This window comes from Microcoleus sp. Pol7_B2 (assembly GCF_036701035.1).
Classification (GTDB): Bacteria; Cyanobacteriota; Cyanobacteriia; order Cyanobacteriales; family Microcoleaceae; genus Microcoleus.
Window position 1 is genome coordinate 12,340 of the sequence record NZ_JAUBQB010000010.1, and the last position, 113,363, is coordinate 125,702.

The 113,363-nt window shown below is 45.9% G+C and carries 88 protein-coding genes, 3 rRNA genes and 3 pseudogenes; 47 read left to right on the top strand and 47 right to left on the bottom strand.

What is annotated here, in order from left to right:
- The 4 genes and pseudogenes from QUA57_RS06065 to QUA57_RS06080 all read right to left on the bottom strand — a co-directional run.
- Positions 1-939, bottom strand: a pseudogene (locus tag QUA57_RS06065) (hypothetical protein); the annotation flags it as partial.
- Between the two features lie 273 nt (positions 940-1,212).
- The gene (locus QUA57_RS06070) at positions 1,213-2,484 is read right to left on the bottom strand and encodes an FAD-dependent hydroxylase (protein ID WP_333060482.1); all 1,272 of its coding nucleotides are present in this window, start codon (positions 2,482-2,484) and stop codon (positions 1,213-1,215) included.
- Between the two features lie 197 nt (positions 2,485-2,681).
- Entirely contained in the window at positions 2,682-6,188 is a 3,507-nt protein-coding gene (locus QUA57_RS06075) for a PAS domain S-box protein (RefSeq protein WP_333060481.1), read from the bottom strand.
- Positions 6,189-6,769: 581 nt separating this feature from the next.
- Positions 6,770-7,939: a serine/threonine-protein kinase gene (locus tag QUA57_RS06080; protein ID WP_333250989.1), complete on the bottom strand. Its 1,170-nt coding sequence runs from the start codon at positions 7,937-7,939 to the stop codon at positions 6,770-6,772.
- 261 nt (positions 7,940-8,200) lie between these two features.
- Between QUA57_RS06080 and QUA57_RS06085 the strand changes: the two genes are divergently transcribed.
- Together QUA57_RS06085 and QUA57_RS06090 are read left to right on the top strand one after the other, a co-directional pair.
- Positions 8,201-11,974: an FG-GAP-like repeat-containing protein gene (locus tag QUA57_RS06085; protein ID WP_333060479.1), complete on the top strand. Its 3,774-nt coding sequence runs from the start codon at positions 8,201-8,203 to the stop codon at positions 11,972-11,974.
- A 182-nt stretch (positions 11,975-12,156) separates the two neighbouring features.
- Complete coding sequence (locus QUA57_RS06090) at positions 12,157-13,857, top strand: S8 family serine peptidase (protein ID WP_333060478.1); 1,701 nt, start codon at positions 12,157-12,159, stop codon at positions 13,855-13,857.
- A gap of 80 nt (positions 13,858-13,937) precedes the next feature.
- On the opposite strand, the gene QUA57_RS06095 is transcribed toward QUA57_RS06090, so the two are convergent.
- Positions 13,938-14,606 carry a glycosyl hydrolase 108 family protein gene (locus tag QUA57_RS06095; protein ID WP_333042135.1) on the bottom strand — a complete coding sequence of 223 codons (669 nt, stop codon included), beginning with the start codon at positions 14,604-14,606 and terminating at the stop codon, positions 13,938-13,940.
- A gap of 99 nt (positions 14,607-14,705) precedes the next feature.
- Between QUA57_RS06095 and QUA57_RS06100 the strand changes: the two genes are divergently transcribed.
- The 5 genes from QUA57_RS06100 to QUA57_RS06120 all read left to right on the top strand — a co-directional run bounded on the left by QUA57_RS06100 (position 14,706) and on the right by QUA57_RS06120 (position 20,283).
- A complete protein-coding gene (locus QUA57_RS06100; RefSeq protein WP_333060477.1) occupies positions 14,706-16,895 on the top strand; it encodes a tetratricopeptide repeat protein in 2,190 nt (729 codons plus the stop codon).
- A gap of 175 nt (positions 16,896-17,070) precedes the next feature.
- Positions 17,071-17,667 (top strand): tRNA isopentenyl-2-thiomethyl-A-37 hydroxylase MiaE, encoded by a 597-nt coding sequence (locus QUA57_RS06105; protein ID WP_333060476.1) that lies wholly within the window; start codon positions 17,071-17,073, stop codon positions 17,665-17,667.
- Between the two features lie 91 nt (positions 17,668-17,758).
- Entirely contained in the window at positions 17,759-18,253 is a 495-nt protein-coding gene (locus QUA57_RS06110; RefSeq protein WP_333060475.1) for a GNAT family N-acetyltransferase, read from the top strand.
- A gap of 22 nt (positions 18,254-18,275) precedes the next feature.
- Positions 18,276-18,818, top strand: a complete 543-nt coding sequence (locus QUA57_RS06115) for an MAPEG family protein (protein WP_333060474.1) — start codon at positions 18,276-18,278, stop codon at positions 18,816-18,818.
- 76 nt (positions 18,819-18,894) lie between these two features.
- Positions 18,895-20,283, top strand: coding sequence for a cytochrome P450 (locus QUA57_RS06120; protein WP_333060473.1), 1,389 nt, complete (start codon positions 18,895-18,897; stop codon positions 20,281-20,283).
- 56 nt (positions 20,284-20,339) lie between these two features.
- Here QUA57_RS06120 and QUA57_RS06125 read toward each other — a convergent pair whose 3' ends face one another.
- From QUA57_RS06125 to QUA57_RS06135, 3 genes are all read right to left on the bottom strand, one after another.
- Positions 20,340-24,182, bottom strand: a complete 3,843-nt coding sequence (locus QUA57_RS06125; protein WP_333060472.1) for a PAS domain S-box protein — start codon at positions 24,180-24,182, stop codon at positions 20,340-20,342.
- 492 nt (positions 24,183-24,674) lie between these two features.
- Complete coding sequence (locus tag QUA57_RS06130) at positions 24,675-26,066, bottom strand: malic enzyme-like NAD(P)-binding protein (RefSeq protein WP_333060471.1); 1,392 nt, start codon at positions 26,064-26,066, stop codon at positions 24,675-24,677.
- 714 nt (positions 26,067-26,780) lie between these two features.
- Complete coding sequence (locus QUA57_RS06135; protein WP_333042120.1) at positions 26,781-27,176, bottom strand: hypothetical protein; 396 nt, start codon at positions 27,174-27,176, stop codon at positions 26,781-26,783.
- A 349-nt stretch (positions 27,177-27,525) separates the two neighbouring features.
- On the opposite strand from QUA57_RS06135, the gene argS reads away from it, so the two are divergent.
- The 3 genes from argS to QUA57_RS06150 all read left to right on the top strand — a co-directional run bounded on the left by argS (position 27,526) and on the right by QUA57_RS06150 (position 32,711).
- Positions 27,526-29,283 (top strand): arginine--tRNA ligase, encoded by a 1,758-nt coding sequence (gene argS / locus QUA57_RS06140; protein ID WP_333060470.1) that lies wholly within the window; start codon positions 27,526-27,528, stop codon positions 29,281-29,283.
- Positions 29,284-29,716: 433 nt separating this feature from the next.
- Positions 29,717-30,835: a restriction endonuclease gene (locus QUA57_RS06145; protein WP_333060469.1), complete on the top strand. Its 1,119-nt coding sequence runs from the start codon at positions 29,717-29,719 to the stop codon at positions 30,833-30,835.
- A gap of 79 nt (positions 30,836-30,914) precedes the next feature.
- Positions 30,915-32,711 carry a hypothetical protein gene (locus tag QUA57_RS06150; RefSeq protein ID WP_333060468.1) on the top strand — a complete coding sequence of 599 codons (1,797 nt, stop codon included), beginning with the start codon at positions 30,915-30,917 and terminating at the stop codon, positions 32,709-32,711.
- A gap of 70 nt (positions 32,712-32,781) precedes the next feature.
- Here the strand turns inward: QUA57_RS06150 and QUA57_RS06155 are convergent, their stop codons facing one another.
- The 3 genes from QUA57_RS06155 to QUA57_RS06165 all read right to left on the bottom strand — a co-directional run bounded on the left by QUA57_RS06155 (position 32,782) and on the right by QUA57_RS06165 (position 34,740).
- On the bottom strand, positions 32,782-33,624 hold the full coding sequence (locus tag QUA57_RS06155; protein ID WP_333060467.1) for a YheC/YheD family protein: 843 nt from the start codon (positions 33,622-33,624) through the stop codon (positions 32,782-32,784).
- Between the two features lie 87 nt (positions 33,625-33,711).
- Positions 33,712-34,401: an ImmA/IrrE family metallo-endopeptidase gene (locus tag QUA57_RS06160; RefSeq protein WP_333060466.1), complete on the bottom strand. Its 690-nt coding sequence runs from the start codon at positions 34,399-34,401 to the stop codon at positions 33,712-33,714.
- A 15-nt stretch (positions 34,402-34,416) separates the two neighbouring features.
- Complete coding sequence (locus tag QUA57_RS06165) at positions 34,417-34,740, bottom strand: helix-turn-helix domain-containing protein (RefSeq protein WP_172189318.1); 324 nt, start codon at positions 34,738-34,740, stop codon at positions 34,417-34,419.
- Between the two features lie 254 nt (positions 34,741-34,994).
- On the opposite strand from QUA57_RS06165, the gene QUA57_RS06170 reads away from it, so the two are divergent.
- The 6 genes from QUA57_RS06170 to QUA57_RS06195 all read left to right on the top strand — a co-directional run bounded on the left by QUA57_RS06170 (position 34,995) and on the right by QUA57_RS06195 (position 39,412).
- A complete protein-coding gene (locus QUA57_RS06170) occupies positions 34,995-35,261 on the top strand; it encodes a hypothetical protein (protein ID WP_006634886.1) in 267 nt (88 codons plus the stop codon).
- Between the two features lie 142 nt (positions 35,262-35,403).
- On the top strand, positions 35,404-36,108 hold the full coding sequence (locus tag QUA57_RS06175; RefSeq protein WP_333060465.1) for a hypothetical protein: 705 nt from the start codon (positions 35,404-35,406) through the stop codon (positions 36,106-36,108).
- Between the two features lie 61 nt (positions 36,109-36,169).
- A complete protein-coding gene (locus tag QUA57_RS06180; RefSeq protein ID WP_333060464.1) occupies positions 36,170-36,538 on the top strand; it encodes a hypothetical protein in 369 nt (122 codons plus the stop codon).
- A gap of 56 nt (positions 36,539-36,594) precedes the next feature.
- Entirely contained in the window at positions 36,595-37,572 is a 978-nt protein-coding gene (locus QUA57_RS06185) for a hypothetical protein (protein WP_333060463.1), read from the top strand.
- 100 nt (positions 37,573-37,672) lie between these two features.
- Positions 37,673-38,767, top strand: a complete 1,095-nt coding sequence (locus QUA57_RS06190) for a hypothetical protein (protein ID WP_333060462.1) — start codon at positions 37,673-37,675, stop codon at positions 38,765-38,767.
- Positions 38,768-39,130: 363 nt separating this feature from the next.
- Positions 39,131-39,412: a YiaA/YiaB family inner membrane protein gene (locus QUA57_RS06195; protein WP_006634893.1), complete on the top strand. Its 282-nt coding sequence runs from the start codon at positions 39,131-39,133 to the stop codon at positions 39,410-39,412.
- 95 nt (positions 39,413-39,507) lie between these two features.
- Here the strand turns inward: QUA57_RS06195 and QUA57_RS06200 are convergent, their stop codons facing one another.
- The 3 genes from QUA57_RS06200 to QUA57_RS06210 form a co-directional block, all read right to left on the bottom strand.
- Positions 39,508-39,978, bottom strand: a complete 471-nt coding sequence (locus QUA57_RS06200; protein WP_333060461.1) for a ferredoxin — start codon at positions 39,976-39,978, stop codon at positions 39,508-39,510.
- 77 nt (positions 39,979-40,055) lie between these two features.
- The gene (locus QUA57_RS06205; RefSeq protein WP_242716193.1) at positions 40,056-40,442 is read right to left on the bottom strand and encodes a DUF1257 domain-containing protein; all 387 of its coding nucleotides are present in this window, start codon (positions 40,440-40,442) and stop codon (positions 40,056-40,058) included.
- A 39-nt stretch (positions 40,443-40,481) separates the two neighbouring features.
- The gene (locus tag QUA57_RS06210) at positions 40,482-40,691 is read right to left on the bottom strand and encodes a DUF2997 domain-containing protein (RefSeq protein WP_015176940.1); all 210 of its coding nucleotides are present in this window, start codon (positions 40,689-40,691) and stop codon (positions 40,482-40,484) included.
- Between the two features lie 606 nt (positions 40,692-41,297).
- On the opposite strand from QUA57_RS06210, the gene QUA57_RS06215 reads away from it, so the two are divergent.
- Positions 41,298-41,807, top strand: coding sequence for a serine hydrolase domain-containing protein (locus QUA57_RS06215; protein WP_333250998.1), 510 nt, complete (start codon positions 41,298-41,300; stop codon positions 41,805-41,807).
- A 320-nt stretch (positions 41,808-42,127) separates the two neighbouring features.
- Here QUA57_RS06215 and QUA57_RS06220 read toward each other — a convergent pair whose 3' ends face one another.
- The 4 genes from QUA57_RS06220 to QUA57_RS06235 form a co-directional block, all read right to left on the bottom strand.
- Positions 42,128-43,420, bottom strand: coding sequence for a response regulator (locus QUA57_RS06220; protein WP_333060460.1), 1,293 nt, complete (start codon positions 43,418-43,420; stop codon positions 42,128-42,130).
- 60 nt (positions 43,421-43,480) lie between these two features.
- Positions 43,481-45,991 (bottom strand): ATP-binding protein, encoded by a 2,511-nt coding sequence (locus QUA57_RS06225; protein ID WP_333060459.1) that lies wholly within the window; start codon positions 45,989-45,991, stop codon positions 43,481-43,483.
- A gap of 27 nt (positions 45,992-46,018) precedes the next feature.
- A complete protein-coding gene (modA, locus tag QUA57_RS06230; RefSeq protein ID WP_333060458.1) occupies positions 46,019-46,807 on the bottom strand; it encodes a molybdate ABC transporter substrate-binding protein in 789 nt (262 codons plus the stop codon).
- A 99-nt stretch (positions 46,808-46,906) separates the two neighbouring features.
- Positions 46,907-47,641 (bottom strand): class I SAM-dependent methyltransferase, encoded by a 735-nt coding sequence (locus QUA57_RS06235; RefSeq protein ID WP_333060457.1) that lies wholly within the window; start codon positions 47,639-47,641, stop codon positions 46,907-46,909.
- 52 nt (positions 47,642-47,693) lie between these two features.
- Here QUA57_RS06235 and QUA57_RS06240 point away from each other — a divergent pair, with 52 nt between their 5' ends.
- Positions 47,694-47,840 carry a DUF1348 family protein gene (locus tag QUA57_RS06240; RefSeq protein ID WP_333060456.1) on the top strand — a complete coding sequence of 49 codons (147 nt, stop codon included), beginning with the start codon at positions 47,694-47,696 and terminating at the stop codon, positions 47,838-47,840.
- 434 nt (positions 47,841-48,274) lie between these two features.
- A complete protein-coding gene (locus QUA57_RS06245; protein ID WP_333060455.1) occupies positions 48,275-48,646 on the top strand; it encodes a hypothetical protein in 372 nt (123 codons plus the stop codon).
- Positions 48,647-48,659: 13 nt separating this feature from the next.
- On the opposite strand, the gene QUA57_RS06250 is transcribed toward QUA57_RS06245, so the two are convergent.
- Complete coding sequence (locus QUA57_RS06250; RefSeq protein ID WP_333250993.1) at positions 48,660-49,532, bottom strand: ABC transporter permease; 873 nt, start codon at positions 49,530-49,532, stop codon at positions 48,660-48,662.
- A 238-nt stretch (positions 49,533-49,770) separates the two neighbouring features.
- Here QUA57_RS06250 and QUA57_RS06255 point away from each other — a divergent pair, with 238 nt between their 5' ends.
- On the top strand, positions 49,771-51,099 hold the full coding sequence (locus QUA57_RS06255; RefSeq protein WP_333060453.1) for a pitrilysin family protein: 1,329 nt from the start codon (positions 49,771-49,773) through the stop codon (positions 51,097-51,099).
- Positions 51,100-51,589: 490 nt separating this feature from the next.
- Positions 51,590-52,624 carry a C39 family peptidase gene (locus tag QUA57_RS06260; RefSeq protein ID WP_333060452.1) on the top strand — a complete coding sequence of 345 codons (1,035 nt, stop codon included), beginning with the start codon at positions 51,590-51,592 and terminating at the stop codon, positions 52,622-52,624.
- 179 nt (positions 52,625-52,803) lie between these two features.
- Here QUA57_RS06260 and nadC read toward each other — a convergent pair whose 3' ends face one another.
- Positions 52,804-53,667, bottom strand: a complete 864-nt coding sequence (nadC, locus tag QUA57_RS06265; protein ID WP_333060451.1) for a carboxylating nicotinate-nucleotide diphosphorylase — start codon at positions 53,665-53,667, stop codon at positions 52,804-52,806.
- 387 nt (positions 53,668-54,054) lie between these two features.
- On the opposite strand from nadC, the gene QUA57_RS06270 reads away from it, so the two are divergent.
- From QUA57_RS06270 to QUA57_RS06280, 3 genes are all read left to right on the top strand, one after another.
- A complete protein-coding gene (locus QUA57_RS06270; RefSeq protein WP_333060450.1) occupies positions 54,055-56,472 on the top strand; it encodes a hypothetical protein in 2,418 nt (805 codons plus the stop codon).
- A gap of 142 nt (positions 56,473-56,614) precedes the next feature.
- Positions 56,615-56,764, top strand: coding sequence for a hypothetical protein (locus QUA57_RS06275; RefSeq protein ID WP_333060449.1), 150 nt, complete (start codon positions 56,615-56,617; stop codon positions 56,762-56,764).
- A gap of 427 nt (positions 56,765-57,191) precedes the next feature.
- Entirely contained in the window at positions 57,192-59,054 is a 1,863-nt protein-coding gene (locus QUA57_RS06280; RefSeq protein WP_333060448.1) for an ATP-binding protein, read from the top strand.
- A gap of 158 nt (positions 59,055-59,212) precedes the next feature.
- On the opposite strand, the gene rrf (QUA57_RS06285) is transcribed toward QUA57_RS06280, so the two are convergent.
- The 6 genes from rrf (QUA57_RS06285) to sufR form a co-directional block, all read right to left on the bottom strand.
- Positions 59,213-59,329 (bottom strand): 5S ribosomal RNA (gene rrf, locus QUA57_RS06285).
- A gap of 208 nt (positions 59,330-59,537) precedes the next feature.
- Complete coding sequence (locus tag QUA57_RS06290) at positions 59,538-59,759, bottom strand: hypothetical protein (RefSeq protein WP_333060447.1); 222 nt, start codon at positions 59,757-59,759, stop codon at positions 59,538-59,540.
- A gap of 117 nt (positions 59,760-59,876) precedes the next feature.
- Positions 59,877-59,993 (bottom strand): 5S ribosomal RNA (rrf, locus tag QUA57_RS06295).
- Positions 59,994-60,584: 591 nt separating this feature from the next.
- Positions 60,585-60,701 (bottom strand): 5S ribosomal RNA (gene rrf / locus QUA57_RS06300).
- Positions 60,702-60,897: 196 nt separating this feature from the next.
- Complete coding sequence (locus QUA57_RS06305; protein ID WP_333060446.1) at positions 60,898-61,305, bottom strand: hypothetical protein; 408 nt, start codon at positions 61,303-61,305, stop codon at positions 60,898-60,900.
- Positions 61,306-61,414: 109 nt separating this feature from the next.
- Positions 61,415-62,113 (bottom strand): iron-sulfur cluster biosynthesis transcriptional regulator SufR, encoded by a 699-nt coding sequence (gene sufR, locus QUA57_RS06310; RefSeq protein WP_333060445.1) that lies wholly within the window; start codon positions 62,111-62,113, stop codon positions 61,415-61,417.
- 186 nt (positions 62,114-62,299) lie between these two features.
- Here sufR and sufB point away from each other — a divergent pair, with 186 nt between their 5' ends.
- The 8 genes and pseudogenes from sufB (at position 62,300) to QUA57_RS06350 (ending at position 71,000) form a co-directional block, all read left to right on the top strand.
- A complete protein-coding gene (gene sufB, locus QUA57_RS06315; RefSeq protein ID WP_333036166.1) occupies positions 62,300-63,739 on the top strand; it encodes a Fe-S cluster assembly protein SufB in 1,440 nt (479 codons plus the stop codon).
- Positions 63,740-64,021: 282 nt separating this feature from the next.
- Entirely contained in the window at positions 64,022-64,813 is a 792-nt protein-coding gene (gene sufC / locus QUA57_RS06320) for a Fe-S cluster assembly ATPase SufC (protein ID WP_333044221.1), read from the top strand.
- 2 nt (positions 64,814-64,815) lie between these two features.
- Positions 64,816-66,147 carry a Fe-S cluster assembly protein SufD gene (gene sufD, locus QUA57_RS06325; protein ID WP_445304459.1) on the top strand — a complete coding sequence of 444 codons (1,332 nt, stop codon included), beginning with the start codon at positions 64,816-64,818 and terminating at the stop codon, positions 66,145-66,147.
- A gap of 121 nt (positions 66,148-66,268) precedes the next feature.
- Positions 66,269-67,531 carry a SufS family cysteine desulfurase gene (locus tag QUA57_RS06330; RefSeq protein WP_333060443.1) on the top strand — a complete coding sequence of 421 codons (1,263 nt, stop codon included), beginning with the start codon at positions 66,269-66,271 and terminating at the stop codon, positions 67,529-67,531.
- 113 nt (positions 67,532-67,644) lie between these two features.
- Entirely contained in the window at positions 67,645-68,589 is a 945-nt protein-coding gene (locus tag QUA57_RS06335) for a hypothetical protein (RefSeq protein ID WP_333060442.1), read from the top strand.
- Between the two features lie 208 nt (positions 68,590-68,797).
- Entirely contained in the window at positions 68,798-69,067 is a 270-nt protein-coding gene (locus tag QUA57_RS06340; RefSeq protein ID WP_333060441.1) for a hypothetical protein, read from the top strand.
- A 35-nt stretch (positions 69,068-69,102) separates the two neighbouring features.
- Positions 69,103-69,950, top strand: a pseudogene (locus QUA57_RS06345) (IS630 family transposase).
- 426 nt (positions 69,951-70,376) lie between these two features.
- Positions 70,377-71,000 carry an SAM-dependent methyltransferase gene (locus QUA57_RS06350; RefSeq protein WP_333060440.1) on the top strand — a complete coding sequence of 208 codons (624 nt, stop codon included), beginning with the start codon at positions 70,377-70,379 and terminating at the stop codon, positions 70,998-71,000.
- 285 nt (positions 71,001-71,285) lie between these two features.
- Here QUA57_RS06350 and QUA57_RS06355 read toward each other — a convergent pair whose 3' ends face one another.
- Positions 71,286-72,113: an NAD-dependent epimerase/dehydratase family protein gene (locus tag QUA57_RS06355; protein ID WP_333060439.1), complete on the bottom strand. Its 828-nt coding sequence runs from the start codon at positions 72,111-72,113 to the stop codon at positions 71,286-71,288.
- Between the two features lie 112 nt (positions 72,114-72,225).
- Here QUA57_RS06355 and QUA57_RS06360 point away from each other — a divergent pair, with 112 nt between their 5' ends.
- Positions 72,226-73,077 carry a YkvA family protein gene (locus tag QUA57_RS06360; protein WP_333060438.1) on the top strand — a complete coding sequence of 284 codons (852 nt, stop codon included), beginning with the start codon at positions 72,226-72,228 and terminating at the stop codon, positions 73,075-73,077.
- Positions 73,078-73,240: 163 nt separating this feature from the next.
- Here QUA57_RS06360 and QUA57_RS06365 read toward each other — a convergent pair whose 3' ends face one another.
- Positions 73,241-73,597, bottom strand: coding sequence for a zinc ribbon domain-containing protein (locus tag QUA57_RS06365; RefSeq protein ID WP_333060437.1), 357 nt, complete (start codon positions 73,595-73,597; stop codon positions 73,241-73,243).
- Between the two features lie 322 nt (positions 73,598-73,919).
- Here QUA57_RS06365 and QUA57_RS06370 point away from each other — a divergent pair, with 322 nt between their 5' ends.
- The gene (locus tag QUA57_RS06370) at positions 73,920-74,501 is read left to right on the top strand and encodes a hypothetical protein (RefSeq protein ID WP_333060436.1); all 582 of its coding nucleotides are present in this window, start codon (positions 73,920-73,922) and stop codon (positions 74,499-74,501) included.
- A gap of 301 nt (positions 74,502-74,802) precedes the next feature.
- The gene (locus QUA57_RS06375) at positions 74,803-75,276 is read left to right on the top strand and encodes a TspO/MBR family protein (RefSeq protein ID WP_333060435.1); all 474 of its coding nucleotides are present in this window, start codon (positions 74,803-74,805) and stop codon (positions 75,274-75,276) included.
- A 137-nt stretch (positions 75,277-75,413) separates the two neighbouring features.
- Here QUA57_RS06375 and QUA57_RS06380 read toward each other — a convergent pair whose 3' ends face one another.
- From QUA57_RS06380 to hslO, 3 genes are all read right to left on the bottom strand, one after another.
- Positions 75,414-75,824 (bottom strand): ester cyclase, encoded by a 411-nt coding sequence (locus tag QUA57_RS06380; RefSeq protein WP_333060434.1) that lies wholly within the window; start codon positions 75,822-75,824, stop codon positions 75,414-75,416.
- Positions 75,825-75,883: 59 nt separating this feature from the next.
- Positions 75,884-77,947: a hypothetical protein gene (locus QUA57_RS06385; protein WP_333060433.1), complete on the bottom strand. Its 2,064-nt coding sequence runs from the start codon at positions 77,945-77,947 to the stop codon at positions 75,884-75,886.
- A 246-nt stretch (positions 77,948-78,193) separates the two neighbouring features.
- Complete coding sequence (gene hslO / locus QUA57_RS06390) at positions 78,194-79,093, bottom strand: Hsp33 family molecular chaperone HslO (protein WP_333060432.1); 900 nt, start codon at positions 79,091-79,093, stop codon at positions 78,194-78,196.
- A gap of 424 nt (positions 79,094-79,517) precedes the next feature.
- Here hslO and QUA57_RS06395 point away from each other — a divergent pair, with 424 nt between their 5' ends.
- Positions 79,518-80,171 (top strand): Crp/Fnr family transcriptional regulator, encoded by a 654-nt coding sequence (locus tag QUA57_RS06395; RefSeq protein WP_333060431.1) that lies wholly within the window; start codon positions 79,518-79,520, stop codon positions 80,169-80,171.
- A gap of 18 nt (positions 80,172-80,189) precedes the next feature.
- Here QUA57_RS06395 and QUA57_RS06400 read toward each other — a convergent pair whose 3' ends face one another.
- Complete coding sequence (locus QUA57_RS06400) at positions 80,190-82,676, bottom strand: CHAT domain-containing tetratricopeptide repeat protein (protein ID WP_333060430.1); 2,487 nt, start codon at positions 82,674-82,676, stop codon at positions 80,190-80,192.
- A gap of 228 nt (positions 82,677-82,904) precedes the next feature.
- Between QUA57_RS06400 and QUA57_RS06405 the strand changes: the two genes are divergently transcribed.
- Entirely contained in the window at positions 82,905-82,961 is a 57-nt protein-coding gene (locus tag QUA57_RS06405) for a hypothetical protein (RefSeq protein ID WP_333251001.1), read from the top strand.
- Between the two features lie 482 nt (positions 82,962-83,443).
- On the opposite strand, the gene QUA57_RS06410 is transcribed toward QUA57_RS06405, so the two are convergent.
- A complete protein-coding gene (locus QUA57_RS06410; protein ID WP_333060429.1) occupies positions 83,444-84,664 on the bottom strand; it encodes an FtsW/RodA/SpoVE family cell cycle protein in 1,221 nt (406 codons plus the stop codon).
- Between the two features lie 36 nt (positions 84,665-84,700).
- On the opposite strand from QUA57_RS06410, the gene QUA57_RS06415 reads away from it, so the two are divergent.
- Entirely contained in the window at positions 84,701-85,081 is a 381-nt protein-coding gene (locus tag QUA57_RS06415; RefSeq protein WP_333060428.1) for an EamA family transporter, read from the top strand.
- A gap of 43 nt (positions 85,082-85,124) precedes the next feature.
- A pseudogene (locus QUA57_RS06420) lies at positions 85,125-86,187 on the top strand (IS630 family transposase).
- 202 nt (positions 86,188-86,389) lie between these two features.
- Here the strand turns inward: QUA57_RS06420 and QUA57_RS06425 are convergent.
- Complete coding sequence (locus QUA57_RS06425) at positions 86,390-86,593, bottom strand: phycobilisome linker polypeptide (protein WP_006634929.1); 204 nt, start codon at positions 86,591-86,593, stop codon at positions 86,390-86,392.
- 37 nt (positions 86,594-86,630) lie between these two features.
- Between QUA57_RS06425 and QUA57_RS06430 the strand changes: the two genes are divergently transcribed.
- The gene (locus QUA57_RS06430; protein WP_333185681.1) at positions 86,631-86,858 is read left to right on the top strand and encodes a hypothetical protein; all 228 of its coding nucleotides are present in this window, start codon (positions 86,631-86,633) and stop codon (positions 86,856-86,858) included.
- Between the two features lie 3 nt (positions 86,859-86,861).
- Here the strand turns inward: QUA57_RS06430 and apcB are convergent, their stop codons facing one another.
- Positions 86,862-87,347 carry an allophycocyanin subunit beta gene (gene apcB, locus QUA57_RS06435; RefSeq protein ID WP_006634930.1) on the bottom strand — a complete coding sequence of 162 codons (486 nt, stop codon included), beginning with the start codon at positions 87,345-87,347 and terminating at the stop codon, positions 86,862-86,864.
- Between the two features lie 176 nt (positions 87,348-87,523).
- A complete protein-coding gene (gene apcA / locus QUA57_RS06440) occupies positions 87,524-88,009 on the bottom strand; it encodes an allophycocyanin subunit alpha (RefSeq protein ID WP_333036136.1) in 486 nt (161 codons plus the stop codon).
- A 1,042-nt stretch (positions 88,010-89,051) separates the two neighbouring features.
- On the opposite strand from apcA, the gene QUA57_RS06445 reads away from it, so the two are divergent.
- The gene (locus QUA57_RS06445; protein WP_333064117.1) at positions 89,052-90,254 is read left to right on the top strand and encodes a hypothetical protein; all 1,203 of its coding nucleotides are present in this window, start codon (positions 89,052-89,054) and stop codon (positions 90,252-90,254) included.
- A 324-nt stretch (positions 90,255-90,578) separates the two neighbouring features.
- Here QUA57_RS06445 and QUA57_RS06450 read toward each other — a convergent pair whose 3' ends face one another.
- Both QUA57_RS06450 and QUA57_RS06455 read right to left on the bottom strand, forming a co-directional pair.
- A complete protein-coding gene (locus tag QUA57_RS06450) occupies positions 90,579-91,844 on the bottom strand; it encodes an ABC transporter permease (RefSeq protein WP_333064115.1) in 1,266 nt (421 codons plus the stop codon).
- A gap of 250 nt (positions 91,845-92,094) precedes the next feature.
- Positions 92,095-93,915, bottom strand: a complete 1,821-nt coding sequence (locus QUA57_RS06455; RefSeq protein WP_333064113.1) for an efflux RND transporter periplasmic adaptor subunit — start codon at positions 93,913-93,915, stop codon at positions 92,095-92,097.
- 306 nt (positions 93,916-94,221) lie between these two features.
- Between QUA57_RS06455 and QUA57_RS06460 the strand changes: the two genes are divergently transcribed.
- Complete coding sequence (locus tag QUA57_RS06460) at positions 94,222-94,599, top strand: DUF6632 domain-containing protein (protein WP_333064111.1); 378 nt, start codon at positions 94,222-94,224, stop codon at positions 94,597-94,599.
- Between the two features lie 97 nt (positions 94,600-94,696).
- Here QUA57_RS06460 and QUA57_RS28640 read toward each other — a convergent pair whose 3' ends face one another.
- The 3 genes from QUA57_RS28640 to QUA57_RS06470 all read right to left on the bottom strand — a co-directional run bounded on the left by QUA57_RS28640 (position 94,697) and on the right by QUA57_RS06470 (position 97,743).
- A complete protein-coding gene (locus tag QUA57_RS28640; RefSeq protein ID WP_445304460.1) occupies positions 94,697-94,834 on the bottom strand; it encodes a hypothetical protein in 138 nt (45 codons plus the stop codon).
- A 100-nt stretch (positions 94,835-94,934) separates the two neighbouring features.
- A complete protein-coding gene (locus tag QUA57_RS06465) occupies positions 94,935-96,203 on the bottom strand; it encodes a pitrilysin family protein (protein WP_333064109.1) in 1,269 nt (422 codons plus the stop codon).
- 274 nt (positions 96,204-96,477) lie between these two features.
- Positions 96,478-97,743, bottom strand: coding sequence for a pitrilysin family protein (locus QUA57_RS06470; RefSeq protein ID WP_333064108.1), 1,266 nt, complete (start codon positions 97,741-97,743; stop codon positions 96,478-96,480).
- Positions 97,744-98,041: 298 nt separating this feature from the next.
- Here QUA57_RS06470 and QUA57_RS06475 point away from each other — a divergent pair, with 298 nt between their 5' ends.
- A complete protein-coding gene (locus tag QUA57_RS06475; RefSeq protein ID WP_333064107.1) occupies positions 98,042-99,070 on the top strand; it encodes a hemerythrin domain-containing protein in 1,029 nt (342 codons plus the stop codon).
- Positions 99,071-99,580: 510 nt separating this feature from the next.
- Here QUA57_RS06475 and QUA57_RS06480 read toward each other — a convergent pair.
- The 3 genes from QUA57_RS06480 to QUA57_RS06490 form a co-directional block, all read right to left on the bottom strand.
- Positions 99,581-100,441 (bottom strand): SDR family oxidoreductase, encoded by an 861-nt coding sequence (locus QUA57_RS06480; protein WP_333064104.1) that lies wholly within the window; start codon positions 100,439-100,441, stop codon positions 99,581-99,583.
- 398 nt (positions 100,442-100,839) lie between these two features.
- The gene (locus tag QUA57_RS06485) at positions 100,840-103,275 is read right to left on the bottom strand and encodes an SdrD B-like domain-containing protein (RefSeq protein ID WP_333064103.1); all 2,436 of its coding nucleotides are present in this window, start codon (positions 103,273-103,275) and stop codon (positions 100,840-100,842) included.
- Between the two features lie 545 nt (positions 103,276-103,820).
- The gene (locus QUA57_RS06490) at positions 103,821-105,758 is read right to left on the bottom strand and encodes an SdrD B-like domain-containing protein (protein WP_333064102.1); all 1,938 of its coding nucleotides are present in this window, start codon (positions 105,756-105,758) and stop codon (positions 103,821-103,823) included.
- A 264-nt stretch (positions 105,759-106,022) separates the two neighbouring features.
- Here QUA57_RS06490 and QUA57_RS06495 point away from each other — a divergent pair, with 264 nt between their 5' ends.
- Positions 106,023-106,700: a peptidoglycan-binding protein gene (locus QUA57_RS06495; RefSeq protein ID WP_333064101.1), complete on the top strand. Its 678-nt coding sequence runs from the start codon at positions 106,023-106,025 to the stop codon at positions 106,698-106,700.
- Between the two features lie 730 nt (positions 106,701-107,430).
- On the opposite strand, the gene QUA57_RS06500 is transcribed toward QUA57_RS06495, so the two are convergent.
- A complete protein-coding gene (locus tag QUA57_RS06500; protein WP_333064100.1) occupies positions 107,431-109,308 on the bottom strand; it encodes a DUF1565 domain-containing protein in 1,878 nt (625 codons plus the stop codon).
- Between the two features lie 222 nt (positions 109,309-109,530).
- Between QUA57_RS06500 and QUA57_RS06505 the strand changes: the two genes are divergently transcribed.
- Both QUA57_RS06505 and thiS read left to right on the top strand, forming a co-directional pair.
- Complete coding sequence (locus QUA57_RS06505) at positions 109,531-110,613, top strand: thiamine phosphate synthase (RefSeq protein WP_333064099.1); 1,083 nt, start codon at positions 109,531-109,533, stop codon at positions 110,611-110,613.
- A 97-nt stretch (positions 110,614-110,710) separates the two neighbouring features.
- Positions 110,711-110,923 (top strand): sulfur carrier protein ThiS, encoded by a 213-nt coding sequence (gene thiS, locus QUA57_RS06510; protein ID WP_006634943.1) that lies wholly within the window; start codon positions 110,711-110,713, stop codon positions 110,921-110,923.
- Between the two features lie 201 nt (positions 110,924-111,124).
- Here thiS and rpmA read toward each other — a convergent pair whose 3' ends face one another.
- Both rpmA and rplU read right to left on the bottom strand, forming a co-directional pair.
- Complete coding sequence (gene rpmA, locus QUA57_RS06515; protein ID WP_190738131.1) at positions 111,125-111,424, bottom strand: 50S ribosomal protein L27; 300 nt, start codon at positions 111,422-111,424, stop codon at positions 111,125-111,127.
- 27 nt (positions 111,425-111,451) lie between these two features.
- Entirely contained in the window at positions 111,452-111,844 is a 393-nt protein-coding gene (gene rplU, locus QUA57_RS06520; protein ID WP_333036112.1) for a 50S ribosomal protein L21, read from the bottom strand.
- Positions 111,845-112,143: 299 nt separating this feature from the next.
- Here rplU and QUA57_RS06525 point away from each other — a divergent pair, with 299 nt between their 5' ends.
- Complete coding sequence (locus QUA57_RS06525; RefSeq protein WP_333064098.1) at positions 112,144-113,325, top strand: hypothetical protein; 1,182 nt, start codon at positions 112,144-112,146, stop codon at positions 113,323-113,325.
- Positions 113,326-113,363: the final 38 nt, after the last annotated feature.

The window sequence follows — 113,363 nt, forward strand, 5'->3', positions numbered from 1 at the left end:
GATCGCCAGTTCGATATTCTCTGCTTTCTCTCCGCTGATTCTGTCACTGTAGGCTGCTGCCAGATTATTTTTCGTCGCCGCCCATTTTTCGGGAAAGGCATCGCTGGTGTAGACGGTTGATGCATCAGTGTAAGATGCGATCGCCAGTTCGATATTCTCTGCTTTCTCTCCGCTGATTCTGTCACTGTAGGCTGCTGCCAGATTATTTTTCGTCGTTGCCCAATTTTCGGGAAAGGCATCGCTGGTGTAGACGGTTAATGCAGCAGTGCAAGATGCGATCGCCAGTTCGATATTCTCTGCTTTCTCTCCCCTGATTCTGTCACTGTAGGCTGTTGCCAGATTATTTTGCATCCCTGCCCAGTTTTCGCTTCCGGGTTCCCAATTACTTAAAAGTATTTGATAACCGGTAATGGCAATTTCAAGATTATTCGCTCTTTTCCCTAGCGGAAAGTCACTAATATGAATACTCAAGTTTCCAATGAGGCCGAGAATAGATTCAATTGCTTCGGGATGTTTGGCAATAAAATTCTGGGTAACTTGCTGTAAAATCTCGGCAAAACGGTCATTGAGGAGATGTTGCCGCTCGGTCAGCATCTCCTCAATTACTCTAATATCGCTGTTGCTATCTTGTTCTGCTTGCAATAAGTCTCGGATCAACTCTAAATACTCTTGGGGATTTTCAGATTCAGAGTGATCGCTATCTCCATCATCGTTCATCCCCAAGAATTGCCCTAGCTGACTGGCCAAATTTCGTAAATAATTAGCCTGATTTTCCTGTCCTTCCTCTGCCAAGTTTTCTGCTACTACCTCGCAAACTTGCAGAAACCCCGCATCTACCAATTCTAAGTTAGCCTGTAAAATCTGCGGTTCCTCACCGTTGGGGCAATTCAGGAGTGCTTGAATCAATTGCCGATAAGCTTGGGCGCGGGTTTCTTCCATTGTGGGGAGTTGTCAGTAACACCTATGTTTATTTTACCATGATTCGATGAGTGGCCAGAAACCGGGTTTTTTCGAGAATATTTGGTTACAGGCGAAGAGATGGGAAAAAACCCGGTTTCTAAAGATTGTGAACGCAGATGTCGGGGGATCTACGCGCTATGGACGCAGATGAATTTAGTCGATAGGGGCGGGTTTATGAGATTGTTGGTTTTTGGCAATTATTGTGAGTAAAAACCGCCCCTACTGGATAAATGGTAAAAAACCGGGTTTCTTCTAATTTTGCGCTAATTCTGGCGGCCGGCCCATTAAACCGGTCATCAAGCGCAAGGCTAAAAACCTCACTGGCGGAATTGTCCGCAAACACCACAATCCGAAGCGGCGAAATGCTACAATTGGCAGCCAAGTATTGGAAAATAATCTGTCTAGAAAATCGGTAAATCCTAAGACGATTAAATTCTCTTTTTTGCGCCAGTTGTGATACCGTTTCAATACTCGCAAATCGCCGATATCTTCGCCTTTTTGGTGCGCTTGCTGCAAGATTTGGGCGATCGCCCCTGCGTCTCGAATACCCATATTCAATCCCTGGCCGCCGACGGGATGGCAGCAGTGGGCGGCGTCGCCAATTAGTGCTAATCTGGGCAAAACGTAGCGATCGCTCTGCATTAACTGCACGGGAAACAAAAAGCGATCGCTCTCCAATTCCAAACGCCCCAAAAGCCCGCCCGTGCGCTGTTCCAACAAAGTCAAAAACTCTGTTTCATCCATTTGTTGCAAAGCTTTAGCTTCCGCGTGGGGTGCTGTCCAAACTACTTGACAGCGGTTCCCCGGTAATGGTAAGACTCCCATCGGGCCGCTCGGCCAAAAGCGCTCAAAAGCGATATCGTTGTGCGGTTTTTCTGCTTTAATAGTGATAGCAACGCAGGATTGCCAGTATTTCCAGCCGCGAGTGCTGATGTTGGCTTCGGTGCGGATGCGCGATCGCGAACCGTCGGCGGCGACTAATAATTTGCTGCGAATTGTGCGAGTTTCGCCGTTTTGTTTGACTTCTATTTCGGCGCAATCGGTTAAATATTTTACCTCCACTACTTCCGCCGGACAAACCCAACTAAAATTCGGGTTTTTTGCCAAAGATTCTTGCAAAGCTGACAGCATGACTCGGTGCTCGCCAACGTAACCTAAAGCTGCTTTTGGTACGGGCAATTTGCCAGTATTTCCCAAATCCGGGCGGTGGAATTCGACTACACCGGGATAGTCGCCGTCGCAGAGGCTAATTTGCTCGAAGGTGGTGATTTGCGGCAAGATTTGCTGCCACACGCCGATACCTTCTAAGATCATTCCTGATAGCAGCGTGATTGCATAGGCTTGTTTTTTGGCTGCGGCGGCTGCGGGGAGTTGGGTTTCAATTATTGCTATTTTTAAGCCGGAATCTTTTAAGGCGCTGGCTAAGGTGGCCCCGACTATGCCGCCTCCGACGATGGCTATGTCAAAGTCAAGTGTCGGTGTTTGCGTGGAGGCTGCGGTTGGAGAAAGTTGGTTTACAGGCATTTTCAAGGGATTTTGTCAAAGTTAATTGGATTGTTACTTTGTTATTGTAAAGAATTATTTCGATTTAGGGCGATCGAGCGACGGAGACGGGAGATGGGGAGACGGGGAGACGTTGAGAAATTTATGATTAATGACAACCATCAACGATCGACTGCCCACTATCGACTGCCAATAGTCAACTGTCAACTGTCAACTGTCTAATGACTAATGACCATTTCCTTTGTGTTTTCGGCAGCCAGCGCTGATACTTCCTGGCAAATGGGAATTTCGATGACAAACTCTGCACCTTCCCCGGGCGTGGAAATACACTGCAATTTGCCTCGGTGTTTTTCAACTATAATCTGATAGCTGATTGACAGTCCCAAGCCTGTGCCTTTGCCGACGGGTTTAGTAGTAAAAAAGGGGTCGAATAACTTGTGAATAACTTCTTGATTGATTCCCATCCCGTTGTCGGCAATGCGAATTGTTACTGTGTCTGAATTCGCACTGGTGCTAATCCGAATTCGGTTGTGGCGAGAATATATTTCTTCTGAAGAATGACTGCTGTTGTAGTCTTCGAGGGCGTCTAGCGCATTTCCTAAAAGATTCATAAATACTTGATTGAGCTGACCTACATAGCACTCAACTTTTGGGAAGTTGCCGTAGTCTTTGATAATCTCAATAGCGGGACGAAGTACATTAGCTTTGATTCGGTGCTGCAAAATTAGCAACGTGCTTTCAATGCCTTCGTGAATGTCTACTCGCTTCATTTGCGATTCGTCGAGTCTGGAAAAGTTGCGTAAGGATACAACTAAGTCGCGGATGCGATCGGCTCCTACTTTCATTGATTCCAAAATCTTCGTAAAGTCATCCATTAAGTAATCGACTTCAATATCTTCGGCTGCTTCTACAATTTCCGGGACTGGATTTGGGTATTTTTCCTGGTAAAGATGGAGCAAACCGAGCAAGTCTGTGGCGTATTGGCTGGCGTGGGTGATGTTGCCGTAAATGAAGTTAATCGGATTGTTAATTTCGTGGGCGACGCCGGCGACTAGCTGCCCGAGAGAAGAGATTTTTTCGGTTTGAATTAGTTGAGTTTGTGCTTGGTGCAACTCGTGGACAGCTTTTTCGAGCTCGGCTGCTTGCGATCGATACTGTCCCTCGGACTGCTTGAGGGCTTCCAAAACTTGGACGCGATCGCTAATATCGGTGTGAGTTCCCACCCACTCCCGAATGCTGCCGTCGGCTGCTAAAACTGGAACTCCGCGCACCCAGAAGTGTCTGTAGCTACCGTCTGCTGCCCGCAAACGGTGCTCGACTTCGTAGAGACTTTTGGCTTCTACTGCGCGCATCCAAGCTTGCGCCGTGATCGGGCGATCGTCTGGGTGAATTGCCGAAACCCAGTTGTCTGTAGCTTCCTCCAAACTTTGACCTGTATATGCCATCCAGTCGATCGGCGCGATCGGCTTTCCCTGGGCGTCTCTCATCCATACCAGTTGCGCGGTGGCCCTTGCGAGCGATCGATATCTTTCCTCGCTCAGGCGCACAAATTCTTCGGCTTGTCGGCTGGCTGTCACATCGCGCAAAATAGCTGTGAATATGATTTCGCCTGCCACTTCGAGTTTGGAAATAGAAGCTTCGGCGGGAAATTCCGTACCGTCTCGGCGACGGGCAAAAATTTCTTTGCGGTTGCCCATTTTTCGGGCTTGTTTAACACCCCCGCCGAAATTACTGACGAGGTGGCTGTGAGGGGCGACAAAAGCTTCGGGCAACAGGATGCTCAGGGATTGCCCGATCGCCTCAGCAGCCGTCCACCCAAAAATCGTTTCTGCACCTTGGTTGAACAGGATAATTTTTTGCTCAGCATCCACCGAAATAATCGCGTCGTCGGCAATTTCTACAATGCCGGCGAAACGAGCTTGAGACAGTTGCAGGGCTTGTTCAGCTTGTTTGCGATCGCTGATGTCGCGGGCGATAGTCGAAATGTATGTGAGTTTGTCGTCCGGTGCGGAGTGGGAGATGAGGACTTGGCTGACGGGAATTTCGAGTCCCGATGTTGACAGGAAGGTTGTTTCTCCGCTCCAAACGCCCCCGGAAACAGCGGTGGCGATCGCTTGATTCAAATTGCTGCGGGCTGAGGCTGGCGTGAATTCTGCAACTTGTAGGTTGGATATATCTTCGTTTTCGTCTATACCCACCATTTTTCTGCCTGCTTTGTTGATGTAAATGGCGCGTCCTTCGAGGTTGCAGATACCTACAAAATCCGGGGTTGCTTCCAGAATTGCTGCCAGACTTCTGTTGGCGATTTCGGCTTTTTTGCTTTCAGTAATATCCCGCGCGATGGTAACTATACCGCTAATATTTCCTAGTCCGTCCCGGTAAGCACTTTTTGTAGAAAGAAATGTCCGCAAATTTCCTTTGACTGGCAGGTCTTCTTCGATCGCTTGTGTTCTCCCCGTTGTCATAATTGGGCGATCGGTTTTTTTTATTTTGTCTGCAATTTCCGGGTGAAATAATTCGCTGTCATCTCTGCCGGTAATGTCGTCTACAGACTTGCCAATTATACTGGCTCCCGCAGCATTGAGCATCAGGTAACGGCCCTGAATATCTTTGACAAATAGGGCTGCTGGCGTGCTATTGATGACGGCAAGCAACAGGTTGTAGTTTTTTTGAAGTGCCTGCTTGGTTGTTTTAGTGTCGAAAATTTGCTCCTGCAATTGCTCATTAGCTAGTTGCAGTTGGAGAGTCCGTTTCTCAACTTGAGTTTCTAAGTCTGATTTAGCTTTCCTAATGCCCAGTTCCGCTCGATAGCGCTTCCGGTCTGCGGTGCAAAGAGTTTTGGCATTCTGCCAAATCAGAATTGTAAAAATAATCACGTTCAATACGCTCAACAGCGATATCCCTACCTCCGGCGTGTAGGCTTGTAACCGCTCTCCAGATAGGATGAAATAACCGACTAAAGGCGGGATAATGATTGCCCGTGGCAACAAGCGCCTCGCCATGATGCCGCCCGCGCGATCGCTGGTCATTACTGCTATCAATCCTCTGCCTGGACTGGCAAATAAAATGCCGAAGCTCAGCAAAATAAATCCTGCGGAAGTGTGCAAAGCCATTCCTGTATAATTGCCAATTTGGTAAAATAAAGCTTTGTCGTAGAAATAGCCTATCAAACCCATAAATGCAATTAAAAATGCTGAACAGCTTAAGATTTGAATCCGCAGGTATTTAGGCCGACGTTCTGACAGCAGCAGCAGCGCTGTTCCCAGCAATAAAAAAGCACCAGCAGTATTCGGCGCCATGCGTCCTGGTGTGCCGGGGATTGTCACGGTATAACTTTCTTTAAATACCAGTTGGTCGATGCCTAAGTCTAAATTAAAGCTATATTGAACTAGGGTTAATAGGCTAATTAATATAATTAAAAATGATGGCAATAAAATTAATTTTTTGTATTTTTTGTGATACTTTTTTGCTGTTAATTTGGCGTGCCGGATCTGTTGGATGAATAGAGAAAACCCGCCCAAAATAAAGCAGACCGCAGTATTGGCTTTCATGGTCACGAGTCCGGGCAGAATGCTTTTTAACATTTGCAGATCGAATATCCAACCCAAAATGACTGTACAGCCGATCGCCATTACTGCAATACTCGCTTTTTTGGCAAAAGACTGGACGGCAGCCATTCGGGTTGAGGGCGTTTGCCGTTGTTGTGCTCGTTCAAAAACTTCCAATTTCTCGATCCCTCTAATTATTGGGTTTCTACGTATCTAAGGTAACAATAAACACTCTAGTGATATTGTTGCCCGCTATACAAAGCTGCTTAAAATTTTCTCCAAGCTCTTAAGCATAAAATATCAATTATATTATCTAACTTTAGATAGATAGTCAACATAAGCTTGAAGGATCTTATGTAGAAGGCTTTCGGCAGAATTTAACAATTTTTATTGTTTGTAAGTTAAAACAAAAAATTACTTGTTGCTTGTTGCTTGTTGCTTGTGCCTTAAGCCGTGAGCCTTGTTGCTTAAGGCTTCAGCCTTCTTCCTTGGAAATTAGGACCCGATCACGCGGCAAGACCGAGTGTTTTTACTCAGTACATCGAGGCGTAATAGTAGCGGATTAGTCGATCGGCAACAAGATCGCTCGCATTGTAAACCGGTTGCTGTGGCTGTGGGAAATGCGATCGGCAGAACAGATAAGACTCGGCGGTTGAAACCGCTACTGCACAAAAAAAGTCCCAGCAGAGAGGGACTAAAGAGGGGAGATTAAAGTCGGGTTTGGTAACTGTCAACTGTCAACTGTCAACCGACAACAGTCAACTAACTCCCAAATTTTGAAGTGCTTGCAAAGCTTCGGTTGCTGAGGGGTAACGCTGGGGGAAAGCGTAGAGCACCATCTTGTCTAAAACGCGAGCCAACTCCGGGGTGACAGTTGCATTTTTCTGCCAGATGAGATTGCCTAAATTATCAACTCTGAGTTGTTTCGGGCGCATTCCTGTCAAGGCTTGAATCCCGATGAGCCCGACAGCATAGATGTCGCTGCAAAATTTCGGTGAACCGATGGCTTGTTCGGGGGGAATGTAGTCTTGCTGAGTACCGCCGCGCGATTTCGTTTGACCGATGCTGTTTTGTGAAGTGTTGATTTCTTTAACTGCCCCAAAGTCAATTAATACAATCTTGCCATCTGATGTCCGCCTGATTAAGTTTTGAGGGTGAACGTCGCGGTGAATTACATCTTGTTTGTGAACAAATACAAGCACTTCCAAAACATCTGTCAACAAAGCAATAACCATATCTTCTTCCCAGGGTTGACCTTCGATTAGTTCTTGATACAAGGGTTGCCCTTCGATGAATTGATAGACTAAATAAAAATATCCATCTTCTTCAAAGCGAGCTAACAATTCTGGTATCCGATCGTGTTGGCCCAATCGATATAAAACGCGCGTTTCTCGATCGAATAGGTGGCTGCTTCTCTCAGACTGGTTTTTCAGGCGCTTGACGAGGCACAAAGGTCGATCGGGCAAATTTTCATCTTCAGCCAGATAGGTATCGCTGTACTCGGTGCTGACCAAATGTTCTCTAATTCGGTAACGCATCCGCAGCAGCTTTTGCAACATGGGATCGACAGAATTAGCTGGTTGTGTGCCTTTTTGTACAGCTCTCATGATGCAGTCCCAAAGATTTGCTCCGACGACTCTTTCTTCTTGTCCAATAATTTCTGCTTGCTTCAGTATCTTGGTGAGATCTTTCCACAAGTTGTAGCCGACATACCGCCCCAGGTAGCCCACTGTGTACCCACGGGCGATCGGATCGTTTTGCTGAATTTCTTGATAGGTCAAACCCCCTACAACGCCGCGAATTATCGACTGTTGCAACCGACTTAGGTGTTTTTCCGTTTGTTCGTATACCAGATTGTCCAAAAACAATATTGCTTCTTCTACTGTCATAGCTTCATATTTTAAGTGATTTGTACAGGAGCCACGCATTTTTATATCCCTAGATTTCTGTTATATATGATTTCTCTTAAATTTGCTAGATTGTCTACTTATTGAAATATATTTTTACCAATATGACTTTTATGACTTTATGTTATGAATTTTATGAATTGACGTTTTAAGTAGTTACTGGTACTATCTCAAAGACAACTTTTAACTAGAGAGTACATTGCCAAATTAGGGTCTCGCAGATTCGACTTTACAACTCCAAACATCAGAAACGAGTGTTGTCAATTAATAGGTAAATTAATCATGTCTATCTTCAGTACCGCAACCAACTTCCCTGTCGGCGAAGGGCCGAGTGACGTTGTTGTAGCAGATTTTAACAAAGACGGTAAGCCAGATCTCGCCACAGCCAATCAAGGAACTAACAACATCTCGATTCTGTTGGGGACAGGCACTGGCAGCTTTGGCACTGCCAACAACTTTAACATCAGCTTTACGCCCATAAGTCTGGCATTAGGGGACTTTAACAGCGACGGCAACCTCGACATAGCTTCTGTAAAGACGGACAGCGCAGATGTAGGTCAAGTAGCCATCCTGTTGGGAAATGGCACAGGTAGCTTTGGCACTCCCACGAGCTTTGATACGGGGGAAGCTGATGGGAAGTCAGAGTATGGCCTTGGTGTTGGTGCGGGTGACTTTAACAGCGACGGCAAGCTAGATTTAGTTACGATAGGCAATAACAATCTATCGATCCTGTTAGGAACTGGTACAGGCAGCTTTGGGGCTCCTACTAACCTTAATGTTAATGGGTCGAATTCGCGGTTTTTCGCCGTGGAAGACTTTAATGCTGACGGCAAGCTCGACTTAGCTTTCATAGACTCTTCTGATAATGTATCGATCCTGTTGGGGACAGGGACAGGCAGCTTTGGGACTCCTACTAAATTTAAGGCGGGGAACGATCCGATCGGGCTCGCCACAGGGGACTTCAATGGGGATAACAAGCCAGATTTAGCTGTAACAAACATCGGCGAATCTAAAAACGTATCAATCCTGTTGGGGACAGGGAAAGGCAGCTTTGGGGATCCCACTAACTTTAATGCGGGGGACTTTCCCAATAGTGTTGCTGTTGGGGACTTTAACAGCGATAACAAATCAGACTTAGCTGTGACGAGCAATGGTATCTCCATTTTGTTGGGAAATGGTACGGGCAGTTTTGGTGCGCCCGCCAACTTTTCGGCTGGGGAAGATCCCTTTGTCATTGCTGTTGGGGACTTTAATGCTGACGGCAAGACAGACTTAACTACGACAAACGATACTGAAGAATCTAGCTACGTCTCGGTTTTGCTCAACAAAAACGATGATGTAGCGGATGGTAGCGGCAATGAGGACAATGATACGGCTGGTGTTTCTGTTAGTCTTACCGAAACGGAAGTTACAGAAGGCGGCGCGAATGGCAGTTACCAGCTCAAATTAAAGTCGCAGCCAACAGCCCCCGTTACCATCACTCTCACAACCAATAATCAGATTCAGCGGATCGCCCCTGTGACTTTCACTCCAAATAATTGGAATGTTGCTCAAACCGTTACGGTAAAAGCTGTTGACGATACAGTTGCCCAAGGTACAGACAGCGCTAATATTACTCACACTGCAACCAGCACTGATGCTAAGTATAACGAAATTTCGGTGCCAGGGGTGATAGTGGCGATCGACGATAACGACACTACGCCGACACCGACGCCGACACCGACGCCAACGCCAACGCCGACACCAGTCACGCCGACGCCAACGCCGACGCCAACGCCAGTGACGCCGACACCAGTGACGCCGACACCAACGCCGACGCCAGTGACGCCGACACCAACGCCGACGCCAACGCCAGTGACGCCGACGCCAACGCCGACGCCAGTGACGCCGACGCCAACGCCAGTGACGCCGACACCAGTCACGCCGACACCAACGCCGACGCCAGAGACACCAACGCCGACGCCAGAGACACCAACGCCGACGCCAGTGACGCCGACACCAGTGACGCCAGTGACGCCGACACCAGTGACGCCAGAGACGCCGACACCAGTGACGCCAGAGACGCCGACACCAGTGACGCCAGAGACGCCGACACCAGTGACGCCAGTGACGCCGACACTAGGGACGCCCCCACTGATACTTGCAACTCCAGACATTATTATTAATCCACCAGCGGGATTAGTCACTTCAGAAACAGGTGGCACAGACCAATTCACTGTCAAACTCAACAGCCCACCTACTGCTGATGTGAGTATTAATTTTAGTACCGATAGTGTGGGAGAAGGAGTAATTTACAGGCCAACTGTTACCTTCAATTCTACTAATTGGAATCTATGGCAGATCGTGAGGGTAAGAGGCGTTGATGATAGTGTATGGGATGGAGATCAAAATTACAGTATTATTGCCGACCCTGCTGTTAGCGCCGATCCCAATTACTCCGGGTTAAATACATCAATTATTTACGTTACCAATACTGACGATGACGATCCTCTTCTTCAGACGACCGTTTCTAGTATGAGCGACGGCTTTGTTATTGATGGTTACATCTCCGGTGCAACCATCTTCCTAGATGCTAACAAAAATGGCATTAAAGATAGTAACGAACCATCAACTACTACTGACTTTAACGGTGCATATCAGCTCGATATTCCCTTGGAGACTTTCGACAAAAATAAAAATGGGAAAATCGATGCAGATGAAGGCAATTTAGTTGCTTTTGGTGGGACGGATACTGCGACAGGTTTGCCGCTGGAAATGCCTGTTTCTGCACCTGCGGATGCTAATGTTGTCACTTTGTTAACCAGTTTGGTAACTGATTTGATGGCTGGGGGAATGACGCAGAGTGAAGCCGAGTCAAAAGTTAAATCTACTCTGTCTATTCCTGCGGGAGTTGACTTGAGCGACTTAGATCCGATCGCCTCTACAGCCAAAAATGAACCGGGCGGCGTTGAAAGTCTAGTCGCCATGACAAAAGTCCACAACGTCATTATCCAAACCAGCAGCCTCATAGACGGTGCATCTACGGCTGATAATGCTGCGATCGTCAAAGCTGTTGTCGGGGCAATTAACAGTAAAATTAAATCCGGTGGTTCCCTGGATTTGAGCGATGCGGCACAGGTAGAAAGCATTATCGAGCAATCTGTTGCCAAGGTCAAAGAAATTGACACCAATCTCAACACTGAAAAACTTTCCCAAATTGCCCCGGAAGCGGCGAAGGTAATGGCTGAGGCTAATCAACGCACGGATAATGTTAAATCTAACTTTTTGCCTGAGTTTATTCCCTCGGAAATTGCTAAAGTCCAAAAGGTGACATTAGGTGAAAGTTCGATCGCCCTCGAAGAAGCGGCCGCTGGCACAAAACCAATCGCACAGGTAGTTTCCGAAAATACTGGCGAATTTTTAACTGCCAAAATTCAAGGAACTCCAGCACCGGCTCAACCCGCTGTTCCAGTTGTGCAAGGTGATGTGGAAGTTGTCAATACTTCTCCTGAAATTCTCGGCGCTGAGGGCAAAAATCTTGTCGGTACTGATGATAGCGATACTTTAATCGGCGACAGCGGTAACGATTTTATCAGTGCCAGAAAAGCTAGCGATTCCCTCGATGGTGGCGGCGGCAATGACACGATTTACGGTGGGCGGGGACTCGATACGCTGACAGGTGGCAGTGGTGATGATATCCTATTTGGAGGCCGCGGTGCTGACAGTTTGGACGGCGGTATCGGCAATGACAGTTTGTACGGTGGCAAGGGAGAGGATACTTTGCTTGGCGGTTTGGGAGATGATTTTCTCAGCGGCGAAAATGGCAACGATTTTCTGATTGGAGGTAGCGGGAGCGATCGCTTTTTGTTAACTTCAAGTATCGGCTCGGATACGGTGGTTGATTTTGAGGTGGGTATCGATAAATTTGCCCTCGATAACAGTTTGACTTTCCAGCAGTTAGAAATTAGTCAAACTGCGGAAGGAACAGTGCTGAAAGTTATATCCACCGATCGAGTTTTGGCAACTGTGACTGGGTTGAATAGTTCGATTACTGCATCGGATTTTGTGTTGCTTTAGATTTACCTCCAGCGTAGGGGCAATCCTGTGGTTGCCCTCCTAAAGTTCTTCAGTGGGAATCAGCGGCAGCAATTTGTATTTTATTCAAGCAGAACCCGAAGTTACAGATGTCAATAATAAGGACTAAAGTGTTGACCACAAAAAACTTCACATTTTTTGAAAGTTACCATTTTTTTTAATTTATGTTAGACATCAAGACGAATCCTACCGATCATCGCCTTTCTTGCCTTCAACAGCCAAAGGATATCGCCACATCAGCATTTCCGGTTAACAACGACTTGCTCAACCGAGCGATCGAGCCATTCAAGGTTTCTAGTTATAGTGCTGAATCTAGCTTTCCTAATCTCCCAGCATTCAGCACCGACCCACAGACACAAACTGCGAATTTTCTTGTACCTAATGCCAGCCCTGACTTCAATGAGTCTGTGAGCGATGCTCAACTCAAACCGCAGTCACAGTCAGCGAGCCCAAACACAGATCCCCTAATAGGAACGATATCTGCCTATCAGTTGAATTTCGCCGATTCAGATAACTCTCTTTTTACAGCTCGTAATGTTGTTGGCGTTCAGAACGGTAGCATCAGCTTAACTGAGTTCGTGGGGACAGGCGATCCCGATGATTTCTACCGATTCGATATCAACACTAATAGCAATTTTAGCTTGCGTCTCGACGGTTTGACGGCGGATGCTGACGTAGACCTAATTCAAGATATAAACGGCAACGGTGTAGTGGAAGATGGTGAATTAATTGGCTACTCTCTTGAGAGTGACACCATCCCGGATGTGATTAATTTATCCAACCTGCCTCCAGGGACCTACTATGTCCGAGTCTCTAGCTTCCTAGGCGACTCTACCAATTACAACCTGACTCTTTCTGCAACACCTGTTCCTGTCTTGCCCGATATTCCTACACCTAACGGTGTTTTTAATGGCAATTACGGCTACGGTTTAGTCAATGCAAATGCAGCAGTTACCCGCACCCTAAACCGCTCAACTCTCTTCTATGATGTTCCTAATTTGAGCGATAATAATTGGGGGGTAGACACTATAAATGCGCCCGATGTTTGGGAGCAGAACATTACAGGAAATGGGATTGTTGTAGCTGTCATCGATACTGGTGTTGACTACAACCATAGCGACTTGGATAGTAATATTTGGGATAACGCTGATGAAATTGCGGAAAATGGCATCGATGACGATCGCAACGGATTTATTGATGATATTCGGGGTTGGGATTTTGTGTATAATGACAACTACCCAATCGATCTAGATCCCGATGGTCACGGCACTCACGTAGCAGGTTTGATCGCCGCGGAACGAAATGATTTTGGCATCACAGGAGTTGCCTACAATGCCAAGATTATGCCTGTCAGAGTGTTGCCCGTCTTTGGTGGCGGCGAGGTGAATAATGTTGCTGCTGGAATCCGCTATGCTACTGATAATGGAGCAAATGTAATTAACCTCAGCTTGGGAAATGAGTTTTACCCTTCCAAACTGGTGAATGACGCAATTGAGTATGCAAATAACAAAGGCTCTGTTGTGGTGATAGCAGCAGGAAATTTGGGTTTTAGCCAACCAGCTTATCCAGCTCGTAATGCCGATCGCTGGGGAATTGCCGTGGGCAGTATTGATATAAACGGCAGGATGGCTGACACCTCGAACGCTGCGGGTTCCACACCTTTGGATTACCTAGTTGCTCCGGGAGTAGACATCTATTCTACAACTCCCTATGACTACTATGCCACCCTAACTGGCACGTCTTTTGCAACGCCACAGGTAGCGGGTGTAGCGGCTTTAGTTTTGAATGCCAATCCGACTTTAACTCCGGCTCAAGTGGAGCACATTTTGACGACAACAGCTAATCCAAATGGGTTGACTGTATAGCATCTATCGGGTCAATGAGACAGGGGTGTAAACCCCTGTCGTGGGACTACTACAGTTTTGAGAAAATGAATCAGCCCTGCTTAATTCTTAATCTTATTCACATACCCCCACAAACTGTAATCGCGACTCAGCCAACCCCGGAAAAAAGCCATCTGAGTCGGATCTTCTTGCACCCTTTTGTAGCGGTAAATAATTCGTTCGTTAATCATTTGCAGCGCGGTATTTCTGTTATTTGCCCCTTTCAGCGCTTCCTTGGTGCGGGCATCAAAAACTCCAGTTTGCGGCAATCCTAATGCTTGCTGGAGAAAGGTAATTGAGTTATTAATACCGAAATTAACGGCGGTGTCAAACATGACGATCGCCAAAGCCGGCTGCATCGTGCCCGAGAGGCTCGAATCCCAGTAATATTTATAAATTTCTAGGAGCTCTGCTTCCGACATCTGCGTCACATCGAGGGGCGGAAGCCCACGACTGTAGCGGTAGGCGTTGTATTCCGTTTGCAAAACGCCCCGATAAGTTCTGCCGCCCTTATCTGCGGGGTGATTGCTGAATCCACCCTCAAAATATAGGGTGAAATAAAGAGCCGTTTGAAATAATTTCTGCCGAAAGCTGGCTGTCTGCTGCTGCTGTGCGAAAGTCTTTTGGGCAAAGGGTAAGGGGATTGCTAAGGTTAACAAGAGTATCCCCAGCAGGAGGTTTGGTTTCCACTTGATGTTATGTTGGCGCTGTGTCGTTTGCTTGTCGCTCATAAATTCTCTGTGACGATCGCCCGTAATTCCGCTAAAACTGCTACTCTGCAAAATAATATAGATTCAACCTTTAACTTGATAGCACAGATAGGCCGCCAAATGAATTCCGATTTTCCCAACCAATCCGAAACACCCCAATTTGAAGATGCTGCATCGCTGACAGTCGTTGCAGAAACCTATTACTCTCAAGGCAATTTAGCAGCAGCCGTCGCTGCTTGTCGCCGAGCTCTGGAATTGCAACCGGATTGGGCGGCGGCTTACGTGACAATGGGCAATGTGCAGCAAGCAAGCGGCCAAATTGAGGAAGCGATGCGGTTTTATTCTGAGGCGATCGCTCTGAATCCCGATTTTGCTGAGGCTTATGCTAATTTGGGCAGTATGCTGTACAAACAAGGGCATTTGGTGGAGGCTATTGTCAATTACGAAAAGGCGATCGAACTTAAACCAAATTTGGCTGCTGCTTACTGGAATTTGGCAGGGGCACTGAAGCAGCAGGGGCAGCAGGATGCAGCGGTAGCATACGAGCAAAAAGCTCTCGAACTCAATCCCCACCTTGCTCAGGTAGATTTTCACTTAAATTTAGGAGATAAATTAGCGCAGCAAGGGAAGTTAGATGAGGCGGTGGCTGCATGGAAGCAGGCGATCGCTTTTAAACCTGATTTAGCCGAAGCATACTGTCAAATTGGCCGAGTTTTGCGCCACCAGGGTCAATTTAAAGACGCAATACCCAACCTTCAAAAAGCCCTAGAAATTAAACCCGATTTTATTTCGGCCCACCAACATTTGTGCGGCATCCTCAGAGATACTAGCGATTTAGCTGCCGCGCGGCAAGCCGTGCACCAATACAGCCAAATGTGTGCCGAAACCGATCCAATTATGACCGCGATTTACTTCATCAGCACCTATCAAGTGTCGGGATTAAATCAAATTGCGGGCGATCGATTTTTAGAGCTAGAGTCATACTTGCAGCAAAACTTAGAAACCGCTAGCCCGGTGGAAATTAAATCGCTTTATGCAAACTTGTTATTCAGCACGCCCTATTTGCGAGATGACTTGGCGGCCAACTCAAAACTTTACAGATTAATTTCCCAAAAGTATATCGACCAATGTATTAAACCTAATTTTTCTCAACCCGCAAATTACAGTTTCAAACCAAGTGCCCCATCCAGCAAGTTAAAAATCGGCTTTTTGTCCAATCACTTCAGCCGCCATTCTGTAGGTTGGTGCAGCGCTGACATCATTCGCGAATTGTCCGACATCACACCCAATGTGTATTTGTACGCTTCCGAAAGAATTATTCCTGACGATCGCACTCAGCAATTTGAAAGTTGGGGCAAACTGACTTTTCCGACAACCTACCCGAACGGACTTGCCAATTCCGCAGAAATTATCGACAAAATTCAGCAAGATGAATTGGACGTTTTAGTTGATTTAGATTCTCTCAGCGTACCAGTTCACGCTGACATTCTCTACCAAAAACCCGCACCAGTTTGTGTTTCTTGGCTGGGATTTGACGCCCCTTACATATCGCCGGAAAATTACTTTCTTACAGACTGGCACTCGCACCCAGCAGAACGGGAAAAATATTATGACGAGCAGCTAATTAGGATGCCTAATTCCTTTGTAGCAGTGTCCGGTTTTCAGAGATATGGAGTCGATCCCGTTGCATTGAGAAGGTCGCACCGGATCGGCTTAGATCAGATAGTTTACCTCTGCGTCGCTCCCGGCAGAAAATTCAATAGCGAGTTGGTAAAAGCACAAATTGCGATTCTCAAACAAGTGCCAAACAGTATTTTAATTCACAAAGCTTTAGGCGATGCTGCGGTGTTTGAGGCTGCATATCACCAAGCTTGCGAAGCTGAGAAAGTGAGCAAGCACCGAATTAAGTTTTTGCCAAGGTTTGCTACTGAGGAAGAACACAGAACTATCTATTTGCTGGCCGATGTTTTGTTAGATTCTTATCCTTACAACGGAGGAACTCACACTTTAGAGGCTTTGTGGTTTAATTTGCCAGTGGTGACTCGCACAGGAGAGCAATTTTTGTCGAGAATGGGTTATTCGTTTTTGCAGACTTTGGGAATTGAAACAGGTGTGGCTTTGTCTTGGTCGGAATATGTGGAAGTGGGTGTAAAATTGGGTAAAGATCGTGAATTGAGAAATGCAATTAAAGCACAGTTGGTGAAATCTAAAGATCCAGCAAATTTGTCGCCCCTGTGGAATGCGAAAAAGTTTGCGGGTGATATGTATGCGGTGTTGGAAAAATTGTGTAAAATCAATTTTGAAAAGTAGGGACACGGCATTGCCGTGTCCCTACAATTAATCGGGCGATGGTTACATTTTTCATCAAGGAAGATAGATTATTTTGGGGTAGGGAAACGGCAATGCCGTGTCCTCGGTTGCCTATTGTTCCGATGCCAAGGTCAACGATATCATTCCTCATCTCAAATCTCAAATTTAAAATGGTATGACTTCAACACTGCCAACTATTAAGTTTTTGAAACAGCCGACTTCGGAAGCTTGGGTGCAACAGGCGATCGCCCATTTGGATACCATCTTATTAGACCATTCTCACTGCGAACGGAAAGCAGCGGGAGTAGCGTTAAATTTAATGTTTCGCTACCCAGCAAGGGAAAAATTGGTGAGGATGCTAACGGCGATCGCCCGCGAAGAATTAGAGCATTTCGAGCAAGTCAACCAGCGGTTAGAAAAGCGCAGCATTGCTTTAGGCCCTTTGGCTGCACCTCCCTACGGTGCTGGTTTGTCCGCCCAAATTCGCAAGCAGGAACCGGAGAGACTTTTGGATTCTTTGTTGGTTTCTGGTTTGATAGAAGCCCGCAGTCACGAACGGTTGGGGGTGCTGGGCGATCGCTGTCCCGACGCGGAATTAGCTAAGTTTTACCGCAGTTTGATGGCTTCGGAGGCGCGCCATTACGGTGTATATTGGATTTTGGCAACAACTTATTTCGATCGGGATATTGTGATGCAGAGGTTGGAGGAATTATCATTAGTAGAGAGCGAGTTGCTGGCAAGTCTTCATCCCGAACCGAGAATTCACAGTTAAAATCTAGGTGCATTTAAAGACTGTAAAATACAAAAAACAACTAATTTTACAGTTGCTCAAGTCAAAAAATAAATATACGTTGCAACAACCCATGAAAACCCAACATCTGGATTTTTTAATTCGTTCCTGGGAAACGCGCGATCGCGCTGAGGCGTTCTATTTAATTAGGGATGTTTTAGCAGAGTACGGTTTAAAATGCGAACCTCACGGGGCCGATCGAGATGTCTATGATGTAGAACTACATTATCATAATCAAGGGGGCGAATTTTGGGTAGTTGAACGCCAGGGTAAAATAGTGGGTACGGCGGCTTACTATCCGATTGAGCGCGGAAATAATGCTGTGGAAATTCGCAAAATGTATATTTTGCCCGCAGCAAGAGGACAAGGTTTGGGGAAATTTTTACTGCAAGAATTGGAAAGTAAAATTATTGCTCGCGGCTTTGAGGAAATCTGGATAGAAACTGCCAGCATTCTCAAAGAAGCTGTGAAAATGTACGAAAATAGTGGATATCTACCGGCAACTGGTGTGGAGACGCCAAGGTGCGATCGGGTTTACGTAAAATCTCTAGGTATAAAAAAGCTATAATAAAGTTTGGTTTTTGTAAACAATGATTAATTTACCCAGCTTCAATCCACAACAGCAAATAGTTGTTTGGCGAGGCATTTATGCCTTAATTTTCTGCCTTACTTTTGTACTGATTGGTTATTTTTTGATAGCGCTGCCCCTACCCCTATTAAATACCCCAGAGTCGCGCCTAATTTTCAGCCTTCGCTGCCAAATTTTTCCGGTACTGATGTTATTTGCAGGCATAGTTGCAGTTGGTAATGGTAGATTTAGCAGCCCAGCCATCAACCCTTTAGCGAATGCCGAATCAGAAGCAATGCGGATTCATTTGCGTTATCTGAGCAACACTCTAGAGCAATTTGTGCTGTTTTTTGTAGGCAGTTTAATCCTTTCTACCTTTTTAGATACTTACAGCATCAAGCTGATTCCAATTTTGGCAACTTTGTTTGTTTTGGGAAGAATAGCGTTTTGGATAGGCTATCTCAAAGAGCCGATAGAACGAGCTTTTGGCCTGGGAGTTACTCTGTATCCTACTATTGCCGTACTAATTTATGATGCCTACCGCGTACTATTTTTCAATAGCTGAGGGATTTGAGATTTTTTGGAAATAAGACTTATGCTTTGATTAGTCCTGTGAAACCCTAAAACTATGAGAAAAACAAATGACTATCCGCACAGAAAACTCTCAATCTCAAAATCATGCTACCAACAAATTGCTAGACGGCCCTAAAGACGCTAGAGTTGTTCAGACAGTGCAGGGACTTTTAAATCCTCTGTATTATTTAGATAATAATTATCAACGCTATGGCGACATTTTTACCAGCAAATTCAGCAACTTTCCGCCCCAAGTAATTATTAGCAATCCTCAAGCTATTCAAGAAATTTTTACATCCGATTCCCAACTATTTAAATCCGGTACAGTAAATCAGATAGGGCTACCTTTAGTAGGATCGAATTCGTTATTTTTATTAGATGGCGCTCGACATTTGCAGCAGCGCAAACTTTTAATGCCACCTTTTCACGGTGAACGCATGAAAGCTTACGGACAAATCATCCGCGATACAACCGAAAAAGTAATTAATAATTGGACTCCTGGTAACTCGATTATCGCGCAATCAACTATGCAGGAAATTTCCTTGGAAGTAATTCTGCACACGATTTTCGGGCTGAGCGAAGGAGAACGCTACCAGCAAATTCAGCAATTAATTACTAATATGTTCAGCCTGTTTAGCAATCCATTAAGCGCTACCTTTTTGTTTGTCAAGTCGTTGCAAAAAGATTTAGGTGCTTGGAGTCCGTGGGGAGGATTTATTCGACAAAGACAGCGTTTAGATGAACTGCTTTATCAAGAAATCCGCGATCGCAAAACTCAGTCTGAACCATTGGGCGAAGACATCCTGAGCTTGTTAATTTCAGCTCGTGACGAAGCGGGACAGCCGATGAGCGACGTTGAATTGCGGGATGAATTAATGACAATCTTATTCGCAGGACACGAAACTACAGCCACAGCTTTAGCCTGGGCTTTGTATTGGATTCACTACATCCCAGAAGTCCGTGAAAAACTGCTGCAAGAACTCAATTCTATTGATGTCGAAAATTGCGAGCCGGCGGAAATAACCAAACTCCCATATTTGAATGCTGTATGTTGCGAAACGCTGCGGATTTATCCGATGCTATTTTTTGCATTTCCGCGCCTTCTGCAAGCTCCGATGCAGTTAATGGGTTATAAGATTCCCCAAGGAATGATACTTTCCACCTGCATTTATTTGGTCCACCATCGACCGGATATTTACCCGGAACCAAAATGTTTTAAACCAGAACGTTTTCTAGAAAGGCAATTTTCGCCTTACGAATATTTGCCGTTTGGGGGAGGAAACCGCCGCTGTATTGGCACGGCATTTGCAATGTTTGAAATGAAGTTAGTAGTGGCGAAAGTGCTGTCACGATACTCTTTAGAACTTGCAGAAAATCGCGCGGTTTTGCCCGTACACCGCAGTTTTACAATGGCACCGGCTGGTGGTGTGCGTCTGGTGGTAAAGGGTAGGATTTGAATCCTATCAAATTCGGTCGATCGAGCACAGATGATATGATACCGATACAACGGGTTTTAATTTATATTTTGCCGCAGAGGAATCTCGATCGCAAATTCGGCACCTTCTCCCAATACAGAATTGCAAGAAAGCTTGCCACCGTGTTTTTCTACTATAATAGAGTGCGAAATCGCCAATCCTAAGCCAGTTCCTTTGCCAATGGGTTTAGTAGTAAAAAACGGGTCAAACAAGCGCTTTTGCACATCTTCGCTCATCCCAGGGCCACTGTCAGCTATCCATATGGCAACACTGTTATTGTCTGTTACTTGGGTGCGAATCGTAATTGCGAGATTTTTGGCGGTGCGATCGGATTTCTTCATCTCCATTTCTAATGCGTCTAGCGCATTGGTCAACAAATTCATAAATACTTGATTTAACTGACCGGGATAACATTCAACTAAAGGCAAATTACCGTATTCTTTAATCACATTAATTGTCGGGTGATCGGCTTTATGTTTCAGGCGGTTTTGCAAAATTAGCAGCGTGCTTTCAATGCCTTCGTGAATGTCAACTTGTTTTTTTTCGGCTTCGTCAAGTCTTGAAAAAGTTCGCAGGCTCAAAACTATGTCGCGGATGCGATCGGCTCCAACTTTCATAGATGCTAAAATTTTCGGTAAATCTTCAATAAGATAATCAATTTCAAAGTCTTCCCTTGCATCTACAATTCTTGCGCTAGGCTGCGGGTATTCCTTCTGGTAAAGTCGTAGCATTTTTAGCAAGTTTTGAGTGTATTCGCTGGTGTAGCTGAGATTGCCATAGATAAAATTAACCGGGTTGTTAATTTCGTGGGCGACACCTGCTACTAACTGTCCCAAACTAGACATTTTTTCACTTTGAATTAATTGAGTTTGGGTACGTTGGAGTTCGCGCAAAGTTTCTTCTAGCTGTTGAGTTTGAGCTTGAGCTAGTCGGGCCGCTTTGCGGGTTTGGGTGTAGAGTTCGGCGTGGTCGATCGCGATCGCAATTTGAGCGACCACCGCTTGCATCAGTTCGACTTCAGAGTCGCTCCACTCTCGCACGGACATAGCCTGATAGCAGGTAATCACCCCAATATCGCCGGCAGCAGTATGAATTGGCAGCGACAGCACTGAGTTAAATTTTGAAGCCTGGAAAAGTTGGCGCAATTCTACATCTTCAAAAGTGCTGACATCATCAATTCGCAGAATTTCTCGCCGCAAAATCTGTCGCACAGCAAAACAAGATTTTTCGTCTATAAGATAAGTGCCGAGAATACTCGGCAAATCTGCATTCTTGGCTTCAAAAGTTACGTCCCAAACCGGAGGATTGTTGTTGGGACGATACCAAGTGAAAATGCACCAATCTAGGTACATCAGGTTGCGAATTTCTTGAACTGCGGTTGCTAAAATTGTGTCTAAATCTAAAGAAGTGCGGATTTGGTTGGCAATTTGATTGAGCAGTTTTTCTCGCTGAGCTTGCTGTCTGAGGGCTTGTTCCGATCGCACTAAAGTTTCTTCTGCAAGTTTGCGATCCGTTAAATCTTGGAGGACTGCTTGGATAATTTTTTGATTTCCCACTTCGATGATTGTCAGCACGACTTCTGCGGGAAAATCAGTACCGTCTAAACGCCGGTGAACCCAATCAAAGCGGTGGTTTCCCCGCTCAAAAGCGAGATCCATCATTTCGTTAACCAAGCTCAAAGAATCTCTGCCGTTGGGTTGGAAAGGAGGCGAGAGTTTGCCAGGGTTTTGGCCGTACAACTGTTGCGCGGTGGTGCAGCCGAATAGTTTTAGGGTGGCTGTGTTGGCATCGGTAATGGCATTGTCACATAACATAAAAACAGGCAAACTGGTTAATTCGTAGAGCGATCGAAATTTGGCTTCCGACTGCTGCAATGCGGCTTCTGTTTGCTTGCGATCGGTAATGTCGGCAACCATTGCCAAAGCGCCCACATAGCGTCCCTGTTTGTCTGCCAATGAATTAGTAGAAACCATCGCCCACAAGTCGCTGCCGTCTCGGCGACGGAACTTAAAATCGAGCTGTTCGCGAATTCCTTCACGGCGGCGTTCGAGACTGACTTGTGCGAGCGCGATGCCTTCTGCATCCATGAAAGCAAATAGGGGCTGTCCGATCATTTCCTCTGGAGTGCAGCCGAGCATATCGGCCATTTTTTGGTTGACAAAAGTAGTTTTACCATCTGTATCTATCATCCAAATTCCTTCGTCTGCTGTCTCGACAATGCACCTGTATTTTTCCTCGCTTTCTCTGAGCGCTTCTTCTGCTAATTGGCGAGCCGTAATGTTTTGAGTCATTAGCAATCCGCCGATAATTTCTTGCCGTTCATTTCTGACTGGCAAAGCATAACCGAGGTAAACGCGATCGCTGTAAAAAATTTCTGTAACAACTGTTTCTCCTGCCAGTGCCGCCCGATAAGTTGGCTCCAGCTCAGCGCAAACATCTGGCTTGAATACTTCCCAGATTGTCTTGCCTTCCATCAATTCTTTGGCAAGCCCCACTGCTGCTAATTCTGTACCTTCTACCAGCGTGTAGCGCAGTTCTGGATCGAACAACATCACCGCACCGTTAGGAAAGTTGCTTGCCATAGTGCGGTAAAGCTGTTCGCTTTTTTGCAGCGCAGCCTCTGCTTGTTTGCGATCGCTAATGTCAACTACGACTGCACCGATCCCGAGAGCCTCGCCATCTTTGTCTAGCAGGGGAAAATAAGAGCCTGTCAGGTGTCGGACAAACCCAGGCTTTCTGGGATTGTCACCACTCATCTCGATATTAATTAAGGGTTGTTTTGTCCTCAAAATTTGTTCGTACAAAGGCTCTATTATGGAAGCCATATTCGGCAATATTTCGCGGACATTTTTGCCGATGTGCGCTGCTGGACTCAGGCAATTTATTTCTGCTAAAAAATGATTAATTTGCACGTACCGCAATTGGGAATCCCAAATGCAAATTCCTGCAGGTGCCTCCTTCAAAAAGGTATCAAATAGTGCTTGTCTCTGTGCTAATTCTTGTTCTAAAGCTTTGCAAATGCTGAGATCGGTTAAAGAGCCAATCATCCCCACAAATTCTCCCGTTTGGTCTTTCAATAGCGACAGCATCAGGTGCGAGGAAAATTTTTCTCCAGATTTATGGCGTGTGATAACTTCTATTTCATGCTCGCCTTTTTTTTGTAGCGGTTTGATGATTTTTTCTAACAAAAACTCGTGCTGTTCAGGCGGGTAAAGTAGAGAAATGTGCTGTCCGATAGCCTCAGTTTTTTCATAGCCGTATAACTTTTGGCAGGCTTGATTCCAAATGGTGATCGAGCCGTCCATATCTGTAGAAATCACCGCTTCGTGAATTTGGTCAATAATTTGAATTTGGAGACGCAATTTTTCTTGAGTCTGTTCCAGTTCGGCGATTTTTTCTTCGAGTAGTTTCTGAGTTTTTTCCAGTTCCGCAGTCTGCTTTGTCAGCAATTTTTCCAGATGGGAATTGCCCTGCGGGGGCGCTGATTCCAGGGGAGCGCTATTTTGATCCCGATTATTAAAGATTTCTTCAACACTTAGCCAAATCGCGCACTGTCCCTCTGTTTCAATTGCCCGCTCGGAAACTCGCACGGGTACGAGGTGGTTGTTTTTATGTTTGTATGCTGCTTCGCACAGGTGCGTGTGGCTATTTTTTGCTTGACATTCTAGATATTTTTCTGGGCGGGCGCACTGTGTTTGCTGAATTTCCCAGTAGTTGAGGTGAAGAGTTTCTGCAACTGTGCGGCCGATAATACTTGCAAAAGCTGGATTTACGTCGAGAAAAGTCCCGTCCGTCCGGCACAATGCCAGCCCGATAGGGCTGAGTTCTAACAATTGGCAACGGGAGCGATTGCGCTTAGCTTTTCCTAACTGGCTTTGCATCTGACCTAGCTGGACTTGGTTTATTTAATTATATCTTTTTATCTTGTTTATTGCGGTGAGTTTTATCCTTAATTAAGAAAGAGGGAAGAAGGAAGTTCGGCAACGAGCCGTCTACGGAATTTAACAAATGTAACGGATGGATGCTGAGGTTGGAGGGAAGAAGGAAGAGGTTGGAGGTTAGAGGTTCGAGACAAGTTCGGCAACGATCCCTGTACGGGATTTAACGGATGGATGTTGAGGAAAAAGACAAGATGGGGAAACAAAAATGAGTAATAATCAACGGGGAGGAGGAAAGAGGGAATGAGAAGAAATTAGAAAAATCACAACAGAAGAAGTACAAAACTGGTACAAAGACCATTAATTTATACATGATATCTTCCCTCCAACGTTCTTCCTTCTTCCTTCTTTTTTCCTTCCTTCCTTCTTGCTGACATCCGTTACATCCGTTACATCCCGTACATTGCTCGTTGCCGAACTTCCTTCTTCCTTCTATTAATCGCGGGCAATACCTTCGGATCTGGCAGCCAACTGCACTGCACCGGCGACAGCAATGGCAACTCTTTCGTCAAAAACAGATGGTATAATGTGTTCTTTGTCAAGCTGGGAAGGGCTGACTAAAGAGGCGATCGCGTAAGCTGCTTCCAAATACATACTGGGCGTAATCGTGGTTGCTTTGCAGTCTAAAGCACCTCGAAATATCCCCGGAAATGCCAAAACATTGTTAATTTGATTCGGGTAGTCGCTGCGTCCGGTTGCTACGATCACCCCATCCTCCACAATTAATTCTGGCTGAATTTCAGGAATGGGATTTGCCATTGCAAAAACAATGGGATTCTCGGCCATCGAACGCACCATCGACCGGGTGAGTACGCCGGGGGCGCTGACGCCTAAAAATACATCCGCACCGGCGATCGCATCTTCCAAAGTACCGCTCGAAGGCACAGCAAATTCTAGTTTTTCTGGGTTCATATCCGTGCGGTCTTGGGAGAGGACGCCTTTGGAGTCGCACATGATGATGTTTTCCGCACCTGCTTTACGCAGCAACCGGGCGATCGCGACTCCGGCCGCACCGGCTCCGTTAATCACGATACACACTTCTTCTATGGATTTTTTCACAAGTTTCAAGGCATTAATTAATGCTGCCAAACTAACAATTGCAGTGCCGTGCTGGTCGTCGTGAAAAATGGGAATATCTAAGGTTTCCCGCAATCTGGCTTCGATTTCAAAGCAGCGGGGAGAAGAAATATCTTCGAGGTTAACGCCGCCAAAAACCGGGGCGATATTCTGCACTGTGCGAATAATTTCCTCGGTATCTTGGGTATTCAAACAGATAGGAAAGGCGTCAATACCTGCAAATTCTTTAAATAGCATGGCTTTGCCTTCCATGACTGGCAGTGCGGCGGCAGGGCCGAGGTTTCCCAGTCCCAAAACTGCGCTACCGTCGGTAACAATGGCAACAGTATTTTGTTTGATTGTGAGGTTATAAACTTGTTGCGGGTCATTAGCGATCGCAGTGCAGATGCGGCCGACTCCTGGAGTGTATGCCATTGCCAAATCTGACTGGCGTTTGAGGGAAATTTTGCTAACTACGCTGATTTTTCCGCCGCGGTGCAAGTTGAAAGTGCGATCGTACACGTCGATCACTCTGATATCTGGCAGCGCTTTCACTGCTTGCACTATTTCTTCATTGTGCTCGATGCTGTAAGCATCGACGGTGATATCGCGAACTGTAGTGGCGCGGGTTTGCTCGATCAAGTCGATTTGGCCGAAGTTGCCGCCAACAGATGCGATCGCGCTGGTGACTCTTGCCAGCATTCCCGGCCGGTTCGGCAGAGCAACCCGAATTGTTAAACTAAAGCTGGGATTTGGTGTCAGTTTTACCATGATGCCTTGATTTCAGATTTGAGAATTTCAATCTTAGATTTTATCGCCAATGTTAGGCATAAAATTTAATAATTCAAATTTTCAACTGAAATTTTTAACAAATTCTATGAGCCTGTGGTACGATCGCTCTGCACTGCCAAGGGTGTCGCTGGAAAACTCATCTTTTTTTGAGTAAAGCTTTGCTCTGTTTCTAGCTGGTGACTCTCCCACAAACAGCCTATTTTCTGTCAATTTCCCAGCGAACCGCGAATATAAAGCGCGGGTATAGAAACCGAGTTTCTGAGGTCAACGTGCGAAAGTCTTATCTATTTTTGAGAAAATTTCTGCTTATTCTGAACATCAGCAGATATTTCGCAAAAATCTATTTTTTACCGATACCGCCTCATTCCTGCTGCTGTCTTTTGAAGCGAGACACCCAGGAGAGTTGATGCGGCTTTTTGGTGGCCTTTATTGGGAATGTAAAAAGTAGATGCACGGCTGTTTGAGCCGGCAGGTAAAAATATGATCGACTGACAAGTGGGCTTTTTATATATATTTTGCCTGCTTGTTTAACACTTGCCAAGGATTGCGAGTGCAACCTTGCAAACGCTCTAATTACCTGCACGCTTTGCCCGATAATTCCAGGGACTGTAACTAACAGACAATCTACCCCGCACCACCACAGGCACAGGTTCAGCCGAACCGTGTTGAGTTGCTGGTTGCTAACTGTCAATTTTACCGATCGGCTGCAGCATCGGCCCATATAATTGTAAAGAATTTGCAAGCCAGACAATCCGGGGGAACTTTTTCTAAGTCTTGCATATCTACCGGTTGCTCTGCTTCGCTGCCGGGGGGAACTATGCACAGGGCAACTTGTCCGACTCCAGCCATGAGTTCGGCCACTCGCTCCAAAATACTGTCCATTTTTTCCATTAGTTGCTCTGCGGCATCCAGACTCGGCGCGATGATGAAAAAGGTTTTGACTCCATCGGGACAAGGGGCGAAGCCGAGGGTAGACTCTCGCAATAGTGCTTGGGTGGAGAGACTGAAACCGTCGTAGAAGCGATCGATTACTGCTTGATAAAAGGCTTGGGTCAGAGAGCGATCGCCAAAAATAGGTTGAGATAACATAACTACTTCCTTTCGTAGGATTTTTGGGTGCATTGAAAAAATTTTAACATACCTTAATGTAAGCGATTTAACTAAATGATCTAGCGATCGAGATCATTGACTAGATGTGATAATTTTTAATTTGTGTAGCGATCACAACTGTGATAAAATGTACTCTGTGCTATTACGGTCAATGATTTTGATCGCATCACCAGCTCAAAGCTAAGTACAAAATTTCCTAGTAGGTGAGGAGAGGAGGAGAGGGCCAGAGGGAGAGAACCAGAGGAAAATTACCTAAGTAGTAAGAGTATTATTGGCACAAAGTGCTTAATCTAGAGTTTAAAATAAACATCCCATCAAAATATTCAAGATGAACTCGATCGCCCAACAGTTAAAAGCAAAATTTGAAAAAGCATTCACCGCGGCATTCGGCGAAAGTTATGCAGGTGCAGATCCGATGCTAGCCGCCGCCAGCAATCCCAACTTTGGGGACTTTCAGTGCAACGCGGCGATGAGTTTGGGGAAAAAGTTAGGAAAGCCCCCACGGGCGATCGCCTCGACAATCATCGAAAATCTAGATATTAGCGACATCTGCGAAACCCCAGAAATTGCCGGACCCGGTTTTATCAATTTGAAGCTGAAACCGGCTTATTTGGAAGCGCAAATTAGTGCGATCGCCGGCGACTCGCGTTTGGGGATTGAACCAGCGAAAACGCCTCAGACAATCGCGATCGACTTTTCGAGTCCGAATATAGCCAAAGAAATGCACGTCGGACACTTGCGATCGACAATCATCGGAGATGCGATCGCCCGCATCCTCGAATTTCAAGGCCACGACGTACTCAGAATCAACCACATCGGCGACTGGGGCACCCAATTCGGAATGCTGATCGCATACTTGCGCGAAGTTCACCCCGAAGCCCTCACAACCGCTGACGCCTTAGACTTAGGCGATTTAGTCGCATTTTACCGCCAAGCAAAACAGCGCTTTGACACAGACGAAACCTTCAAAGAAACCGCCCGCCAAGAAGTAGTAAAACTGCAAGCAGGCGCCGAAGACACCCGCCGCGCTTGGAAATTGCTGTGCGATCAATCCCGCCGCGAATTCCAAGTAATCTACGACTTGCTCGATATCAAATTAACCGAACGCGGCGAATCGTTTTACAATCCATTATTGCCCGCAGTAGTCGAAGATTTAACCAACTTAGGTTTGTTAGTAGAAAGTGACGGCGCGAAATGCGTTTTTGTAGACGGTTTCACCAACAAAGAAGGCGAACCGCTACCGCTAATCGTCCAAAAAACCGACGGCGGCTATAACTACGCCACAACAGATTTAGCAGCAGTGCGCTACCGCATCCACAAAGACAATGCAAAGCGCATAATTTATGTCACCGATTCAGGGCAAGCAAACCATTTTGCCCAAGTATTTGCAGTAGCGAGAAAAGCAGGTTGGATTCCTGAAGATGTCGAAATTGTCCACATTCCCTTCGGTTTGGTATTGGGAGAAGACGGCAAAAAACTCAAAACTCGTTCTGGGGAAACGGTGCGGTTGCAGGATTTGTTAGATGAGGCGATCGTCCGCACGCGCCAAGATTTGGAAGAGAGATTAAAAGCCGAGGAAAGACAGGAAACTGAGGAATTCATTGCTAACGTATCTCGAACAATTGGTTTGAGTGCGGTTAAGTATGCCGATTTAAGTCAAAATCGCGCCAGCAACTATGTATTTAGTTACGACAAAATGCTCGCTTTGCAAGGAAATACCGCTCCATATATGCTGTATGCTTACGTGCGCGTGCAGGGAATTCGCCGCAAAGGTGAGATTAATTTTGATAACTTAGATGCTGGTGCGAAAGTAATTTTGCAATCCGATGCCGAGTTGGTATTGGCAAAGCATTTATTGCAGTTGAATGAAGTTGTGAATGCTGTGGGTGGCGATTTATTGCCGAATCGAATTTGTCAGTATTTGTTTGAATTGAGTCAAAAGTTCAATCAATTTTTTGAGCAGTGTCCGGTTTTGAAAGCTGAGGAACCGTTGCGGACTTCGCGGTTAATTTTGTGCGATTTGACGGCGAGGACTTTGAAATTGGGTTTGGAGTTGTTGGGGATTAAAGTCTTGGAAAGAATGTGATATAAAGTTTGTAGCTGTAGCGTGCGTGAGGGCAATAAATATTTGAATCTAGATGATGAGATTGTTTGCACTCACGCACCTCCCAAAGTCTTGAACAATACCCATGCAACCGGAAATAAGATAATTTTAACCGCTGATAAACGCTGATAGACGCTGATGAAAGAGGATTATTCTACATCAATTCCTTGCCACAGTTCAGAAAGCGATCAAGTCTCTCCTGTCATAGCTTCGTGCTATCCTTTCCTCTACTTCTAACAGTTGTGTTGTCATTTTTTTCATGGAATTGTGACTAAGTTTATTTTAGCGTGTGAAGAAGTGCGATCGCCCCTTCCTGCGTCAAATTTCAGGCTAATGGGAGTATTTTCGATGTTGCTAAAGAGAGTATGTTATACTTTTGGGTGGAAAGTATTGAAATTGATACTAGATAGCCCTAATGCCTGAAAACATTAAGCCGATTCAAAAGATTCTCTTTGGTAGTCCAGGGACGGGAAAAAGCTACCAGATTCGGGAAATTGCTAGAGATAAATTAGGAATTCCATTGGATGACACTACTCACACTGTCAAGACAGTGTTTCATCCAGAGTACACTTATGCTGATTTTATGGGGAAGTTGTTGCCCCTCACCCAAGGCAACTCAGTTATTTATAAATTTTACCCCGGGCATTTTATTCGCATTTTGGGAATGGCATACCAAGGTTTAATTGATGGCAAGAAAGACCATTACTTGCTCGTAATTGATGAATTAAATCGAGGAAATGCGGCCGCTATTTTTGGTACTGTATTTCAGTTGCTGGATCGCGAAAGTGATGGCTGGTCGAGTTATGAAGTCGATATTTCTGAAATGGAGTTAGTGGGCTTATTGGAAGCAATGCGCCTAAAGCCAATCATTCAAGATGGAACAATTGAAATTAAACAAGAAAAGACTAAAATACCTTGTGAAGACTTTTGTCAACGAAGAAAACAGGAATTAGCATCAGAAAATCCTGATGGTAGTAGAGTATTTAGCCTTCTACAACAACGGCGAATTAATATTCCATATAACTTGTCTATTCTCGCGACAATTAACACTTCGGATGAATCAATTTACTACCTTGACAGCGCCTTTAAGCGGCGGTGGGGCTGGGAATACGTTAAGGCCCCAGTAGGAAAATTTGTCGATCTATCTATTCCAAAAGAATTGCTAAATGTGAAGTTAGTCAGTGATGGTAAACAAATAGGATGGTGGTCAGAGTATTTATACTATATTGTTGGAATAAACGAATTGATTAAATCTAATTATCAGGTGATTCGGCGGATTGAAGATAAACAAATTGGTTGGTGGTTCATAAAACCAGAAAACGGCAAAGTGGAGCTTAGTGAAGTAAAAGATAAATTGATGTTTTATCTTTGGGATAGTGTATTTGCAAGAGATAAACGGCCATTAGAACAGTTTTTATCGACTCCAAATAAGCAGGTAAACTTAACAGCATATTCAGATTTCCTAGGTGTAATGGAAGAATTTACCCAAAAAGTATGTATACTAGGTCACCACTCTTTAGACCTACCCTTTTAATTTTGATATCAGCTATTTACTCAAATTTCAGCAGAGTAAGTACGGAAGAACAAAAGAGTATTGTTAGGATGTGCCAATTATGATTAACTTCAATTCCTTAAAGTTAATAGTACCCGATAATTACTCGTTTGTTGGCATTCAAAAGCAAGATGACGAACTGTTCTTTTATCTACCTAAAGGGTTTGATGCTCGACTATCTGAGCTTGACACATTTGTAGGTAAACGAGATTTGTTTTTCCTACTCTATAAAATTTTCGGCACTTTTCAAGAAATCTGTATTGATAAAGGTTATATAGATGATATTGGTAAGTTGGGCACCCAGAATCGTGATGGTGTAATTAACAGTCATCGGGGTTCTGAAATCGAAGATGAGGAAGAGGATTCAGAAAATATATTTTACTCGAAGCTGGACATTATTACTCACTTTTTGAAGGCTTATGAGGAACCCAAAATTTTAGCCCTTGCTTATCGATTGGGCAAAAGTAACAAGTTTGATGTCAGCCAGATTCATAAATACTTACACCAAGCTGTGTATTTACCTAATCATGCAGCTTATGTCGATGAAATGCTACTTCCACGACGAGTAATGCAGTTTGAATCTACTGATATTGTCACGATGTATTGCTATCTCTTTTGCGAGATTAAGCAGCAACTTGGAGAAGGGGTAAATGCGGAAATTACAGCATTAGCTGAGCGATTTCGTCAGCACTATCTCGGAAATCAAGACAGTCTTTTTGATGAACAGAGTTATGAGCAGGTTTTAGATATACTCAAAGATGTCTTAGAAACAATTGACCATAACACACCCATAAAAGATGCTGACTATTGGCAGTATTACGAAGCAATCAAGTTATTTCTTTATGGCAATTGGCATCAGGCAGAAAATGGTGAAATTTGGGGAATTAAAAATTTTCATAGTGTCTGGGAGTCGATGTGTTTGACTCATCTAGTACAAATAGTCGATCCCTCATTGCTTCTGCACTTAGATGATCGCTATCTAAGTTCTAGAACCGTGCAAAGAGCAAAATCATCTGCTAAGCTTATTGACTTATCAAACGCTTTCAATATCAATGGTTCTTCAATGATTCCAGATGCGATTGTCTTTGAATCGATTACCCATAAAATTAAGGATAAGAAGACTTATAAAGTGTCTGCTAAGGATTGGGATGATTATGGCTATGAAACGAGAATTAATGGTATTTATCTTGATCGTCGCTCTGTGAGAGTTGGTTATATTGATCAAACACCTGATAATCATACTATCAACAAGTTACGTGAATTATATAAGAGTGATACAAAACCAGGAGATGTGATTATTAATGATCCGTTACCCCCAAATTTTTACTCATTTTGGGAAATCGATTTTCCGCTCGCTCCCGAAGATATCCATAAGATGTATTACTTCAATCATCTCTTTTATATAGCTATAAAAAAGAAATTTACCGATTTTGATATATTTATCACAAAAATACGTGATTTATGCAATAAATCTCAGGTTTTTCAATTATCTGTTTTGAGAGATAAAAGCACTGAACATCTGAAAAAAAAATTCAATGATTTTATTCAACATGAAATTTATTTTGAAATAATCGATATCAAATACTTAGACACTAAATACTTCCTAGATCCTAACAACATTGAAGAAATTAAACGTAAAAGCGTCCGTAAGCAGTTTGTCTATGAGCACTTGCTTCAAAAGACTTTAGAGAAGAGAAAGGATCAATACAGGAATTTGAGTATTCGGAGTAGCTTTTGGCTCCCTAGCTACCTACCTGATGATTCAGAATTGTTACAAGATAGCTCGACTTTCATCGATGGCTACATTAAATTAAAAAATGTGAATTTTAAGTTATTGGCTGAAACCTATTTCGCTTAAAGCCTTTCAGTTAATCTACAGCTTACACCACATTCATCTAAATACGAGCGACTACATTCAAATCGACCATTTACGGCTTTTTGGTAACAACCAAGCTATCCACAATGCCTTTAAACATTGTTACGACAATTTGGCGATCGTTATTTCTGACAAAAATATCGTAGTTGGGACTTGAGTTAATTTCAATCAACCAATATGCTCCGTTTTTATCGAGTGCTATGTCAAGCCCCGCATAATTAATCGCAATTTCATCAAAAACAGGTTTAACAAAATCTTCAATTTCCGACATGAGATTGGAGTTAATTATATGTTTTGCTTTTGCACCTTCCCAGTGCAGCGGGCTTAAATTCCCCGCAAATTTAGCCTGAGATTTGTCTTTCTCGTACAGCAAAACTAGCTTTTCTTTGCAGAATACAGCCCGATATTCGTGGGCAATTTCGATATATTCTTGAGCTAGGGCCACATAGTCATAATCTTTGCTGTTGACATTAAATATAATTTCTAGGGCTGCTTTAATTTGCTCTCTACTTTCACACAAAAAAACATTGTTGCCACCAGCACCGCGATTTCTTTTTAGAATCACCGGAAAAGCGAATTTTTTGTTTACTTCTAAAACTATTGATTCAATATCTGGGAAACTCAAATACTTTTTATACTTGTCCTCGCAGTGAGGCGAGACAAAACCGAGAGTTCTGGGAGTATTTATTTTGCCGTTTAATAGTTGATAGGTATATTCTTTGTCTTTAAAAATTTCTGCTACTGACGCGCTGTTAAATGGCGTCATGTAATTGACAAAATAATATTCTTCGCCGCCCTGTTTGATTCTAATCAAGTTTTGGGAAGGATGCAGGATTTCGTAAGGGATATTTAATTCCTCACAAGCTGCCAGCAGGATTTCAATATTGGTTAGCATAAAATGTAACTTAATTAGAAATTAATTTTAAAGATTTGAGATTTGAGAATTGCTTCCAAATCTCAAACCTCAAATTAGATCGCACTTCTATCCAAACAATCGCTGCTGCCCGTTTGCCGCGTCTTTCCCGGCATAAATCTCGCGCGTTCCCTTGGGAATGTAAATCCAATCGAATTCTTGCAAGCGGTTTGTCAAATTGGAAATGCTCACTCCCAATTCATCTCTCATTTTGTATAAATGCGACCACTTAGTTAAATCGCGTCCCTGTCTTTTTTCCTCCAAAATACACCGAGGCATCAACAAACAGCTTGCAAAATATTGCGCTTGCCATTCGATCGACAAAACCTTATTATCAGCACTCGCACCCCGACAAACAAACGGTTCCTCGACATCCTGGGCTGCTTTTCCTTCATTCCCTAAGTTTAATTCCAACTGTTCCACAGTGCCGTCTGCTTCGTCTTGATTGACGTGTAGCACCCAGTGGCCGATTTCGTGGGCGATCGTCGATTCGATGAAGCCCGGCGGTTTTTCGAGAATCTGTTCGTTGATTTCGATTAACCGCTGCTGCGGCAAAATCCTCGCCGCGATCGCACCTTCTTCATCCGGCTCAATGCACTCCCAAACTACGCCCAAATCCAGAAAATCAGCAACCGTTGTCGCATCAAAAGGCCATCTCGGAGCAAAATTTTGCGTTTTCTGCATCTGCATCAAGATGTCATTTGCCAAACGCTCGATCGTTTCTTTGGGATAGAAGCAATACGGCTTAAAAATACTCACTATGAGGGGCCTCTCTTACGCTTCAAAAGACTGTTTGAGCCAATCTGGATTTTCTTGCATCCGGCGGAAAAGAGCCTGCATTTCCTTCGGATTCTGCTTCAGCAGCGCTTCGTACTGCTGCGGTAGTCTCCCCGCCAAGAAAATCAATTCCTCTTCGTTGATGTCTAGATTTCGCGCTAATGCTCGGATTACGTCCTCTTTTGGCGCATAATCCGCTCGATCGTTCTCCAACTTAGACAAATAAGTAAAATCCACACTTAGCATAGCAGCTAGCTCACGTTGTGAGTAAGCTTTGTCCTTGCGAGCTTGACGGATCAGTCTTCCAAATGTTTGTTCCACGGTTTTTCGCCTCCTGACAAGCATTCTAGCCTGTTTTGATGAAAAGTTCAACAAAATACTTGACGGGAAAATCAACCCGCGCTACCATGAGGTTAGTTGACTGTTTAATCAACCCGCTAAGCCTGACTGGTAGGGTTAAGGGTGCAAATTAGCCTAGCTCACACGCTACATATAGCGTCGTCAACTTTAGAGGAGTGAGAAGCGCTGGGCGTCAAAACGCTTGTACGCAGCAAATAAGGAGGAGCAGATAGCAAATGCTGAGAACCTGGACAGACACGCATTACAAGCTCGAAGACGATGACTGGCTATACATCGCCACCCACGAAGAACAAAGCTCAGCCTCACTGGTTTGTCCCGGCTACGCGCGGGATGGCGAAGGCTTCAGCATCCACTTCACCCCAGCGCACCTAGAAACGTTAGAGCATTTGCTCGCCGCGCTGCGGATTATCAAAGCTCAACAAGAGGCGATGCTTGAGTATACCTATCCAGAACCAAAAGCGACAACACATCTCATTAGGTAATGGAAGGAAGAAGGAAGAAGGAAGAAGGAAGAAGCAAGAAGGAAGAAGGAAGAAAAATAATTCGAGTGTTGTGAGTTCCCAATTCCCAATTACCGATTCCTAATAGTCAGAACATAAATCAATAATTAAGGAAAAACGAACAATGACTACTAAAACACAAGAAAGACCTACATTTTCAGTATTTGGTGCCAAACCGAGCAATGCTTTGCTAGTACCAGAAATCCCGATCGCAGTACGTAACAATTGCCAGGCAGGCCAGTGGACAATTGGCGATACAGACTACGGTTCCAAGTGTTCCATGACAATCCTCAAATTCTCCAAATTCTTCGGTTCCCTCGGCCAAACTTCCCACACACTATGGGGTCAACTGTGGTTTGTCGCAGAAAGTGGCGAACTGCCGCAAGGAGTTGTCATGGTGACATACATCAAAAACCGCAGCTTGAACGATTTTAACCGTTTGGTAGCATCAGTTCAATCTCGCGGCGTAGAACCTGCAACTGGAATTTTTGTTCCCGAATTTGTCAAGCATTCCGGTCAGAAACCAGACGACAGCGGAGTAGTAAAACCGATCAACTACTACAGCTTGAAATGGTCTTGGATGGAGCGTAAAGACTGGGGAGTAATCGACCAAGCCGCAGCAGTTTTGTCAGATTCTAGCAATCAATCGCGGATGATTGACTTAGAAGGAACAAAAGCTATGGTGTGTTTAGATAACCTGCCGGCGCAGCAAGTGGCCTGCTTAATGGCCGCTCACGCTGGCGGTGAAAGCGATGCTATGACTTTGAATTCTAACGGCGGTATGTCGCTACCGCCAGCGGAAGACAAATCAACTGCTGACTTGTTCTAATTCTGTTGTAAAGGCGCGATTTAATCGCGCCTTTACCATAACTGTTACAACGCATAGTGAAATGAAGAAATTAACGAATCTAAAAACCCAACCCAACCTCCAAGAAAGCCGTTTGAAAGAGAATCTTGAGCTGCTAGACAAAATTCGGGCAGACGCAGTTAACGACATCGAAAGTCTCACCGAAGACTTCCAACACATGACTTTAGTTGCCGAATCTGTCCAGCGGAATTACCGAGCTTTGTTAGCCGAAAATCAATTGCTAAAAGGCACACTTTTAAGTATAATTGATGAGTGCGGCTGCGGGCAAGGAAATCGGTGCGATCGCTGCTGGAAAATTCTCAAAGTTCTAGGTATTGCCAATCCCGAAGAAAAACCCGACGCAGCCAGAAAGTACCGTTCCCTTCTCAGCCAACTCCGCAAATTAGAATAACTGAAAACGTTTCAGTCACAAGTGTCGAAAAGTTATAATCAGGAGAAGCAAACATTATGACAATAGCAACTGCCAAGGATAGCAAAGCCCAAATTTTGCAAAACTTTCAGCAGATTTTAGCAGACAAAAAAAAGATCGAATCTAAAGTCGAAACTAAAGAACAGTCAGCCGAAAAAGCCAAAAACAAACAACTCCTCGAAGTCGCCTCCACCTACACAATTGACAGCATCGTCAAAGGCTTAGCAGACTTACAATTAGATTTTGGCAGCATCACCAGCGGACTTTCCGAAAAACTGAAGGCGGAATCTTCCAAATTAGACGAATTAAAACGCGCGATCGAAATTGAAGCGGCACAATTGCAAGAGTTGCAGCAAATCAGAGTTGTAGCAGACGCCCTCCACATTTTAACTCAAGAGCACCGAGAAAAATTGACCCTGCTGGAACAAAACGCTGCGAACCAACGCGAACTTATCGAAAAAGACACCACCCAAAAACGCAAAATTTGGGAAAAAGAACAGCAAGAATTTGAGGCAGCAGTTCAAGAAGAAACTGCACACATAACTAAAAAGCGTCAGGAAGAAACAGCCGATTACCAATACGAATTAGAACGCACCCGCAAAATCGAAACCGACGAATACGAAGAAACGAAGCGCAAACTAGAACGGGACTTGCAAGAATCTACCCGCGAAAAAGAAAAAAATTGGGTGGAACGGGAAAAAGTCCTCAGCGACAATCAAACGGAGTTTGAAGAGAATCAAAGAAAAGTCGCCGGATTTGAAGAAGAACTCAAACAGGCTTATGTCAAAGCCAAAGAAGAAGCAATTCAAGAAGTTTCCCGCGAAGCTAAAGTCAAGGCAGATTTAGTGGATAAAGAATGGGAAAGCACTAAGCAAGGATATGAATTGAAAGTCCAATCTCTACAGCAGACTATTGAGCGACAAACCGAACAAATCGCCGAAATATCTGCACAATTGCAAGCCATGATGAAGCAAGCGCAAGACTTGGCACTGAAAGCTTTTGCTACCAAAGCTTAAGGTTGGCAGCTCAAATTTGGATAATAATCGGCGGTTGAAACCGCTCAAGAGTCAAACAAAGTCCGCCGATGCGGACTAACAAAGTTAGGAGATGAAAGCGATGGCGAGAATGAATGACAAAAATACGAAGGCTGAAATATTAGAAGCTTATAAACAGTTGGAACAGGAAAAAAATGCACTGGATTCGCAACTGAAGCAGCTTAATAACGATAAATCTGCAAATATTTCTCAACCAGAAATCGCAGTCCAAGAACTAGCAATAGTCGAAGCAAGAAAAGCAATGGCTTTAACTGAAAGCAAACAAAAAATGCAGGGGACGATCGACAATTTAATCTTACTGCAATTTGGCTTCGGTGCTGCTGTCAGCGAACTGTCGGAAAAACTGACAACAGAAGCGTCTAAACTGGGGGAATTGCAGCGAACTGTCGGCGACGAAATCCAACAACTGCAAGAGTTGCATAGTTTAGAAGATGTTGCAGAAGATACGCTGGACAATTTAATCCAACAATACGAAGAAAGCGCCAAAACATTTAGTGCGGAACTCAGCGAACAGCGCGAAACTGTTGAACAGGAATTGTTGGAACGCCGGCAAGCTTGGGAAAAAGAGCAGGAACTGCAAAAGTTGACCGTTAAAGAACGCAATGAGAATCAGCAAAAAGCTCGCCAGCGGCATGAAGAGTTGTATGCTTACGATTTGAATCTTCAGCGAAATCTGGACATCGAAGAATACGAACAGCGCCAGAAAAGGCTGTATCAAGAAATCGAAGAGTTTCAGCAAGAACAGGAGAAACAGTGGGCGGAACGCGAAAAATCTATTTCGGAACGCGAAAAACTTTATGCTGAGGTTAAAGCTAAGGTAGAAGCTTTCCCGAAAGAACTGGAAGCTAATATCAAGAACGGGAAAGATAACGGCCGCAATATTGGCAATTATCAAGCTAAAGTTAAGGCTGATTTGTCTGCTAAAGATATCGAAGGGCAAAAGCAAAATTATGAACTGCAAATTCAAGGGATGTTGCAGACAATTCAAAATCAAGATGCGCGCCTTGCTAGCTTGTCGAAACAACTGGATTCTGCTTTGAAACAGGTTCAAGATTTGGCGGTGAAGGCGATTGAGGGAGCATCGAATTTGAGTTCTTTGCAAGCAGTCAGGGAAATTGCGATCGAACAAGCGAAGACTCAGCAGAAAAATAAGTAGATCGGACTCGGCGGTTGAAACTGGGGCTACACCAACGAAGTAGATAAGAGTCGGCGGTTGAAACCGCTGCATAGAGTCAAACTCTCGTTAGTGGAGGCGGACTGGGAGAAGTAAGGTGCTCTTCGGCGCACCTTACGCTATTTTGAGAAAAAACAAGCTTTCGTTAGTGGAGTTTTCAAACTGTCCACTCGCTGCGCGCCTTCCTTGAAGCTCAAACCCTATCTATAGCGTTGAAATATTTAGTAAAAAGCCCGATCGCACTGTTCACTTATCGAAACTGTCCCCTGCTCTCCTGACCGCTTCACTCACGCTATCTATTCTTTAAGTTAATGAACCAAAAGATATATTGGACTTAGAGGCACTATGCAGAAACAAATCATACGCCAAAAAGATACTAATGCTTGGATACTTCAGTGCTGGCTTTCTTTTATTCTTGCCCTTTCCGCCACTACTGTAGGTATCATTTATTTACAGGTAGACCCCTGGCAAAAAGCTTTTATGGGTATGGGTTTAACTTTTTCAGTCGGCTCGTCTTTTACTTTAGCAAAAACCATTCGCGATAACAACGAGGCATCAACATTAACTGCCAGAATCGACGAAGCTAGAGTTGAGAAAATTCTCGCTGAGCACCATCCTCTCAAATAAATTTGAATTATACAATGTATACAACAAACAGCCCGGGCGGGCTGTTTTTGTTGTTTGAGCCACAGGTTTCAAGCTGCGGATGGGAATTGGGGATTTCAAGGGCTACCTTTGAACTTACGATCGCGCAACTTATTCTTTTGTCGCTGGCGAATACCGGCCTTAACTGTCGCCATATCCACCGGAAAACCAACGACAGGCATCACCTGATCCTTGCGTTCTTCTTCCAGATTCTTGAGTTCGGTGTAATCAACCCAGTGAATGCAATTCACCGGACAAGTGTCGATCGCCTCAGCAATCACCTCTTCAGAATCCCCGTCTTGTCGAACTACGCGCGATCGACCGTAATCCGGTTCAATATAAAAAGTATTGCGAGCAACGTGAGCGCAGTGCTTGCAGCCAATGCAGGTAATCTCATCAACATAGACACCTTTTTGGCGCAGCACACCGCCCAATTCTGGTTCCAAACCAGAGCGATCGGGCGCATCCCGCAAAAAACCCCCCAACTCCGGCTCTAAACCAGAGCGATCGCTTGCTGTATCTATTCCGAGTCCAGAAAGCTCAGACATTTAGACCCCCACAATAGTAAATAAGTCCGCGAAAGCGGACTTTGATGAGACAAGATTGCAAAAATCTCGAAAAATTATTAAGCGCACCAGCGTTGCACCACCAAGCGGAGCGAACCGTCTTGATTTTGCTTTTGCTCAGAAATTTGGAAACCCTGCTTAGCGCTTTCATTCACCACAGTATGGTAAGCGTAGCGCTGAGTCACCTTATTCAGAAAACGGTCTACAGACCAAGCTTGCTGCCAAAACTGCAAGTCAGCCACTAATTCATACTCAGTCCCGTTCCAGCTAAAACCTACGTCGTAGCCGTTTTTTTGCTCAATCACGACCTCAGCGGTGCTGGTTAGGCCGCGATAGCCGCGCACCTCAGTCGGGCCCGACTTCCAGTCGATACCCAAGTCAGTTAAAGCAGCTTCCAAAGAATTCAAATTGCGGATCTGGGTCTTAATTTGGCTAAAATGTGACATGGTGGTTCCAAAAAAACTTAAGTGAACTCAACAAAAAAATTACCAATCGCTAAAAGCCACTTGGGCCGTCGCTTCGGCTGACTGATGCAGCGCTTGCGTGAAATATTCAGATGTTGACTCTTGGTGAAGCACCACGCCGAGCTGAGCTTCAATTGCAGCCGTTACCTCAGCACAGGAAGCACCGACAATGCCGGTGACTGTTTCCTGTACGCGGCCATCTGGATAGATCACAAACTCTAGTGTTTCCATAATTCGGGCTGACTGAATAGGAATATTGAGAACAGACACCGACACCAGCAAGCCAGGGACGATGCCTCCTGAAGTAGCTTCTTGAGAGTTGGCTGACTGACAAAGCGCTATATCAATTTTGACGAATTGATAGGTTTTGAGTCACAACTTAACAGAACTTATTAATATGTAGAAGCAATACATCAGTTGTATGTAAAGTTTCGCGTAGATCGTGACAGCAGTCAAGTCATACATGAGTGGTGAATATTCGCAACCGCTATTTGGGATCGATCGTCGGGGAGGGAGGATGAATCGCGAGATAGTAGACCGAGGCTAAAGTGCCGTGTACTTCGCCCTACAGATAGTAAGCTGTTGGGCATCTAAATTTTATTTTTCGGGCGGGCGGGACACCCCACAAGAATTCTATCGGAAGTGACGGTAAAACTTAGATGCGTCGGGGCTTATCTGTTCGTAAGTTTCGTAAACGTAAAATACGATCGCGCGTTAGATACCCAAATTCTTAAAAAAGTCTGGGTTCTGGGTCTTCTGTTTTTCCTGCAGGATTACTTATCAATTAGCGCTAATTAAATAATCATGAATTATCAATAATAGTCTAAAATCGATCGAATTACGCAGGATTATCTAAGCAAGAGAGAAAAACTGGCTTTAACGATCGGAGTAGTTGGCCAAGGACATCATTACATCAAAGGATTTGGCAACCTCAGCGACACCGTTTCTGCTATTCCTAATGCTGGTACAATTTACGAAATCGCTTCTGTAACTAAACTATTTACAGGAACTGTTCTGGCGAAATTAGTGAATGATGGCACTGTCGATCTACACGCTCCGATTCGTCTCTATTTGCCCCTAGAAGTCATCAACCAGTTAAATCGTGCCGTCCAATCTATCACCCTGCAACAGTTAGCAACCCATACCTCTAGACTACCCAGTTTACCAGACAGTTTCCTGGAAGAAATTCAATATCCCAGCAATCCTTACCTTGACTACACGGCGCCGGAAATGTATGCAGATTTAGCAGAAATCACGCTGCTGAGCGAACCCGGTCAAAGCTACGAATACTCTAACTTTGGCATGGGCTTGTTAGGACGAGATCGATTGCTGAAACCCTTGCTCTGATTACCTCTGCCCTGCCTCCTGCCTCCTGCTATAGCTATCCTCTCGAATTACGGTGATGCAGCAAAGGATGATTTCTCGGTGGATGAAATGGGGATAACGATATTAATGGAACTAGCTTCGCAGTAGCGCCAGCTAATACATCCAGGAATTATACAAAAAATAGTTTAATGCGTTACCGATAGGGGTTAAGGTGCGTAATGCACAGCCTACAGTATTAGTTTGTGAGTAAGTCCTATTACCATAAAATCCTAATTACTATTCTCTAAGATAAAGAGTATTCCAATTGATTGATAATTGTTGCCGCAACCGTAACCGTTCTTTTAAGCAACCTGTGCCATGACCTGTCGCAGCGGAATCTGTACGACAAACTCAGTGCCCTTCTCCAGAGTGGAATCACACTTAATCTTGCCGCCGTGTTTTTCAGTAACGATTTGATGACTGATCGACAGTCCCAAGCCAGTGCCTTTGCCCACGGGTTTGGTGGTGAAGAACGGATCGAATAGTTTAGAGCGAATGAGTTCCGGGATACCGACTCCATTATCGGCAATGCTAATCGCGATCGAGTTACCACTACCGATCGAGGTGCTGATGGTAATAGTAGGTTGTTGGTTATCCCTGACACCTGATGTCTGCAAGGCATCGATCGCATTACTGAGGATATTCATGAATACCTGGTTGAGTTGACTGGGGTGGCATTCGACCTCCGGTAATTGCCCGTAGTTTTTGATGACTTGGATGGCGGGAAAATCGGGTCTGGCTTTCAGACGGTGTTGCAAAATCAACAGAGTGCTGTCGATACCTGCATGGATATCAACGGGTTTGCAGTCGGCTTCATCAAGGCGGGAGAAGTTGCACAGGGAGAGCACGAGTTGGCGAATCCGATCGCTCCCCATTTTCATCGAACCCAGCATCTTCCAAAAATCCTCTTGCAAAAATTCCAGATCCAGGTATTCTGCCCGCTCTCGGATTTCTGCTACCGGATTGGGATAGTGCTTCTGGTACAGTTGCACCAAATCCAGCAGCTCCTGAGTGTATTCTTTGACATAGTTCAGGTTGCCTTGAATGAAATTCACCGGGTTGTTGATTTCGTGTGCCACTCCCGCCACCAATTGGGCTAGGGCAGACATTTTTTCACCTTGCACTAGATGCACTTGGGCTTGCTTGAAACTTTCTAAAGCTTGGTTGAGTTCGTTGGTGCGCTGTTCCATAATCCGGGTGGCATTCCGCAGTTGGAGATGCACCCGAATCCGTGCCAAGACTTCTTCATGCTGAATCGGCTTGGTGATGTAGTCTACAGCACCCAGGCTCAGCCCTTTGACCTGATCCACCGAGTCGGAGAGGGCGGTCATGAAAATAACTGGAATATCGCGAGTGGCCGGATTAGCTTTGAGACGCTGACAGGTTTCAAAGCCATCGATCCCTGGCATCATCACATCCAGCAAAATCAAATTTGGCTCAGACGATTGCACTCGTTGCAGGGCAGTTTCACCATTTTTGGCGATCGCCACCCGGTAGCCCTGTTCGCTCAACACATCAAACAATACTTGCAGATTGGTTGGAGTATCATCTACGACTAAGATCGTGTTTTCTTGAGAGATAGAAGAGACTGACATTAGCAAACTCCTAAACGTATTGAAGGAATGAATGGTGCATGGTGGATCGATATTAAGTCGCTAAAGCCGTGGCTCGATTAGACGCAGAATGGCTTCCTCATCAAACTGTTGACTCAGTTCTAGAACTCGGTTCGCAAAGGCAATATATTCCGGCCCTAATTGCTTCAAGCGATGGGCTTCCTGCTGGATATCGGTCATAAAACCACCCTGAGCGGCAGCATAGAGGGTTGCCAGTTCAGCAGCAGGCGGTATTATCATGCTAACCTCATCGGCGTTGCTGACAGCGGGTTGAGTCGTCTCTGTTTCGGTTTCGTAAATCCACTGCAATTCTAGATATCGCTGCAATTCGGCAAGCAACCCACTAAACTCGATCGGTTTGGGGAAAAAGCTATTGCACCCTGCGTCCAGACTTTCCTGTATATCCACCTGAGACAGGGTAGCAGGGGAGGCAATGATGGGAGTTTGGGCAAAATCTGGCAATTGTCGCAGGCGACGGGTCATTTCTAAGCCATCCATAATCGCCATATGTACATCGGTAATAATCAAGTCGGGTCGCGTCTGGATAGTGGTATCCAAACCTGCCTGCCCATTATCAGCTTCTGTCAGCTTGAAGCCCAGCGGTTCCAACATATTCACTGCCACCAGACGGTTTTCTTCGCGATCGTCAATGACCAGAATTTTGCGTCGTTCGCCCTGATAGCCAATAACCTTGTGGTTGGCGATCGCATTTTGTGTTGTCCAATCCGATGCTGGAAGCAAGTCGATCTCAAACCAGAAATTGCTGCCCTGCCCCATTTCACTCTCGACGTGAATTTCGCTGTCCATCTTCTGGATGATTTGTTGACCGATGGCAAGTCCTAGTCCAGTGCCTTCGATGTTGCGATCGCGTTTCCCGGCCTGCTCAAAGGGTAAGAAAATCGTGGATAGTTTTTCTGGGGCAATGCCAATGCCAGTGTCCTTAATTAGGAAGCGAATTCTTGAAATTTTTGAGTTTTGAGTTTTGAGTTCTGAAGTTGAGTCTTCTGACTCCACCACTTCTACCCGAAACGTGACGGTGCCAAAATCGGTAAATTTGACCGCATTGCTGAGCAGGTTGAGCAACACTTGCCGCAGGCGTTTGTCGTCAGCATGGACAGCAGTGGGCAGGTTGCTGGCGGGCTGGTAATGAAACTCCACACCTTTTTGCACTGCCTTGACGCGGCAAATATCCACAGTAGAAGAGAGGAAGTTGGCCAGATGGAAATCCTGGGGATAGAGTTCCATCTTTTGCACTTCCAGCTTGGACAAATCTAGAATGTCGTTGATCAGGGTGAGTAAATGGGAACCGCATTGATAAATCACCCCCAATCCTTTCATCTGCTTGGCGGTGGTGGCGGGGTCGCGCTGGAGGATTTGGGTATAGCCGAGGATGCCGTTGAGGGGGGTGCGGAGTTCGTGGTTCATGTTGGCAAGAAACTCGCTCTTGGTGCGGTTGGCAACTTCGGCAGCTTCTTTCGCCCGCAATATTTGTAGTTCTGTGGACTTACGATCGCTAATATCGCGGCACACAACAACTCCCCCTTTCAATGCACCACTGGCATCTCTCAGAGGTCTGCTACTAGCTGTCAGCCAGAAGCCCTTTGGGGCCTGGCGATGACGAGTAAAGATTTCCATATTGTCTACCTGCTCACCCCGAACAGCCCGCACTAAGGGAATTTGCTCTGTTGGGAGCGGAGTTACCCCATCGGGTAGAAACAGTCCATATTGCTCCGACCATTCTTCCGGCTGGCCGTCGCTTATTTTGCCAAACATCTGCTCGGCAGCGGGGTTAAACACCAGGAATCGACCGTTTTCATCGAGAACGAGCACGCCATCGCTCATGCTGTTGAGGATTAGTTGCAACAGGCTAGTCTGGTTTTGAAACGTCTGGTTACTTTGCTGAAGGTCGGTTTCGGCTTGATTTCGCTTCAGGATTTCACTGCAAATCAGGCCGTAAGTCAACAAAATAATTCCTAGGTTGAGGGCGATGCCCACCAGAAATGCCATCATTGCCAGAAGGGTTGTGTGGGTGGCAGCTTGCTGTTTCTGCCGCCACCCTACGGTTTCCATCGCTTCGATATCCTGGGTCAGCAGCGTAATCTCGTCGAGCAGTAGTGGGGGGGTGCGATCGATGGCAGCCGCCAGCCCTTTGGTGTCCCGGAGTTCCACGCCCTGCCGGAGTTCCCCCAGGCGACGCAGGATAAATTTTTCTAGGCGCTTGGCAACTGCCTGTTGGCGGGGATCGTTCTCTAGCAAGCTTTGCAATTGTCGCAATTCTTGATCGACATCGATCGTCCGAAGCCCAAATTTCCTGAAATCATTTTTGTTTTGGGTGAGCAGGTATTGCCGCTGCATCTTTTCAGCATCTTGAAATGCACTGGTCAACGCTTCCAAACTCTTGAGCGCTTTCAGATGTTGGGCGATCAGGCGGTTAGTTTCTAAGGTGCGATTAGCGCTCGAAAATGCGATTCCACTCACTGCTAATGCCAGGAAAGTGGCTGCTCCCAGGCTCCCGGCAACGGTTTTGAGAAAGTGAGATTGTTGTTTCATCATGTCTGTCTCGTGCTTAGTTTCGTCGATCTAAGACCGCAGAGGGCGAAGTCCAAATTTTTGAAATACTGCGATTGCCCGATCGCTGCTTAAAAAGTCCAGATACGCCTGCATTTCCTGGAGATGGGGAGAGGTTTTAACCACAGCGGCACCGGAGCGAATTGGCTCATAGAGGTCGGGCGATACGGTGGCTAACACCTTGACCTTGGCAAAGGCTTGGGCTTCTGGCAGAAAGGTAATGCCCACCTCTGCCTCTCCCTGCTCGACGGCTCGCAAGACTTCCCGCACATCCACTTTTGCCCAGACTGCCTTGGACTCCACTGCCTGAAGGAGGCCTAACCGACTCAGAATGGCGTGGGTATATTTGCCAAGCGACAGGTCTTTGTTGCCTATTGCCACCGTTTTGAGGCGATCGCTCGCTAACTCGTGCAAATCAGTCAGTTGCACCGCAGAATCAGCCGCAGCAATCACCACAATATCGGTGGTCACTAACTCCCGACGGCTTTCGGGCAGAATTAGCCCTTGGGCTTGCAACGCATCCAGCGGTGCAATATCGGCGAACCAAACCCCATCAAAAGGTTCTCCCTGGTCAACGGCTGCCCGGATTAAGGCAGCTCCGGCAAATGTCGGATTCAACCAGATATTGGGGTGTTCCTGCTGATAGAGTCGATCGATTTCCTCCACGGCAGTGCGAACCATGCCTGACACAGCCAAATTGAGCGTCACCGCCTGGATTTGGGGTGCCCAGGAGCAACTACCCAGCCAGAGGGTGAGCGTCAAGGAGAAGAAGCACAATGTCAGCCATCGGAGGAGTTTCATATCAGGTTTCGTGAGATTTCAGTTTCTAAGCCCTGGATGGGGCTGTAAATTTCGGAACAGTCACTAGAGCGACTCTCGGTTGTCTTTAATATAAATTCTCTAATATAATTTCTTGGCCATGATACAAACCATTCCATTAATCATCTCGTTCTGAAGTACCTGTAAACCTATTTCAGATAGCCGATCGCACAACCAATTTTTATTGAGCCGCAGTTTTTGGTAAGAACTGGCACTGAATGACCACCGATCGCCCTGTTTTTGATAGAGTAAGTCATGGACTACTACGCTGTTTTCCTGATACTCCAAGAAACAAGTGAGGATTGTAAATTCATCACTTTGTACAGGAATAAAACGCTGAGTTCCATGAAGCTCTGCTGCAACATAATCGCGGAAACTTAAAATCAACATCCCATTCTCAATCAGCGAGCGCTCAATGTCCAAAAGTAATGAATCGACAGCACTCAATGATTCTAGGTGTGTAAGTGTGTCGCCCATGCAAACAATGAGCTGCGCCTGTTCCTGAATATGTTGCGAGAAATTAAGCAGATCGTCGTGAATGGTACGGATGGAAAGATGTTTAGCGCGATCGCGTAACTCTGAAAGTAGGGCCTCACAGAAATCTATAGCTACTACCGAAAAGCCTAATTTCGCTAAAGGAATAGATTGAAATCCTGAGCCTGCACCTAAATCAATGGCTAATCCTCGCGGTGCGGAGTCGATCGCCAATTGACAAAAAAGAGCGTGATTTCGTTCGATCGCTGCTTCAGGATTTCCTGACATCCAACTGTAAACGGCAGCAAGTTGCTGGTTATAGTGGTCTTGTGCTGTGTTCATTATTATGCTATGTTCGATGATTCCTTGAAAAGGAGCAAAATCATTCAATTCGATGGAAACTAAACCACCACTGCCGCCTTTTACGCGGGAAACTGCTAAAACTAAAGTTCAAATCGCAGAAGATGACTGGAATAGTCGCGAGCCAAAACGAGTAGCTTTAGCTTACACCGAAGATTCACCGTGGCGTAACCCTGCCTAATTTTTCAGTGGCAGGTAACAAATCAAGGCTTTATTAAAACGCAAGTGGGCAAAAGAACTAGACTACTCTTTGAAAAATTAACTGGGGAGTTTTACCGACAGCGAATTTCTGTGCGCTTTGAATAGCAGTGGTACGATGTCAGAGTGCGGATTTGTTCCTTGAAATGATCTCAGAATATCAAAGAAAAAAGGAAGAGGGAAGAAAAGAAATCCTCCCACTTTCTCACTCTCCAGGATTGCTTTCGATAGCGAGCGGGAGGATCGCACTTGTATATCATTGATATTTAACCGAATTTGATATAATTTATGTTGGGTAATCGCTTTTAATAACTTTTGTAAGTGGCTGTAAAAGCTTGCCTATTTATTGATAATAGCAAATGTAACAATTGCGGTTTAAAATTTGTCGTAAACTGATGCTTAGCTGAAAAGTTACTATTGATTATTCTGCAAAAGTATAACTTAAAAAAGCTGCAACATGGTTCAGGCATTCGCGGTATCGCCATTGAAGGCGTTCAAGACGAACAGGTTAACCGCACCCCGGAAATGGCGACTATTTTGGGGCAAGCCTTGGTGAGTTGGCTGGTGCAAAAAGTCAATAAATCAGCGGTAGAATTAACGATCGCGATCGGGCGCGACAGCCACCTATCCGGGCCAATCTTAATGCAGCCAGTCATAGCGGGTATCACCTCAGTCGGCAGCCCAGGCTACGACTTTGAAAAGGCTTCAACTCCCGCCAAAAGTTTGAGCATACCTGAACAATTTTTAGAGGAGCCACAGTATGGCTCAAATACTGTGCTTGCTGCGTAAGTTCTGAATATTGCTATTTCCTTGCCGCAGCATTGGATCTGGGGTCTAAAGCGTCTCGCAGCCCGTCGCCCAAAAGATTGAAACCCAGAACAGTCAAGGTAATCAGCAAACCGGGAAACAAAATAGTCCAAGGAGACGAAAGAGCGTATCCGCCCTTAAAAGCATCAGAAAGCATTGTCCCCAACTCAGGAACCGGCGGCTGTGCGCCCAAACCCAAAAAACCCAAACCTGCAGCTTCTAGTGTCGCCGTACCAGTCGAAAGAGTTGCTTGTACAACTAGAGGCGCGAGACTTCCCGGCAAAATGTGGCGAAAAATAATCCGCAAGTCGCTGGCGCCCAAGGCCTTGACAGCCAAAACAAATTCTTGTTCCCGCAGAGACAGCACCATACTGCGAGTTAAGCGGATGTAAATCGGAATTTGCACGAGGCTGACGGCGATAATTACGCTTTGCAGGCTTGGCCCGGTGACGGTAACAACGCCGATCGCCAGTAAAATTGAAGGGAAAGCTAGCAAAATATCGGCCAAGGTGCCGATCGCCATTTCCAGCAACCCCCGAAAATACCCCGCCACCAGCCCCAAAAGCGTTCCCACAATTAAACCCGCACCCACAGAAACCAGGCTGACGACTAAAGAGATCCCCAATCCGTGCCACACCCGCACCAACAAATCTCGCCCCAAACCGTCGGTGCCAAACCAATGTTTAGCGCTAGGAGCCACCAAGCGCGACAAATAATCTCGATCGACCGCCGGATCGTAAGGATAAAGTAGGGGGGCCAACAGTGCCGAGAGCATCAGCGCTAAAGTCAAAATTAAGCCGATTTTCCCCGAAGTCGATCGCCAAAATCGTTGAAAAGCTGGTTGTGGAAATACTAAGTTTTTATTCAATCTTCGATTTTCCATCGAATGCTGTCACCAAAAAACAGAGGACTTGGGCAACTATTAGGATAAATTAACGATCGCGATCGCAGAAATACGTTAACAAGACTTCTTCCGGGAGACCAAAAACTCGGTGCGTGTATTACCGTCCACATCCAATTGCATTTTTCGCGCCAAATGGCGAATGCCTGAGTCCTTCCTTAAAGACCCTTTAAGATATAAAGAACAAGATAAATTTAAAAGCACAATGACATCAATCCTACTCAAAACCTCAGCTCGATCGCCCCTCAACGCCCCAACAATCCGCCATTTCCCCAACGGCCTCACCGTTATAGCCGAACACTTGCCGGTCGATGCTGTTAACCTCAGCGTGTGGCTCAATTTAGGCTCAGCCGTCGAACCCGACGACATTAACGGCATGGCTCACTTTTTAGAACACATGATTTTTAAGGGAACTCCGAGCATTCCCAGTGGCGAATTTGAGCGCGCGATCGAACAGCGCGGCGCTGTCACCAATGCAGCCACCAGCCAAGATTACACTAACTATTACATCACCACAGCTCCTAAAGATTTTGCCGAACTAGCTCCCCTGCAAGTCGATGTGTTGCTCAACGCCAGCATTCCCGACGACGCCTTCGATCGAGAACGGCTGGTAGTCTTAGAAGAAATTAGACGATCGGAAGACAATCCCCGCCGCCGCACCTATCAGCGATCGATGGAATTAGCCTTTGAAGTCCTGCCCTACAAGCGACCGGTACTCGGCCCGACTGCGGTAATCGAACAGTTGACAGCCCAACAAATGCGGGATTTCCACAGCAGCAGATATCAGCCAGGGGCCATGACAGCCGTAGCTGTAGGCAATTTGCCAGTCGAGCAACTAATAGAAATTGTCGCAGACAGTTTTGCAGCAAAAAGCACAGCACAACACAACAAAATAAATGTGCCTGCTGTCGGCAACTTTCACCCAGAATCCCAAATCCTGAACTACGGCCAAGAATCGCCGTTTACAGAAACAGTCCGCCGCGAATTTGTAGACTCTGCCCTTCAGCAAGCCCGACTGATCGTGATGTGGCGAGTGCCAGGTTTCATGGAAATGTCCGAAACTTATGCCCTCGACGTTTTGGCGACAATATTGGGTCACGGCCGCACAACTCGCTTGGTTCAGGATTTGCGGGAAGAAAAAGGGCTAGTCTCGTCAATTTCGGTCAGCAACATGACTCAGCGACTTGGCGGTGTATTCTCAATTTCCGCTCAACTACCGACAGAAAACTTGGCAGCAGTGGAAGCTGCGATCGTCCAACACATCCGCACTCTCCAAACCGAACTGGTGACAGATGCCGAAATTTCCCGCATCCGCACTCAAGTAGCAAATCGGTTTATCTTTGGTAACGAAACTCCGAGCGATCGAGCAAGTTTGTACGGTTACTATCAGTCGATGGTAGGAGATATCGCTCCCGCCCTCAACTATGCCGCCTGCATCCAAGCTCAGACTGCCGAGGATCTCCGAGAAGCCGCCGTCAAATATCTCTCTCCCGACGCGATGGGTGTTGTGGTAATTCGTCCCGACGAAGCATAAATTGGTCGATCGCCTCAACAGGGCAATTCTCCCATCCCTCTGCTTTTGAGCCATCCAACGGCATTCGGCATTCGGCAGAAACAATGTCAACGCGCACCAGGCATTTTTAGTCAATAGTGCGTGAAATTCGATCGGCCCTCGCCTTGAAGGTTTTGTATCAAATAATTAATATGAAGCCTTTAAGGTACGGACGATCGGCAAAATTACCGTAATTTTATGAGACGAGAAAGTGGGAATTATTGACGAGTCAGCAATTTAGTCTAGGGAAGCCGGATGATCGGCGATCGTAATTCTAAAATCTAAAATCTAAAATCTAAAATCTAAAATCGATTGCTCGGCAAAATTACCGTAATTTTATGAGACGATAAACTGGGAATTATGGACGAGCAAGCAATTTAGTCTAGGGAAACCGGATTTATCGGCGATCGTAATTCTAAAATCTAAAATCTAAAATCTAGAATCTAAAATCGATTGACAGGGGCACGCAAGCATGAAATTACAAAACTTTCTCAACTCAAAAATTAGGTACGATGCCAAAGCAATTGCTGCCGACGACGAACTCAGTGGTCAAATTCAAAGCCGCCTCATTGACCTGGGTTTACTGAAGCCTCCCGTAGACGGGGAATTTGGCCCTCTCTCTACTGCTGCACTCCACCGATTTCAAACTCTGATGAAGTGTGGCGAACCGGGTTTTTTGGGAGCAGTCACAGCCAAAAAGCTAATCGAAACCAAACCAGGGGAGATTATCACACCTCCCCTGATCCTGAAAACGCTTAGAGACACGATTTTGAAATCGAAACCGCTGGCGTCTTCTCAACTTCAGGACTCGGAAAAACAAGTAATACCAGCCGGAAAAGAGTTTGAGATCCTGGCTTTTGCTCCGGCTCGCGGTCACATCAGAGTTGCTTTCCGCAACGAGTCTTTCAAAGGTTCAGGAATTTGGTATGTTTTTGGGGCACACGCTCAAATTACTCAAGACAGCGTTCTGTTTTTTCCCAAACCGAATCCCCCAACTGTAAGGCTTGGCATTCCTTACCGATCGCAAATGGATAACTTGAATAATCCTACAGGTTCTTGCAATGTAACTTCATTAGCGATGTGTATGGACTTTTTGAAAGTGCCACGGCGCAAACAAAGCGGGCAATATGAAGACGAACTCTACGAATATGCGATCGCCAAAGGTTACAGTCGCTGGGACCCCTACGATTTAGCAAAGATTGTTAAAGATTACGGCGCTCAAGATTTCTTTACCGAGAATGCAACTATTGATGACGTTCAAGATTGGCTAGCCAGTGGAAATCCCGCTGTCATCCACGGATACTTCACGTCTTTCGGTCACATTATAGTTGTATCAGGCTACGACAGCGAGGGATTCTTCGTTCACGATCCCTATGGTGAGTGGTTCCGAAGTGGCTACGATACAAGTATCAGCGGTGCTTACTTGCACTATACTTACCGCTTAATCCGCAGCCTCTGTATGCCTGACGGCAATTTCTGGGTTCATTTTATCTCAAATCATTGTTAAGAGTCATCAGTCATTAGTCATTAGCTAAGAGATAAGTTGCTTCTGGAATTATTCGGCGATTCAAATCGCTTAATAGTCAAGCGAAGTCGGAGCAGAGGGAGACTAAAAAGTAAAATGGCTATTAAAGATTGATTTGCTATTGCCAATATTTTCTATCACTCATGACTGCTGACTAATGACTAATGATTCTGAATTTTCATGCTCAAATCCAGCCAAGTCGATCGCGTAATCGGAGCACTGGTAGAAATATAGTCAACTCCGGTTTCGGCTACACTTCTAATGGTTTCTAAAGTAACATTGCCGGAAGCTTCAATTTTTACCCGATCGCTCTTTTGGCGAATTATTGCCACTGCCTGCCGCATCAAATCAAAGGACATATTATCTAACATGATAATATCGGCTTTGTGCTGCAAAGCTGTCTCTACCTCAGCCAGAGTTTCGGTTTCGACTTCGATCGTCAGCGGATAGGGGATAGAATTGCGAATTAGGGCGATCGCCTCTGCAATTCCTCCAGCCGCCGCAATGTGATTGTCTTTAATCATCACCGCGTCATCTAATCCCATCCGGTGATTGCAAGCACCGCCGACTTGAGTCGCGTATTTTTCCAACAATCTCAACCCCGGCGTTGTCTTGCGCGTATCCACCAATTGCACTGGCAAATCGGCAATTTTGTCAACATATTTCTGAGTTAAAGTAGCGATGCCGCTCAAACGCATTGCCAAGTTTAATGCTACTCTTTCTCCGGTTAGCAGCGCATCGAAATTGCCGGAAATCTCGGCGATTACTTCTCCTTTTTCGCACAGTTTCCCTTCCGGTACTTGGGGGATGAAACTGAGGCCGCTGTCTAAAAGTTTAAAGGTGCGATCGGCAATTGGCAATCCGGCAATGACTCCAGCTTCTTTGACAATCCATTTAGCCGTACCCTGGATGCTGTTTGCGGGAAATAAGGCCGATGTTGTGCGATCGCCCCTACCGATATCTTCTAGTAGCCAGTTGTGCAATAGCGAGTCTAAAACTATCCAAGGCGGTAATATTGCTGTCATGTTTTTGTCGGTTGTTATATCAAGATCATATCTACTAGGAAGAATAGTCGATCGGGCGATTTTAGGCAAGTTGCAAAATAATCTGGCCACGCAGATGTTTTTGTTGGCTTAATTATAGTTTGCTCAACAGACGCAGTTTTGTAGTCAATCACCTGTTGACAAAGTTGGGTGTCGCTGATTTAATAGAGTGAGTTTGCTTTGTCGCAAGGAAAATTGGCGCCAAAGAAACAAGCTCATCTGATTTATGAGCAAGCACAGGCTTTGGGGTGGGCCACTAGGGCTAAGGGTAAGTTTGCTAGTAAATTTGGAAGTAACGAACTTGATAAATTAGAGTTCGGATTAGATTATTTCGCCTAAAAACTACATTCAAGCTACAAATACTCAGTTATGACTCACCTAAATATTTCTTCTCTCAACCGTCGCTCTTTTCTTAGTTATGTTGCTTTAGGTACTTTGGGTTTATTGACAAAAGACTTGCTTAATCCAGCTAGCGCTATGGCTGATAGCGAGGGATTAGGCAAAAATTTCTCTACCTTGGAGAACTATCATATTTTTGTTCCTTATACCACAGCCCGAGTAGGAGGAAAGCAAACTTTTACTTTGCGCTCGGGAGAACCTTGTCCGGTGGAAATTCCCTCCAAAGCTCAAGATAGGCAAGAGATTACCATCAAAGGGCGCGGTCAAGAAGGTAAAGATATTACTGTAGTTTTGCATACATTATACGATCGACAACTCGGAATAAAAGAGGAAATTTATCAAGAAATTGACAAAAATACGCAATTTGTCGAAGAAGCAAGCAAAGCGAAATGCAAATTTGTTTACGAGCAAGTTGAAGATGGTGAGTATATTGACGATCTGATCGCCTTGGATTTTCTTGATTATGTGATATCGTCCTCAAAGCTAGACAACAAAATTAAAGAGCGCTACCAAATCGCCAGTACCAATTCACGCTTACTCGGAATTGAGCAAGCCATTGAATCGACCTTGGCTCAATCTAAACTGACTGAGGCAAAGAAGAAACTAATCAGAGGAACTTCTGCATACGTCCGCGCCGGCGAACCTGTTCCTGACTTTAAGGCACTCACAGATATTTACTCAATGGTTGCCGCTTCTGCACTGCCTTTAGAAATCAAGCAGAACTACTCTTTAGCCATTGCCAACTCAAGAGCCTTAACAGTTGATTTTATTCTGGTCAAACAGATTACTGAAAGCCAATTGACTGATGAACAAAAGAAAAATTACCAGTCAACTTATCAGCAGGTGCGCGATGGCAAGACAGTAGAAGATACAGCAACTTTGAAGTCGCTAGACTCCTTCATTGACAAAGCCAAAATCCCAGAAAATGCTAAAGCTGTTTACTCGATAGCAAGGAAACAAAATTTAGATAGTCAAATGGCTTCTGCTGAAAAAGCCTATGATTTTGTCCAAACTGTTAAAGTATTGAAAAAGAAACTGACGGATGCTAAAGACAAAGGAGCAGCAATTGTTCCACAAGCTACGAGAGTGTTTAGTACACTTGGAGTAGAAACAGCTACGGGTGTTAGTATTAGTAGTTTATCAGGAGCGGCTGCAACCAACGCGACTTTAGCTGTTTTAGGTGGTGGTTCTGTCGCATCTGGTGGTTTAGGAATGCTAGGTGGTTTAGCAGTAGCAACAGGAGGAGCAGCGCTAATAGGAGCCGCAGGACTGCTGTCTATTGCGTTAGTTTCAGAAATGGATAGCGAAGACCAAAAAAATCTGGGAATTGCAATTGGTACAGGAACAATCGCCGGTGCTGCAACTGTTTTAGCTGCTTGGACTGCTGCGAGTGCTTTGGGAGTAGCCGGTACATTGTCCGGTGCTGCTGCTATTACTGCCACTATTTCGGCTCTTGGTGGACTCAGTTTAATCACGGGCGGTTCTGCTCTTGTTGCATCGGGTACTGCATATATGATTTGGTTATTGCTCAACAAATCTGAAAAGACTCGCGATTCATCTGAAAAGACTCGCGATTCATCCGTGCTGCACCAGTTAGAAACTCGAACCTACACCTATACTGAAGATATAATTCCCCGTTATTGGGGAGAATTTTTTTCACAAAAGAAGGATGTAATTCCAAAATATGGCATTAAAGATGGATTTTCTGCTCCTAATATTCCATTAGATAAACTGTCAAACGCGCTGTCTTCATGGCTCTCTCTTGACTCGGGAGAAAAAGTAATCGCTTTGATAAACAACAGTGCTTTTAAGGATGCAAAAGAGGGGGTTGTATTTACAAACGCAAAAATGGCTTGGAAAGTATTTCTAGTTTCCAAATCTGATTCAATTAACTATGAAAACTTAGCAAAATTTGTCAAGGCGGAAAGCAAATTAACTTCACTGCTATCAGACCCGAACCAGAAACAGGAATTGTCTAAGTTGAAAAAAATAGTAGATATTTTGTCAGACGAGAAATACTCTACCAATTTATCTAAGTTGCAAGAGTTAGTAGCTATAGTGGGGAGTGACCAAAACTTATCGGATCTGGTTTCTAATGAGAAGTATAAAAACAAGTTGCCAAAATTAAAAAATGCAGTAGCTATTTTATCAGACGAGAAGTACAGTCAGAACTTGTCTAAGTTGAAAGATGTTGTAGATCTCTTATCTAATGAACCTGAGTTAGTAAAATTTTTCTCGTCGCAATTGGTGTCACAGCTATCTGACAAGAACTATACCAATGACTTGTCTAGGTTAAAAAAGGTAGTAGATACGTTTCAAAACGAATCTGACAAGGACAATTTCACTAAATTGCTTCGACAAATTGGTCAAGAATATAGCACAGTTTAGGCAGCAACTTTTGCCCGCGATTCTGGCTATGAGGAAGGCAGAAGGAGCTCGCCCACTATTGACTGCTAAAATTAAGGGCGATCGCTTGTTATGATTGTATTAAAATAAAAACGTCTGCAATGGGCAATTATGATGAGTATTTGTGATATTGCGATCGCCCTTATTGCAGCCACTTCCAGAATCATTCTTGCCAGAAGTCAGCGACTTCATCGACTTTGTGATGCACAAGCATCAAAATAGAATAGCTGAACCCAAACTCCCAGACGATATTGCCACAGCTTGGGCAAAATAGTTCGAGGAAGTCGATCGCTTATAAGTAATGACTAATGGCCCGATAGCGAATTTAAGCTACACTAAAAGCTATAGCAGTTCATCTAACTCAAGAGCAGGGCGAGACTTTACGGTGGATAACTAGCGCTGAGGGGAAGTTTGCACGAAAGTGGAATTCGGATAGTGATGCTAATGTAGAATACAAATAGAATACAAAAAAGATGTTCGGCGTTTGCGGGTAACATTGGAACGGGCGGGGTGACTATCTACTGCGGGGTTCTGCACGATTTAGGTAGAGCCTTTAGAAAAGCGTAAATTCAAGACGTAAACGCTGTCAGGGAAAACCTATCCTAAACATAGGAGTTTTCCGTTTTCAAACTCAAAGGCTTAAAATGAGCAAATAGGGGTACTGGGTCAAGCAAATCTCCTGTACCGCTAGAGAAGGTTATATGGTGCAGCAGAGTTTAGGACAACGGTTATCCAGTCTCAGAGTTGGGCAAAAGATCGGTTTAGGATACGCCCTTGCTCTCAGCATTGCCGTGTGTGGAACAATTGCTGGTTTTGGAGTTGGGCGTTACTATCAAAAACAGGCTGAAGAGCAAGAAGAACACGTACGCAACGAAGTGGAACTTCTACAGCGCCTACAATCTCGTGTTCTCCAAACCCGAACCCACCAACAACAACTCATCCCTCTAGCCCAATATCCAGAAAAATTTCAAGATGAATATGCTCACTTACTGAAGCATAAAGCTGAAATCGAAGAAATTTGGGCTGAACTTAAGACATTTGTAGCAAAGCCTTCGACCCTAAAATATGATATACATCAACCAAGAATTCCAGCCTTCTTGCAAACCTATGACCGCGTACCACAACGGTACTCACAGGAATTAGAACACCGAGTTGAACAAATTCGCAACCTGAATTTGGCATTACCCGCTGATGTTGAGCAAGCCCAAGCGCTGATTTTGGAATTTACCAACAGCGATTTGGCGCTTGAATTTGACGGTATCTCCGATGATTTGGTAGGTTTAATTGACCGAGCTTACCAAGAACTTGAAGAAGCAGAAAGCGGGCAACAACAAGCAAACGCAGTTTCAGAGAAAATTGTGGCTGCGAGCATTGGATTGTCTGTTGCGATCGCCATTCTTTTAGCCGTTTTGACCAGCCGAGCAATTGCCCAACCCATTCAAGCTCTTACCAGCGTTGCCCGACGAACTACTGAAGAATCTAATTTTGAGTTACAAGCAACTGTTGAGCAAGATGATGAAATTGGAACGCTTGCTAATGCTTTTAACCAATTAATTCGCGCTGTTCAACAACTGTTACACCAACAGAAAACAGCCAACAAACAACTGGAAAACTACAGCCAAACGCTTGAATCTCAAGTCAAGGTAAGAACCCAAGAACTCAGCGACAAAAATACGCAGTTGGAACAACTCTTAGAGGCACTGCAACGCACTCAGGTTCAAATGGTGCAAAGCGAAAAGATGTCTGCTTTGGGGCAAATGGTGGCAGGGGTGGCACACGAAATCAACAATCCAGTCAACTTCATTCACGGCAACCTGACTCATGTGCAGGAATACGCCCACAATTTATTAGGTTTGGTGCAACTCTACCAGAATTACTATCCCGACCCAGCACCCGAAATCCAAGCTGAGGCGGAAGATATTGAGATGGAGTTTATCCAAGCCGATCTACCTAAAATCCTCGACTCCATGAAAGTCGGCACGGATCGCATTCGCCAGATTGTTTTGTCACTCCGCAACTTTTCACGAATGGATGAAGCTGACTTCAAAGCGGTTGATATTCATGAGGGGATTGATAGTACGTTGTTGATTTTGCAGCATCGCTTGAAAGATAAACCAGAGCGTCCAGCGATTCAAGTAATTCGTGATTATGGTAATCTACCGCTAATAGAATGCTATCCCGGTCAAATCAATCAGGCGTTTATGAACATCCTGGCCAATGCCATTGATGCGCTGGAAGAAGCCAACGTCAAACGAACCTATCAGGAGATCAAGGAAAATCCCAACCTGATTACCATTCGGACTGCCATGATTGATTCAAAGTGGGTAAAAATTGCAATTTCTGATAACGGAATGGGAATGTCTGAATCTGTTCAGAAACGCCTCTTCGATCCATTCTTCACCACAAAGTCTGTCGGTAAGGGAACGGGCCTGGGGCTGGCGATTAGCTATCAGATTGTCACTGAGAAACATGGCGGTAAGTTAGATTGCTTCTCAATACCTGGTGAGGGAACCGAGTTTGTCATTCAGATCCTTGCCCACCAGCAAATCCGCGATCCGGTCTAACAAAATGCGCCCCACCACCGAAAGGTTTTCTGTTAGGCTTTTGAGGTGATCTGCTATGAGGTTTTAGTTGTAATATTCACTTTCTCTTTGCGCCTAACTCCCCAAAAAACTAAAGCCCTTTTCCTTTGTTGCGGGAAAAGAGCTTTAATTTATTATTAACCTGGCACTGAGCTATTTTACCGGGCAGTGACCCGCCGAGTATCTTCGCCATAGCAACGTTTAACAACCGAGTTCGGGATGGATCGGAGTGGTTCCATTACATCATAAGCACCAGGAAAGCTTTGAAAACTTTTTATCCTGTGTCTGCGTTTAGTTTGATGCTAAGCTTGATGCGCTGCATCTCTTTCGCTCGACTTAATTACTGTATCAACTTTGCCTTTGTCTGTCAACCCCAAAGTCAAAACTTTTTTTCGAGCGCCCGAAACCGATGGAATTATCGGGGTTTGAGGCCGGGTTTGGGTGCGCGGCCGATCGACCTTTAACTCACAAATCTAAAAACGTCGCATCCACACCCTGCTCTCTGCGAATTTTCCCGTCCTTCACAAACCACGCCACGACCTGCTTAACTGTTAATTGTTCGATCGCCCTTTCGGCTTCCATCGCAACTTGCCTCTCATGCCACAAGGACGCAACGACCAAATTCGTAAAAAAGTTTTCCTCTCCTCGCATCAAGTTCGATCGACCCAAAATCTGCTGCTGGCCCAAAATATTGAGATTTCTACAAAGGGCTCAAGACGAGCTGTTGTTTAGATGAGTAATAACTCCCCAAAAAACTAAAGCCCTTTTCCGTTGTTGCGGGAAAAGAGCTTTAATTTATTATTAACCTGGCACTGAGCTATTTTACCGGGCAGTGACCCGCCGAGTATCTTCGCCATAGCAACGTTTAACAACCGAGTTCGGGATGGATCGGAGTGGTTCCATTACATCATAAGCACCAGGAAAGCTTTGAAAACTTTTTATCCTGTGTCTGCGTTCAGTTTGATGCGCTGCATCTCTTTCGCTCGACTTAATTACCTTATCAAGTTTTCCTTTGTCTGTCAACCCCAAAGTCAAAACTTTTTTTCGAGCGCCCGAAACCGATGGAATTATCGGGATTTGAGGCCGGGTTTGGGGGTGAGACCGATCGACCTTTAACTCACAAATCCAAAAACGCCACCTCGGTTCCCTGTTCTGTGGGAATTTTCCCGTCCTTCACAAACCAAGCCACAACCTGCTTAACTGTTAATTGTTCGATCGCCCTTTCGGCTTCCATCGCAATTTGCCTCTCATGCGGCAAGGACGCCACCACCCTATTCGTAAAAAAGTTTTCCTTCCTGGCATCAAGTTCGAGCGACCCCTAATCTGCTGCTGGCCCAAAATATTGAGATTTCTACAAAACTGGCACCAAAGACATCTTCAACAATTCTTGTGGGAAATAGGGGTTAGACATCCGGTGGCCCTAGACGAGCTTTTGTTTAGATCAGTAATAACTCCCCAAAAAACTAAAGCCCTTTTCCGTTGTTGCGGGAAAAGAGCTTTAATTTATTATTAACCTGGCACTGAGCTATTTTACCGGGCAGTGACCCGCCGAGTATCTTCGCCATAGCAACGTTTAACAACCGAGTTCGGGATGGATCGGAGTGGTTCCATTACATCATAAGCACCAGGAAAGCTTTGAAAACTTTTAATCCTGTGTCTGCGTTTAGTTTTATGCGCTGCATCTCTTTCGCTCGACTTAATTACCTTATCAAGTTTTCCCTAGTCTGTCAACCCCAAAGTCAAAACTTTTTTTCGAGCGCCCGAAACCGATGGAATTATCGGGGTTTGAGGCCGAGTTTGGGGGTGCGGTCGATCGACCTTTAACTCACAAATCCAAAAAAGCCGCCTCGGTTCCCTGTTCTCTGCGAATCTTCCCGTCCTTCTCAAACCACGCCACGACCTGCTTAACTGTTAATTGTTCGATCGGGATCTCGGCTTCTGTCGCAATTTGCCTCAAAGGCCGCAAAGACGCCACCACCAAATTCGTAAAAAAGTTTTCAAAACTAGCATCAAGTTCGATCGACCCTTTAATGCTCTCATCATTCTTAATCCAATCCATCACCTGCCCATTAGTCACCTCAGCCACCGGCAAACCAGTCTCTCCAGAAATTTGCTTGAGCACCCTCAAAGCATAAATTGCCACCCGCGCCGAAAACTTTTCCTTGGACGACAGCAGCGCCATATCAACTTCGGCACACTCTTCCGGCTTTAAAAAATCTGCTAGCGGTTCCATATATTAAAAATTGGTAATTGCTAATCGGTAATTGGTAATCCCTGACATCCGTGACATCCGTTGCACTCATCCGTTGCCGAACTTTCATCCGTGACATCCGTTAAATCCGTTAGAAAATCCGTTGCCGAACTTCTTCCTTCTTCCTTGCAATCAAATAACCGCAGCGGTGTTCCCCATTAATAATCGAGTGAGTCCGCTCCACAATACAATCCGGCAAAACCGCTGCAAACATTTCCAACTCATTACCGCACACACTCGGAAAAGTTTCAGCAACATTAGAAATCGCGCAGTTGTGTTCCATCAACACAAATCGATCGTCCAAACCAGCGCGATCGCAGATCCCAACCTCTACAGATTCTACAGGATAACACTCAGCCATATAACCTTCAGCCCTGCGGAGTTCCACCAACTTAGTCACCCGTTCTTGCAGCGAACCCGCACCCACTAGCCGCCGGTAGTCCGTAGCTTTGCGCTGCCACTGTTTTCGCAGGATAGTAATCACTTGCTCGCGGCCGACGGTTTCCGCCAAAGTATCCAGGAAAGAGACTGCAAAATCACCGTAACGATTCGGGAATCGATCGCGCCCCAGACTGGTAAGCTCATAAATGTGCTGCGGCCGCCCCATCCCAGCCTGAACCGACTGATACTGAATCAGCCCCTCCGCTTCCAAATCCTTCAAGTGACGGCGAATCGCCTGCGGACTGATATCCAAAGACTCCGCCAACTCAAGAGCCGTCCCCTGCCCCCCCTTGAGCAAATATTGCAGGATGTCTTGTTTCGTGGAAGTCTGCTGAGTAGTCTCCATCATCTTCACAAAAAATTATTAATTTGACTTTGACAATATCACTGTTGTTAATGTAGCTTAAAATATACTAAAGCAACAAATCAGTTGTTTTACTTACCAGAGCAGCCCCCAGAACTGGCCGGGCCCCCGACAGTTCAGCGTCTGCCATCTTTGAGAGACTTATCCAGAACACTCGAAAGCACAAAATTAATGAGCTCTACAGTCACAACCCTAGTCAACCAGCCCTACAAATACGGTTTTGTCACCGACATCGAGTCAGACACCATCCCCCGCGGCTTGAGCGAAGATGTAGTCCGCCTGATTTCCGCCAAGAAAAACGAACCGGAATTCATGCTGCAATTCCGCCTCAAAGCATACCGGCAGTGGTTGAAAATGACCGAGCCCACCTGGCCCCACGTCAACTATCCCGCGATCGACTACCAACAAATTATCTACTATTCCGCGCCCAAACAAAAGCCCAAAAAGCTCAACAGTTTGGATGAAGTTGACCCGACACTCCTAGAAACCTTCGAGAAACTCGGCATTCCCCTCTCCGAACAAAAACGGCTCGGAAATGTCGCCGTTGACGCCGTTTTTGACAGCGTTTCAATTGCCACAACCTTTAGAGAAAAACTAGCCAAAGACGGCGTTATATTCTGTTCCATCTCAGAAGCCGTCAAAGATTATCCCGAACTAATAGAAAAATATCTCGGCAGCGTTGTACCAGTGGGCGACAACTTTTTCGCAGCCCTCAACTCAGCCGTATTCAGCGACGGTTCCTTTGTTTACATTCCAAAAGGCGTCAAATGTCCGATGGAATTGTCCACCTATTTCCGCATCAACAACGGAGATTCCGGCCAGTTCGAGCGCACCCTAATTGTTGCAGAAGAAAACAGCTCAGTGTCTTACCTAGAAGGCTGCACTGCGCCGATGTTTGACACCAATCAACTGCACGCCGCCGTCGTGGAATTGGTAACAATGGACAATGCCGACATCAAATACTCCACAGTGCAAAACTGGTACGCCGGCGACGCCAACGGCAAAGGCGGCATTTACAACTTCGTGACGAAACGGGGCTTGTGTCAGGGAGTTAATTCTAAGATTTCTTGGACACAGGTAGAAACCGGTTCCGCAATTACTTGGAAATACCCCAGTTGCGTGTTAGTCGGCGACAACTCGGTAGGCGAATTCTACTCGGTAGCGCTGACAAATAACAAGCAGCAAGCTGACACCGGCACCAAAATGATCCACGTTGGTAAAAACACTCGCAGCACGATTATTTCTAAGGGAATTTCTGCGGGAAATTCATCCAACAGCTATCGCGGCTTGGTGAAAATGGGGCCTAATGCTAAAGGCTCTCGCAATTACTCTCAGTGCGATTCCATGTTGATTGGGGATAACGCTCAAGCGAATACTTTCCCTTATATTCAAGTGCAGAACCACACTGCTAAAGTGGAACACGAAGCTTCTACTTCTAAGATTGGAGAAGAGCAATTGTTCTTCTTCGCACAGCGGGGAATTTCCGCAGAAAATGCTATTTCGATGATGATTAGCGGTTTCTGTAAAGATGTTTTCAATCAGTTACCGATGGAATTTGCGGCGGAAGCTGATAAGCTGTTGAGTCTGAAACTGGAAGGAAGTGTCGGATAATTTTCGCTGCCAAGAAACCCTTCCAGGCCGAGTCCATTGGTGACAACTTAAGCTCCCCGTCCGCCAGGGAATGAATTCCTTGGCTAATAGCTAAACTCCTCTAAACAGGACTAATGAGTTTAAAAATTTTCTTCTCAGTCCTCTTCAGAGGAATTTAGCTTTGAGACAGGGAATTCATTCCCTGGCGGACTATCGGTTTAACGTTAATTGGTCACCAAGGGACAGAGCCTAGGAACGAGAAGAAAAAACTGTAAAGTGCATTGAGGAAAAGGACAAAAATAGATGATTGTAGAAAATAGTCAAGTGGTGCTATCCGTCCGCGATTTAACGGCGAATGTGGAAGATACCCAAATCCTTAAGGGTTTGAATCTGGAAATTAAATCGGGTGAAATTCACGCGATTATGGGCCCGAACGGTTCGGGAAAAAGCACTTTATCCAAGATATTAGCCGGTCATCCTGCTTATACGGTAACGGGGGGAGAAGTTACTTTTTTGGGTCAAAATTTGCTGGAATTACCGCCAGAAGAACGCTCTCTGGCTGGTGTATTCCTAGCGTTCCAATATCCTTTAGAAATTCCCGGCGTTAGCAATCTGGATTTTTTGCGCGTGGCTTACAATTCTCACCGCAAACATCGCGGCTTGGAAGAATTGGATGCTTTTGATTTCCAAGATTTAATCGAGGACAAGCTGGATATTGTCAAGATGAATGATTCTTTTTTAGGCCGCAGCGTAAATGAGGGTTTTTCCGGCGGCGAGAAAAAGCGGAATGAAATTTTGCAAATGGCGCTGTTGGAACCGAAATTAGCTATTTTAGATGAGACTGATTCGGGTTTGGATATCGATGCTCTCAAGATTGTCGCCGGCGGTGTGAATCAGTTGTCAACTGCTGAAAATTCGATGTTGGTGATTACTCACTATCAGCGGTTGCTGAATTACATTATTCCTGATTTTATTCACGTCATGGAAGCCGGCAGAATTATCTTGACTGGCCCGAAAGAGTTGGCGCTGGAATTGGAAGAACGCGGTTATGACTGGGTTGTGGAAGAGGAAGCAGCAGGAGTAGGCGCGCGATGATAATGAATACGCAAGTTGCTAGTAGGGAAATGTTTTTGACTGATTTGGTGAATCAGTGTGAAAAGTTGGGCGCTGCTCATCTCAAAAGTTCTCTTTACGGGTTGGATGATTTGCGCGATATTGCAACTCAATACGTGCTTTCTTCTCATTTTCCGACAGTGAAGGATGAAGAATGGCGTTTTACTGATTTGTCGCCGCTGTTACAAATCCCGTTGCATTTGCCGACCAGCAATCAGTCAGAAATTAAGCTGTCTGATATTACGATGCCTGTGAAAGACAAGGCAGATTTACCTTTAAGATTGGTCTTTGTCAATGGTTTTTATGCGCCGCATTTATCAACGCTGAATTTGCCGAATTTGCCAATCGACTTTTACGCAGGTAATCTATCCAATGTACCCGAAAAATATCAAGGGCGCATCAGCGATGTTTTGAGCAAGCACAGACAGCAAACCGAGGTGTTTACGGCGCTGAATACTGCGGGTTTGGCGGATTCTGCGGTGGTGTTCGTGCCGGCCAATATGTCGATCGACCTTCCGATTCACTTGCTGTTCCTGACAGCGCCCGGTGCATCTCCCACGATGTGTCAGCCGCACTGCTTAATTATAGCTGAGCCTGGAAGCAGCATGACCCTGGTTGAGGATTACGCAACTATCGGTAATGTCGCTGCATTTACGAATGCTGTAACCGATGTTGTTGTCGGCGAAAACGCTACTGTGAATCATGTTCGGCTGCAGCGGGAAGGTGGAGAGGTTGTTCATATCGGCAAAAGTGCGATCGAGCAATCTCGCAATAGCCATTATACTAGCCATGCTATCAGCTTGGGAGGCAAAATATCGCGGCACAATTTAGAAGTATTTCAGCGCGGAGAAGGCACTGAAACCACACTCAACGGCTTAACCGTAGTTTTTGGCGAACAGTTATCAGACACTCACAGTTTGATCGATTTCAATCACCCCCACGGTACAAGCCGCCAATTGCACAAGTGCATTATCGGTAACAAAGCTCGCGCTGTATTTAACGGCAAAGTTTTCGTTCGCAAAGCCGCACAATTGACCGATGCAGGACAGTTAAGCCGGAATTTGTTGCTGTCGCCGAGAGCTCGCGTAGATACCAAACCGCAGTTAGAAATTGTCGCCGACAACGTTAAATGTTCCCACGGTGCAACTGTCAGCCAGTTAGAAGATGATGAACTTTTCTACTTGCAAAGTCGCGGTTTAGATTTAGAGAGAAGTCGCTATTTGCTAATCGATGCTTTTGCGGCGGAAATGCTCAATCAATTACCAATTCTGGGCGTGGCGAAAATGCTTTCTACCTGTGTGGCTATCCAAGGATAAAAGAATCACCCAGAGGCTAGAAGCCTGTTCCAAAAACATTAAATGTTCTTGTGGGGTGGGCTTCTAGCCCGCCCAAAATCAGCAACAACCGCGCCCAAATCATTATTACCTTCTGACATTTATGACACTTATTCAAGAAAAAACACTTGCATCAAAAGTGCGTGGCGACTTCCCAATTTTGAATGAAAAAGTCAACGGTAAACCGCTAGTTTATTTAGACAATGCAGCTACTTCTCAAAAACCTCTAGCTGTCATCAATGCTTGGCGCGACTACTACGAGAAATACAATTCTAACGTCCACCGGGGAGCTCACACTCTCAGCGCCAAAGCGACTGATGCTTACGAAGCTGCTAGAGACAAAGTTGCGGCTTTTGTGAATGCGGCGTCGCGGCAAGAAATTGTCTATACTCGCAACGCCACCGAAGCGATTAATTTGGTTGCTTATTCTTGGGGCTTGAGCAATCTGCAAGCTGGAGATGAAATTATTCTGTCAGTGATGGAACACCACAGCAATCTAGTTCCCTGGCAAATGATTGCTCAAAGAACTGGTGCGGTACTGAAGTTTGTCGAGTTAACGGAAACTAACGAGTTTGATTTGGAACAGTTTAAAACGCTGATTTCCCATAAAACTAAATTGGTGTCAACCGTTCACGTTTCTAATACTTTAGGCTGCATCAGTCCAGTCAAAGAAATCTGTGAAATTGCCCACAGTTTCGGCGCGAAAGTTTTAATAGATGCTTGCCAAAGCGTGCCGCACATGATAGTAGACGTGCAAGCAATAGATTGCGATTGGCTGGTTGCTTCCGGTCACAAAATGTGCGCTCCGACAGGCATCGGTTTTCTGTACGGTAAACTGGACTTGCTGAGAGAAATGCCTCCGTTTTTCGGCGGCGGCGAGATGATTGCTGACGTGTTTCTCGATTATTCCACCTATGCCGATTTGCCGCACAAATTTGAAGCCGGCACGCCTGCAATCGGCGAGGCGATCGCCCTTGGTGCAGCAATCGATTATCTTAGTAACATTGGCATGGATAAGATTCACGCTTGCGAAGCTGAATTGACTGCTTATATGTTCCAGCAATTGCGGCAAATTCCCGAGATCAAAATTTACGGGCCACAACCAGACAGCAACGGCGAAGGTAGGGCAGCTTTGGCGGCATTTACAGCAGGAGAAATTCACCCTCAAGACTTGTCTACCATGTTAGATCAGGAGGGGGTCGCGATTCGTTCCGGGCATCACTGCACGCAAGCTTTGCACCGCTATTTGAACGTTTCATCTACTGCCAGAGCGAGTTTGTATTTTTACAATACTCGCGAGGAGATTGATGTGTTTGTGAAAGCGTTGAAAGAGATGATCGACTTTTTTGCTGGGATTATGGGATAATTTGGTGAGGTGGGCAAATGCCCACCTTGTTAGAACATCGTTTGCCTTTGCAGATCGGAATATCTCGTGAAAATAGTTGAGTATTATAGTTTAATAATACAACCACTAAAAACATGAATCAATATCCTATTATCCTCTTGCCAGACCCTGTTATTCAAGCTCTGGATGCAGTTCCATTTACATGGAAATTTAGTGAACCAAAACCTTTACCTCCTAGTTATAAGCCCCAACCAATTGATGTATTTTTGTTTTTTTATAAATCTCTCCCATTAATTATTCCTTTTGCAACTATTTCTCTGATTACCAGTAGAAATATTATCATCACTGTCTATATTTCTCTAGGGAGAATTTTTGTTACTGCCTTGAACTTCTGGCAACAACAAATGTCTTACTTACGAACACTTAATCCATACAAGCAACAAATGCGCGATTATAAAGATTTGTTAGAAGAATGGCAAAAGCGTGAGATTCAGCATAAACGGCAGATAGCAGAATCCCAAAAACCTGAAAAAATAAAACAGTATCGCTATCAAATAATTAAAGACATTATCATAAAAACCGTCCCTCCTGAAGGCAGAATTGTCAGTACAAAGTCTCAGTGGCTTGAAAGTAAATTTTATAAGAACTTACAGCAATTATTTACCCATAAAATTTATAACAATTTAATCATCCAAAAATCCCACTCCTATCAACCTTACTGTATAGAAATTTCTTATTTTGATAAATTAACAAATTTACGTATTGATATAACTATTGATAAACCTTATCACTATGAAACCGGTGAGCCTAAAAATTACGAAGTGCTTGTCCAAGAAAATCAGCGCCATCAACTCTTTTTAGAAAAAGGATGGATAGTCATTAGATTTGCTGAGGAGCAAGTAGTGTGTTGGCCACAAAGCTGTTGTCGGGTAATAGCCGAAGTAATCAATCAAATAATAGGTACACCAATTCCCGAGGAATTGACAACTCTAGAAACTTTACGACCTATCCAGCAATGGAATGAATTTGAAGCACGACAAATGGCACAGGAGCGCTATAGAAATAATTATTTAATTTAGCGCTCGCCCTTTTTTTGACCGCAGATGAAGGCAGATGAACACGGATGAACGCGGATGAAGAAGAGAGTGAGCGCACCCCAAATATAATCAGGTGAGAATGTTTGTGTTAAACCTATCAGCAGAAAATTAGGTTTGCAACCAGGATGAAGGTGATTTAATAGAAAGTCCTAATTGGAACCCAATAGAACAAGGTATCCGCGAGTTAAATGTGACAACTAAAAATTTAGTTACCTTGGGTGCAGATGACGAGTGTTATATGAGCATTGGCGGAGGTGAATCCGGCAAATATATTGTTAACGTAACTTTTGATAACGTTAGGTTCCCTAATTTAGTAGATCCCTCAAAACTCGATGCAATAGAAAAGCTAGTTGTCGGCGGACAAGAAGGTAATTATTCCGCCAGAATGTGTGTAAAATTAGAGACGCCTCTGTTGGCAGATATAGTCATTTCAAATAAGTATGAGACTTTTAAAAAATGAGGTAAAATGAAAAAAAATCGTTAACCAGTTAGGAAATGTCTTACAGCATAGATTTGAGAAAAAGAGTAGTGGACTATGTAGAAAATGGCGGTCGTATCGCCCAAGCTGCTGTCCTATTTAAGGTAGGAAGAGCAACGATATATCGGTGGCTCGGTCGGTCAGACCTTCAAGCTACAAAGGTAAAAAGACGTAAGAGAAAACTAGATTGGCAGGCATTGGAAAAGGATGTTAAAGAGAATCCAGATGCCAGATTAATCGACAGAGCCAATAAGTTTGGAACCAGACCCAGTGCCATATCTTATGCTCTTAAAGAAATGAAAATTACCCGAAAAAAAAAGAACTTCGTTACCAGGAGAGAAACCGAGAAGAAAGAATGAAATACTACTCTCATCTCAGAGAATTGATTAAAGTATGTGGAAGTCAAAGTCTGGTTTTTGTTGATGAATCAGGATTTGAGCCGTTTTTAGATTGTGCTTATGGCTGGTCAAAAAAAGGAAAAAAAATCTGGGGTGAAAAGTCCGGCAAACGGGGAACAAGAGAAAATTTAGTAGCTGGAAGACGGAAAGGAAAAAAGGACTTAATTGCCCCAATGGTTTTTACGGGAAGCCTCAATGCAGAAGGCTTTGAAGGGTGGTTATCTTTATATTTATTACCCTCTCTAACAAAGCCATCTATATTAATCATGGATAATGCACCGATTCATCGAAAAACAGCCATTCGAGAACTGGTAGAGGAAACGGGTCATCAAGTTCTTTTTCTCCCGAAATATTCTCCCGACCTGAACGATATTGAACACGATTTTAGTGCCTTAAAGCGAGGCAGAATGTATGCTCCTCCTGGCACATCTTTAGATGAACTCATCTGTGCCTACTGCGCTCAATAGTGTCTCTTTTTTATTGGAAATGACTATAAAACATTTACAGCATCAGGAAAACTCGATATTTCACTGTCTTGGGAAGAAGAGAAAGCATTAGTAATGCTGTAATAAAACAATATTTCGCTGTCTTGGGAAGAAGAGAAAGCATTAGTAATGCTGTAATAAAACAATATTTACCACAATCTAAGTGAAGTGCGCTCGCCCTTTATTCATTAGATGTATTGTGGGACAGGCGTCCCACCTGTCATTCATCAGTGAGAAGAAAGTGAAGGATGCGATATCAGCAATTACGTACAGACTCTATATCTAGGGTGAACACTGACGACATTAACCCTACATATAGTGTAATAATTAAATTATTTAGTAAATCCTGAATCTATTTTTTTTTGTAGTATATCTAGTTAGATATTGTGTAACTTACAGAGGTTAACAATGAAACCTTCAGAACCGGAATCAGTACAATCTAGCTTCTTTGATGAAACCTACCGCCAAAATTCAGATCCTTGGCGATACACGTCTAGCTTTTATGAAACCAGTAAATTCAGAACAACGATCAGATGCTTGCCCAAAGTCCGATTCAAAAATGCTTTTGAAATCGGATGTGCTATCGGCGTCCTCACCCAGAAACTTGCCAAAAAATGTGACAGATTGCTTTCAGTAGATTATTCAGAAGTAGGATTACAAGAAGCGCGCAAACGCTGCCACGATCTTCCACAGGTTCGCTTTCAGCAGATGCAAATACCCCAACAGTTTCCAACTGAGAATTTCGATTTCATTTTATTCTCAGAAGTGGGTTATTATTTGAGCAAAAATGACCTCCATGCAACCAAGGAAAAAATCATTAACCAATTACTTCCTGGCGGTTATCTTTTGATGGTTCACTTTCGGTATCCAGTGGAAAGTTTTATCTTGAATGGCGAGATTGTTCACGATACCTTCCTCCACGATTCTGCACAGTTTTTGAAGCATCTTGGTGACCCACGCAAACGTTTTTTGATGCTAGATTTAGCGCGCCATCACAAACGCTATCGGATGGATTTGTTTCAGCGGTTGTAAATGATACCAGCCGATAATTTTCCCGAGAGTGCATCTACAATTAGTTCGGGATCACCCTTTATTTCTTTGCCTTTATCTGTCAATAATATCAAGCCCGCGTCAATAATTATAATTAATTAAGTTTGTACTGAGGACGAATGGGATCAAAAGTCTGCGCCGATAGATATCCCACACTATTATTGTGAGTGATTGACCAGACTTGATATAAATCAAAGAGCGCTCGCCTTGTTAATTACGAACATCACAAAAGAGCGATCGCCCTCAATGACGCCATTCACTCCTCCATTAATACTCCCTAATTTCAGGATGTATAAATTGATAACCAGCCGCCTTAATTTTTTGATTCGACACCCTCGCATTATAAGGCCGCACGCTGGTAACAGATTTATCCCAAGAAGCTGGCGGCAAATTGTGAGTTTCAAAAATGCGATCGAGCAATTCGCGACTGGATAGCGACACATCCCCGACTAAATTGTAAATGCCCTGCAATCGATTTTCCAAAGCAAAGGTTAACCCCCCAACAACATCATCCCGATGCACCCAATTAGTAGCATCTTCCCCCGCACCGGGGCGAGTGTTCCCAGCCCAGCGCCCAAAGATTTTAACTAATTCTCGTCCAGGCCCATAAATTCCTCCCAAACGGAGAATGCAAACGTGAAGATTGGCATTAGATGCTGCTAATAAAACCCGTTCTGTTTCTGCCATAATTTCACCGTTTGGGTTGGTAGGTGCGACTGGTGACTCTTCATTTACCACTTCACCTTTGCGATCGCCATACACAGAATAAGTACCCGTATAAATAACCTGCTTTACTGTCGGTATCTGCTGTAAAACCGATACCAAAGTAGTCGCTGTATCTAAATAACTCTCCTGATAAGTATCAGAATTTGGAGCACCTACGCACAGCATAACAGCATCTTGTTCTTGCAATACAGCCGTCATTGCATCTTTGTCATTTCCCTTGAGCACGGCTACCCGCTGGGCGACACCCTCCAACTCAACGACTCGCGTCGCCGTGGTAGTTGTCGCCGTCACGATACAATCTGATTTGCCGCGTAAATGTTTGGCTGTCGCAGTACCCACATAGCCGCAGCCGACGATCGCAACTTTCATAAAAAATTCTCCTTTGTTTCATACTCTCTAAAATTATTGCCGGTTTCTGAAATCATGGCGCGCTGAGTTTTGTGGTAAAATGCAAAGCATCGTTATCAATCGGAGTAGCATCGTGTCCGAGAGAGATATTTTTGCCACATCCTCAGAAAGCGAACTTTTAGCTTTTTATGGTTCTTTGTTTGCGATCGCAGCCGCCGATGGTTCCTTTGATATTGACGAACTAGATTTGTTGTTTAAAACCATAAATTTAGACAAATTTTCTGACTCTGCAAAGACTCAAATCCAATCCTACACAGCCAGTCCCCCATCACTCAGCGACTGTTTGCAAACACTCAGCCAGTCAGAAGAACCGCTGCGTTTGGGAGTCATGTATTTTTTAATAAACATTGCTGGAGCCAATAAGACGCTGCATCCCGGAGAAAGCGAGGCGATCCAATCAGCAAAAAAACTGCTCGCGGTTTCCGACTTGCAAATCCAAGCCATGCAGGAATTCCTCGCAGATATGAAACAACTACGGGATGCCGCCCCTAATAAAAATCAGACATCAGCCTCCTTCAATTCTGCTGTTTCCCAGCTTAAAACTAAGGGCATTCCTCTCGATTTGATCGACCGGAAAGGAACCACAACAAACCTCAGCAACCCCAAAATCAACTATTCAGATGAAAGTTTTTGGATTAAACTTAAAAACTTTGCTTTAACCGCAGGAAGAGAAGTAGTTGAAAAAGCTTTGATTCTCTACTATACGGCTCAGAACCCAAATGTGCCTGCTTGGGCAAAAGGAGTTGTACTTGGAGCTTTGACCTATTTTATATCTCCTGTTGATGCCATTCCCGATATATTAGTCGGCATCGGATTTACCGACGATTTGGGAGTATTGCTGGCGGCAATAGCTACTGTGTCAGTATACATTAATGCTGATACTAAAGAACAAGCCAAACAAAAAATGAAAGATTGGTTTGGCTAATAATATTATGTCCGGTGGAGCGTTTTGTTTCCGTCGGCATCCGCATAATATAATCGGAATAATATAGGAGTTGTCAATCGGATAAAAGACAGGACACGACACTGCCGTGTCCCTACCCAATATCTGTAATTCACTCAACTGAAAACTTGATTATTGTGGATTCTCAGTCTTTAATCGGCTTACCATCTCGATTGACAATACGGCTTTCACCATCCTTAGCCGTGACATTTTCATAAACCCCTTCATCCCGCTTCACGTACTTGCTGAAACCCGAATTTTTATAATCGGTGTCGGATGTCGGCTTCATCAACCTCGGAGCGCTCAGCAGCCGGCGTACCGGAGCATCTGCGGGAGTCTCCCCTGGTTCGCACTTAGCCAACTCGCACAGTTGACCCCAAGTGGAAACTTCCAGGTTCATGCTGTGCCAAACTTCTAACTGCTGGTTGTTTTCGGGACACAAATAATCGTATACAGGCATACTAAGAATCTCGTTGGCAACTACTAAAATTACTAATTGCACGGTTATTGAGAATATTATAGCTCAACATTACTAATAATTCAACCCTAAAAATCAAACTTTACTATTTTTAACGGTTGTTGAAACCTTAAATCAGCTATATTATTAACCCTGTGTGCTTGCTCCCGGATGCGATCGAGACAAAGCTCAAAAGTACCCTGAAATCCTCTGACTCGATCCAACGATCGCACGATCGACGCCTAGCAAATGCCCGCAAGACTTCCGTGGATGCCGTCAAAGGATTGATCATCATTTTCAGACTGTACGCAAATCACAGATTCTAAGTTTCAATTTTATTTATTTACTCACCAGCGAGGATTTACCGATGAGCGATTTCAAAGTTACGCCAGAAGTAGAGCTGAACACAGCTCAAATGTTAGAGCGATACGAACTGCAAGATGAGACAAATCTGCGGCGTTGGGCAAAACTGCACGGCATCAACAGCACTCGCGGTTTCTTCTATCCGAGTGAAGTAGATTTGATGGATCACGCTCACCACCATCTTTACAATTTGGGAATGAGCATTGCTGACTACCAAAGTCTTTTAGACCGACGCCGCAGCCATTCCCAGACATCAGGCGACCAAAATAAAACAGTAGCAAGTCAAGTTGCTGACGAAGCATACGATGCCATAGAAACGCTAACCGAGCAGTATGCTGAAGCTATTGATTTAATGGGAGAACGTATAGCAGACCATTTCATAGATGAACTCGATTTATCTGTGATGAGGCACCTTTCTAAAAAAGTGCAAGACCGGCGCACTCTCAACGGTCAAACCAAAAAGCCTAACCGTTTTCTCCAAGTGATTAAAGCCGTGTTGCAACCGAGCAGTGAAAATACGCTTCTGGTTCCCAAAAAAGAGAATGACTCTAGTTTAGAATTAGAACAGCATCATCGGCTCGGCTAATCGCCGATTTTTTTGAAAAACTAAGAGACTTTTTGTTCAATTTACTGGTCAATTTTACTGAAAAGCAGACCCGAACCCTCCCCTTTTCAAGGGGAGGCAGCAAGAGTCACATTTTTTATATTATGAAACGGAATAGAAGAAAATAAATTGAGATTTCCCAGAAGTCTAAATTACTTTTCAACTGATATTGGGTTTCGCGACGGAACCAAACCTAATATAACTAGAGACAGATTGCGCGATCGCCAAAATTAGAGATAATATCTGCTGAATTGAACCTGTCAACCTCGCCCAAGGTAAAAAAATGATTAAATCCTGGATGGTAATTGGAGGCGTCGCCTTTGTAGTAGCTTTAGCTGCTAACATAATCGCGCCCAGGGACATCCAATGGTTCAACCGGTTGCAGCGTCCGAGATGGCTAGTATTTGAAAAAGCAATTCCCATAATTTGGACAGTAATTTTTATTTGTGCAGCTTGGTCAGCAGTGATTGTGTGGGAAAAAGAACCAGGAACTCAGGAGACTTGGCTGAGAATGGGTTTGTACCTGCTTTTAGAAATAGTAACTATATCTTACACCTCGGTTATGTGCAAAGTTAGGAGCCTAAAAGTCGGCACCATAATCGGCGGAACGGGCGCTATTTTAAGCGTTATCCTCGCTTTAACGGTGTTGCCAGTTTCGGAGCCGGCCGCCCTGTTATTGCTGCCTTACATACTTTGGAGTCCGATCGGCACTTACACCACTTGGGCAATGATGCACCTCAATCCGGCGGATGTTTAGGATCTGGAATTAGTCTTTTTAATGGGATGACAAGCATCGGGAAAAAGCACCTTTTTTAGGTAGTATCTACCTGCAACGCAGGTTTTAGTGAGCAAAGACTTGATGCGGAATAATTGTACAGTTGCACAACTGGAAGCTTATGATATCGGTAACCCAAGCTGCATGAACCAAGTGTGCTTGTCTATGTAACCGCGTTGAAAATGGATTTTGCCATCAACAATATGAAAGAAGCCACAGCCTTTTAGCGTAAAACTTTTGCCAGTTGGTAGGTTGCCACCAAACTCACCTAGAAAGGTGCCACCACCAGTCCACTCGACGATCGCCCACTCGCCATCCTCAAACAGATTCTCAGCGTGCGTGTAATTGTCTGGAAAGGCTTGGAAGAAGCTAACAAAACTCTCAAGCAATGCCTCACGCCCATTTAGAGGATCGCCAAAGGCAACTTGATGGTTCTGTGCATCGTCGTGATAAAGCTCGATCAGGGCGTGAGGGTCACGAGCGTTATAAGCAGAAACCCAGTCTTGGAGGACTTGCTTGGGCGTTTTCATTTTTAGTTCCCTAATACAGATAACTAAAGATATTAATTAGCACCTTCTCACCCTCAAATTTACTGACTTAGAGATCTGCTCGGAGGCTCAGTTTCCGGCGGTTCGGGAGGGGGAGATTCAGCATCGGGAGGGTTCAGCGACTCCTCCCAAACTTTGATTTGCGATCGAGCTTGCTCAAAAGCCCGAGTACCCGAGGGAATTTTCTTCAAAGTCGCGATCGCCCCAGCCAGATCCGACGACGACTGTTCCACACCAAGCGCCAAAATCCGCTGGCTCCACTCATCAATCGCCTCACTCGCCTGCCACCGGAGCGAACTCGACTCCGGCACCTGAAGGGCCAGCGCAATAGCCGTTTGCAGAGCCTCCGCAGTCCCCGCTCGGGCAGCCTGACGGGCGTTCTCCAAACCTTGCTCGCCCTGAAATTGAGCCTCCCAAGTCCGAATGTTTGATCGAGCTTCCTCATAAAGCACCCGTCCCGATCGAATCCGGCGGGCCATCTCAATTGCCCCCGCCAAATTGCCGCTCGCCGCTAGCTGCTGAGCTCTATCCAAAAACGGCTGGTCAACAAGCCGCTGTCTCCTCTCGATCCAAGCTTGAATTTTGGTTTGAGCTTCGACGTAAAGCGCCCTACCTCTAGCGATCCGAGAAGCTTGAGCAACGGCCGCTTCCAGAGCATTCGGATCGCCCATACTCGCCAAATCGTTGGCTCTTTGCAAATACGGACTGTCTTCCAGCAGCTCGATTTGACGGCTCAAGGTGCTAATTTGACTGCGAGCTTCCGAAGCGCGGGGATTTGATTCCGGGACTGTTTGCAATTGCGCGATCGCAGCCCTCAAATCATTTACCCCACCAGGCGCTGCCAGCCTGCTTGCCAAATCCAAAACTTTCACATCAGCCATTTCTTGTTGCCAGCGGCCGACTAAATCTTGAGCTTGTTTGTATAAAGGGCGGCCGGACTTCAACTTTTGAGCAATCTCGATCGCCTTCGAGAAACCCTCAACAGAGCCAGTCAAAGCCTGAGAAGTAGCATTCGCCAACTCATTAAAATCTTGTACTTGTTCCCTTAAATTTGCAGACTCTGGAATCTTGTTAGCGATCGCCATCGCCTCCTGCCAATCCCCTGCCTGCAATCGTTTTTGGGCGATCTCTAGAATTTTCTTGCTAAATTCCGCGATTGCCTTATTGGCAGCTTGATACAAATAACTGTTTTGACCAATTCCCTGAGCCAGCTTAATCCCCGTCACCAGATTGTCGAGACCTCCCTCGGAGGCTGTATTCCGGGCTTTTAGCAACTTATTGCCCTCAGCCCGAGTCGTCTGAATTAGCTTAGTCAATTCCTCGTACTTAGCCGATTCCCAGAAAGTATTTCCCAAATCCAAAAGCAGAGTAGCTTGGCTGAAAGCCAGCGTCCACTCTTCCTGACGCAAGTGGTCTTCAGCCGTGCGGTAAATTTTCTCTGCATCGCTCCATATCGACTGCCACTTTTCAATCTGCTTTTCCATCTTCGGGTAAGCGGGAACGTTTTTAGGAACCTTGCGAGCGAGCGCAATCGCCTCATCCAGCTTTCCTTCTTGGAAACTAGCATTTCCCAGCCTAAGAATATCCTCCGACCACCGATCGATTTGAGTGTTAATTCTCGGCCGCAGCGGATGGTTTTGTGGCAAAGCATTCACTAATTCGATCGCCCTGAGCAAATCATCCGCCGTCCGCCTGCTTGCTGCTTCTTGAGCACAAAAAAAGCGATCGTTAGCAGAAGCTGTCGGCCAAAAAATCTTTGAGCAATTGGACTGCGAGGTCAGGTTGAGTAAAGATGCAATTGCCACAAACCCCATGCCCACCGATAGCATCAAACTCAGCGCCAGCCAAAACTGCCACTTATTCGACCAGTTCCGCCAAAACGGATTATGTGCCCCCGGCGGCTGCGAGTTTTCCCCAGACAAATTCGGCGGTAGTTCCAGATGCCCTCCCGGCAGTTTTCCCGAAGTAACCAACTCTCGGAGCTCTTTAAGTCGTTCAGCCCGGTTTTTCCTTGCTGGTAAGCGCACCAGCGACGAAGTATCCTTTGTTGACTCCAAGGATTCTGATGCAGACCAACGGCCTGGTATTTTGCGATCTTGACTCATATCCTCACCACAAACAGCAACCAGCCAGCGTTAGTTATTTAAAAACTGCGAGCGCTGCTATCAACTGCTCTATAAAATGTATTCATCACTTTTACATACTCCCGTCGGCCCTAGACTGCAAGGGCCGATCGCCAAACCGCCAAAATCAAAATTTTGTGATTAGGTAATTGATAATGCGTAATTGGCAATTGGTCAAGGCCGTCATCCCTAACTCGCACTCAATAGAGCCAATTACACATTATCGTCTCAAGAACCGGAGTTTGAGCGCAAATCGCCGATCAGTTCGGCAAGTTGGTCGCTATTAGCTTTGTAAACCTCGTTGCAGAAATGGCACGTAGCCTCAGCCCCCCCATCTTTTTCAATCATGTCTTGGAGTTCGGCTTCGCCCAACATTTTCAAAGCTCCCAAAACTCGATCGAACGAACAGCCACAGTCAAAGCGCACCATCTGAGTTTCCGGGAAAATTTCCAGGCCCATATCTCCCAGTAATTCTTCGAGAATCTGGTGCAGCGTTTTGCCCGATCGCAGCAGCGGCGTAAAGCCGGACAATTCAGCAACTCTAGATTCTAAAGTTTGCACCAATTTTTCGTCCGTTGCCGCCTTCGGCAGAACCTGCAACAGCACACCCCCAGACGCTTCTACCCCGCCCGCCCCTACAAACACCCCCAAAACTAGAGCCGAAGGCGTTTGCTCCGAGGTTGCCAAATAATGACTCAGATCGTCGCCAATTTCGCCGGAAACCAATTCCACCGTACTTGAATAAGGGAAGCCATATCCAACGTCCCGCACCACGTACAAATACCCGTCACCTATTGCCCCGCCCACATCGAGTTTGCCTTTAGCATTGGGCGGCAGTTCCACTTCGGGATTGTCCACATAACCTCGAACCGTTCCATCAAGTCCCGCATCCACTAGAAGCCCGCCCAGCGGCCCATCTCCTTTGATGCGAATGTTGACTCTCGATTCGGGCCGTTTCATGCTGGAGGCGAGTAACAGCCCTGCCGACATTGTGCGCCCGAGGGCGGCTGTAGCCACGTAGGAGAGCTTGTGCCGCTGTCTTGCTTCTTCGGTGAGGCGGGTGGAAATGACGCCTACAGCGCGAATTCCGCCCTCTGCGGCTGTAGCGCGAATTAATTGATCGGCCATGAAAAACCTTACTTTGTCTTTTGATACCTTCTTGAACTATTTTAGAAGTTCTTGAAGGTTGTGGCAGCAGATAGCAGCAGTTGACTCGGCGGGCCTGGGAGTGCGATCGAACTTCAGAACTCGCCTCTGTTTTTTATAAAACCTCGATCGACCAACTATTTATTAACCAATACTCTGATTGATTCTTCCACTTAAATATTTATTTAATATGCCCGCAATAACGACTGAATTTATTTTCCATCATCTACCCGGTTCTCAGTCCTTTTATAACAACTAACAACTCATGACTAATGACTAAGAAATACTGACTAACAACTAAAGCTTATCTTGGCGCTAACCAGACGATTACCAAACCTTTACCTTTGCCGGTTAGAGTCAGAGGCGTAGGTCTCAGACAAATGTTTTTTAGCTGGAAATAAGGGATATGCCACCAACATCCAAAGCACTTTTAGCGGAAATCCAGCATAACACAGGAGCGAGCCGAAACTTGCATTTTTATGCCAAGGGCGAAACCATTCCTATGATGTCGCACGGTCTTTGGCGAGTCTGTCAAGGTCTAGCACAACTGAGTACACTTTATCCAACCGGAGAAGAAGGACTTTTGGGTTGGGTGGGGCCTTCGATGTGCTTCGGTTTGTGGTTGACAAGCTTGCAGACTTACCGAGCTACGGCGACATCAGATATTTATTTGATGTGGTATTCTATGGTGGAAATCGAAGCTTCTCCTCAATTGGCTCACGAGTTGTTGCCTCAAATGGTACGGCGACTGCGGCAAATGGAAGCAATTTTAGCGATCGCCGGACAGCGGCGAGTAGATGACCGTTTGTATCAGCTACTGCTATTATTGCAACAGGAATTCGGTCAGCCTGTGGTTGAGGGAACTCGTTTGAATATCCGCTTGACACATCAAGATATTGCTAATGCTATTTGCACGACGCGGGTAACAGTAACTCGAATGCTGGGAAAATTGCAGCAGCAAGGGTTAATCAGTCGAGATGGCGATCGGCATTTAATTCTTAACAAAGATGTTTTTGCGTCCACATCAGATTTGTTTGGCTGCAACCCTCAAGCAGTGTAGCAAGCGCATAGAAAAATCTTATTCTGCTTCGCCAATCAGCGTAAACGCCGCCCAATCTTGCGGATTTGGGTGCATCTTCATTGTCATCAGCATCGCTTGCCGCAAAGCTTGAGCTTTATTCGGGTTTTTCTGTAATTGGCGATAGAATTCTGCCATTAATTCCGCTGTCGCAGCATCGGGCACTAACCACAGAGAAACGATAATACTGGAAACACCAGCACTAATTAAAGCACGAGATAATCCAAGCACACCATCACCTGTGAGTTTTCCTCGGCCAGTATTGCAAGCACTTAATACCACTAATTCAGCATTTAATTTTAAATCCAAAATTTCACTAGAAGTCAGCAATCCGTCATCATTTCCTGATGGACCCAGGGCGATCGCTCCCGGTAAATCTCGCCTCTTCACTTCATTGAGTAATCCGTGAGTTGCCAGATGAATAATCCGGGCTTTTAGCATCTGTTGAACAATCGATGCTTTAGTCGCTTGAGAGCCTGTAATCGGTTTAGTATTAAGAAGTTGGGCAATTGTAATTGCTTCCCGTTCGCTGCCCGGTAAGGCAGGTAATTGCTGCGGCGGGGTGCCTATTTTGGGCATTGTTGGATTGCCGACGACGAGGTTATTTTGGAAAGAAAGTTGTCGGACTTTTTGCCGTGATTGGCGGGTGAACTGCAAAATTTGAATGGCGGGAGCAGTTAGGATGGTATGTTTTTCAATCAAATATTGACCTGTCGGATCTTGTAAGGCGACAAAGGGAACTAAAAACAGGGATTTGTGGGGAATGAAGATGATAGGAGCATTCGGGTCAGTAGGTAAAAGATCGGCAATGGGTTGAATCAGTAGTTGATAACTTTGCTGTAATTTGGGGTAGATTGTGCGAGAATTAGCAGGGGTAGAAGCAGGGCGATTAGCCGCTTGTCGATTGGCAGTGTCCCCCGATACACCCAGAGCCTCGCGAGTGCCGCGAATCATCTCAGCTAAGGCTGTATCTTGCTCGTTTAATCCTCTCCTCCCGGTAGCAGCAGATACTCTTGTCCCTTCGGTGGCTTCGGGTAGATTGATGTTCAGAGATTTGAGGTCAAGGGAGCGAAAGGTAATTTCACCAGTTGGCTTAATTACCCAAATATAAAGGGCTTGATTCTTAATAATTGAATACTCGACGAGGGTAGCGTTTTGCTCTTTAGCGATTTGTTGAATTTGCTGGATATTGGGGGGGTTGATAGTAGTTGTGGCAGAGGCAGATGCGGCAAGGCGAGCTGCCAATAACTCCACAAAAGCTCTGGCTCTACCCCGTTCGGCAATTTCTAAAGCGTCGTTAGTTTTTTTCTGAGCAATGAAGACTTGTTGTAAATTGACGTAGGGGTCAGTTTGGGTTTCAAATATTGACACTTTATTGGCATCGTCTAATCCAGCACGGAGAGATTCCAAAACTTTAATACTATCAAGTAGGGTTTTCTCTGCTGCGGGGAGATTGCCAGAGTTGGAGAGAGCCACTCCTAGATTGTTGAGATGCGTCCCCTCGCTTTCGCGGTTTTTAATTTCTCGCGCGATGACCAACGACTGCTGAGCGTACTCGATGGCTTTGGCGTAATCGCCCAGGTAAAGGTAAGCCATTCCCAGATTTCCCAGAGCCCCTCCTTCACCTTGGCGGTTTTTAATTTCTCGCGCGATCGCCAACTTTTGCTGTTGGTACTCGATGGCTTTGGCGTAGTCGCCCAGGTAAAGGTAAGCAGTTCCCAGATGTCCCAGAGCCACTCCTTCACCTTGGCGGTCTTTAATTTCTCGCGCGATCGCCAACTTTTGCTGTTGGTACTCGATGGCTTTGGCGTAGTCGCCCAGGTAAAAGTAAGCAGTTCCCAGATGTCCCAGAGCTTTCCCTTCACCTTGGCGGTCTTTTATTTCTCGCGCGATCGCCAACTTTTGCTGTTGGTATTCGATGGCTTTGGCGTAGTCGCCGAGGGTAAGGTAAGCAAGTCCCAGATTTCCCAGAGCTTTCCCCTCGCTTTGGCGGTCTTTTATTTCTCGCGCGATCGCCAACACCTGCTGAGCGTACTCGATGGCTTTGGCGTAGTCGCCGAGGGAAAGGTAAGCAGCTCCCAGATTTCCCAGAGCCCTCCCCTCGCTTTGGCGGTCTTTAATTTCTCTGGAGATCGCCAACGAATGCTGAGCGTACTCGATGGCTTTGGCGTAGTCGTCGAGGGAATCGTAAGCAACTCCCAGGTTTCCCAGAGCTTTCCCCTCGCTTTGGCGGTCTTTTATTTCTCGATAAATTATTAGTGCCTGTTGCCAAGACTGCAATGCAGCTTGAAATTGACTAATCTGATACTGCTGACGCCCTTGGTCTAACAGTCGGTCTGCTTCGGCTTTCCGCTGAGCTTGAGTTTGAGCCAAGGCCGGAGAATTGATGATTTTAAATTGAGAGTTAGGGATAAACCGAAACTCACCTACAGTCAGCGTCGCTAAGATTGAGATCAGTCCCGACAATCCAATTTTTTGCAGTTTCATAACTTTTGACAGGCCTCTGGTTTGAATATCCGCTTGACACATCAAGATATTGCTAATGCGATTTGCACGACGCGGTTCTGTTGACTGTTGACTGTTGACAGGTTGATAGCTTGATAGCGACCTCTAACTGGAAGGAAGAGGATTGGAGTAATCAATAGTCTTTTTTTAATTTCTCCCGATCGGGGAGAGGCTTTAAACCAATTCTTTCTGGTAACAGTAACCCGAATGATGGGAAAATTGCAGCAGCAAGGGTTAATCGTTCGAGATGGCCATCTCGGCATTTAATTCTTAACAAAGGTGTTTTTGTGTCCGCCTCCGATTTGTTTGGCTGCAACCCTCCAGCAGTATAGCAAGCGACAGCCATTTGCATCTACATAATGCTGTCTAATGTTAAAGCTCTAATCGAATTGCATCAGAATTGTCTGTCTTGATTTTCCTTCCCCTATCTACAGCAATACATTTGCAGCCGGAAAAGATATCATTAAGCGGTGCATCTATTTAGGACTAAACTCAATGCCTAACTCAACTCCAGAAACACCACAACCAGACAAAAAAGAATTAGCTGACATCACAGCTAAACCTCAAGAACAACAAGAAGAACCGCCAAATAAGGGTGACGGGCGGAAATAGTCGATCGCCCAGAATGATACCGCAGCAGAAGCTAAAGAAACCGGGTTTTTTGACTATTATTGAAGGTTTTCACCAAATATTTTGGTTAAACAACCCGGTTTCTAGCTACCCGCGCGTCAAAGAAATAACTTGACAAATTATTCGGTTTGTGTAGTTGGGTTGTTCGATCGCAAGTTCGGCTTTCCCGGCTTTCCACGGAGGCCGTTTAAAGAAACCACATCAGCCTCAGAACTCTCCCTTGCCACCCGAATCAGCAACCCCGACAACAACAAACTTGCCAACATCGAAGAACCCCCGTAACTAAAAAACGGCAGTGGCAAACCCGTAGTCGGCAAAACCCCCGTCGCCACCCCAATATTCAGCAGCGACTGTCCCACCATCACCACCATCACCCCAATCGCCACCAACTGACTCTCACTATTTCGAGCCTTCATCGCTACCCTCAACGCCACAGTAGAGTAAGCCGCCAACATCAGCAACAGTGAGAAACCTCCCACCAAACCAAACTCCTCAGCAAACACAGCAAAAATAAAATCGCTGTACTGAATAGGCAAATAAAATAACTTTTGCTGGGACATCCCCAAACCCACACCCCAAACGCCCCCAGAACCCACAGCCAGGAGACTTTGAATCAACTGATAGCCGTCTTGCATCGGGTCAGCCCAAGGATTGAGAAAAGACATAATCCGGCGGCGCTGGTATTCCCTAAAACTAATACTTAAAACCGCTAAAAGCATTCCTCCCATAGCCGTTGCGCCCAACTGCAAGTAAGGCAAGCCCGCAGCCAAAGCCACCAACCACAAAGTCATCCCGCACAAAGCCGTGGTACTTAAATTCGGCTGCAACAAAATTCCCAACAGCATTGCACCGAAAATTACCAGCCAAGTTAAGCGAACTTTATTCGTCAACCGATACCAGTTGCCGAAAATGCGGGCGCTTTGGAGAACAAAAAACGGCTTGATCAACTCAGAAGGTTGAATAATCGGAACCGGACCCAGAGATATCCAGCGAGTCGCCCCGTTGATTGTGGTTCCCACCCCCGGAACCAAGGTCAGCCACAGTAATCCCAGCAGCAACAAAACGCCTAACTGAGATGTTTTCATGATGTAGCGCAGTGGGGAGTACACCATCAAGTTAAAGCCGGCCAGCCCGATCGCCACTGCGACTAGCTGTCGTTTAAAATAATAAAGCCCGTCTCCAAATTCATAATTTGCAATGGGATAGGAAGCCGAAAACAATGCGGTCAGCCCGACAAACAGCCACAGAAAAGTCAGCCACCTCAGCCACCGAGCCTCAGCGGCCCATTGAGACGCGCTGGGGTCAAAAAAGGGAATCAAGCGTCGAATGTCATTAGCCATAGGATTTTAGAATGCTCTCAATAAACTCTAACAAAGATGGCTAAAGTACCAGATTGGTTAATTTACGCATTAATCTGCTCGCTATTATATGGTTTGTGGGGATTTTTTGGCAATTTAGCGACTAAATATATTGACTACAAAACTGCTTTTGTTTATGAAGCAATTGGCGCTATTTTAACTACTTTATTTATTATTTTCCACACTAATAATTTTAGTTTTGAGGGAGATGTTAGGGGGATTTTATTTGCCATGTTAGTGGGCGTTTGTGGCACTGTGGCATCATTAGTATTTTTTATAGCCCTTGGTAAAGGTGAAGTTGCCAATGTAGTGAGTGTTACTTCTATCTACCCGCTGATTACTATATTATTATCGTCTTTATTCTTGAAAGAGGCTATTATATTATGTCCGGTCGATTAACCATGATATGATCGGGAGGAACACCACCCCCATCAAATAAAGAATGCCAAAACGAATTACGATCGCACCTCATCTGAGTCCAGAAGAGCTACAAGCTCGTTTCCGTCAAGCTAAAACAACCACCCAGGCTCATCATTACCAGATTATTTGGCTGTTAGCGAGCGGAAAAACCACCGCCGAAGTGATGGCAGTGACAGGTTATAGTCGTGGTTGGATTTATGAATTAGTCTGGGGATACAATCATTTAGGCCCTGAGTCCCTCGGAGATCAGCGTTGCCAAAATACAGATCGTGACCCTCTGCTGAATGATGTGGAACAAGCTCAATTGTGGCAAGTCTTACAGCAGCCACCTCCGGATGGCGGGCTGTGGAATGGTCGTAAAGTGGCCGACTGGATGAGTGAACTCAAGGGTGAAAAAGTCTGTCGTCAAAGAGGGTGGGAATATCTCAAGTCCATGAAGTTTCGATTGAGAGTTCCTCGCCCGGAACATCAGGAATCAGATCTTCTCGAACAAGAGGAATGGAAAAAAAAATCTGGGTCAGTTCGTCAAAAAAATCAAGAAGGAGAACCTAGAAAGCGACGTAGAAGTCTGGTCAATGGACGAACATCGGCTCGGATTGAAACCAGTTTTGAGGCGGGAATGGGTGGATGAGTTTAGTAATGCTACGGCTGTTGTTAACTGGCGGTTTCAATGGTTGTGGTTATATGGTTTCGTACATCCGAGTACGGGAGAAACATATTGGTGGATACTGCCATTTGTCAACAGCCAGCTTTTCGAGCGAGTTTTAGAAGATTTTGTCAAACATTGGAAAGTAGGACCGAAAAAAAGAGTCGTTTTAGTTGTAGATGGAGCCGGATGGCACTTAAGTGAAAACGTGAAAATCCCCGACGGCATACATTTGTATTGTCTACCTTCACACTCACCCCAACTCCAACCAGCAGAAAGGTTATGGCCCCTGACAAATGAACCGATAGCCAATCGCTGTTTTAAAAACTTAGATGAATTAGAAGCAGTGTTATTGGAGCGATGTCAAAAACTGTTAAATCTCAAACAGTTAATCAGTGGTTTGACTCATTTCTATTGGTGGCCGGAGGCAAAAGTTTAATCATGGTTAATCGACCGGACATAATATTACATTACCACAAATGCTTGCTGTTTTGTTAGCCATAATCGCAGTTATACTTTCTGCTTATTGAAATATTTGTCAATGATTAGATTAACAAGGCTGGACATTCTTCCTTCTGCCATAACAAACAAAAAAGAGGTCGATGCGACCTCTTACCCCTCTACTAATCCAGCTTCGGCTCTTAAAGTAAACCTGTATTAGCTCCGGGCTTACCGGTAGCCAGTTGCACTTTAATAATTCTGCCGCCCATTTTCATAATTCTTTGCTGTTCCCGGAACCAGTTGTCGTAAGGAACGAGCTTAGTAAAATAGGTATTTTGCAATTCGCGCTGAGTGCGGATGCGAGTTTGACTGGGGACGCAAGCAGTCACCTTAAACATTCTCATGGGAAACTAACTCCTGAGTAGGTTTACAGATTATTAGATGGATTTTTTAAAGATTGAAGGCAGGGAGTTAGGAGTCAAAACTAGCTCGTTAAAACTCGTCGGGCTTTCTCGACAAGCCTTTGACGGTCTAGCAATCACTCTCAACTTCCCTGACCTCTTTTCAAAGCCAAAGGTAACAAGTCCAAAGTTAAAAGTTAAAAGAGGCAAGAAACAAATATTTTTCTTTCTTCCTTCTTCTTCCTTCTTCCTTCTTCCTTCTTCCTGAGTCTTAGCTCAAGCCAGAGCAGATGTAGTCGAAATAGACGCCCATTTCTTTACCAGCGTCAGAACCGACCAAACCGGCGGTGACTTCTTTCATTGCTTGGATTGCTTGTACGGTAGAACCGATGGGCACGCCCAAGGAGTTGTAGGTTTCTTTCAAACCGTTGAGCACGCGCTCATCGAGGATGGAAGGGTCGCCAGCCAACATAGCGTAGGTGGCGTAGCGGAGGTAGTAGTCCAAGTCGCGGATGCAAGCTGCATAACGACGAGTGGTGTACATATTGCCGCCGGGACGAGTTACGTCAGAGTACAACAGAGACTTAGCAACTGCTTCTTTGACGATTGTGGCTGCATTGGCGCTGATGGCTGTAGCGGCGCGGACGCGCAGTTCGCCAGAAGCAAAGTAGTTCTTGAGCTTGTCTAGAGCGCTGATGTCCAGGTACTTACCTTGAACGTCAGAGGAATTGATAACGGCGGTAATTGCGTCTTGCATGGTTGTCTTGTTTCCTAGAAAGTGGCTGAGTCAGTCCAATTTTGGAGCTAGAATTTGGAATTTGGGATTTGGGATTTGAGATTTTTAAGTGGCTGGTTATTTGCAAAAGCTTTTAACTTGTTGCCGGCAACCCCCAATTTTTCAATCTAAAATCGAAAACCTAAAATCGAAATTCCTTACTGCATCGCACCGATAACGTAGTCGAAGTAAGAGGAAGCTTCGGAAGCATCTTCTCCAGACAGCAGCGAGCTTGCTGCATTTTTCATAGCACGAACGCCTTCGGCGACGGCTTCAATCGGGGTGCCGAGAGATTTGTACATTTCGCGGACGCCGACAATACCGATTTCTTCGATCGGAGTAATGTCGCCAGCTACGATTCCGTAGGTAATCAAACGCAGGTAGTAGTCCATGTCGCGCAAGCAAGTTGCGGTCATTTCTTCGCCGTAAGCGTTGCCGCCGGGAGAAACAATATCAGGGCGCTTTTGGAAAAGTTGGTCGCCTGCTTGCTTGACGATGCGTTCGCGGGATTCGCTCAAAATTTGGGCGATGCGGACGCGGCGTTCACCAGAGGTGACAAAGCTCTTGATCCGATCTAATTCACCTGGGCTCAAGTAGCGAGCTTCGGCGTCTGCGTTGACGATTGATTTGGTGACGATACTCATCTTGTGTGTACCCGCTGGATATTTTGCTATATGAACTGCTCTGCGCTGAGCTAGCGAAGGCGGGCGCTTGCGTCCCGTATCTTTGCTGCTCAGGCAGGAGCTTTGACGGGGAAGGCTGGACTTTCCACAATCAGCAACTGTTGAAGTTGTTGGGGGGTGACTGCCTTCGGTGCTTAACGGCGCTGGTTCTTCACGCCGGTGCGCTTGTGAGTGCTCGCACTAAGCCTGTCGCTTACAATACCATAAATGACTGATGCGATCTTTAATTTATGATCAAGATTGCAGCAGGCCACTTAGTGGCGATCGAGTGACTGTCGGGCAGTTAGTAAGGATATTGCTTCTCTGACACAACTACCTCTCGCAAGTATTTTGAGGCATTATGTTCACATTCTGAGTGTTACTGTAATAGTTTGTAACATTCCTTTTCATATTTGGGCCCTCGCTTGGGTCTTCTCGGTTAAAATTTCACAGTTAAAAAATTGCTAAAATTATCTCGCAGCAATGCTTACAGGCGATCGAGCATTGATCTGGAATTGTGACGGGCGACGGCGCAACCATCAAAGACTTTTCCCTCAGAGGGAAGGGAGACAGGCCGGAGGCAGGGGGGATCATTGGTGTCAACTTAAGCTTTTAGTCCACCATTCCTCCCACTCACCAGGCAGTCCGCCAGGGAATGAATTCCCTGTCTTATAGCGAAAGTCCTCGCTTCCGAGGACTGAAGAACTCCTTAGTCCTCGGAAGCGAGGACTTTCGCTTTGAGGCTCTTGTTTCCCCCCTGACGGGCTATCGGTTTTACCTTAAGCTGACACCAATGAGGGGGGAGATGTGCGATCGTCTCACATCTTGCACCATTCTGAATAAGTCTTCGACGGGCGGGATCTCCTGCCCAACCCCTACTACCCACAATAAAACTCACTCTTTGTGTTTGTGCAATAGGCCGTCGGCGCTGTTCTCGCTCGCGATGCCAGATATTAATATCATCGGAAATCGTAACTTTCGAGCTTGTAGCTAGATTTGACTCTCACTTTTAATCTGGTGCGCCGTGAAAAGAAATCTATCAGCCCTTAAAAAAGCTTTACAGTTTGGCATTAGCGGTGCTGTCGGCGGTTTCGTCGGCAATCTAATCACCGAACCTTTCATGCAGGGACTCACTGGTTCGGAATCTGTTTTTGACAGTGTATTGTCCACAGCTCGGTGGTTTGGATTGGTAGGCGGTGGCATTGCTACGGCTATCATGTTCGGCTATTATTACTATATCAAAGGCAAGCCTCAAATTAAACAAGCTTTAAAAAATGGCGGATTGTTTGGTTTAATAGCAGGAGCAATTTCTGGGGCGATCGCCGAAGGTATTTACAGCGGAATTGGCGACGGAAACAACGAATTATTGCGAGTAATTTGCTGGGGAATAGCTGGCAGTTTGTTAGGACTTGGGCTGGCACAGCGGATTCCTAATTTGGGAGCGCTTCGCGGCATGGGAGGCGGCGGTGTTGGAGGAGTTTTGGGCGGCTGTTTGTTTATTCTGTTTGCTTACAATCTATCCGGTACAGCAGGCCGTTTAGCTGGGTGTGCTGCGATCGGTTTTTGGATAGGAATTATGTTGGTTGTAGCTGAAACTTTGTTCAACAAAGCTTGGCTGGTAATTAGTTATGACACCGGAGCAAATCGCACTCTCACTCTGGGTTCGGAACCGGTGACTTTTGGCAGTGATGAAAATTTGTCTATTATCTGCATTCCTAATGTTTCGCCTTTGGCAATGCGGTTTCAGTTGGAAGCAGGTCAAATTGTTTGCGAGAATGTGGATAGCGGAGCGGTTAGTTATTTGCGATCGGGCGACCAAAAGAGAATCGGCAACTGTACAATTACAGTAGGAAACTCGGACTTGCCAGCCCCAACATCGGCAAATATTCCGCCTACCTTTATATCAGATCAGCCCGCAGTAAATTCTTTTACCAGCGGTCAATTTTCCCTGAAATTAGGAAGTCGAGTTATTCCTCTGAGTGCGGGAACTCAACTATTCACCTCTGACATACCGAGTTTAACAGCCGCAGCATCTAACGGTCTTGTAGCTATAGTCACTTCTAGATCGAGAAACGAGCTTTCGTTAGGATTGACGAATTTGTGCGATCGCGCTTGGTGGGCTACAGACATTCAAGGCGATATAAAAATGGTAGAACCTGAAAGTACCCTGACTTTGGCGTTGGGAACTCAAATCGAATTCGGTGAATTAGAGGGCGAAATTGTGTAAGTAAGAGAGTAAGCTGTTGCACATTTAAACTGTGATACAAGCATTACCCTTGTTTTTGATTTTGCGACCCCATTTAATTACAGCACTTTCTGATGTTAGGAGGTAGGAGCGATAACGTGGAAAACAAGGCGTTGCTTAATCAGGGTATGAATCACCTTTTCGATTGAAGTTACAAAACTCACCCAACTTGGCTTAGAGCAATTGGGAAATCTTGAATTCATACCTGTATTCAGCAACGCCTCCGACCACTCGTGCGTCCACGACTATATTTGTCACACTGGCGTCCAGGACTGTTCAATTTAACTGGGGCGAACGTCACTAAGTTCAATCATTCCGCAAGGCTGCGATCGGATCTAAGCGAGCGGCATTCCGAGCCGGCAATACTCCAGCTAACAACCCGACGGTAAAAGACAGCCCAAAACCTGCTGCGATCGACCATACAGAAACCACAAACGGAAATTTGAACGCTGTCGAGGCCCCAAAGGCGATCGCAATTCCCAACCCAATACCAGCCGTTCCCCCCACCGTGGAAACTAAAATAGATTCCGCCATAAATTGAATTAGAATTGCTGCATTAGTAGCGCCTACCGCTTTGCGAATCCCGATTTCCTTAGTGCGTTCCACAACAGAAACCAACATAATATTAGCAATACCGATGCCGCCAACCACCAAAGAAATTCCGGCGATCGCTCCCACCATAACCGTAAATAAACCTATCACATTGCTGAAAGTATTAACTATCTCAGCTTGATTGACAACTCGAAAATCATCCGGTTGTGGCGGATAAATATTGTGGCGCAAGCGCATGATATTTTCTACTTGAAATTGAGCATCGGCTAAATCAGCTTCGCCCGCAGTTTCCAACCAAAAACCCGAGATCGCAATCCCCGCTAAAGAATTTCTCCCCACAATCCGCGAAGACATATTTTTCAGGGGAATATACACTCGATCGTCTTGATCGGTTCCCCCTACAGACCCCTTGCTTTCCATCACTCCAATGACCTTGTAGCGGTTTCCCTGAATGCGAATATCGGAGGAGAGCGCATTAGCTCTGGCTCCAAAAAGTTCGTCCCGCACCTTAGAACCGAGGACAACTACTGGCTCAGCAGCATTCAATTCATCCTCGTTAAAAAACCGTCCTTCTTGGGGTTGAATGTTTTTCACATCGGGATAATTTAAATCCGTTCCCAAAATAGCAGTAAATGAATTTTGTCCGCCGTAAACGACTTGCACTTGGCGCTGCAAATAAGCCGAAATCGCCTTAACTGCAGGAGCTTGTTTGCCGATCGCCTTAGCGTCATCCCAAGTAAGGGTAGTAGCAGAACCGCTTCCCTGACTGACACCGCCCGATCGCGAAGCGCCGGATAAAACCAACAGCACATTTGTGCCCAAAGCCTTTAACTGTTCTTCAGTTGATTTTTGTACTCCCTGTCCCACCGAAGTAATAGCAATTACCGAAGATATCCCAATAATTACGCCCAGCATAGTTAAACTGGTACGCAACTTATTATTCCACAGCGCCTCTGTCGCCATGAACGCGATTTGAACGTTAGAGATGTTGTTGGTGCGGGGGCGAGTCTGTAATTTCATGTTATTGGTTATTGGGCATTGGGCATTGGGCATTGGGCATTGGGCATCGGGCAATTAAAACTTTCTTTCTTCTTCCTTCAATATCTAATCTCGTTTACGGTTGTTTCTGAATGATTAAACCGCAGAGGGCGCAGAGGGCGCAGAGTCCGAGAAGAGAGAGAGCCATAATTCTGATACCAATGGATTTGATATGACTCACACTCAATAATTAATCCGTGTATCCGTGTAGTGCTTTTCTTCTTCCTTCCCACTAACGCAAGCGCGTTCCCCCACCAGGTTGCAAACCCGGAATTCCACCCGACGAGGGATTTTGGGATCTAGGCCGCAATCCCGGGGGGAAACTCATCAGCACTTTTTCATTTCCTTTCAAACCCGATCGCACTTCCGTCTTGTCATCCACCGTCATACCAGTCTTAATCGGCATAAAAGCAGGTTTACCATCTTCTCCACCGGGAACATAAACCCCCGATTCCCTTTGTTGGCGGACAATTGCCGCAGTCGGAACTACCAAAACATTTTTGAGTTCACCGGCCTTAAACTCAACATTCACATTCATGCCCGATCGCAGCATTTGTTGATCGTCATTAATAATTGCTGCTTTTACCTCAAAACTTGTCACATTTTGCTGGACGATCGACTGAGGCGAAATTTGAGTGATTTTACCTGCAAAAGTCTTTCCCGCAAAAGCATCGGCTTGAATAGATGCAGCCTGGCCAATCTTAATCTGAGAAATATTAGTTTCTGCTACGTTTGCTACTAATTGATTTTTTGAAGCTAAGGACAAAATCGAAGAAGAAGTCGCCGAAGAAACCGCACTACCTGCCGTCGTGGGAGTCACAAAAGCGCCCGGATCGGCGTACTTGCGGGTAACAGTGCCGGTGAAAGGAGCCCGCAGCACAGTGTCGTCGATCTGCGCTTGAACGCTTTGCAGGCTGCCTCTAGCGGCGAGAACTTGGGCGCGGGCTTGGGCGATGTCTTCGGGGCGAGAACCAGCTTCTAGCAGCGCCAAAGCTTGCTGTTTTTGCTCCACTGCGGCCTGCCCCGCAGCGATGTCTTCCGAGCGTGCGCCCGATCGCGCCAGGGCTAAAGCTTGACGTTTTTGCTCCACAGCAGCCCGCCCTGCAGCGATGTCTTCCGGGCGTGCGCCCGATCGCGCCAGGGTCAAAGCTTGCCGTTTTTGCTCCACAGCAGCCCGCACCGCAGCGATTTCTTCAGGGCGAGCACCCGCTTGCAGCAAAGCTACAGCTTGTTCGGCTTGTCTGACTTGCGTTTGAGCTCGATCGCGCTCGGTGCGGGAGTTGTTGACAATTTGCAAAGCAATGGCTCCGGCATTATAGAGTTCCTGATTTCTCTGAAAGTCTTCCTCAGCTTGGTTTTTGGCGTACTCGGCATCTCTGAGTTTGGCGATGGCTTGGGCGATGTCTTCAGGCCGATTTCCCTTAAGCAATTTTTGTAAATTTGCCTGTTGTTCAGCTAGTTGTGCCTCGGCTACGGCAATATCCTGACTTCGATTGCCGTTGAGCAATTTTTGCAAAGTTGCCTGTTGCTCAGCTAACGCTGCCTCAGCTACAGCAATGTCTTGGGTTCGATTGCCGTTGAGCAATTTTTCCAGACTTGCCTGTTGTTCTGCTAACACTGCCTTAGCCACAGCAATGTCTTGGGTTCGATTGCCGTTGAGCAATTTTTGCAGGTTTGCTTCGGCTGCTGCGAGTTGTCCGCGAGTTTGGGTAAGTTGCCCTTGCAGGTTGGAGTCGTCCATGTAGGCAAGAATCTGCCCTTTTTCAACTTTATCTCCTTCCTTGACAAGCAAACTTTTGAGCATTCCTGAAGTTTTGGGGCTGACGTTAACGGAACGTTCGGGCACAATTGTGCCGTTTGCCGAAATCGTAATCGGCAGGTTCACCCTTTCGACAGCAACGGTTTTTTCCTTGCGTCTGGTTTCGCGGCTGGATCTGACTGTTAGTTGGCTGTAAGCTGTGTAGGCTACTCCTGCAAGCAGGGAAGCGGCGAGGAGTCCGCTAAGCCACGGAGTCAGCTCTTTTTTTATCTGAAAGTGCTTTACTAAGTACATATAAATTAGACCTGATGGGTCTGTCTTGAATTTAGACCGAGCGGGAACACAAAAGGTTCAATTATGATATTTTTAGTTAGGACTGATCATTTGCCACTCACCTCAACCGTTATGCCACAAGTCCTCTATGGGGGTGTGGCGGGAAGCGGAGCTTTATAAGCACCTTCTTTCTGGTTGATTCAGAAGCGTTTAGAACTGCACCACAATCGTGAGAGGTATGATTTTGATCGAGATTGAGATATTTACGCAGCAAATACGAATCTAGTTGGTAGAGACCATACTGGAAAATAATAGGAGGTTAGAGCAATGGATAAGGATCATCGATACTTGCGAATAGCCCTTGTTGTTGTCGGAATTGCCTTTCTGCTTGTCTATCCACTGATGAAGATTTGGTCATCTGGCTGGTCATGGCAACCAGCCCAATACGAATACGAACAGATGATCGTCGGCATTTATGCGACGCTTGGTGTATTTTTGCTGTTGGCTTCTCGAAAACCAGAAACGCATCTCAGCTTAATCTGGTTCACCGTCTGGTCGAGTGTTGTCCACGGGCTGATCATGGCGGTACACGCAGTGATTGATTCTGCGGAACGCGGACACCTCCTCGGCGATGTTCCAGCATTGATTTTGGTGGCAATTGTCCTTGGTTTCCTAGCGTCACGTGAAGTGGTGCCAAGTGAATGAACGGGCGCGGCAGAAAAAATCAAATCCAGCAGACAGACGAAACCCGGGGTGCTGAGTTAAAGACATCTACGACCGCTGATTTGAGCCGTTCGATCGCTCATTGTGCATTTTCTCGATTAGTACGAATCGCTGCTAAGTCAGCAAGATGTATCTCACCCCACTCATAAAGCGTTGCGATCGGCTCAAGGAAAATTTCACCTAATGATGTTAGTGAATATTCAACCATCCGTGGGATATTGACATATTCTGCTGGAGCTTATATCGTGTGCGGGCGATCGCGTATAATCAGATCGAACAGATCGAACTTTTGAAAAGTTCGATCGCCAATTTCATACTCAACAAACAGCCACTACACCCAACTCTGTAATCGCTGCCTCCGGGCCCACCAAAGAAATATACGGTTCTACAAAATATTTCTTAGCAGCATCCCGCGCTTGTGAAGCTGTCACCTGTGCAATTTCTTCTTGAAACTGCTGGTCAAATTTAATTCCCAATCCCAAAATTTCGTACCAGCCTAAAACTTGGGCAATTTGCGAATTAGTTTGTTTTCCTAAAGCATATTGACCGAGCATTTTATTCTTGCAAGCTTGCAATTCTTCCTCGCTTAGTTCGGTGTTGGCGAGTCGATCGACTTCTGCACGCAATCCTTCAAAAGCAGTCGCCGTATTTTCCGGCGCCGTACCCATGTACACGACAAACTGAGCCGTGTCCAAGCGCGTCGCGTAGACCGCAGAAACGTCGTAAGCCAAGCCCCGCTTTTCCCGCAATTCCACAAACAATCGGCTCGACAAACCGTTACCCAAATAAGTATTCAGCAACTTAATCGCTGCATAGTCGGGATTTTTGACAGAGGGTGCGAGGTAGCCCAGCATAATCACTGATTGCTGCGTATCTTGCGCCGTAACGACCGATTGAGGGGAGGGGTAGAGAGGGGGGACGTTTAAAGTTGGCAGGGGTGTTAAAGGCGCTTTCCAGTCCCCAAAAGTTCGCTCGATCAGCGCGATCGCATCTTCGGTGGATATTCTGCCGGCGACAGAAATAACTACATTATCGGGACGGAAATAGGTTTTGTGGAACTCTTCGAGCTCGTTTCTGGTGAGCTTGGACATAGTAGCTTCCGTGCCCAAGGGAGAGAAAGCATAGGGGTGTTCCTGGTACATCGAGTGCCGCAATTGCTCGAAGGCGATCGCAAATGGCTGTTCTTGTTGCGATCGAATTGCCGATATGGCAATTCGGCGTTCAAGTTCGACTTCAGCTTCCGGGAAATTGGGCGATCGCGTCAATTGCGCCGCCAACTCCAAAATCTCCTCAAAATCCGCAGAAACCGTCTTCAAACTCACTAAAAAATAGTCTGTAGTAGAGTCGGCACTCAACCTCGCTCCCACCGATTCTACACGCTCGGCAATTTCCAGCGAAGACAGCCGATCGGTTCCCTTAGTCATTACCGCCGACAGCAAGTGACACAATCCTGCTTGTTCCGGCTGCACGTAGCGACTGCCGGCCCGCAGGAATATCCTAGCTGCAATAATATCTGCTGCTGGATTTTCTGCTGCTAAGACAACAATACCGTTGTCTAAAACCGTGCGCTGGATTTCATTTTTCATGGTTAATTTAGTTGGGAACTTGTACTGAGAGTAGCTGAAGTATTGGTACTTGAAAATGGTTAATTGGTAATTGGTAATTGGTAATTACTTGATAGCCATTTTTCTATTTTCAATGCGGATCTTGTATGATGTCATACCGGGCAGGGTCTGACCCACAACATCTAAATGTAACAACATCTATCCCGTAGGGTGCGCCACAACCACAAAGAGCGCCGGACAAATGCCGAACATCTCTCCGGTACCAAAAATATATGTATTTTCACCCGTTTACCAATTAGATTGGTTTGAGTACCACGGCTGTATAGCGTCGGGGAGAGAGATATTGTTGAGCTAGGCGCTGGATGTCTAATGGCCCAAATGCTTTAATCCTGGTGGGATAGCTAAGCGCTAATTCCGCAGTGGCGATCGTATTGTAATATCCGTAAAGACCGGCTAGCTGTCCCGGCGTTTCGAGCGAGAAAGCAAAATCGTTGCACAGCAAACGCTTACAGCGGAGTAATTCTACCTCGGAAACCGGCTCAGACTGCAATTCCCAAAGTCGATCGCAAATCCGAGATTCAACCTCTTCGACATCCTTGGCTTCCAAGACTGCACTGATAGTAAATAAACTCGATTCCCGTTGCAGCGAGAAAGTGCTGTCGATCGCCTCTACCAATTGTAATTCTTCCCGCAGTTCCCTGACTAAACGCGAAGTCCGCCCGTCTGCGAGCAACACAGACAGCAAATCCAAGCCGCAAGCACTTTGCAAATGTTCAACTCCCGGGCCCGTCCAGGCCATCATTAGCCGCGCTTGTTCCAATCGGGGGAGGCCCAATTCCTGACGGCGAATTTCTATCAGTGGCGGTTCCGCCTCTGCGGTTAATTTGGGACAATCCCACCGATCCGAAAACTGCTCGAATGCTTTCCCCGTAATATCTCTGGCCTGTTGTTCATCAATTCCCCCGACTATCACCACAGTCATATTTTCCGGCTGATAGTGCGATCGGTGGAAACAGCGCATTTCGTAGGGAGTTCGGGACATCAGCAGTTCTTCCGTGCCGAGTACCGATCGCCTGTAGGGATGCCGCTGGTAAACTGTTTCCATCATGGCTTGGAAACCCAGCCAATCGGGATTGTCTTGAGCTTGACGGATTTCTTCGAGCACCACATCTCGCTCGCGATCGAATTCCCGATCCGGAATCGAAGCCCGCAGCAGCAATTCTGCCAGTGGCTGCGCTGTTTCTGCTAAATAATCGGCCGCAGCGTTGACGAAAAAATGGGCGTAGTCGTGACTTGTAGCTGCATTGGCGACACCGCCGCGATTTTCGATTACCTGGTCAAATTCTCCCGGGGCGATCGAATCCGTCCCTTTAAATATCATGTGTTCTAGAAAATGAGCCATTCCCGACCACGAATCCGGCTCCAGCGTAGCGCCAGCCCTCACCCACACGTCTAGCGCGACCACCGGTGTGGCCGAAATCCGCTGGTGAATGACCGTTAACCCATTATTCAGCTTCCAGACATTGGCTGGGAACTCTAAAGCAGTGAGCAGTTGAGACAAGCTAGTTATTCTTAAACTTTAGTTAACTTCGGCTGCAACTATGGTAGCGCTTTACAGCTCTGCGATCGGGATTAATTGATACAGAAATCATTACTCATCTGCTATTAATCCTTACTCATCAGTTATTTTTTGCTTTTTTTTCAAGCAGTCTCAAAAATTATTACCATTTTTTTGCTCAAAAGTCAATAGGTTTCGCGGGATATTAATGAATCAGTCGGGAGAAAGAGGATGTTATCAAAATATATCAATAAATTAAGAGATGTAAGAACACTAAAGACATTGAGAGGAGAAACGACAGATGGTAGCTACCCTAGAAGATACCAAGCGCCAAGCGATCGCCACTAAATTAGCAGACATGAAAGCGCTGCAAAACTTGTTGATTGCCAACGAGCAATTGTTCATCAATTCCTGCAACGACTCCGAACTGGCTGATCGCTTCCGGGATATGCTCGAAGACGATCGCAAAAATTTGGGCGTATTAGAAACCACGATCGTGCAATACGGCATTCAAGCCGAGCCCAAAGAAACCAGCGCCAAAATGATTGAAGAAGTTCAGAAACTCATGCAAGGTTCTGAACTCACATTGTTTGAAAAAGTCACCCAGCACGAACTGCTCAAACACAAACAAACAATGGCCGGTTTGTTAATTCACAAAGCTGCTCAAGTAGTCGGCGCCGACATCGAAGCCGCCATTACTCCTCTCAACACAGTTAACTTTGAAAACCGCGCTCACCAAGAGCAACTCAAGGGAGTTATGGAAATCTTGGGCGTGCGTGAACTGACCGGCAAAGACCCCGACCAAGGCGTTTGGGCTCGCGTGCAAGATGCAATGGCAGCTATGACCGGCATCATCGGCGGTGCAGTTACCCGCAGCAAAGATGAGATGAACATCACCGAAATCATCTCCATGGATCACCGCAAAGCCGATACCCTATTTATGGAAATCGCAAGCACCGACGATCCTCAAAAACTACAAGAATTCTTCGGTCAACTTTACAAAGACCTCAGCGTTCACGCCGAAGCCGAAGAACAAGTTGTTTACCCAGCAATTCGCAGCTACTACAGCAACACTAAAGAACTTTACGACGAGCAAGCAGAAATGAAGCAAATGCTCGCCAAGATTAAGTCAATGAGCCCGACCTCTCCTGAGTTCAAAGCCCAAATCAAACAGCTCCAAACAGCAGTTCAGGATCACGTAAAAGAAGAAGAAAACGATATGTTCCCTCAAATTCGCCGCAACTTGAGCGAAGCACAAATGGAACAAATGGCTACTCAATTCAAAGCAGCCAAAAGCACCATCCAGCAAGAAATGGCTAACCTGAGCTAATTCAGCAGCGAGCTAATTGTAGCTCTAGGTGAGCTCAAAATTAGCTAAACTGCAACCTATCAATCCCGCTACCCACGTAGCGGGATTACTGTTTTGTGTAAACTCACCAATGTTCAAAAACTAATATCAAATCTGTTAGCATCGGAATTATTCATTTATCTATTCTTTTCATCTGCGTGAATCAGCATCCATCCCTTGTCATCAGCAGTGAAGAAATTCTCTTTTTTTTAACTGCAGATGAGGGGAGATTAACACAGATTAATTGTATCAATTTCGTTTGCATCGTCCGTGATTGTTGACTCTTCGGCGAAGCAGAGTGGGCATCACTGTTGACTGCATTTTACACCCGATGATGCTAACAGATTGAATATAACTAAAAAAATGAATAAACCCGCCCTAGGTAACATGGTTGTGGGGGCGGGTTTATTTAAATTGTGAGTTATAGTCAGAGGTTGTGCGTGAAAGTTCCCCGACAAAATGCGGTTATTTATATATTAACTCGCGCCAAATCTACCCGTTAATCACAGATCCGCCGTTGGGATGCAAAATTTGACCCGTCATGTAAGACGAATCTTTTGAAGCTAAAAACACGTAACTGGGGGCAACTTCATCGGGTTGACCCGCGCGTCCCAAGGCTGTGTCTGCACCAAATTTCTCCACTTTTTCTTCAGGGAAAGTTGCAGGAATTAGAGGGGTCCAAATCGGGCCGGGGGCGACTCCGTTGACGCGAATTCCTTTCTCAGCTAAACTTTGAGACAAAGAGCGGGTAAAGGCAACAATTGCTCCTTTTGTGGAGGAGTAATCTAGTAATTGTTGATTGCCTTTATAGGCGGTGACAGAGGTAGTGTTGATAATTGCACTTCCCTCTTTGAGGTGTTTGAGAGCGGCTTTTGTGAGGTAAAACATTGAGAAAATGTTGGTGCGGAAGGTGCGCTCTAATTGTTCGGCGGTGATGTTTTCGATGCTTTCTTGGGGATGCTGTTCGGCGGCGTTGTTGACGAGGATGTCGAGATGCCCAAATTCTTTAACTGTTTGTTCTACAAGGTTTTGACACACGCTTTCGTCGCCGATGTCGCCGGCGATCGCAATACAGCGTCGGCCTTGTTGTTCGATCGCCTCTTTGGTTTTTTTTGCATCATCATCTTCGTTAAGATAACTGATGACTACGTTAGCGCCTTCCTTGGCAAAGGCAATCGCCACCGCACGCCCGATACCACTGTCTCCGCCGGTAATTAAGGCTACTTTGTCCCGCAATTTGTCGCTACCGCGATAGCCCTCCGCGAAGGATTGAGGTTGCGGAGTCATTTGCGATTCAATACCGGGTTGCTGTTCTTGATGTTGAGCCGGATTAATCTTCTGTTCGGTTGGCATAAAAAATTCCTCTAAGTTCTACCTATATAAATAAAGGTTTTCTGTAACTAGGGAATCGCTCTTTTTGCCGATCGTCCTCTACTACTAAAGACAGTAATTAAAGAGATAAATAAACCCGTCAGCCGATCCCATGATTGTGGCGGGCTGGTTTATATAAATTGTGAGTTTTTCTCAAACATTGTCGGTAAAACCAGCGCCTACGATCAAGGGGATATATTTGTTGTAGAGGCAGGTTTCACGAAAAATATTTCCGGTAATTAAAGAAATCCATAAACCCGCCCTGCCAGCCTCTAATTATTGTCACAATAGCAAAAAGCACGCCAAAACATGATTTGACGTGCCGTTTAAACAAGCTAGTTGCTAATTGCTGAGTCTCGACCTAGGAATCCTACCTAACATTACAACCAGGCACCCGAAGTAGACTCGCCTAACAGTAATTTAGAGTCCTTTTTCGGGAGATCGTGCTCTTCTAAAAACGATAGAACCAGCGAACTCACCTCGCGTCCGATGTTGGAGCGAACAAAGCTGCTAACACCTGCTATCTCAGGAACGAGCAAGTTATCGGCGCTGCCCTGTCCCAGAGCCTTCGCTGAACGGTCGGGGTCGGGGTTATTCAGAGGATCGGGGATGCTAGAAGCAGTTACCGTCTGGCCAGTCAGCTCATCTATGCTCTCAATAGCCCTTTCTGGTTCTGTCGGTATTGGCGCCGGCACGATCGGCGTCACAAACGCATTCGGCCCTGGCACCGTTAAAGGAACAGGGTTGGGCCCGGTCGGAATCGGGAACGGGTTCGGAACGCCCGGAGCGTTGAAAACTTCCAATAGCGAATAGTTGCCCGGAGCTAAATTGGTGAACAGCACCTCGCCCTTAGCATCACTCCTGACCAGAGGCTCGGTACCAGCATCGTAGCGGCCATTGTTGTTCAAATCCAAGGTGAAAGGGATATCCTGCAAAGGAGGCTCGCCCTCATCTTGAAGGCCGTTGCGGTTGTCGTCCCGGAATTTTCTTCCGATCGCGTTAAAGAACTGGCCGTTGCCCACCAAAGCACAAGTAAACGTTTGGTTTGCGCCCAGAACGATGTCCAGTTGTTGAGTAGTTTGGAAAGAATTTGAAGGCGTGACTTCCCGGACTCGGTAAATACCGGGGGTCAAATTGCCAAACTCCCAGCGGCCGAACTGATCGCTGACGCTAGTGGTTTCTCCCGCATCGAGGGCGTTGTTACCGTTGCTGTCGAGGTAGATTGCGACCCCTGAGATCGGCGTTTCAAAGCCGTCTCGGTAGCCGTTGCCGTTCAAGTCTTGGAATTTGCACCCAGTGATCCGGCTGTTGGGGGTGTTGCCAAAGACGACGTTGGCATCTTGATTGCTGAGGTTGAACTGCACCCGAGCCGGAGTAGTAGCACTAAAACCAGCTTGCGGCACTTCCCGAACCACATAATTGCCCGGTTGCACGTTGGTGAAAGCGGCGCGTCCGTTGGCGTCAGTTACTCTCGACTGTTCCCCTGTGTCGAGGACGCCGTTGTCGTTGGCATCAATGTAGGCCGTGACGCCGGCAATGCCCCCTTCCTTTGGAGTGTTGCCCGGTTCGTAACGACCGTTAGCGTTTTTATCGTTGTATTTGAAGATCGTGATGTTGGGGAGCGTATTCCCGACACCACCGCTGCCTGGATTTACCGGAATCGGGGTGAAGAATACTGCGGGTTCCGGGTTGACCGGCGGGAACGGGGGCGGAAAGTTCGCCGCAATGACCCGCTGGCCGCCTGGAACTGTTGGATCTGCCACTATGAAAGGCAGTGTTCCCTGCTGTCGCGATTCTGGCCCGGGGGCTGTGACTTCTACCGGGTTCTGGGTAGTGTTAATTGGCGGCTGGTTGGCTATGAATGTTTCAAAGGTTTCCAATACTGAGTAGCTGCCAGCTTTCAAATTTCTGAAGGTAGCCCTTCCGTTAGCGTCTGTTAACAGTCGCGGTTCGCCCGCGTCTGTTCTGCCGTTGCGGTTCACATCTATGATGAACGGGATGCCCTGGAGAGGAATTTCCCCTGCGTCTTGTATGCCGTTGGCGTTGTCGTCGCGGAATTTAAAGAGCGGGATTTCGTACAGGGGAGTGTTGCCCACTTGAGCGCAAGCCCAGATTTCGCCAGGGCCGAGGTTAACGTCAAGCAGGGAGATGCTGCCGGGGGGGGTGCTTTGGGGAAAATCTTTTTCTAACGGTTCAGTGCCCGGCCCGTTGGCGCGCTCTTCCCGAATCCGGTAAAGCCCTGGCTGCAAATTGGTGAATCGATACTCGCCGTTTCTATCAGTTAAGGTACTGGTGTCCCCTTGATCTAGCTGACCGTTGTTGTTGGCATCGATATAGATCCTGACGTTTTCCATCGGGGGTTCACTCCCGTCTCGAAAGCCGTCGTTGTCTACGTCGAGGTATTTGCAGCCAATTATCTGACCACCGATCGGGATTGAACTATTGCCGAACAACACTGTGGCATTAGTGCCCGCGAGGGTGACGACGACTGGGTTGGGAGTTGTCGGGCTGAAATTGGCTGGCGGGATTTCCCTGACTGTATAGGTGCCTGGAAGCAAGCCTGGAAATACGAAGTTTCCGCTGGCGTTTGTCAACGTCGAGGGTTCACCTGGCTCGACATTGCCGTTGTTATTGGTGTCAATAAAGATTTGGACGTTGGAGATTGGCGGCTCGCCTGCATCTCGAATGCCGTCGCGGTCGAGGTCATTGAACTTGGTACCCTGGATACCCGCAGGAGCGTTGCCAAAATTGATGGTTGGCGGTAGCACTATTGGGGGTAATACAGGGGTTACCTGACTAGCATTTCTTTCTGCCATGATTTTCTGTTCCTTCACACCTAAATCTACGTAAGCTACAGGCTACTGTATCACTTTGTCAATCAGCAGTTAGCTGCTGCTAGCGACTGACGATCGCTACTCAATCATACATACGTCTACGTTGCTCGAAGGTTCCTCATCTAACATCAGGCTTACTCCAGCTTGGTCGCACGAGATTATATCAGGTTTTGAATAACGGTGGCAATTTGAGCGCAATATCTTCAAGATTTGCGCCCTGAGTTCTTCTGCCCGTGGACACTTGCTGTTTTGAGCTGGAACAAGGTTAAAACTCACTGCACCTCGGTGACTTGAGCGACCTCGCCACGAGGGCGATCGCACTTGGGGAATTGTCTGATAATTCCTAAAAACAGGTATGATACTGTCTCTGAATCTTGCTCCTCATATACAAGCCAGCTTTGGGCTTCCCGGAACTCTGGCTATGCGTTGGAGGTTGCCAACAATAGGGTATCACGCGATCGCCCTTTAACCTCTTCCTGATTTTTATCTACGGTTTGGGATTCGGGGCGATGCAGTTTTGTGTCACCCTACATAACCGAGAAATCTCTCCCGCTCACAGTGCTGACCGAGTTCCCGATCGCCGAATTAATTAATTCCTTTGCCTTGACAATTTGGCTGATTTCTGAATTCAGATTCAGACCGAAATTCTGTTGCCCAAAGTTAGGAATATTGCCTAAATTCGCAAAACGTCGATCGCCCAAAAAATCACTAATTCGATCAGTATCACCACGCGAACTCAAAGGCAAGCTATCTGCCCCAATATTATTGGCTGCTGCAGGTTCGCCCGCATAGCTGCTGGCATTCGTCAGCGGGTCGCCTTTCAAGGATTTAGCCGAGGTACCCTCAGCCTCTGCTGTCACCACATCTCCCGTCACCACATCGATTTGGCTAGCCCGAATCTCTGCCGAGACAACAACCACCGCAGGCGGAGTCGTTTGAATGAAACCGGGCGGCGGAACTTCCCTGACAACATAACTACCTACCGGAACGTTACGGAAACTGTAATTGCCCTGAAGGTCGCTGAAGGTACTCGCTTCACCCGGATCTAAACTGCTGTTATTGTTAAGGTCGATGTAAATTTGAGTATTGGCGATGGGCGGTTCCCCGGGCTCTAGGATGCCGTTGGCGTTAAAATCGTTAAATTTCACACCGCTGATGGTGCCAGTCACCAACACGTTACCAAAGCTGAGATTAGTGGCATTTGTGCCGTTGCCCACGGTGAGCGGAGTCGGATTGGGCGTGGTTTGTCGAAAACCGGGCTGCGGGACTTCCCTCACCACATAGGTCCCTGGAGGCAAATTGATAAAAGAGAAATTACCTTCGGGGTTTGTTAAAGTCGAAGGTTCGCCCGGATCTAAACTGCCGTTGTTGGTGAAATCAAGGTAAATCGGCCAGTTGGCAACTCTCGGTTCCGTCGGTTCGTTGATGCCGTTAGCGTTGAGGTCGTTGAACTTGAAGCCGCTGATGCTGCCGGTAGGAAAATTGTTGCCGAAATTGACGCCGACAGCGTTGGTATTGCCGGTTATGTCGATCGGGCCTGGATTTGGCGTAGTCTGTACCCATCCAGGTTGCTGGACTTCCCTCACCAAATACCGGCCGGGAGAAACATTGGCAAAAGTGTAGTTGCCTTGTGGGTTGGTGATGGTATTGGGTTCGCCCGGATCAAAGCTTTTGTTGCCGTTGAGGTCGAGGTAAATGGGCCAATTTTCCAGAGGCGGATCTGTCGCATCTCGGACACTGTTGGCATTGAGGTCGTTGAACTTGAGACCGCTGATGCTGCCAACAAAAAAGACATTCCCAAAATTGATGTTGTTGACAGTGGCGTTGGAAGTAACGTTAACCGGGCCGGGGTCAGGTGTGGTTTGGAGAAAACCCGGTTGCTGGACTTCTCTCACCAAATATGTATCTGCGGGAATATTGACAAAAGCGTAATTTCCTTCAAGGTTTGAAAAAGTAAAAGGTTCGCCGCCGTCGAGCCTGTTGTTGCGGTTGAGGTCGAGGTAAATTTGCCAGTTAGCTAGCCCTTGTTCCCCAGGATCTCGGCTGCTGTTGTTGTTGATGTCGTTGAATTTTGTACCTGCGATCGTCCCTGCGTTAAAGTTGTTGCCAAAATTGATATTGCCAGCGTTCGTGCCGCTGGTAATCGTGATAGGTGCGGGATTTGGAGTAGTTTGGCGAAAGTTCGGCTGCTGGACTTCCCTAACTTGGTAAGTTCCCGGCGGCAGGTTGGCGAAGATGTAGTTGCCTTGCGGGTTTGTGAGGGTGGAAGGTTCGTTAAATTCTGGTTGGCCGTTGTTGTTGAGGTCGAGGTAGATTTGCCAGTTGGGAATGGGGACTTCTCCGGGATCTGGGAGGCCGTTGGCGTTAAAATCGTTGTATTTAGTGCCGCTGATGCTGCCGACTTGAAAGTTCCCGATGTTGACGTTGCCGATGTCTATTTGGCTGGCGGTTCTGAATTCGGACATGGTGTTGCTGGGGCCCAATGAACGCGGTTCAATGTTTTCTGTAGGGCAATCTAGCAGTTTTTTTGCCAATTGCAGCTATTTCAGGGGATAAATTATTTTTAGGAAAGGGAAGGGGAGAAAAGTTGTGAGTTTTGACTTAACTCGTTCGCAGGCATAGCCAGGGAATCAGTTAATGCCTTATGCCCAATTCCCTATGCCGAAATTCCCAATTTTTTCCAGATTTGATGTACGATCGCTACCAGTTTTGCAGAGGTCGAATTCCCAATGTCCCAAAACTTGACAGCAAGCTGGAATGAAGCCCGCCAGGTTCCGAGTTTGCTCTTCGGCTGGAGTTTGTGCGGTTTATTGGTAATGGGATCGATCGCCCCTACTCCTGCTGTCGCACAGCTACCTACCTCCGAACAGAGTAACAGCAACAGCCCGATCGCTCAAACAGGTGCGATCGTCCGCCCCACGCTCAAATTGGGCAGCCGAGGGTCGGAAGTGATCGAACTCCAAGCTGCTCTTAAATTATTGGGCTTTTACGCTGACACTGTAGACGGGATTTTCTCACAAAGCACCGCTAGATCAGTGTCTCAGTTCCAGGAAGCAGCAGGTCTGCCTCCCGACGCAATAGTCGGTCAAGATACTTGGAACCGTCTGTTTCCTGCGACTCCGAGTGCCATCGAAAACCCCATCGCTAACGATCCTGTAAATCCCGACAACTCAGAGGTTAACCCCCAAGCGCAGCCAACAAATTTTCCGGTTTTGAGAAGACGAATGCGGGGGGCCGCAGTCAGAGATTTGCAAGAACGGCTGCGGGCCAAGGGATTTTTGCGGGTGAGTGCTGACGGCGTTTTCGGCCCGGAAACTCAAGCTGCTGTCAAGGCGGCTCAGCGACAATATCAACTGCCAGCAGACGGCATTGTCGGCCGCGCAACTTGGGAAGCTCTGCTGCGTTGACAGCAAGCGAAAACTGCCGGGTGTGTACGTTGCGGTATCGGACGATCGTACAAATTGTTAATAATCGCTTTTGGAAGTATTTCATCACATCAAAAAGTGTCAAGTTTGGTAAACAAAGTGTTTTTATGCGCGCAGTTGGTGTTAACTTAAAAACATGAGGGGCAAAACCAAGAAGCACAAAAAACTTGGATAAAAAATTTGGAATTAGAGTATTTGTCCCGCTCGGCTCTAGTCCGCAGGCAACGCCTGAACCTTGTAGCTTATTAGCAAAGAAAGGTTGATATTGCGATTCGTATTGGTTAGATAGCTTGAGGCTATTGGATTAATCAAAAGTTGCGATCGCACAACAGTCAAACACAGAAGTCTGAATAGACTCCGCTGATAGCTAGCTCGTCCGCAGAGTAGTTGCAAAAAAGTCCACCTTAGTTGTAGTTTGCTGAAACTCAGCAGAGCTAAAAACCCACTTGGATCAACTTAATTTACAAACTTTTTAGGGTCTGGCATCCGATATGCTAGGCCCTAAAATTTTGAAATTTTGAAGTAGCAAGCAGTCTTTGGCAGTCAACAGTCAACAGTTAACTAATGACTAAGTAAGTCGGCGCTTTAAAACGCAACTATGTAAACGATGTAAAGTGTCCAAATGCTCTCTACTGCCTGACTTAAGCCTATTTACATACTGTTACATTATTCGGTTTAATCCCGCCTACCTACTTAATGACTAATGACCATTTCATTTAATTTCTTCAATTCGAGCATTCAAACCGTTAGCACTGAGCATTTGTACCAATTCCTCAGCTTTTTCGCGTTCCCGAAAAGCACCTGCTTGCATCACCGGTCGCCCGCTGGAAAAAGAGCGAAAAGCACCGGGAACGAGGGATTGCATTTTTTGTCGATCGCGCCAACTGTCGGTATCCACCACAACTCGATACCGGAAACCCAAAGCTCTGGCTCGATCGAATGACGGCGAATTATCCTCGGCATCGGGCAAAGAATTCCCCCCTAAAGGTGCAGGTACATAGCCGCCCCTTCCGATAGGAATGTTGCGGCCCGGAACCGGCAATCTACCCTCGGAAGAAACCGAACTCGAACTATCAAAATTGGGAGGAATCATTGGTTGCTGTACCGAAATTTCCGAAACCGATCGAAAACTCGGATCGGGCACGGGAATTGCGATCGCCCCTTGGACTACGGATGAACCAGCGGCATTCCTCGGAGAAAGCTCTTGTCGCAACTCAGCGCTTGGCGGTGTCGATCGATTTTGCACCGGTCGCCTCGAAACGGGCGCAGGCGGGGGAAGTGGCGCTCTTTCAGTTCTGGGACTTAGCCGCCCGGGAGTGTAAGCCGGGAGAGAAGTGTCTGGGCCACCGATGCTGGGAGGTCGATCGGTCGTTAGCTGCAAAGCACTTCCCCCCATTGGCGGCGGTGTAAAAGTTCCCGCCACATCAACCGAGCCCGTCGTCCGGCTGCTCAATAATTGATTCCCGTAAGCTGGGATTACTTGACCTTTGGCCGCATTGTTCACATCGTACTGACCGTTGTTGCGAATGACATTCCCTCCCGGTTCGGCGGCAGTTCCCAAATCCGGCAGAGCTTTCGATATCGCCACAATTCCGTCCCGCCGGTTACTCTCGATATAATTGTTACGCAGCACAGGTCTAGCATTAGCTTGCACCACCACGCCATCTTTATTGCGAGTAATTTTGTTACCGATTAGCAAAGGCGAAGCGTTCTGCGCTACATTCACCCCAAATCCCGTGTTTTCAAACACATTATCTCGAACTTCCGGCTGGGAACTGCCAAAAATAGTAATGCCGTTAGCTCCATTTTTCGAGAAAACATTCCCGCCAATCGTTGGCCTGGAAGTACCCACTACCGAAATGCCGTCGTGAGTGCTGCCAGAAAAAGTATTGTTGACAACCGTTGGAGAACTTGATTCGATCCACAAAGCGTAACCGCGATAGTTGGTATTCGTCACCGTCACCCCGCTGAGTCCCGCCCCATCTGCGCCTAAAATCGCAATATTTTGACCCGCCGAAGTCGGACTGATAAAGTATCCTCCGCCTTTGATGACAATATTCTGACCGCGAGTGTTGGGATTTCCCTGAACTGTCACGCTGGGCCTGAGCATTAATGGAAATTTTTCGCCGGTTTGCTCGCTGTAAGTACCGGGCGCTAGCAAAATCGCTGTTTTGGGCGGGGCCACGCTTAAGGCGTAGGTAAGGGTTTTAAACGGAGCTTGATCACTGCCGTTGCCTCCTGTGTCGCTGCCGCCGGTCGAGCTGACGTAGAGTATGTTAATCTCGCTCTGCAGCGTCTGAGAAAGTAGCTGCACTCCCGGTATCCCGGCAGCGATAACTGACGGTTGATGGTTGCAAAGGGCGGTGGTGGCAAAAACGAGCAGAAGGCAAGAACTCAAACAAGATTTTTGCGATCGCTTTTCTTTGCACTCGCTATATTGAGAGTTTAGGAGCATAAATAAACCCCACTGATTTGCCATCCGAGTTCCGCTTCCCGAGTTCGGTGTCGGGTTTTCGCGATCGCACTTTGATTTCACCCGCCTGCTGGGGTTTTCTTCTGTTAATCTTTTGTGTTGTTCTGCTAACCTCACGGCTCTCCTCCGAAGTGTGGTATGCAGTTTAACGATTCCACTCTCATCAAGTTTGATCTATTATGCTTTGTTTTCATCAAATTCAATAAAACTTAAAAAAATATTGTCGAATTTACATCGGTTTATGCCAAAATTAAGCCGCCTGCTTTGCCACGATCTTGACGGCGTGGGAGAATGTAGCGGGCTGATTGGTAAGATTAATTATAATTAGGGTGGTTCTGAATGACCGACAAACAAAACAGAACTTTACCGGCACAGCCAGCCCTCTGCCGGATTTTAGATGCAAATTTAGATCGATCGCGCGAAGGGTTGAGAATTATTGAAGAATGGTGCAGGTTTGGTATCAACAGCGCGGATTTAGCTGGCGAGTGCAAGCAACTGCGTCAAGAATTGGCTGCTTGGCACGTCGCAGAACTTCGCAGTGCTAGGGATACACCGGCAGATCCGGGTACGGAGTTGACTCACCCGCAGGAAGAGCAGCGTTCGAGCATTCAGCAGCTACTGGAAGCGAATTTCTGTAGGGTGGAAGAATCTCTGCGGGTACTCGAAGAGTATGGCAAAATTTACGATCGGAATATGGGCGCGGCTTTTAAGCAGATGCGCTATCGGGTTTATACTCTCGAAAGCAATTTGCTGGCTTACCGGCGCTACCAGCAGTTACTGCGATCGCAGTTATACCTTGTAACTTCCCCCAGAGATAACTTGATGGGATTCGTGGAAGCTGCTTTGCAAGGCGGACTGACTTTGGTGCAGTACCGCGACAAAAACTCAGACGACGGCGCAAAGCTGGCTAACGCGCGCAAGCTTTGCGAACTTTGTCACCGCTACGATGCTTTGCTGATTGTGAACGATCGCGTGGATTTTGCGATCGCAGCGGATGCCGACGGCGTACACTTAGGACAGGGAGATTTGCCTGTGGCGGAAGCGCGCAAGTTGCTCGGCCCGGGACGCATCATCGGTCGTTCTACTACGAATGGCGAGGAAATGCAGCGAGCTATTGAAGAGGGAGCCGACTACATTGGAGTTGGGCCTGTTTACCACACTCCTACTAAACCTGATAAACAGGCCGCAGGTTTGGACTATGTGCGGTATGCTGCTGATAAGTCGCCGATTCCGTGGTTTGCGATCGGCGGAATTGATATCAACAACCTCGATGAAGTATTGAATGCCGGAGCTCAAAGGGTTGCTGCTGTACGCGCGATTATGGAAGCAGAACAGCCTACTTTAGTGACGCAGTTTTTCATCTCGCAGTTGATTCGGATGCAGAATCTAAAAGCTCAGAAAGCTTTGCAGGGGAAAAGCTAGGTTGATGGGGAATTTGTAGGGCGGGTTTAGCACAGGAAATCTGTGCATAAAATATAATTTTGTTACAAAACCCGCCCTAAAAACAGATATTTTACTGATGATAAATCAAATTGCGCTGCAAGTTAACGGAGAAACCCGCAATTGTGCGATCGACACACCGTTACCAGAATTACTAAAACAATTAGGATTAAACCCGCGCTTGGTGGCTGTAGAGTACAACGGGGAAATTCTGCACAAACAATTTTGGGAAACTACACAGATGCAAGAGGGCGACATATTAGAAATTGTCACAATTGTCGGGGGAGGCTAGCCACAAATGGGTGACAAATTAAGCCTCTAGTCCGCCAGGGAATGAATTCCCTGGCTAATAGCTAAAGTCCTCTCAAGAGGACTAATAAGTTCTTCAGTCCTCTTCAGAGGACTTTAGCTTTGAGGCAGGGGTTTCAACCCCTGTCGGACTATCGGTTCTACGCTAAGTTGTCAGGAATCTGCCGAACCTAGGAACGAAGAATTAAACAGCGACAGCTTCAGCCACTGGTTCAGCCACAGGTGCTGCTACAACAGGATAAATGCTGACTTTCTTGCGAGTTTTGCCTTTTCTTTCAAAAGTCACTACACCGTCAATCATGGCAAACAGAGTATCATCTCTGCCGATACCAACATTATTACCGGGGTGAACTTTAGTGCCGCGTTGGCGGATCAAAATGTTGCCAGCTTTGACAACTTGACCGCCGTACTTTTTGACACCCAGACGCTGAGAATTAGAGTCGCGTCCGTTACGTGTACTGCCTGTACCTTTCTTGTGGGCCATAATATCCTCAACTGTATTTACTATGTTTTATTCTGAATCAGTTTCGGCGGTTTGGGGAGTTTCCACAACTGCTTGAGTTAAGTCTCTGGCGGCCAAGACTGTACCGTTGACGCTAATCGAGTCAATCATAAAGCGAGTTGTTTCTTGACGGTGCCCTTTTTTCTTCCGAGTTTTCTTTTTCGGCTTCATCTTGTAGACGAGGACTTTGCGGCCCCGGAAATGCCGTAGAACCGTTCCTTCTACTGTGGCATTTTCTAGTAGAGGCTGGCCGATATGAACCTCGCCTTCGTGCTGGATCAGAAATACTTTGTCTATGGTGACTTTGGATTCAGCTTCAACGTGAAGCAGTTCGATGTCGTAGAAGCGGCCTGGTTCTACCCGAAATTGTTTGCCGCCGGTTTCAATGATTGCGTAAGTCATGGGATGGTGGTTGAAATTGCCGTACAGGTAGCTGATGAGTCGTTGGTCATTGGTCGTTGTGGACTTTTGACTGCTGACTGCTCTCCAGCTTTTGGAATGTCTTAACCTGATCCGAGCCGGATTTAGACAGACAATCTACTATTATTGCGGATTGTTGTAGTTTTGTCAAGGTAAAAGAAACTTAATGTTTTCTAATTGTTAGTTTGAGAACTGATTTGTGGCGACGAACTACGGAATGCTTACAGAGTTAAATGTAGATTTTCTCGGATTCTCTCTTCTGAAATAGAGCAGGTAAAAGTATGACTCAGGAAAATTCCGAACATTTGCTGAAAAAAATCTGGAAAATTTTGACTACCGACCATCGGCAATTGTTGCGGGGACAGCACGATGTTGTGGTAGATAGTGTTGATAGTATAAATGCGGTAATTTCTGGTGCTGTTGCTGTAGTAGGAGTGACGGGTGCCGCTATCAGTCCTGCTATTCCAGTTGTTGCCGCTGGGATTGGGCTCGTGCAAATTGCTGTGCGGTGGCACAAGCGTTTTAAAAATAAGCCTCAGCAAGAGCGCTCGTTTTCTGATTACGTGCAGTTAGCTGCGGTTCTAGCTTATTGTACATCTTTCGAGAAATGTCTAAACGCCAGCGATGTTTTAACTCGAATTAATCTCAACTCTGTTCTATCAGAAGAGTTTAAACAACAAATCGAAGAACTTGCCGAATCTTCCTTAGATGAACAGGAAGCCAGGAAAACGATGAGCGGTTTTCCCGGATCTAAATTGGCTGAAAAATTCAATCATTTATTATTAACTTACTTACAGCAAGTAGGATTAACTAAAGGCGAAGCTCAGACGTTGACAGAGCGAGTAGCTTGGAGTACACCTCGCTACATTAGTCAGGCATTAGCTGAAGCAAAAGATGACTTAAAAGTGCTGGCAGAACGTTATAGCGAGCGCTGGCAAAAAGATCTAGATAAATACGATAAAATCGATGCTTACTTAGAAGAGACAATTGCCTCAAAACCAGAAGAAAAAGTATTTGATGAAGACTTTAAGTTTAAAGATATCTACGTGCCTCTGAAGGCAAAGCGGCTAGATAAAAATGGCAAGCTCATAAATGATGCAGAAGCTTTCGATTTGGAAACTTGGGCAAAAGAATTACTTGCAGATGAAAAGAAACAAAATCAAGTAATGTTTGTCGAAGCTGGACCCGGACGCGGTAAGAGCGTTTCTTGTCGGATGTTTGCTGACTGGGTGCGGCAATATTTACATCCAGTTTGGACGCCCGTGTTAATTCGACTGCGAGATATTCCTACATTGCACAAGAGTTTTCGAGAAACGCTAAAAGAGGCAGTTAATGCGGGTTTTGCTAGCGATGACGGCTGGTTGACAGATAGAAACACACGATATTTGTTTTTCTTGGATGGCTTTGACGAGTTGCTGATGGAACAATACGGTTCAGTTAAGGCTCAAACCCTGGTAAATTAGGTATTGTTTCCAAAAATGGAGAGTAAGTTAGCGTGCAT

Excerpts from the sequence above, each read along its gene's own strand:
- QUA57_RS06070 (WP_333060482.1), bottom strand. The coding sequence starts at position 2,484 with ATGCCTGTAAACCAACTTTCTCCAACCGCAGCCTCCACGCAAACACCG.
- QUA57_RS06080 (WP_333250989.1), bottom strand. The coding sequence starts at position 7,939 with ATGCGTGGCTCCTGTACAAATCACTTAAAATATGAAGCTATGACAGTA.
- QUA57_RS06085 (WP_333060479.1), top strand. The coding sequence starts at position 8,201 with ATGTCTATCTTCAGTACCGCAACCAACTTCCCTGTCGGCGAAGGGCCG.
- QUA57_RS06090 (WP_333060478.1), top strand. The coding sequence starts at position 12,157 with ATGTTAGACATCAAGACGAATCCTACCGATCATCGCCTTTCTTGCCTT.
- QUA57_RS06095 (WP_333042135.1), bottom strand. The coding sequence starts at position 14,606 with ATGAGCGACAAGCAAACGACACAGCGCCAACATAACATCAAGTGGAAA.
- QUA57_RS06100 (WP_333060477.1), top strand. The coding sequence starts at position 14,706 with ATGAATTCCGATTTTCCCAACCAATCCGAAACACCCCAATTTGAAGAT.
- QUA57_RS06105 (WP_333060476.1), top strand. The coding sequence starts at position 17,071 with ATGACTTCAACACTGCCAACTATTAAGTTTTTGAAACAGCCGACTTCG.
- QUA57_RS06110 (WP_333060475.1), top strand. The coding sequence starts at position 17,759 with ATGAAAACCCAACATCTGGATTTTTTAATTCGTTCCTGGGAAACGCGC.
- QUA57_RS06115 (WP_333060474.1), top strand. The coding sequence starts at position 18,276 with ATGATTAATTTACCCAGCTTCAATCCACAACAGCAAATAGTTGTTTGG.
- QUA57_RS06120 (WP_333060473.1), top strand. The coding sequence starts at position 18,895 with ATGACTATCCGCACAGAAAACTCTCAATCTCAAAATCATGCTACCAAC.
- QUA57_RS06125 (WP_333060472.1), bottom strand. The coding sequence starts at position 24,182 with ATGCAAAGCCAGTTAGGAAAAGCTAAGCGCAATCGCTCCCGTTGCCAA.
- QUA57_RS06130 (WP_333060471.1), bottom strand. The coding sequence starts at position 26,066 with ATGGTAAAACTGACACCAAATCCCAGCTTTAGTTTAACAATTCGGGTT.
- QUA57_RS06135 (WP_333042120.1), bottom strand. The coding sequence starts at position 27,176 with ATGTTATCTCAACCTATTTTTGGCGATCGCTCTCTGACCCAAGCCTTT.
- argS (WP_333060470.1), top strand. The coding sequence starts at position 27,526 with ATGAACTCGATCGCCCAACAGTTAAAAGCAAAATTTGAAAAAGCATTC.
- QUA57_RS06145 (WP_333060469.1), top strand. The coding sequence starts at position 29,717 with ATGCCTGAAAACATTAAGCCGATTCAAAAGATTCTCTTTGGTAGTCCA.
- QUA57_RS06150 (WP_333060468.1), top strand. The coding sequence starts at position 30,915 with ATGATTAACTTCAATTCCTTAAAGTTAATAGTACCCGATAATTACTCG.
- QUA57_RS06155 (WP_333060467.1), bottom strand. The coding sequence starts at position 33,624 with ATGCTAACCAATATTGAAATCCTGCTGGCAGCTTGTGAGGAATTAAAT.
- QUA57_RS06170 (WP_006634886.1), top strand. The coding sequence starts at position 34,995 with ATGCTGAGAACCTGGACAGACACGCATTACAAGCTCGAAGACGATGAC.
- QUA57_RS06175 (WP_333060465.1), top strand. The coding sequence starts at position 35,404 with ATGACTACTAAAACACAAGAAAGACCTACATTTTCAGTATTTGGTGCC.
- QUA57_RS06180 (WP_333060464.1), top strand. The coding sequence starts at position 36,170 with ATGAAGAAATTAACGAATCTAAAAACCCAACCCAACCTCCAAGAAAGC.
- QUA57_RS06185 (WP_333060463.1), top strand. The coding sequence starts at position 36,595 with ATGACAATAGCAACTGCCAAGGATAGCAAAGCCCAAATTTTGCAAAAC.
- QUA57_RS06190 (WP_333060462.1), top strand. The coding sequence starts at position 37,673 with ATGGCGAGAATGAATGACAAAAATACGAAGGCTGAAATATTAGAAGCT.
- QUA57_RS06195 (WP_006634893.1), top strand. The coding sequence starts at position 39,131 with ATGCAGAAACAAATCATACGCCAAAAAGATACTAATGCTTGGATACTT.
- QUA57_RS06200 (WP_333060461.1), bottom strand. The coding sequence starts at position 39,978 with ATGTCTGAGCTTTCTGGACTCGGAATAGATACAGCAAGCGATCGCTCT.
- QUA57_RS06205 (WP_242716193.1), bottom strand. The coding sequence starts at position 40,442 with ATGTCACATTTTAGCCAAATTAAGACCCAGATCCGCAATTTGAATTCT.
- QUA57_RS06210 (WP_015176940.1), bottom strand. The coding sequence starts at position 40,691 with ATGGAAACACTAGAGTTTGTGATCTATCCAGATGGCCGCGTACAGGAA.
- QUA57_RS06220 (WP_333060460.1), bottom strand. The coding sequence starts at position 43,420 with ATGTCAGTCTCTTCTATCTCTCAAGAAAACACGATCTTAGTCGTAGAT.
- QUA57_RS06225 (WP_333060459.1), bottom strand. The coding sequence starts at position 45,991 with ATGATGAAACAACAATCTCACTTTCTCAAAACCGTTGCCGGGAGCCTG.
- modA (WP_333060458.1), bottom strand. The coding sequence starts at position 46,807 with ATGAAACTCCTCCGATGGCTGACATTGTGCTTCTTCTCCTTGACGCTC.
- QUA57_RS06235 (WP_333060457.1), bottom strand. The coding sequence starts at position 47,641 with ATGAACACAGCACAAGACCACTATAACCAGCAACTTGCTGCCGTTTAC.
- QUA57_RS06240 (WP_333060456.1), top strand. The coding sequence starts at position 47,694 with ATGGAAACTAAACCACCACTGCCGCCTTTTACGCGGGAAACTGCTAAA.
- QUA57_RS06255 (WP_333060453.1), top strand. The coding sequence starts at position 49,771 with ATGACATCAATCCTACTCAAAACCTCAGCTCGATCGCCCCTCAACGCC.
- QUA57_RS06260 (WP_333060452.1), top strand. The coding sequence starts at position 51,590 with ATGAAATTACAAAACTTTCTCAACTCAAAAATTAGGTACGATGCCAAA.
- nadC (WP_333060451.1), bottom strand. The coding sequence starts at position 53,667 with ATGACAGCAATATTACCGCCTTGGATAGTTTTAGACTCGCTATTGCAC.
- QUA57_RS06270 (WP_333060450.1), top strand. The coding sequence starts at position 54,055 with ATGACTCACCTAAATATTTCTTCTCTCAACCGTCGCTCTTTTCTTAGT.
- QUA57_RS06280 (WP_333060448.1), top strand. The coding sequence starts at position 57,192 with ATGGTGCAGCAGAGTTTAGGACAACGGTTATCCAGTCTCAGAGTTGGG.
- QUA57_RS06305 (WP_333060446.1), bottom strand. The coding sequence starts at position 61,305 with ATGGAACCGCTAGCAGATTTTTTAAAGCCGGAAGAGTGTGCCGAAGTT.
- sufR (WP_333060445.1), bottom strand. The coding sequence starts at position 62,113 with ATGATGGAGACTACTCAGCAGACTTCCACGAAACAAGACATCCTGCAA.
- sufB (WP_333036166.1), top strand. The coding sequence starts at position 62,300 with ATGAGCTCTACAGTCACAACCCTAGTCAACCAGCCCTACAAATACGGT.
- sufC (WP_333044221.1), top strand. The coding sequence starts at position 64,022 with ATGATTGTAGAAAATAGTCAAGTGGTGCTATCCGTCCGCGATTTAACG.
- sufD (WP_445304459.1), top strand. The coding sequence starts at position 64,816 with ATGAATACGCAAGTTGCTAGTAGGGAAATGTTTTTGACTGATTTGGTG.
- QUA57_RS06330 (WP_333060443.1), top strand. The coding sequence starts at position 66,269 with ATGACACTTATTCAAGAAAAAACACTTGCATCAAAAGTGCGTGGCGAC.
- QUA57_RS06335 (WP_333060442.1), top strand. The coding sequence starts at position 67,645 with ATGAATCAATATCCTATTATCCTCTTGCCAGACCCTGTTATTCAAGCT.
- QUA57_RS06350 (WP_333060440.1), top strand. The coding sequence starts at position 70,377 with ATGAAACCTTCAGAACCGGAATCAGTACAATCTAGCTTCTTTGATGAA.
- QUA57_RS06355 (WP_333060439.1), bottom strand. The coding sequence starts at position 72,113 with ATGAAAGTTGCGATCGTCGGCTGCGGCTATGTGGGTACTGCGACAGCC.
- QUA57_RS06370 (WP_333060436.1), top strand. The coding sequence starts at position 73,920 with ATGAGCGATTTCAAAGTTACGCCAGAAGTAGAGCTGAACACAGCTCAA.
- QUA57_RS06375 (WP_333060435.1), top strand. The coding sequence starts at position 74,803 with ATGATTAAATCCTGGATGGTAATTGGAGGCGTCGCCTTTGTAGTAGCT.
- QUA57_RS06380 (WP_333060434.1), bottom strand. The coding sequence starts at position 75,824 with ATGAAAACGCCCAAGCAAGTCCTCCAAGACTGGGTTTCTGCTTATAAC.
- QUA57_RS06385 (WP_333060433.1), bottom strand. The coding sequence starts at position 77,947 with ATGAGTCAAGATCGCAAAATACCAGGCCGTTGGTCTGCATCAGAATCC.
- hslO (WP_333060432.1), bottom strand. The coding sequence starts at position 79,093 with ATGGCCGATCAATTAATTCGCGCTACAGCCGCAGAGGGCGGAATTCGC.
- QUA57_RS06395 (WP_333060431.1), top strand. The coding sequence starts at position 79,518 with ATGCCACCAACATCCAAAGCACTTTTAGCGGAAATCCAGCATAACACA.
- QUA57_RS06400 (WP_333060430.1), bottom strand. The coding sequence starts at position 82,676 with ATGAAACTGCAAAAAATTGGATTGTCGGGACTGATCTCAATCTTAGCG.
- QUA57_RS06410 (WP_333060429.1), bottom strand. The coding sequence starts at position 84,664 with ATGGCTAATGACATTCGACGCTTGATTCCCTTTTTTGACCCCAGCGCG.
- QUA57_RS06415 (WP_333060428.1), top strand. The coding sequence starts at position 84,701 with ATGGCTAAAGTACCAGATTGGTTAATTTACGCATTAATCTGCTCGCTA.
- QUA57_RS06425 (WP_006634929.1), bottom strand. The coding sequence starts at position 86,593 with ATGAGAATGTTTAAGGTGACTGCTTGCGTCCCCAGTCAAACTCGCATC.
- QUA57_RS06430 (WP_333185681.1), top strand. The coding sequence starts at position 86,631 with ATGGATTTTTTAAAGATTGAAGGCAGGGAGTTAGGAGTCAAAACTAGC.
- apcB (WP_006634930.1), bottom strand. The coding sequence starts at position 87,347 with ATGCAAGACGCAATTACCGCCGTTATCAATTCCTCTGACGTTCAAGGT.
- apcA (WP_333036136.1), bottom strand. The coding sequence starts at position 88,009 with ATGAGTATCGTCACCAAATCAATCGTCAACGCAGACGCCGAAGCTCGC.
- QUA57_RS06450 (WP_333064115.1), bottom strand. The coding sequence starts at position 91,844 with ATGAAATTACAGACTCGCCCCCGCACCAACAACATCTCTAACGTTCAA.
- QUA57_RS06455 (WP_333064113.1), bottom strand. The coding sequence starts at position 93,915 with ATGTACTTAGTAAAGCACTTTCAGATAAAAAAAGAGCTGACTCCGTGG.
- QUA57_RS06460 (WP_333064111.1), top strand. The coding sequence starts at position 94,222 with ATGGATAAGGATCATCGATACTTGCGAATAGCCCTTGTTGTTGTCGGA.
- QUA57_RS06465 (WP_333064109.1), bottom strand. The coding sequence starts at position 96,203 with ATGAAAAATGAAATCCAGCGCACGGTTTTAGACAACGGTATTGTTGTC.
- QUA57_RS06475 (WP_333064107.1), top strand. The coding sequence starts at position 98,042 with ATGGTAGCTACCCTAGAAGATACCAAGCGCCAAGCGATCGCCACTAAA.
- QUA57_RS06480 (WP_333064104.1), bottom strand. The coding sequence starts at position 100,441 with ATGCCAACCGAACAGAAGATTAATCCGGCTCAACATCAAGAACAGCAA.
- QUA57_RS06485 (WP_333064103.1), bottom strand. The coding sequence starts at position 103,275 with ATGGCAGAAAGAAATGCTAGTCAGGTAACCCCTGTATTACCCCCAATA.
- QUA57_RS06490 (WP_333064102.1), bottom strand. The coding sequence starts at position 105,758 with ATGTCCGAATTCAGAACCGCCAGCCAAATAGACATCGGCAACGTCAAC.
- QUA57_RS06495 (WP_333064101.1), top strand. The coding sequence starts at position 106,023 with ATGTCCCAAAACTTGACAGCAAGCTGGAATGAAGCCCGCCAGGTTCCG.
- QUA57_RS06505 (WP_333064099.1), top strand. The coding sequence starts at position 109,531 with ATGACCGACAAACAAAACAGAACTTTACCGGCACAGCCAGCCCTCTGC.
- thiS (WP_006634943.1), top strand. The coding sequence starts at position 110,711 with ATGATAAATCAAATTGCGCTGCAAGTTAACGGAGAAACCCGCAATTGT.
- rpmA (WP_190738131.1), bottom strand. The coding sequence starts at position 111,424 with ATGGCCCACAAGAAAGGTACAGGCAGTACACGTAACGGACGCGACTCT.
- rplU (WP_333036112.1), bottom strand. The coding sequence starts at position 111,844 with ATGACTTACGCAATCATTGAAACCGGCGGCAAACAATTTCGGGTAGAA.
- QUA57_RS06525 (WP_333064098.1), top strand. The coding sequence starts at position 112,144 with ATGACTCAGGAAAATTCCGAACATTTGCTGAAAAAAATCTGGAAAATT.